Origin of the sequence: Bradyrhizobium sp. CCBAU 51753 (genome assembly GCF_015291565.1) — a bacterium.
In the GTDB taxonomy this organism is placed as follows: domain Bacteria; phylum Pseudomonadota; class Alphaproteobacteria; order Rhizobiales; family Xanthobacteraceae; genus Bradyrhizobium; species Bradyrhizobium ivorense.
Genome location: NZ_CP030037.1, coordinates 1,706,230 through 1,821,572, shown reverse-complemented (window position 1 = coordinate 1,821,572; position 115,343 = coordinate 1,706,230). Strand labels below are relative to the sequence as shown.

At 60.6% G+C, this 115,343-nt stretch carries 99 protein-coding genes, 1 tRNA gene and 6 pseudogenes (2 of these 106 only partly in view); 33 read left to right on the top strand and 73 right to left on the bottom strand.

The window, feature by feature from the left end; genetic code table 11:
• From nifE to XH93_RS08330, 18 genes are all read right to left on the bottom strand, one after another.
• Nucleotides 1-1,026: the 5' portion of a nitrogenase iron-molybdenum cofactor biosynthesis protein NifE gene (gene nifE, locus XH93_RS08415; RefSeq protein ID WP_194473134.1), read on the bottom strand. Its footprint begins 621 nt before the window's first position; 1,026 of the gene's 1,647 nt are visible here — the first part of the coding sequence; its start codon is at nt 1,024-1,026; its stop codon lies beyond the left edge, outside the window.
• Nucleotides 1,027-1,121: 95 nt separating this feature from the next.
• Nucleotides 1,122-2,678, bottom strand: a complete 1,557-nt coding sequence (nifK, locus tag XH93_RS08410) for a nitrogenase molybdenum-iron protein subunit beta (RefSeq protein WP_194473133.1) — start codon at nt 2,676-2,678, stop codon at nt 1,122-1,124.
• Nucleotides 2,679-2,766: 88 nt separating this feature from the next.
• The gene (gene nifD, locus XH93_RS08405; protein ID WP_139481299.1) at nt 2,767-4,269 is read right to left on the bottom strand and encodes a nitrogenase molybdenum-iron protein alpha chain; all 1,503 of its coding nucleotides are present in this window, start codon (nt 4,267-4,269) and stop codon (nt 2,767-2,769) included.
• A gap of 471 nt (nt 4,270-4,740) precedes the next feature.
• Nucleotides 4,741-5,988, bottom strand: coding sequence for a cysteine desulfurase (locus XH93_RS08400; protein WP_194473132.1), 1,248 nt, complete (start codon nt 5,986-5,988; stop codon nt 4,741-4,743).
• Nucleotides 5,985-7,307: a Fe-S cluster assembly protein SufD gene (gene sufD / locus XH93_RS08395; protein ID WP_194473131.1), complete on the bottom strand. Its 1,323-nt coding sequence runs from the start codon at nt 7,305-7,307 to the stop codon at nt 5,985-5,987. Before sufD ends, XH93_RS08400 begins: the two co-directional genes overlap by 4 nt.
• Before the next feature lie 19 nt (nt 7,308-7,326).
• Nucleotides 7,327-8,079, bottom strand: coding sequence for a Fe-S cluster assembly ATPase SufC (gene sufC, locus XH93_RS08390; RefSeq protein WP_194475040.1), 753 nt, complete (start codon nt 8,077-8,079; stop codon nt 7,327-7,329).
• Nucleotides 8,080-8,149: 70 nt separating this feature from the next.
• Nucleotides 8,150-9,646: a Fe-S cluster assembly protein SufB gene (sufB, locus tag XH93_RS08385; protein WP_194473130.1), complete on the bottom strand. Its 1,497-nt coding sequence runs from the start codon at nt 9,644-9,646 to the stop codon at nt 8,150-8,152.
• Nucleotides 9,647-9,832: 186 nt separating this feature from the next.
• Nucleotides 9,833-10,027, bottom strand: a complete 195-nt coding sequence (locus XH93_RS08380) for a 4Fe-4S binding protein (protein ID WP_139481194.1) — start codon at nt 10,025-10,027, stop codon at nt 9,833-9,835.
• Between the two features lie 530 nt (nt 10,028-10,557).
• Nucleotides 10,558-11,670 (bottom strand): alanine dehydrogenase, encoded by a 1,113-nt coding sequence (gene ald / locus XH93_RS08375; RefSeq protein WP_139481195.1) that lies wholly within the window; start codon nt 11,668-11,670, stop codon nt 10,558-10,560.
• A 206-nt stretch (nt 11,671-11,876) separates the two neighbouring features.
• On the bottom strand, nt 11,877-12,923 hold the full coding sequence (gene hypE / locus XH93_RS08370; protein ID WP_194473129.1) for a hydrogenase expression/formation protein HypE: 1,047 nt from the start codon (nt 12,921-12,923) through the stop codon (nt 11,877-11,879).
• A complete protein-coding gene (gene hypD, locus XH93_RS08365) occupies nt 12,920-14,062 on the bottom strand; it encodes a hydrogenase formation protein HypD (protein ID WP_194473128.1) in 1,143 nt (380 codons plus the stop codon). The genes hypE and hypD overlap by 4 nt, the downstream gene beginning before the upstream one ends.
• A 2-nt stretch (nt 14,063-14,064) precedes the next feature.
• Nucleotides 14,065-14,295, bottom strand: coding sequence for a HypC/HybG/HupF family hydrogenase formation chaperone (locus XH93_RS08360; RefSeq protein WP_139481198.1), 231 nt, complete (start codon nt 14,293-14,295; stop codon nt 14,065-14,067).
• 1 nt (nt 14,296) lies between these two features.
• Complete coding sequence (hypF, locus tag XH93_RS08355; RefSeq protein ID WP_194473127.1) at nt 14,297-16,555, bottom strand: carbamoyltransferase HypF; 2,259 nt, start codon at nt 16,553-16,555, stop codon at nt 14,297-14,299.
• A complete protein-coding gene (hypB, locus tag XH93_RS08350) occupies nt 16,552-17,505 on the bottom strand; it encodes a hydrogenase nickel incorporation protein HypB (protein WP_194473126.1) in 954 nt (317 codons plus the stop codon). Before hypB ends, hypF begins: the two co-directional genes overlap by 4 nt.
• Nucleotides 17,505-17,846 carry a hydrogenase maturation nickel metallochaperone HypA gene (gene hypA, locus XH93_RS08345; protein WP_194475039.1) on the bottom strand — a complete coding sequence of 114 codons (342 nt, stop codon included), beginning with the start codon at nt 17,844-17,846 and terminating at the stop codon, nt 17,505-17,507. The genes hypB and hypA overlap by 1 nt, the downstream gene beginning before the upstream one ends.
• Nucleotides 17,839-18,930, bottom strand: a complete 1,092-nt coding sequence (locus XH93_RS08340; protein ID WP_194473125.1) for a nickel-dependent hydrogenase large subunit — start codon at nt 18,928-18,930, stop codon at nt 17,839-17,841. The genes hypA and XH93_RS08340 overlap by 8 nt, the downstream gene beginning before the upstream one ends.
• Entirely contained in the window at nt 18,927-19,391 is a 465-nt protein-coding gene (gene hybE / locus XH93_RS42910; protein WP_371815100.1) for a [NiFe]-hydrogenase assembly chaperone HybE, read from the bottom strand. The genes XH93_RS08340 and hybE overlap by 4 nt, the downstream gene beginning before the upstream one ends.
• Before the next feature lie 260 nt (nt 19,392-19,651).
• Nucleotides 19,652-20,515 carry a hydrogenase expression/formation protein gene (locus XH93_RS08330; protein ID WP_194473123.1) on the bottom strand — a complete coding sequence of 288 codons (864 nt, stop codon included), beginning with the start codon at nt 20,513-20,515 and terminating at the stop codon, nt 19,652-19,654.
• Nucleotides 20,516-20,664: 149 nt separating this feature from the next.
• Between XH93_RS08330 and XH93_RS08325 the strand changes: the two genes are divergently transcribed.
• The gene (locus tag XH93_RS08325; RefSeq protein WP_194473122.1) at nt 20,665-20,973 is read left to right on the top strand and encodes a hypothetical protein; all 309 of its coding nucleotides are present in this window, start codon (nt 20,665-20,667) and stop codon (nt 20,971-20,973) included.
• Between the two features lie 184 nt (nt 20,974-21,157).
• Here XH93_RS08325 and XH93_RS08320 read toward each other — a convergent pair whose 3' ends face one another.
• From XH93_RS08320 to XH93_RS08270, 11 genes are all read right to left on the bottom strand, one after another.
• A complete protein-coding gene (locus tag XH93_RS08320) occupies nt 21,158-21,448 on the bottom strand; it encodes a HypC/HybG/HupF family hydrogenase formation chaperone (protein ID WP_139481302.1) in 291 nt (96 codons plus the stop codon).
• 16 nt (nt 21,449-21,464) lie between these two features.
• Nucleotides 21,465-22,046: a HyaD/HybD family hydrogenase maturation endopeptidase gene (locus tag XH93_RS08315; protein WP_194473121.1), complete on the bottom strand. Its 582-nt coding sequence runs from the start codon at nt 22,044-22,046 to the stop codon at nt 21,465-21,467.
• A gap of 11 nt (nt 22,047-22,057) precedes the next feature.
• Nucleotides 22,058-22,774, bottom strand: coding sequence for a Ni/Fe-hydrogenase, b-type cytochrome subunit (cybH, locus tag XH93_RS08310; protein ID WP_194473120.1), 717 nt, complete (start codon nt 22,772-22,774; stop codon nt 22,058-22,060).
• A gap of 4 nt (nt 22,775-22,778) precedes the next feature.
• Entirely contained in the window at nt 22,779-24,569 is a 1,791-nt protein-coding gene (locus XH93_RS08305) for a nickel-dependent hydrogenase large subunit (RefSeq protein ID WP_194473119.1), read from the bottom strand.
• Between the two features lie 10 nt (nt 24,570-24,579).
• Nucleotides 24,580-25,680, bottom strand: a complete 1,101-nt coding sequence (locus tag XH93_RS08300) for a hydrogenase small subunit (protein WP_194473118.1) — start codon at nt 25,678-25,680, stop codon at nt 24,580-24,582.
• A gap of 830 nt (nt 25,681-26,510) precedes the next feature.
• Nucleotides 26,511-27,773, bottom strand: coding sequence for a serine hydrolase (locus XH93_RS08295; protein WP_194473117.1), 1,263 nt, complete (start codon nt 27,771-27,773; stop codon nt 26,511-26,513).
• Between the two features lie 102 nt (nt 27,774-27,875).
• Nucleotides 27,876-28,562: a molybdenum ABC transporter permease gene (locus XH93_RS08290; protein WP_194473116.1), complete on the bottom strand. Its 687-nt coding sequence runs from the start codon at nt 28,560-28,562 to the stop codon at nt 27,876-27,878.
• 651 nt (nt 28,563-29,213) lie between these two features.
• Nucleotides 29,214-30,194, bottom strand: a complete 981-nt coding sequence (locus XH93_RS08285) for a PDR/VanB family oxidoreductase (RefSeq protein WP_194473115.1) — start codon at nt 30,192-30,194, stop codon at nt 29,214-29,216.
• A gap of 11 nt (nt 30,195-30,205) precedes the next feature.
• Nucleotides 30,206-30,958 carry a GntR family transcriptional regulator gene (locus XH93_RS08280; RefSeq protein WP_139859040.1) on the bottom strand — a complete coding sequence of 251 codons (753 nt, stop codon included), beginning with the start codon at nt 30,956-30,958 and terminating at the stop codon, nt 30,206-30,208.
• Nucleotides 30,959-30,961: 3 nt separating this feature from the next.
• Nucleotides 30,962-32,011: an aromatic ring-hydroxylating dioxygenase subunit alpha gene (locus XH93_RS08275; protein WP_194473114.1), complete on the bottom strand. Its 1,050-nt coding sequence runs from the start codon at nt 32,009-32,011 to the stop codon at nt 30,962-30,964.
• Nucleotides 32,012-32,246: 235 nt separating this feature from the next.
• Nucleotides 32,247-32,531 (bottom strand): AlpA family transcriptional regulator, encoded by a 285-nt coding sequence (locus XH93_RS08270; protein WP_194473113.1) that lies wholly within the window; start codon nt 32,529-32,531, stop codon nt 32,247-32,249.
• 1,020 nt (nt 32,532-33,551) lie between these two features.
• Between XH93_RS08270 and XH93_RS08265 the strand changes: the two genes are divergently transcribed.
• The 4 genes from XH93_RS08265 (at nt 33,552) to XH93_RS08250 (ending at nt 39,438) form a co-directional block, all read left to right on the top strand.
• On the top strand, nt 33,552-34,868 hold the full coding sequence (locus XH93_RS08265; RefSeq protein ID WP_194473112.1) for a dicarboxylate/amino acid:cation symporter: 1,317 nt from the start codon (nt 33,552-33,554) through the stop codon (nt 34,866-34,868).
• Nucleotides 34,869-35,610: 742 nt separating this feature from the next.
• Nucleotides 35,611-38,283 carry a PAS domain S-box protein gene (locus tag XH93_RS08260; RefSeq protein WP_194473111.1) on the top strand — a complete coding sequence of 891 codons (2,673 nt, stop codon included), beginning with the start codon at nt 35,611-35,613 and terminating at the stop codon, nt 38,281-38,283.
• A complete protein-coding gene (locus tag XH93_RS08255; protein ID WP_139481215.1) occupies nt 38,280-38,957 on the top strand; it encodes a response regulator transcription factor in 678 nt (225 codons plus the stop codon). Before XH93_RS08260 ends, XH93_RS08255 begins: the two co-directional genes overlap by 4 nt.
• A gap of 46 nt (nt 38,958-39,003) precedes the next feature.
• Nucleotides 39,004-39,438 (top strand): response regulator transcription factor, encoded by a 435-nt coding sequence (locus XH93_RS08250; RefSeq protein WP_139859045.1) that lies wholly within the window; start codon nt 39,004-39,006, stop codon nt 39,436-39,438.
• Between the two features lie 1,445 nt (nt 39,439-40,883).
• Here XH93_RS08250 and XH93_RS08240 read toward each other — a convergent pair.
• The 5 genes and pseudogenes from XH93_RS08240 to XH93_RS08220 all read right to left on the bottom strand — a co-directional run bounded on the left by XH93_RS08240 (nt 40,884) and on the right by XH93_RS08220 (nt 45,993).
• Entirely contained in the window at nt 40,884-41,552 is a 669-nt protein-coding gene (locus tag XH93_RS08240; RefSeq protein ID WP_305825962.1) for an effector protein NopP, read from the bottom strand.
• Between the two features lie 52 nt (nt 41,553-41,604).
• Nucleotides 41,605-41,946: pseudogene (locus XH93_RS08235) on the bottom strand (transposase); the annotation flags it as partial.
• Nucleotides 41,947-42,378: 432 nt separating this feature from the next.
• Nucleotides 42,379-43,182 (bottom strand): effector protein NopP, encoded by an 804-nt coding sequence (locus XH93_RS42045; protein ID WP_305825961.1) that lies wholly within the window; start codon nt 43,180-43,182, stop codon nt 42,379-42,381.
• A 724-nt stretch (nt 43,183-43,906) separates the two neighbouring features.
• Nucleotides 43,907-45,733, bottom strand: a complete 1,827-nt coding sequence (gene glmS / locus XH93_RS08225; protein ID WP_194475036.1) for a glutamine--fructose-6-phosphate transaminase (isomerizing) — start codon at nt 45,731-45,733, stop codon at nt 43,907-43,909.
• 5 nt (nt 45,734-45,738) lie between these two features.
• Nucleotides 45,739-45,993, bottom strand: coding sequence for a hypothetical protein (locus XH93_RS08220; RefSeq protein ID WP_194473109.1), 255 nt, complete (start codon nt 45,991-45,993; stop codon nt 45,739-45,741).
• A 1,161-nt stretch (nt 45,994-47,154) separates the two neighbouring features.
• On the opposite strand from XH93_RS08220, the gene gmd reads away from it, so the two are divergent.
• Nucleotides 47,155-48,240 (top strand): GDP-mannose 4,6-dehydratase, encoded by a 1,086-nt coding sequence (gene gmd / locus XH93_RS08215; RefSeq protein ID WP_194473108.1) that lies wholly within the window; start codon nt 47,155-47,157, stop codon nt 48,238-48,240.
• A complete protein-coding gene (locus XH93_RS08210; protein WP_194473107.1) occupies nt 48,221-49,261 on the top strand; it encodes a GDP-L-fucose synthase in 1,041 nt (346 codons plus the stop codon). Before gmd ends, XH93_RS08210 begins: the two co-directional genes overlap by 20 nt.
• A 245-nt stretch (nt 49,262-49,506) precedes the next feature.
• Here the strand turns inward: XH93_RS08210 and XH93_RS08205 are convergent, their stop codons facing one another.
• From XH93_RS08205 to XH93_RS08195, 3 genes are all read right to left on the bottom strand, one after another.
• Nucleotides 49,507-50,559 (bottom strand): MFS transporter, encoded by a 1,053-nt coding sequence (locus tag XH93_RS08205; RefSeq protein WP_246799685.1) that lies wholly within the window; start codon nt 50,557-50,559, stop codon nt 49,507-49,509.
• A gap of 1,727 nt (nt 50,560-52,286) precedes the next feature.
• Complete coding sequence (locus XH93_RS08200) at nt 52,287-53,177, bottom strand: sulfite exporter TauE/SafE family protein (RefSeq protein WP_194473105.1); 891 nt, start codon at nt 53,175-53,177, stop codon at nt 52,287-52,289.
• Between the two features lie 779 nt (nt 53,178-53,956).
• Nucleotides 53,957-57,061 carry a multidrug efflux RND transporter permease subunit gene (locus XH93_RS08195; RefSeq protein WP_194473104.1) on the bottom strand — a complete coding sequence of 1,035 codons (3,105 nt, stop codon included), beginning with the start codon at nt 57,059-57,061 and terminating at the stop codon, nt 53,957-53,959.
• 814 nt (nt 57,062-57,875) lie between these two features.
• On the opposite strand from XH93_RS08195, the gene XH93_RS42040 reads away from it, so the two are divergent.
• The 3 genes and pseudogenes from XH93_RS42040 to XH93_RS08180 all read left to right on the top strand — a co-directional run bounded on the left by XH93_RS42040 (nt 57,876) and on the right by XH93_RS08180 (nt 60,904).
• Nucleotides 57,876-58,058, top strand: coding sequence for a hypothetical protein (locus tag XH93_RS42040; protein ID WP_246799512.1), 183 nt, complete (start codon nt 57,876-57,878; stop codon nt 58,056-58,058).
• An 857-nt stretch (nt 58,059-58,915) separates the two neighbouring features.
• Nucleotides 58,916-59,488: a hypothetical protein gene (locus XH93_RS08185; RefSeq protein ID WP_246799511.1), complete on the top strand. Its 573-nt coding sequence runs from the start codon at nt 58,916-58,918 to the stop codon at nt 59,486-59,488.
• A 1,040-nt stretch (nt 59,489-60,528) separates the two neighbouring features.
• Nucleotides 60,529-60,904, top strand: a pseudogene (locus tag XH93_RS08180) (NUDIX hydrolase).
• 406 nt (nt 60,905-61,310) lie between these two features.
• Here the strand turns inward: XH93_RS08180 and XH93_RS08175 are convergent.
• From XH93_RS08175 to bioB, 5 genes are all read right to left on the bottom strand, one after another.
• On the bottom strand, nt 61,311-62,573 hold the full coding sequence (locus XH93_RS08175; RefSeq protein ID WP_194473103.1) for an adenosylmethionine--8-amino-7-oxononanoate transaminase: 1,263 nt from the start codon (nt 62,571-62,573) through the stop codon (nt 61,311-61,313).
• Nucleotides 62,570-63,199 carry a dethiobiotin synthase gene (gene bioD / locus XH93_RS08170; protein WP_194473102.1) on the bottom strand — a complete coding sequence of 210 codons (630 nt, stop codon included), beginning with the start codon at nt 63,197-63,199 and terminating at the stop codon, nt 62,570-62,572. Before bioD ends, XH93_RS08175 begins: the two co-directional genes overlap by 4 nt.
• On the bottom strand, nt 63,196-64,350 hold the full coding sequence (locus XH93_RS08165) for an 8-amino-7-oxononanoate synthase (RefSeq protein WP_194473101.1): 1,155 nt from the start codon (nt 64,348-64,350) through the stop codon (nt 63,196-63,198). Before XH93_RS08165 ends, bioD begins: the two co-directional genes overlap by 4 nt.
• 80 nt (nt 64,351-64,430) lie before the next feature.
• The gene (gene panD, locus XH93_RS08160) at nt 64,431-64,784 is read right to left on the bottom strand and encodes an aspartate 1-decarboxylase (protein WP_194473100.1); all 354 of its coding nucleotides are present in this window, start codon (nt 64,782-64,784) and stop codon (nt 64,431-64,433) included.
• 31 nt (nt 64,785-64,815) lie between these two features.
• Nucleotides 64,816-65,826 (bottom strand): biotin synthase BioB, encoded by a 1,011-nt coding sequence (gene bioB / locus XH93_RS08155; protein ID WP_194473099.1) that lies wholly within the window; start codon nt 65,824-65,826, stop codon nt 64,816-64,818.
• A gap of 128 nt (nt 65,827-65,954) precedes the next feature.
• On the opposite strand from bioB, the gene XH93_RS08150 reads away from it, so the two are divergent.
• Nucleotides 65,955-66,593: a GntR family transcriptional regulator gene (locus XH93_RS08150; RefSeq protein WP_194473098.1), complete on the top strand. Its 639-nt coding sequence runs from the start codon at nt 65,955-65,957 to the stop codon at nt 66,591-66,593.
• Nucleotides 66,594-66,644: 51 nt separating this feature from the next.
• On the opposite strand, the pseudogene XH93_RS42035 reads toward XH93_RS08150, so the two are convergent.
• Nucleotides 66,645-67,044: pseudogene (locus XH93_RS42035) on the bottom strand (Lrp/AsnC family transcriptional regulator); the annotation flags it as partial.
• Nucleotides 67,018-67,858: pseudogene (locus tag XH93_RS08145) on the bottom strand (ArdC family protein); the annotation flags it as partial. The pseudogenes XH93_RS08145 and XH93_RS42035, both read right to left, overlap by 27 nt.
• Before the next feature lie 598 nt (nt 67,859-68,456).
• Between XH93_RS08145 and XH93_RS08140 the strand changes: the two are divergent.
• Nucleotides 68,457-68,735: a hypothetical protein gene (locus tag XH93_RS08140; protein ID WP_194473097.1), complete on the top strand. Its 279-nt coding sequence runs from the start codon at nt 68,457-68,459 to the stop codon at nt 68,733-68,735.
• A gap of 25 nt (nt 68,736-68,760) precedes the next feature.
• Here the strand turns inward: XH93_RS08140 and XH93_RS08135 are convergent, their stop codons facing one another.
• Nucleotides 68,761-68,949 (bottom strand): DUF3606 domain-containing protein, encoded by a 189-nt coding sequence (locus XH93_RS08135; protein ID WP_194473096.1) that lies wholly within the window; start codon nt 68,947-68,949, stop codon nt 68,761-68,763.
• Nucleotides 68,950-69,054: 105 nt separating this feature from the next.
• Here XH93_RS08135 and ligD point away from each other — a divergent pair.
• The 5 genes and pseudogenes from ligD to XH93_RS42905 all read left to right on the top strand — a co-directional run.
• Nucleotides 69,055-69,885: pseudogene (gene ligD / locus XH93_RS08130) on the top strand (non-homologous end-joining DNA ligase); the annotation flags it as partial.
• Between the two features lie 249 nt (nt 69,886-70,134).
• A pseudogene (locus XH93_RS08125) lies at nt 70,135-70,810 on the top strand (SOS response-associated peptidase).
• Between the two features lie 130 nt (nt 70,811-70,940).
• Nucleotides 70,941-71,372: a hypothetical protein gene (locus XH93_RS08120; RefSeq protein WP_194473095.1), complete on the top strand. Its 432-nt coding sequence runs from the start codon at nt 70,941-70,943 to the stop codon at nt 71,370-71,372.
• Nucleotides 71,373-71,405: 33 nt separating this feature from the next.
• Nucleotides 71,406-72,836: a methylamine utilization protein MauJ gene (gene mauJ / locus XH93_RS08115; protein ID WP_194473094.1), complete on the top strand. Its 1,431-nt coding sequence runs from the start codon at nt 71,406-71,408 to the stop codon at nt 72,834-72,836.
• Nucleotides 72,837-72,966: 130 nt separating this feature from the next.
• Nucleotides 72,967-73,665 carry a Panacea domain-containing protein gene (locus tag XH93_RS42905; RefSeq protein ID WP_371814942.1) on the top strand — a complete coding sequence of 233 codons (699 nt, stop codon included), beginning with the start codon at nt 72,967-72,969 and terminating at the stop codon, nt 73,663-73,665.
• Nucleotides 73,666-73,679: 14 nt separating this feature from the next.
• Here XH93_RS42905 and XH93_RS08105 read toward each other — a convergent pair whose 3' ends face one another.
• The 3 genes from XH93_RS08105 to XH93_RS08095 are packed head-to-tail and all read right to left on the bottom strand — an operon-like array spanning nt 73,680 to nt 75,950.
• Nucleotides 73,680-74,414 carry a hypothetical protein gene (locus XH93_RS08105; protein ID WP_194473092.1) on the bottom strand — a complete coding sequence of 245 codons (735 nt, stop codon included), beginning with the start codon at nt 74,412-74,414 and terminating at the stop codon, nt 73,680-73,682.
• 20 nt (nt 74,415-74,434) lie between these two features.
• The gene (locus XH93_RS42900; protein WP_194473091.1) at nt 74,435-75,655 is read right to left on the bottom strand and encodes a transcriptional regulator; all 1,221 of its coding nucleotides are present in this window, start codon (nt 75,653-75,655) and stop codon (nt 74,435-74,437) included.
• 1 nt (nt 75,656) lies between these two features.
• Nucleotides 75,657-75,950, bottom strand: a complete 294-nt coding sequence (locus XH93_RS08095; protein ID WP_194473090.1) for a type II toxin-antitoxin system HigB family toxin — start codon at nt 75,948-75,950, stop codon at nt 75,657-75,659.
• A 48-nt stretch (nt 75,951-75,998) separates the two neighbouring features.
• On the opposite strand from XH93_RS08095, the gene XH93_RS08090 reads away from it, so the two are divergent.
• The 5 genes from XH93_RS08090 (at nt 75,999) to XH93_RS08070 (ending at nt 79,289) form a co-directional block, all read left to right on the top strand.
• Nucleotides 75,999-76,283 (top strand): hypothetical protein, encoded by a 285-nt coding sequence (locus XH93_RS08090; RefSeq protein WP_194473089.1) that lies wholly within the window; start codon nt 75,999-76,001, stop codon nt 76,281-76,283.
• Between the two features lie 422 nt (nt 76,284-76,705).
• A complete protein-coding gene (locus XH93_RS08085; protein ID WP_194473088.1) occupies nt 76,706-76,855 on the top strand; it encodes a hypothetical protein in 150 nt (49 codons plus the stop codon).
• Nucleotides 76,852-77,598, top strand: a complete 747-nt coding sequence (locus tag XH93_RS08080) for a Fic family protein (RefSeq protein ID WP_194473087.1) — start codon at nt 76,852-76,854, stop codon at nt 77,596-77,598. Before XH93_RS08085 ends, XH93_RS08080 begins: the two co-directional genes overlap by 4 nt.
• Nucleotides 77,599-77,694: 96 nt before the next feature.
• Nucleotides 77,695-77,913, top strand: coding sequence for an E2/UBC family protein (locus XH93_RS08075; RefSeq protein WP_246799510.1), 219 nt, complete (start codon nt 77,695-77,697; stop codon nt 77,911-77,913).
• Nucleotides 77,910-79,289 carry a ThiF family adenylyltransferase gene (locus XH93_RS08070; RefSeq protein WP_246799509.1) on the top strand — a complete coding sequence of 460 codons (1,380 nt, stop codon included), beginning with the start codon at nt 77,910-77,912 and terminating at the stop codon, nt 79,287-79,289. Before XH93_RS08075 ends, XH93_RS08070 begins: the two co-directional genes overlap by 4 nt.
• An 89-nt stretch (nt 79,290-79,378) precedes the next feature.
• Here XH93_RS08070 and XH93_RS42895 read toward each other — a convergent pair whose 3' ends face one another.
• On the bottom strand, nt 79,379-79,531 hold the full coding sequence (locus tag XH93_RS42895) for a hypothetical protein (protein WP_194473086.1): 153 nt from the start codon (nt 79,529-79,531) through the stop codon (nt 79,379-79,381).
• Between XH93_RS42895 and XH93_RS42030 the strand changes: the two genes are divergently transcribed.
• Nucleotides 79,475-79,618, top strand: coding sequence for a DUF6527 family protein (locus XH93_RS42030; RefSeq protein WP_371815099.1), 144 nt, complete (start codon nt 79,475-79,477; stop codon nt 79,616-79,618). The genes XH93_RS42895 and XH93_RS42030 overlap by 57 nt on opposite strands.
• Before the next feature lie 243 nt (nt 79,619-79,861).
• On the opposite strand, the gene XH93_RS08060 is transcribed toward XH93_RS42030, so the two are convergent.
• The 5 genes from XH93_RS08060 to XH93_RS08040 form a co-directional block, all read right to left on the bottom strand.
• Nucleotides 79,862-81,022 (bottom strand): reverse transcriptase family protein, encoded by a 1,161-nt coding sequence (locus XH93_RS08060; RefSeq protein WP_194473085.1) that lies wholly within the window; start codon nt 81,020-81,022, stop codon nt 79,862-79,864.
• Nucleotides 81,023-81,213: 191 nt separating this feature from the next.
• A complete protein-coding gene (locus XH93_RS08055) occupies nt 81,214-82,128 on the bottom strand; it encodes a hypothetical protein (protein WP_210340452.1) in 915 nt (304 codons plus the stop codon).
• The gene (locus tag XH93_RS08050; RefSeq protein WP_194473083.1) at nt 82,097-82,423 is read right to left on the bottom strand and encodes a hypothetical protein; all 327 of its coding nucleotides are present in this window, start codon (nt 82,421-82,423) and stop codon (nt 82,097-82,099) included. Before XH93_RS08050 ends, XH93_RS08055 begins: the two co-directional genes overlap by 32 nt.
• A 363-nt stretch (nt 82,424-82,786) precedes the next feature.
• Nucleotides 82,787-82,969, bottom strand: a complete 183-nt coding sequence (locus tag XH93_RS42890) for a helix-turn-helix domain-containing protein (RefSeq protein ID WP_194475032.1) — start codon at nt 82,967-82,969, stop codon at nt 82,787-82,789.
• Nucleotides 82,970-83,359: 390 nt separating this feature from the next.
• Nucleotides 83,360-83,434, bottom strand: a tRNA-Glu gene (locus tag XH93_RS08040).
• Between the two features lie 556 nt (nt 83,435-83,990).
• Here XH93_RS08040 and XH93_RS08035 point away from each other — a divergent pair.
• Both XH93_RS08035 and XH93_RS08030 read left to right on the top strand, forming a co-directional pair.
• On the top strand, nt 83,991-84,443 hold the full coding sequence (locus tag XH93_RS08035; protein WP_139859101.1) for a (2Fe-2S)-binding protein: 453 nt from the start codon (nt 83,991-83,993) through the stop codon (nt 84,441-84,443).
• Between the two features lies 1 nt (nt 84,444).
• On the top strand, nt 84,445-86,760 hold the full coding sequence (locus tag XH93_RS08030) for a molybdopterin cofactor-binding domain-containing protein (protein WP_194473082.1): 2,316 nt from the start codon (nt 84,445-84,447) through the stop codon (nt 86,758-86,760).
• A gap of 275 nt (nt 86,761-87,035) precedes the next feature.
• Here XH93_RS08030 and XH93_RS08025 read toward each other — a convergent pair whose 3' ends face one another.
• From XH93_RS08025 to XH93_RS08015, 3 genes are all read right to left on the bottom strand, one after another.
• A complete protein-coding gene (locus XH93_RS08025; RefSeq protein ID WP_194473081.1) occupies nt 87,036-88,766 on the bottom strand; it encodes a methanol/ethanol family PQQ-dependent dehydrogenase in 1,731 nt (576 codons plus the stop codon).
• Nucleotides 88,767-88,910: 144 nt separating this feature from the next.
• Nucleotides 88,911-89,555, bottom strand: a complete 645-nt coding sequence (locus XH93_RS08020; RefSeq protein ID WP_194473080.1) for a ubiquinol-cytochrome c reductase iron-sulfur subunit — start codon at nt 89,553-89,555, stop codon at nt 88,911-88,913.
• Nucleotides 89,556-89,680: 125 nt separating this feature from the next.
• Nucleotides 89,681-90,016, bottom strand: coding sequence for a hypothetical protein (locus XH93_RS08015; protein ID WP_139481256.1), 336 nt, complete (start codon nt 90,014-90,016; stop codon nt 89,681-89,683).
• 47 nt (nt 90,017-90,063) lie between these two features.
• On the opposite strand from XH93_RS08015, the gene XH93_RS08010 reads away from it, so the two are divergent.
• Together XH93_RS08010 and rpoH are read left to right on the top strand one after the other, a co-directional pair.
• Nucleotides 90,064-91,044, top strand: coding sequence for an RluA family pseudouridine synthase (locus XH93_RS08010; protein WP_194475031.1), 981 nt, complete (start codon nt 90,064-90,066; stop codon nt 91,042-91,044).
• Between the two features lie 216 nt (nt 91,045-91,260).
• Entirely contained in the window at nt 91,261-92,157 is an 897-nt protein-coding gene (rpoH, locus tag XH93_RS08005) for an RNA polymerase sigma factor RpoH (protein WP_139481257.1), read from the top strand.
• Between the two features lie 61 nt (nt 92,158-92,218).
• Here rpoH and XH93_RS08000 read toward each other — a convergent pair whose 3' ends face one another.
• From XH93_RS08000 to XH93_RS07970, 7 genes are all read right to left on the bottom strand, one after another.
• Nucleotides 92,219-93,076: a L,D-transpeptidase gene (locus XH93_RS08000; protein WP_194473079.1), complete on the bottom strand. Its 858-nt coding sequence runs from the start codon at nt 93,074-93,076 to the stop codon at nt 92,219-92,221.
• A gap of 469 nt (nt 93,077-93,545) precedes the next feature.
• On the bottom strand, nt 93,546-94,049 hold the full coding sequence (locus XH93_RS07995; protein ID WP_246799508.1) for a hypothetical protein: 504 nt from the start codon (nt 94,047-94,049) through the stop codon (nt 93,546-93,548).
• A gap of 91 nt (nt 94,050-94,140) precedes the next feature.
• Complete coding sequence (locus XH93_RS07990; protein ID WP_194473078.1) at nt 94,141-94,761, bottom strand: peptidoglycan recognition family protein; 621 nt, start codon at nt 94,759-94,761, stop codon at nt 94,141-94,143.
• A gap of 92 nt (nt 94,762-94,853) precedes the next feature.
• Entirely contained in the window at nt 94,854-96,074 is a 1,221-nt protein-coding gene (locus XH93_RS07985; protein ID WP_194473077.1) for a GGDEF domain-containing protein, read from the bottom strand.
• Between the two features lie 620 nt (nt 96,075-96,694).
• Complete coding sequence (locus XH93_RS07980; RefSeq protein WP_139859110.1) at nt 96,695-97,306, bottom strand: LysE family translocator; 612 nt, start codon at nt 97,304-97,306, stop codon at nt 96,695-96,697.
• Nucleotides 97,303-97,500: a hypothetical protein gene (locus XH93_RS07975; protein ID WP_194473076.1), complete on the bottom strand. Its 198-nt coding sequence runs from the start codon at nt 97,498-97,500 to the stop codon at nt 97,303-97,305. The genes XH93_RS07980 and XH93_RS07975 overlap by 4 nt, the downstream gene beginning before the upstream one ends.
• A 77-nt stretch (nt 97,501-97,577) precedes the next feature.
• Entirely contained in the window at nt 97,578-97,976 is a 399-nt protein-coding gene (locus XH93_RS07970; RefSeq protein WP_194473075.1) for a response regulator, read from the bottom strand.
• A 165-nt stretch (nt 97,977-98,141) separates the two neighbouring features.
• On the opposite strand from XH93_RS07970, the gene XH93_RS07965 reads away from it, so the two are divergent.
• Nucleotides 98,142-99,011, top strand: coding sequence for an SDR family oxidoreductase (locus XH93_RS07965; protein ID WP_194473074.1), 870 nt, complete (start codon nt 98,142-98,144; stop codon nt 99,009-99,011).
• A gap of 160 nt (nt 99,012-99,171) precedes the next feature.
• Here the strand turns inward: XH93_RS07965 and XH93_RS07960 are convergent, their stop codons facing one another.
• The 5 genes from XH93_RS07960 to XH93_RS07940 form a co-directional block, all read right to left on the bottom strand.
• A complete protein-coding gene (locus XH93_RS07960) occupies nt 99,172-100,017 on the bottom strand; it encodes an FRG domain-containing protein (RefSeq protein WP_194473073.1) in 846 nt (281 codons plus the stop codon).
• A 166-nt stretch (nt 100,018-100,183) separates the two neighbouring features.
• Nucleotides 100,184-100,990: a lytic murein transglycosylase gene (locus tag XH93_RS07955; RefSeq protein WP_194473072.1), complete on the bottom strand. Its 807-nt coding sequence runs from the start codon at nt 100,988-100,990 to the stop codon at nt 100,184-100,186.
• Between the two features lie 82 nt (nt 100,991-101,072).
• Nucleotides 101,073-101,708, bottom strand: a complete 636-nt coding sequence (locus XH93_RS07950; RefSeq protein WP_194473071.1) for a hypothetical protein — start codon at nt 101,706-101,708, stop codon at nt 101,073-101,075.
• Nucleotides 101,709-101,789: 81 nt separating this feature from the next.
• On the bottom strand, nt 101,790-102,200 hold the full coding sequence (locus XH93_RS07945; RefSeq protein ID WP_194473070.1) for an ester cyclase: 411 nt from the start codon (nt 102,198-102,200) through the stop codon (nt 101,790-101,792).
• 183 nt (nt 102,201-102,383) lie between these two features.
• Entirely contained in the window at nt 102,384-102,764 is a 381-nt protein-coding gene (locus XH93_RS07940) for a thiol-disulfide oxidoreductase DCC family protein (RefSeq protein WP_194475029.1), read from the bottom strand.
• Between the two features lie 552 nt (nt 102,765-103,316).
• On the opposite strand from XH93_RS07940, the gene XH93_RS07935 reads away from it, so the two are divergent.
• The 3 genes from XH93_RS07935 to XH93_RS07925 all read left to right on the top strand — a co-directional run bounded on the left by XH93_RS07935 (nt 103,317) and on the right by XH93_RS07925 (nt 107,533).
• Nucleotides 103,317-106,112 (top strand): CHAT domain-containing tetratricopeptide repeat protein, encoded by a 2,796-nt coding sequence (locus XH93_RS07935; RefSeq protein ID WP_194473069.1) that lies wholly within the window; start codon nt 103,317-103,319, stop codon nt 106,110-106,112.
• Between the two features lie 102 nt (nt 106,113-106,214).
• Nucleotides 106,215-106,451: a hypothetical protein gene (locus XH93_RS07930; protein ID WP_139481032.1), complete on the top strand. Its 237-nt coding sequence runs from the start codon at nt 106,215-106,217 to the stop codon at nt 106,449-106,451.
• Nucleotides 106,452-106,801: 350 nt separating this feature from the next.
• The gene (locus XH93_RS07925; RefSeq protein ID WP_246799507.1) at nt 106,802-107,533 is read left to right on the top strand and encodes a cupin domain-containing protein; all 732 of its coding nucleotides are present in this window, start codon (nt 106,802-106,804) and stop codon (nt 107,531-107,533) included.
• A 215-nt stretch (nt 107,534-107,748) separates the two neighbouring features.
• On the opposite strand, the gene XH93_RS07920 is transcribed toward XH93_RS07925, so the two are convergent.
• The 3 genes from XH93_RS07920 to dnaG form a co-directional block, all read right to left on the bottom strand.
• Nucleotides 107,749-108,849: an ISAs1 family transposase gene (locus XH93_RS07920; protein ID WP_139480423.1), complete on the bottom strand. Its 1,101-nt coding sequence runs from the start codon at nt 108,847-108,849 to the stop codon at nt 107,749-107,751.
• Between the two features lie 232 nt (nt 108,850-109,081).
• Nucleotides 109,082-111,214, bottom strand: coding sequence for an RNA polymerase sigma factor RpoD (gene rpoD, locus XH93_RS07915; protein ID WP_139481031.1), 2,133 nt, complete (start codon nt 111,212-111,214; stop codon nt 109,082-109,084).
• 363 nt (nt 111,215-111,577) lie between these two features.
• Nucleotides 111,578-113,587 (bottom strand): DNA primase, encoded by a 2,010-nt coding sequence (dnaG, locus tag XH93_RS07910; protein ID WP_194473068.1) that lies wholly within the window; start codon nt 113,585-113,587, stop codon nt 111,578-111,580.
• A 287-nt stretch (nt 113,588-113,874) separates the two neighbouring features.
• On the opposite strand from dnaG, the gene XH93_RS07905 reads away from it, so the two are divergent.
• On the top strand, nt 113,875-114,429 hold the full coding sequence (locus XH93_RS07905; protein ID WP_139859124.1) for a chlorite dismutase family protein: 555 nt from the start codon (nt 113,875-113,877) through the stop codon (nt 114,427-114,429).
• Between the two features lie 3 nt (nt 114,430-114,432).
• Here the strand turns inward: XH93_RS07905 and XH93_RS07900 are convergent, their stop codons facing one another.
• The gene (locus XH93_RS07900; RefSeq protein WP_210340450.1) at nt 114,433-115,206 is read right to left on the bottom strand and encodes an IclR family transcriptional regulator C-terminal domain-containing protein; all 774 of its coding nucleotides are present in this window, start codon (nt 115,204-115,206) and stop codon (nt 114,433-114,435) included.
• Between the two features lie 121 nt (nt 115,207-115,327).
• Here XH93_RS07900 and XH93_RS07895 point away from each other — a divergent pair, with 121 nt between their 5' ends.
• Nucleotides 115,328-115,343, top strand: partial view of an aromatic ring-hydroxylating dioxygenase subunit alpha gene (locus XH93_RS07895; protein ID WP_194473067.1) — the start only. The gene runs 1,241 nt beyond the window's last position; 16 of the gene's 1,257 nt are visible here — the first part of the coding sequence; its start codon is at nt 115,328-115,330; its stop codon lies off the right edge, out of view.

The window sequence follows — 115,343 nt, the reverse complement described above, 5'->3', positions numbered from 1 at the left end:
AACCACCGACCATGACTTGACGCCGCCGGTAATCAACAACGCCTTCTTGCCTTTTAATCGTGGCTTGTACGGCTCGATCGCAGCCCACGCTCTCGCCTCCTCGCGTGCGATCACCGCTTCGGTGCGCTCGAGCAGCTCTTGCGGCGCGCCACGTTCAACCAATAAGCGGGCAATCTGGCGCAGCGAATCGCTCGAATCCTGAATACCGTAGAACGACCCTTCGAAGAACGGGATCCCGTAGCGTTCCTCCATCTTGCGTGCGACGTTGACCATGGCCTTCGAGCACACCAGCATCGCCGCCCGTGCGCGATGGGATGAAGCGACCTCGCGATATTTGGCATCGCCCGAGATGCAAGACAGAATCCGGATGCCAAGCTCTTCGAACAACGGCTTTACCTGCCAGAGCTCTCCCGAGAGATTAAATTCTCCTATCAGGTTGACGTCGTACGGTGTGGCGTAGTCCGGCTCCTGTGTTCCGATTACATAGTCGAGCAAGGCCTCGCCGGCGAGCTTGTTACCGAGGTTCTTGGAACCAACGAACCCCGGGGAATTGATCGGAATTACCGGCTTGCCGAACCTTTGAGACGCCGCCTTGCAGACCGCGTTGATATCGTCGCCGATCATGGCCGGGATGCAGGTCTGATAGACGAAGATTGCGGGCGGATCGTGCTTGTCGATGATCTCCTTGATCGCTTTGCAGAGCCGCTTCTCACCCCCAAATACGATATCTGTTTCGCTCATGTCCGTTGTGAATGCGGTACGCCACAGACTAGAGCCGGAGGACGCCGCGCCGCGATTGTCCCAAGAATTGCCTTCGCATGCGATCGGACCATGCACGAGGTGAGCGACGTCGGTAAAGGGCTGCAGCGCAATCTTGGCACCGTCGAAGGCACACCCGCCCGCAGCGCTGCCCGGCTGCAGTTGCTTGGTGCAACCCTTCTTGCGCTCAGCCTCCGACTTACTGCCATTCTTAGCGCAGCCCGGCTCGCTGAAGATATCCTTGACCGTGGCCGCTAGCGAACTCATAAGCTTTTTCCTCTCAGCGAAAGCAACTCTCTGCCGACCATCTTGCGCGTGCCATCGGCGAGTGTTCCGGCGATGGGCACGCGCACTCTCCGCCATCAACGAATGATGTCGAAGCTATAGTCAGTTTTGCCGAGAACATTTGTCTTCTTGTCGATTTCATCGAAGATCTTGTCGAGGATCTTCACCAGCACATTCAGGCCGCCCTGATAGCCCCACACAGGGGAGCGGTGATGGTGATGCCGATCAAAAATTGGAAACCCGATCCGGATCAGTGGCGTTCCAGTGTCCCGTTCCAGGTACTTGCCGTGGGTATTGCCGATCAGAAAATCAACAGGCTCCGTGAACAAGAGCGAGCGCATGTGCCAGAGGTCGCGCCCCGGATAGACTTGGCAGGCCTGACCAAATGGCGAGCTTGCAAACAGCGCTTGCATTTTTTCCTGCCACGCCTTGTTGCCATTGGTGGACAGAACATGGGTCGGTTCGGCGCCGAGTTCGAGCAGAAAGGCAGCCAACCCATAGCAGAGATCCGGGTCGCCATAGATCGCGAACTTTTTGCCATGGATATGCGCGCTGGAATCCGCGATGGCATCAACCAAGCGGCCGCGCTCTCGCGCGAGCTCCTCCGGAATCTCCTTGCCGCTGATGCGTGATAACGCCACGAGAACCTCATCCGTTGCGGATACACCCACCGGGTAATTGAAAGACACGACGTCCTGGCCATGCTCGGACACGAACGGCAGCGTTTTTTCCGTACACCATTGCTGCATGGAGATTGTCGCCTTGGCATGAATCGCGTTAGCCGCGTCTTCCAGCGTGGTGCCGCCGTCATACATCCGGAACTCGCCATCGGTCGGGGTATCGAAGACTTCAGAGTTATCGGCGAGAATCGTGTGTTTGATGCCCATCAATGCCAAGATTCGCTTGATCTCGCGAAGGTTTCCAACGGTATTGCCATCAAAACCGCCGATGATGTTGATTGCCTCATTTGGCTTGCGCTCCAGCTTCGGCGCCGTTCCAGCCTTGCCGTCCCAAAAATGCTCGAGAATGCCCTTGAGTGCATTGTCGTAGCCCGTGACGTGGCTGCCGACGAACGCTGGTGTGTGCGCGAACGGCACATCGAACTCTGGCGGAACTGAGCCTTTTTCCTTTGACGTCTTGATGAAGGCGTTGAGGTCATCACCGATCACCTCAGCCATGCAGGTCGTCGAGACCGCAATCATCTTGGGTTTGTACATGTTGTAGCTGTTGGCGAGGCCGTCGATCATATTGTTCAGCCCTCCGAATACAGCGGCGTCTTCCGTCATCGACGAAGATACGCAGGAGCTCGGCTCCTTGAAGTGCCGCGACAGATGGCTGCGGTAATAGGCCACGCAGCCTTGCGAGCCATGTACGAAGGGCAGCGTGCCCTCAAAACCGACTGAGACGAATACCGCGCCAAGCGGCTGGCAGGCCTTGGCCGGATTTACCGTAAGCGCCTCCCGCGCGAAATTCTTCTCGCGATATTCGGGCGTTTTTGTCCATTCCTTGATACGTTCGACCTCGGCAGGATCGCGGGGATTTTCGAACAACTTCTTGTCGGCCAGCATTTGTTGGTATTCTGGACCGCGGAACAGTTCGAGATGATCGAGCACATGTTCTGCACTCTGCGCCATTGTTAAGATCCTTCACTATCGAAATTGATGTCGCCCAGCTCTCGGCAGAGAGCGGGATCGGTTGCTCTATTTTGGGACCAAGTGCTTGTTATTCTGCAGCCAGGAGCTTGGCTTTTGAGGCTTCCTTCCAAGGTGCCTTCATCTTCTTCCAGATCGGCGAGTTGACAGCCATGTCCATGTCGCGAGCAAAGATCGCAAAGCCGTCATAGCCGTGATATGGGCCAGAATAGTCCCAGGAATGCATCTGCCGGAACGGCACACCCATCTTTTGGAAAACGTATTTCTCCTTGATGCCCGAGCCGACCAGATCAGGCTGGAGCTTTTCGACGAAGCGCTCGAACTCATAGCCGTTGACGTCGTCGTAGATGAGGGTGCTGTCCTTTACGTAATGCTGGGCGGTGCGCTGATAGTCGTCGTTATGGCCGAACTCGTATCCGGTCCCCACGACTTCCATCCCGAGGTCCTCGTAGGCGCCAATCACATGACGCGGACGAAGCCCGCCGACGTACAGCATCACCGTCTTGCCTTGCAGACGCGGGCGATATTTTGCGATCACGGCGTTCACCAGCGGCTGGTACTTTTCGATCACCCGCTCGGCGCCCTCCTTGATCTTGTCGTCGAAATAGCCCGCAATCTTGCGCAGCGATTCTGCGATCTTTGAAGGTCCGAAGAAGTTATACTCGCACCACGGGATACCGAACTTCTCCTCCATATGACGCGAGATGTAGTTCATCGAACGGTAGCAATGCAGGATGTTGAGCTTGGCCTTCGGCGTTGCTTCGAGCTCGGCGAGTGAACCGTCGCCGGACCACTGCGCAATCACCCGCAGGCCCATTTCTTCCAGCAGAATTCGCGATGACCAGGCATCGCCGCCGATATTGTAGTCTCCAATGATCGCAACATCGTAAGGCGTCGGTTCGAACTTTGGTTTGCCGTCGGGGTCGAGCTTGTCGAAAATCCAATCGCGCACCGCGTCGTTGGCAATGTGGTGGCCAAGCGACTGCGACACGCCGCGAAAGCCCTCGCAGCGGACCGGCACGATGGTCTTGCCGCCATATTCCTTGGATTTCGACCTTGACACGGCCTCGATGTCGTCCCCGATCAATCCGATCGGGCATTCCGATTGGATGGTGATGCCGTGGTTGAGCGGGAACAGCTCCTGGATTTCGTCAAGGACTTTGACCAGCTTCTTGTCGCCACCGAATACGATGTCCTTCTCCTGGAAATCGGAGGTGAATTGCAGGGTCACAAAACTATCGACGCCCGTTGTGCCAACGTAATAGTTACGACGCGAGCCCCACGAATACTGGCCGCAGCCAACCGGGCCGTGGCTGATGTGGACCATGTCCTTGATCGGCCCCCAGACCACCCCCTTGGATCCTGCATAGGCGCAGCCTCTGATTGTCATCACACCAGGTATGGATTTGATGTTGGATTTGACTCCGCAATCGGACTTCCCGGCCTGGTGAACGTTGAGATGCTTGGCACGCCGCTTCGCGGTCTTCTCTGGATAGACCTTCAGCACCTCGTCGATCAGCTGTTTGTTACGAGCCCTGATTTCTGCAATGCTCTGGGTCGTGGCGAGACTCATGCTGATGTCCTTCAAGGGTTAGCGGTTGGAAGAGCTTCTTGCTGACCAAGACTTTTGCAACGAGCATGCCAGTCCATCAGGAGCGCAAAAACCAGAACAAATAAACATAGTTAGCGCGGCTCGCCCGATGAGGCTGGTTGTTGTTGCGAACGCGACATCGCGCCTTGCACGGAGACTTCTTCGTTGACCCTGTTCGAAATGGAACAAGTGCCGGCCGCGAAATTGCGCCGCGCAATTCTCGAAGGCGCGAAGTTGCAGCCGATTGCAGTGTCTTGCGATCGCGCTCGCCGGGACGGCCGCTGACATGGACAAGCGGTTGGCTGGCGGCTCCGGCTTGCCGATACCATCTATGTTGCCGGGACGACAGATGCTTACCTTCAGCGAAGAGGGTGATGGTCTTGTGCGTGACGTCATCGCCCGCCGAGGTCGATGCAGGCTGCCTAGCCACTTAGACGTGGCACACTCGCCGGCTCACGAGAACAGCTGCCGCGCCTTGGTAAGCGCATCGACGAGCGTATCAATCTCTTCATATGTGTTGTAAAGGCCGAAGGACGCACGGCAGGTCGCCAGAACACCGAACCGCTTGAGCAGTGGCATCGCGCAATGGGCCCCGGCCCGCACCGCCACACCTGCGCGGTCGATGACGGTGGCAATATCATGCGCATGCGCACCCTTCATATCAAAGGAAATGATCGGCCCCTTCTCGGCTGGTGTCCCGATCAAGCGCACGGATTTGATGTCCGCCAGCCGCTGCTGAGCGTAAGCAAGCAGTGCGCTCTCGTGCACGCGGATCTGCTTCTTACCTATTGAATTGATGTAGTCCACAGCCGCCCCCAGACCGACCGCCTCAACGATCGGAGGCGTGCCCGCCTCGAAGCGGTGCGGCGGATCACCATAGATGACGCCGGTACATGAGACCTCACGGATCATCTCGCCCCCGCCATTGAAGGGTGGCATGGACGTCAGATGCTCGGATTTGCCGTAAAGCACGCCGATGCCAGTCGGACCATAGAGTTTATGGCCCGTCATCACATAGAAATCGCAACCGATGTCGCAGACGTCGGCGTTCAGATGGACGCATCCTTGCGAACCATCGATCAGCACCGGGATACCACGAGCGTGCGCGATCCTCACCACTTCCTTTACCGGCAAGATGGTCCCGAGAGCATTCGACATTTGTGTGACCGCAACAATCTTGGTGCGCCGGGTCAGGAGCTGCTCAAAGGCATCCAGCAGGAAGTTGCCGTCATCATCCACTGGAGCCCATTTGATCACCGCACCGTGGCGCTCTCTGAGAAAATGCCACGGCACGATGTTGGAATGATGTTCCATCGTCGAGAGAACGATCTCATCCCCCGGTGTGACGCGTTCCCGGCCGAAGGTCTGGGCCACCAGATTGATTGCCTCGGTGGCGCTGCGGGTGAAGATGATCTCTTCGTTTAGATGGGCGTTCACAAATCGCGCCAGCTTGGCACGCGCGCCTTCATACGCCTCGGTCGCAGCGTTAGCGAGGTAGTGCAAACCGCGATGCACGTTGGCATATTCGCTCGAGTAGACGTGCATCATGCGGTCAAGTACCGCCTTCGGCTTCTGAGCCGAGGCGGCATTGTCGAGATAGACCAGCGGCCTGCCATAGACCGTCATGCTCAGCGCAGGAAAGTCCGCACGCAGACGGTTAACCTCGTACCTGCCATTGCTGATCGCGGGATGCACGCTCATCTGCGCGCCTGCATCCAGTGTTCAGTTTGCGCGGTCACAAGATCGCGCAGATTCTCCGGGGCGATTTCCTCGATCGCCTCGCCCAGGAATGCTCCAATCAGCAATGCCTGCGCGTCCTTCTCGGACAGACCACGAGCACGCAGATAAAATACGAGAGAACCGTCCAGCGCTCCTGATGTCGATCCGTGGCCGCAAGTCACGTCGTCGGCCAAGATTTCGAGTTCTGGCTTATTGTCGGCCCGCGCTTCGTCGGACAGAAGCAGCGCTCGCGTCGTCAACGTGGCGTCTGTCTTCTGCGCGCCAGGACGAACGACAATCTGGCCTTGGAACACCGAACGGCCGCATTCGTCGACGACGGCACGGAACTTCTCCCGACTGGTGCAATGTGGCACGGCGTGATCGACTACCATTGTCGTGTCGACATGCTGCTTGTGCCTGATGAGATTGACCCCGTTCGCCGAGAGCTTGGATCCCTCGCCACCCAGCGTGACGAATCCCTGGTAGCGACTGACGGAACCGCTACAGGTCATGCTGAAGAGATCGAGCTTCGCCCTGGCGCCGACCGCGATGATGCTCGATGAGATATTCACCGCGTCAGCAGCGTCGGCCGCCAGTCGGATATACGAAAGGCACGCCTCGTCGCCGACCAGGGCAATTGTCGCATCGTTGGTCTGATAGCCGCTCGCGCCTTCAGCCGAGACGAAACTCTCCACTACGGCCGCTTGCGCGCCTTGACCGAGCTGCAGATAGGAGCGCGTAAAGTTGGACACCAATGATCCGGTCGCGACGTGAACGATCTGAATCAACCGCTTCACCGCTTCGCCCTCAGCTATCGTAATCACCAAGCCATCGGTCGCCATTGCCGCATTGAGCGTGATCACCGCATCAGTTGTGGTCGCCAGCACGAGGCCAGCCATCGCGCCGTCGGTCGTATCTTCCAGGACCTCTCGGAGCGACCGCACATCGACCCCGTCTTCCAAACTGTCCACATCGGAAAGCTCCGGGGCGAATATGCCATCCACCAAGACGAGTTTGACCACCCGATCGGTACCTGCTTGCTTAACCGACGCCGCTGCGCGCACCAGCGCGGCCGCATCGGGTCGAGGAGCGAGTGGCAGGACCGCGCCAATCAGGGTGCGCAGATCGGTATATTTCCAAGCCTGGATGCGCCGATGCGGGAGGCCGGCGCGCTCGTAGGCCTCGAACGCCCTCGCACGGATATGAGCGACGAGCCTGGAGCCAGGCAACCGTCCATGCGCCGCGGCGAAGACATTGTCCGTTGCGCGCCCGGCGGCGGCTTTGGTCACAACCTGCTTCATCGGGAAATCCCTTGCGCGGTCACGCCGCGTCTTCGAATTGGGCATAGCCACAAGCCTCAAGCTCCAGCGCGAGTTCTTTTCCGCCGCTCTTTCTTACCTGCCCTTTCGACATCACGTGGACAACGTCCGGCACGATGTAGTCGAGAAGCCGCCGATAGTGGGTAATTACAATCATCGCGCGTTCCGGCGAACGCAGAGCGTTGATGCCACCCGCGACAATCCGCAGCGCGTCGATATCGAGACCAGAATCTATCTCATCCAGGATGCACAGGCTCGGCTCGAGCAGCGCCATCTGCAAAATCTCGTTGCGCTTCTTCTCGCCGCCGGAAAATCCGACATTGAGGCCGCGCTTGAGCATGCCTTGCGGTATGTTGAGCGACTTCGCAACCTCGCGAACTCGTTTTATAAAATCGGGAGTGGAGAATTCCTTTTGTGCTCGCGCCTTGCGCTGGGCGTTCAACGCCGCGCGCAGGAAGTTCATGGTGGTCACCCCGGAAATTTCCACCGGATATTGGAATGCAAGAAATACGCCATTGGCGGCGCGTTCGTTTGTTTCCATCGCGAGCAGGTCTTCACCCTTGAATAGGATTTGGCCAGCGCTCACTTGATAGCCGGGCTTGCCGGAGACAACGTGACTGAGTGTGGACTTTCCGGAGCCGTTCGGCCCCATGATTGCATGCACCTCACCCGCATTGACCGTAAGATCGAGGCCGCGAAGAATTTCGCAGTCCTCGATACCAACATGCAAATCTCGGACTTCGAGTAGCGCCATTTTAACCCGCCCCTGAAATGCGTCATCCAGAACGCAAGCCGCAATCGCGAGGGCTCGCGGAAACATTTAGTTATCCGACGGATCCATCGAGCGAGATCGAGATCAACTTCTGCGCCTCCACCGCAAATTCCATCGGCAACTTTTGCAGCACGTCTTTCGAGAAACCGTTGACCACGAGGCCGACGGCTTCCTCCTGGCTGAGCCCGCGCTGGACGCAGTAGAACAGCACGTCCTCGGAGATCTTTGACGTCGTCGCCTCATGCTCGAACGTCGCCGAGGAATTCTTAACCTCGACATAGGGCACGGTGTGCGCGCCGCATTTGTCGCCGATCAGAAGCGAATCGCAGGCGGTGTAGTTGCGCGCGCCGGTTGCTTTGCGATGGGCGCTGACCAAGCCGCGATAGGTGTTCTGCGACTTGCCGGCCGCGATGCCCTTGGAGATGATGCGGCTCGACGTGTTCTTGCCGAGATGGATCATCTTGGTGCCGCTGTCGACCTGCTGGAAACCGTTCGAGATCGCGATCGAATAGAATTCCCCACTGGAATTATCGCCGCGCAGGATGCAGCTCGGATACTTCCAGGTGATCGCGGAGCCGGTCTCGACCTGGGTCCACGAGATCTTGGAATTCTTGCCGCGGCAGTCGCCACGCTTGGTGACGAAATTGTAGATGCCGCCCTTACCCTCGGAATTGCCGGGGTACCAGTTCTGCACCGTCGAATATTTGATCTCGGCGTCGTCGAGCGCGACCAGCTCGACCACGGCGGCATGCAGCTGATTCTCATCGCGCTGCGGCGCGGTGCAGCCTTCGAGATAGGAGACGTAGGAGGCCTTGTCGGCGATGATCAGCGTGCGCTCGAATTGGCCGGTGTTGCGCTCGTTGATGCGGAAATAGGTCGACAGCTCCATCGGGCAGCGCACGCCCGGCGGCACGTAGACGAACGAGCCGTCGGAGAACACCGCCGAGTTCAGCGTCGCGAAATAGTTGTCCGAGGTCGGCACCACGCTGCCGAGATACTTCTGCACCAGCTCGGGATGCTCGCGGATCGCCTCCGAGATCGGCATGAAGATCACGCCGGCCTTCTTCAGCTCCGCCTTGAAGGTGGTGGCGACCGAAACCGAATCGAACACCGCGTCGACCGCGATCTTGCGGCTCGGCGTCTGTTCGCCGCCCGGAGCCGGCTCGACGCCCTCGAGGATCGCAACCTCGCGCAGGGGAATGCCGAGCTTCTCGTAGGTCTTGAGAATCTCCGGATCGATCTCGTCGATCGAGGTCAGCGCCTTCTTCGGCTTCGGCGCCGCGTAGTAATAGATGTCCTGGTAGTCGATCTTCGGATAGTTGACGCGCGCCCAGGTCGGCTCGGTCATGGTCAGCCAGCGGCGGAACGCCTCCAGACGCCATTCCAGCATCCAGGCCGGCTCATCCTTCTTGGCGGAGATAAAGCGGACGGTGTCTTCCGACAACCCCTTGGGGGCCTTCTCGGACTCGATCTCCGTCTCAAACCCATATCGATACTGGTCGACGTCGATGCGCCGGACGCGCTCGACCGTCTCTTGTACAGCTACCATTGTCTACTCCGCTCGCTCACGGAAAACTCCAGCCGACGATGATTGCCCCGCGCGCCCCTCCAAGCTGATCGCGCAAGTCCTGGCCAACGCGGGATCAACGGGTGAGAGAACCAGGCCCCCGACCCAGACAGCCGTCGCTAGAGTCGTCATCCTGCTTTGTGCCGCAGTCCCCCTCATCGGCCCCCCTTATGCCGGCACGCAGGTGTCGGGCACTGGGCAAACGACAGCGCATTGCGGCGCCTCAAAATGACCCTCACATTGAGTGCACTGGGCCGGATTGATCACATATATATCGTTCTTCAGGCTGATCGCCGCGTTGGGACATTCGAACTCACACGCGCCACAGACGGTGCACTGGGACGCGATTATCTTGTAGGCCATTACTGCGATTCCATAAGCAAAGTGCGGACCGCTTCTTGCCTTCAAGTCTTATGCCAAAGAGCCTGGGCTTGATCTGTCTCGGCTATTTTCCAAAGGCATGTCGCCGCCTCAATGGTTGTCGCAAATGCTACAATCGGCCTCACGGCAGCTTGATCTCGACACTGTAGTTAGAGCGCAGGGTCGATCCGCCAGCCCAGTTCGCATTTCCCAGCACAGCCAGAAAACGTCGTGCCCGATTGCGCAGATAACGGTCGCTTCGATGATCGTGGTCCCTCTGGGCAAGCTGCGGCAGGCAATGTTCAATCCCTGCGGATGACCGGCAAACCTGCTTTCCCTGTAGAGGACGGAGGTAGTTGGCTCGCAGCACGGGGACGACCGAAAGCCAAGCGCGATCGTCTGGTGATCCCTCGGCTTCGTTCCGCGCTCAAAGAAATGCCAGCGGTACTGAGCAGGTCGAAAGAGCCGAAAAAAAAGCCACCCCGAAGGGTGGCCCAAGTCAGGGAGGAAACGCCCGTGTGGGCCTCTGGGAATCAGGCCGCAGCCTGTTCGATCGGAGAGAAGGGGAGCCCGAGGCTCTCGGCAACCGCCTTGTAAGTCAGCCGACCCCGATGGACATTGAGGCCCGCGCGCAGGTGCGGACTCTCGAGCACGGCGGAAAAGCCCTTGTTGGCCAGGGCCAAACCAAACGGCAGCGTGGCGTTGTTCAGTGCCTGGCTCGAGGTTAGCGGCACCGCGCCGGGCATATTGGCCACGCAATAATGAATGATGCCATCCACTTCGTAAGTTGGATCAGCGTGAGTGGTTGGGTGCGACGTCTCAAAGCAGCCGCCCTGATCGATAGCGACATCCACGATGACCGCCCTCTTACGCATTGAGCTCAGCATGCTCCGGCGGACCAGCTTCGGCGCGCTCGCTCCTGGAACGAGCACCGCACCAATCACCACATCGGCCGCAAATACCTCCTCCTCCACGGATTCGATGGTAGAGAATCTGGTACGAACCCGCCCTTCGAATAGCTCGTCCAGCTCGCGGAGCCGGGGTATCGAGCGGTCGATGATGGTGACCTCCGCGCCCAAACCGACCGCCATGCGTGCGGCGTGCGTGCCGACGACGCCGCCTCCGATCACAACGATCCGAGCCGGCTGAACACCGGGCACTCCACCGATCAACAGCCCTCGTCCGCCTGCACTCCGCTTCAGCGCACTACCCGCAGCTTCGATCGCAAGCCTACCTGCGACCTCGCTCATCGGCGCCAGGAGTGGAAGACCACCATGGGCATCAGTTACGGTCTCATAAGCGATCGCGGTGCACCCAGATTTCAGGAGCCCCTTGGCCTGCTCCGGGTCCGGCGCCAGATGCAGGTAAGTGAACAGGATCTGGCTCTCCCGCAGCTGGCTCCATTCGGACGGCTGAGGCTCCTTAACCTTTACGATCATCTCGCTCGATGCAAATATCTCCCCTGCGGAATCCAGAATCGTTGCGCCGGCGGCGCGATAATCGTCATCGGTTGCACCAATGCCGGCGCCGGCATTGGTCTCGATCATCACGCGGTGGCCCGCTGCCACGTATTCGCGGACGGCTCCAGGGGTAAGGCCCACGCGATATTCGTGCGCCTTGATTTCCTTGGGGACTCCGACCTTCATTTGAAAACTCCCTGCCTAGAGGGGCTTTTTAATCGCAAGAGCGCAGCGATATTGCGATGCAGGCGGCTAAATGGCGTAGGAATTCAGCGATCTTTGATCGGCGACGCAGGATTTCAAACAAACAGATGCGAAGCGGATTGAGACGACCATGCTCGCTGAGCTTGACCATCGTTCCCTCATGCTCCCCACAAACGGGTGTGGCGTGTTCAGCAGATCCGAGGCAATTGTTCGCCTGACAACCAATCGACAATACGTCCGCCGCCGAAACTGGTGGCCAATTGCACAAATTTGTGATCGTCAGCTACGGCCTCGCCAATATCGGCTGCATCGCACCCGAGCGGATGCGCCTTCATGGCTGCAAGCACGGCATCAGCCACATCAGGCGCGACGATCGCAACGAGCTTACCCTCATTAGCGACATGGATCGGATCAAGCCCAAGGAGTTCGCAGGTGGCCGCAACCGCAGGCTTTACCGGAATGGCCGCTTCCTGCAGACGGAACCCGAGGCCAGACTGATGCGCAATCTCGTTGAGGGTGGCGGCAAGACCGCCGCGCGTGGGGTCACGCATCACCCGGATGCCGCGCCCGCCAGCCGCCATCATGACGGCCACGAGGTCATGCAGCGATGCCGAATCCGAGACGATCTCAACTTGAAGAGCGGCGTGCTGGCGCGTTGACATGATCGCCACCCCATGATCGCCAAGGCTGCCCGACACCAGCACACGGTCCCCGATCCTTGCTTTGTCGGCGGACAGATCGAGCCCATCGGCCAGAACCCCGATCCCGGTCGTAGAGATGAACAACCCATCCGCCTTGCCGCGCTCGACGACCTTGGTATCCCCAGTGATGATGTAAACGCCGGCACCGCGCGCCGCCACGCCCATCGACTGCGCAATCGTCGTTAGATCCGAAAACCGGAACCCCTCCTCGATGATGAAGCTAGCCGACAGATAGAGCGGACGCGCGCCGGCCATCACGACATCATTGATCGTGCCGTGCACAGCCAATGACCCGATATTGCCGCCGGGAAAGAACAGCGGCGAGACCACATAGCCGTCGGTCGTCATCACCATCCTGCCTGCCGCAACCTCAAAAGCCGACTGATCATTGCAGCGGGCGAGCCATTCATTACCGAAGGCTTGGTGAAAAAGGCCGGAGATCAGTTGTGCCATGGCGCGCCCCCCGGATCCGTGGGAAAGATCAACGCGTCCGTTCTCGGCGTCGAGCTTGCCATGATAATCCTTACCGCTCATGACAACCGCCTCACCTGATCATCGCGAACTCGGCCGTAGGTCCAATACGCGGCACAAGCGCCTTCCGAGGAAACCATGCAGGACCCGATGGGTGTTTCCGGCGTGCAGACGGTTCCAAACAGCTTGCAGTCAACCGGCCGCTTGGCGCCGCGCAGGATCGCGCAGCACTCGCATGCCGGATTGTCGGCGACACGCAGCTCGTGCATCGCAAAGCGCGCCTCGGCATCAAATCCCGCGTAGGCCCGCTTCAGCTTCAGTCCGCTGTTGGGGACGAGACCAAGCCCCCGCCATTCGAACTGCTCACGCAGTTCGAATACCTGCGAGACCTCGTCCTTGGCGCGTCGATTGCCTTGGCGCGTCACCGCTCGGCTGTATTGGTTCTCCACCTCGTAGCGGCCTTCATTCACCTGCCGCACCAGCATCAGGATCGCCTGCATCACGTCGAGCGGTTCAAATCCCGCGATGACGATCGGCTTGCCGAATTGTTCCACCAGGGGCTCGTAAGGCTGCGTACCGATGATCGTACTGACATGTGCAGGACCGACGAAGCCATCGATTGCGACCCCACCGATGTTGCGCATCTTCGGGTTCTCGAGAATGCTATGCATCGCAGAGGGCGTAAGCACGTGGTTGCAGAACACGCTGAGGCCCCTCAGCCGCTTCTTTTCGGCAATCCGGACCATCACCGCCGTCGGGGGCGTCGTGGTCTCAAATCCGATGGCAAAGAAGACCACCTCCCGGCTTGGCACCTGTTCGGCGAGCCGGATAGCGTCGAGTGTCGAATAGACCATCCGAATGTCTGCGCCGAGCGCTTTGGCGCGCATCAGGGACTGTCCCTGCGACCCGGGCGCGCGCATCAGGTCGCCATACACGCACAGAGTGACCTCCGGCCGCTCGACGAGCCGGATCGCCATGTCAATCCGGCTGGCGGGCAGAACGCAGACGGGACAGCCGGGCCCGTGGATCATGCGAACGTTCGCGGGCAGCAAATCCTCGAGGCCGTAGCGGGAGATCGCATGAGTGTGTCCGCCGCAGAACTCCATGAACCGGTAAGCCCGTCGCGGACCGGCTTCGGCGCCAATCGCCCGCGCGAGCCCCAGCGCGATGGTCTTGTCACGAAATTCATCGGCATATTTCATGATCAAGGTTCCTGCCCTGCACTGCCTAGCTCCTGCAGGAGCTGCAACGTGCGCTTGGCTTCTGTCGGGTCGATCTTCGATAGGGCGTAGCCGACATGGACAAGAACGCTGTCGCCGACATCGAGCTCATCGATGAGAGCGATCGAAATTTCCAAGCTGACCCCATCGATGGACACGATCGCCATATCGTCGGGAAGAATTTTCGAAATCTTTGCCGGGACCGAAAGACACATATCAGGTTGCTCCTTTCAGGGCTGACGGCCGTTCGGCAGTCTGCAGAGCGGCAATCCAGGCCTGACCAAGGCTCAAGCCGCCATCGTTGGGCGGCAGCTGCCGTGGCACCAGCGGGGTGAGGCCTGCGCTGCGGCACCCGCGTTCAATTTCATCCGCCAGCACCGCGTTCAGAAAACAGCCGCCGCTTAGAGTGATGGTATTGACGCCGGTTCTCCGCGCAGCGCGCCCGACCCAGTCGATGCAGGCGGCGGCAAAGGTGCCATGAAACAGCCCGGCTCCGTCTGCGGCGTCGAGGTCGTCTGCAATCAACCGCGAAAATAGCGGACGAAGCGACAGCACGCCGCGGTCGATGGTCCAGCCCGCCTCGAAAATCTCAGTCCGCCGCACCATCGCTTCGAGCTTCATCGCGGCTTCGCCCTCATAGCTCTGCAAACTTGCAACCCCCAGCAGCGCCGCGGCGGCATCGAACAACCGGCCCGCGCTGGTCGTGGTGGCCCCGCCCGCTTGATCGAGCAATGCCGACACACGCCCAGCCTGCCGCTGCGCAGCAAAGCGAGGCCCGATTTCGTGACGTCGGCCGAGCGCCTGCAATATTGCGCTTGCCATGCGCCACGGCTCGCGGGCTGCGCGATCGCCGCCAGGCATTTGCAGGGGCGCGAGATGCCCGATGCGTCGAAACCTCGTTCCTTCGCACAACAATAGCTCGCCCCCCCAGTTACCACCGTCGGAACCGAGGCCATGGCCGTCGAGCACCAAGGCAAGCGCAGGTCCGGCATGGCCATGCTCAGCGATGACGGCGGCAGCGTGGGCGTGGTGATGCTGGACGGCGACAAGCGCCCGGCCGCTTGCTTGCGCAAACCGGGTCGACGCCATATTGGGATGCATATCATGGGCGATGACGACAGGCTCCACATCAAGAGTCGATGTGAGGTGGTGGATCGTCTGCTCGAACACACAGATCCCTTCGGCCGTATCGAGATCGCCAATATGCTGGGAGACGAAGGCTTCGTTGTCGCGCGTGATGGTGACGGTTGATTTCAGCGCGCCGCCGACGGCGAGCACGACCGGCACAGACCTCGCAAGCCGGATCGGCTCGGGAACATAGCCACGTGCCCGGCGAACGAATTGGGTCCGGCTGGCCACCACCGACAGCACGGAGTCATCGGCACGCGTCAGGATATCGCGATCATGGGTCACGACAAAGTCGGCGATCCCCGCGAGCCGCCGCAGCGCCTGCGCGTTGTCGATCACGAGCGGTTCGCCGCAAGAATTGGCGCTGGTTGCGACGATGACCGGGCCTGCCCCCGCAAGCCATGCTCCTGTCGAGTGAAGCGCATGAAAGATGAGGTGATGCAGTGGCGCTACCGGCAGCATGACACCTACGCGGGATAAGCCAGGAGCTATGGCGGGCGCCAAATCATTGCGCGAAGCTAAAAGGACGACGGGACGTGCTACGGATTCGAGCAACGCAAGCTCTGCCGCGTTCGCTTCCGCGATTTCATTGACACGCCCTATGGAAGAGACCATGACCGCGAACGGCTTCTGGGGGCGCTGCTTTCTGCTGCGCAAACGCTGCACGGCGTCCTGGTTGCGCGCATCGCAAAGCAGCTGATACCCGCCGAGCCCCTTTATCGCCACGATTTGGCCGCCGGCAATCGCCGCAACAATGGCGTTGACCCCATGGCTAAGCCGAGGACCGCATATCGGACACGCGATCGCCTCCGCATGAAACCTGCGGCTCGCTGGATCGGCATATTCGGCCGCGCAGGCGGCACACAGCCTGAAAGCTTTCATGACCGTGTTGCGGCGATCGTACGGAAGCTGTTCGGAGATCGTGTAGCGCGGGCCGCAATGGGAGCAGCTGACGAAGGGATAAAGGTAATGGCGATTTTCTGGATCGAATAACTCACCCAGGCATTGCCGGCAGGTCGCGGCATCGGCAACGATCCGAGTTGACAACCTGCCGCCTTCGCTCGCGCGAATTGAAAAGTCTTGTGCCGCGAGCGCCCCGGTGCGCTGAACGCTGATGTGGTCGATACGTGCCAGTGGAGGCGGCTTGAGCGGCAAAGCGGCGACAAACTCGGGCGCCCGGTGACCCTCGACTTCGATTGTGACGCCCTCGGGGCCATTGACGACGAACCCCGCCAATCCGTATCGCGTGGCGAGGCCATAGACGTAGGGACGAAAGCCGACCCCTTGCACGGCCCCGCTCACGCGCACGCGCAGCCGCGTTCGGTCGCAGCTGGTGGCGGCGCTCATCGCCTGGTGTCCTCCAAGGCGCGCCTTTGATGCGCTGCCTGTTTATCGATCCAAGCGTAGAGTGCGCCAAAACCCTCGCCGGTCCGCGCCGAGACCGTGAGCACTTCGATCTTGGGATTGACGCGTCTTGCGTATTCGACGGTCTTGCCCAAATCGAACTCTAGCAGCGACGCCAGATCGATCTTGTTGATCAGCATGAGCGACGAAGCGGCAAACATATCCGGATATTTGAGCGGCTTGTCTTCGCCTTCGGTGGTCGACAACACCACGATCTTGCAAGCCTCGCCTAGATCGAAGGCAGCGGGACAGACCAGATTCCCGACGTTCTCGATGAAGAGAATACCGCGCGTGAGCGGCGGCAAGCGGCGATACGCCTCACCAATCATGGCAGCGTCGAGATGGCAACACTTGCCGGTATTGACTTGAATAGCTGGCACGCCGGCCGAGCGAATGCGTTCGGCATCGTTCGAGGTCTGCTGATCGCCCTCGATGACCCCGACCGGGCAGCTGCCCTTGAGCTCGGACACGGCGCGGACCAGCAGCGCGGTCTTGCCTGCACCAGGACTGGACATAAGATTAAATACGAGCAGATCGTCGGCCATGAAGAGGGCGCGGTTTTCCGCCGCGATCCTGTTATTCTTGCCAAGGATGTCGCGCCCGACCTGAATGACGTGCTCGCAGCTCATGCCCGCGACCTTCAAGGCAGACAGGTCGGCGCCGCGGCTCACAAGCGCCTGCCCACCATGCGCCTGATGATGGCCAGGATGATGAGGGTGATCATGGCGGGCATGGTGTGAATGCTGCAGGTCCCGATCGCCATGCAGATGCGCCTCATGGCGATCGCGATTGTCCTGCACATGGGGACGCTCGCGAGCGCGGCCTTGGGCATCATGCAGTTCGGCGCGTTCGGTTGAAGACGCCTGTCCGCTGCAGCCGCATACGCTACACATCAATCGATCTCCAGCTCTTTCACTCGCATCTCTTCGCCTGCCGTTACCTGCAACTGATAGCTGCCGCAGCATGGACAGCACTCATCGCGCCGTGCAATCTCGACGCTCTTCGAACAGGTCATGCACCAGGCCACGCCGGAACGTTCGATGATCCTAAGAGCCGCGCCCTCGGCAATGGTCCGCGTTGCAACGACAGCAAAGCAGAACCTGATCGCTTCAGGCGCAACATGGCTCAACGCCCCGATCTCCAGACAGACGCTCCGCACCTGGGAAAACGATCGGCGACGCGCCTCCTCCTCGACGATTTCGACGATGCTTTGACAAAGCGCCATTTCATGCATCGTCAACTTTGCGAAACTTCAGCGTGAACCCGACGCAGGGATCAAGCGATTCAATCACCGCACGAACCGCTTTCTGATGTCGTCTGGCCGTCAGCGCCGCGCCCTGCAGATTCCGGACAAGCGGTCCGCGCCAGTGGAAATTCCATTCCGTCGGTGCAAGACATTCGAAGCGGGATATCTGGCCCTGCGGATCAAGCTCGACCGCGTGATGGAGCCGGCCCCTGGCGCATTCGACCGCGGCCGCTCCTCGTCCAGCACCTAGCTTGTAGCTTTCGATGATCCCAGGCTCGGCCGACTCGATATGAGCACCGGACTTGAGCCAATCGCATAGCCGCACGATTTCTGCAATTCTGGCATTCAGCCGCGCGACCGCACCCGACCGACCCAGCCAGAGCCGATCACGCGTCATTTGGCGCGCCCATGGACCCGTCTCGGGCGCACGTCCCCCAAGATCGGGACAATGGCAAAATGTCGGGTCATCGCCGAGCAGCCGTTCAGTAATGTTGCGGTCGTCGGCAGCGGACAAGAACGAGTGCGCGATCGGGATGGACTTCAAGTCGACGTCGTCAAGCGCTGCAATGCAAAGCGCGAACGGGCTACCGGGCCTCGGCGCGCCATCTTCATCCGGCATGCCGAGTGCCGCGAGCGCAGCCACAATCTGCGCTATAGCCTCGCGCCGAGCAGAACCGCGTGCTGGCCGTGCGTTGCCGACAAGCACTGACAACCCTCGTATGAGGGACCGGATCGCCGCCGCACTGACGTTAGGCGTAGGATGCCCGACAAAGAGGCCCCGCAGCAATTCTGAGATGCGCTCGGCAACGACCAGGATCATCCGACGCTGTTTCGTCCCGAGCATGATCTTTTCGTCACGTGCCGCCTCGATCGCGGACAGCAATGCGGTTTGTTGCGCAGCGGCACATACTGTGAAGAGCTGCGGTAGCGCCTCGAGCAACGCCGATGCCGGTTTGCCGGCGAACAGCCGTGCCAGTGGCGGCCGGACTCGCGGCAGGATCTCGACCGCGGCGATGACGTCGGCAGCAAGCGATATGGTGACATCGATTTTGTTGCGGGCGACGAGGCTCATGCGCACCGCTCCGCCATCATCTCGCGCAAGAAATGCCGGCGGTCGGTCAGACTGGGATGTGGCGCATGGATATGATTTGGCGCTCGGCGGTTGGCCGGCCACATCGTGGCAAGGACCGCTGCTTCGGCGCGGGCACCACCCATACCTTTGCGTGCGGAGTTCGCCGAGAGCAGGGAGCAACAGGCAATCGAGCTCAATGATGCGATTTCACTGACACCAAGCTCAATGTCGCGAGATCGAACTCGCGAGCGCAGGTTCGATTTCCGCCCAGCATGCCCTTGGCAGGCGCCGTTACGCAGGAAAACGACCATCTTCATGGCCCAAGGCGCGCCCATCGCGCTGCCGGCCCTGCCCTCCGCCCGTGCGAAACCCAATCGCTTCGACCCTGAACACGGATCGTTCAAGGTCGGTCGCGTACGCACGGTTCGACCGGCGGTATCCCAATAGGCTGCTACGAGCATCTCCTCAGATGCCGACACATCGGCGTGCCCGCTCCTGCGAAGGTCCTGTTTGCGCTCAAGCATCATTTTCAACCGACGCGAAGCCGAACTTCGACGCGCGAAAGCCGAAGACGCTTTCAATTTTTGGGACGCAACGCACTCGCGCAGCAGTCTGCGTCGCCATTGCTCTCTGGTCGGTTGTGCATGATCCAGCCCACGCCACATTGGACGGGCGCGCCGTCTGTGAGAACCGGCCGGATGCCAAATATTCTCCAAGCTCTTCATGTGACGTAAGCTTTCATGATCTCCTGCAGGCGTTCGGCGGAATCCTCGAAATCCTCGTCGGCAGCCAACGCAACAATCGGCACGCCGCCGACCTCAAGCGTATCCAGGATGATGTTGTCGATGGAATTGAAGAACTGCACCGACCATACATTCCGTGTCGCGGTCGCCCGCACTCGGCACGCGCCGTAGCCGCGGAAGATGAGTTGGACCGGACCATTGCCCACGCTTTGCTGGAGAAACGCCAGGTCGATGGCGTTCATCGGCAACAGCGTGAGATTGATGACATGCGCGCGCATGCCAGACCGCCAGGCGCGGGCCCGCTCGCGTGTTTCGGCGAGCACCGGCAGCACGTTCATCGCGCCGCCAGGCGCGGCGCCGATCACCAGATCGGTCGACGTCAGGTCCGTTGCGGCGCGCCGCACAATCTGCGGGATCGCCCCGACCTCAACATATTCGTCTGCCGGACCCGTCCCGATACGCACGCGCCAGATTCCCGCAAGTGCGGACTCCTGGATTTCCGCCTGGGAGCCATCTGGCAGCGCAACGACGCCGGCGACCTCGCCTTTGCCAAGCACTTCGGCAATCAGGTTGCGCTCGAGATCACTGAGATTCGAAAGCCTATACAGTTGTGTGCGTGCGTCGCTCTTCTGGCCACGAGCGGCGGCAGCGGCATTCGATAACAGCGTGATGGCATTCGGACAATTTTTTGCAAGCTCGTCGGCATCACGCCAAGCGCGCTTGGCCGGCGCCGCCACAGCCGTGGGCCCGCTATGGACGATGTCGCGACTATCCGCATCCACGGGAAACCCACCCACCGCCGCAGCGGCGCCTTCGTATCCGATGCGCGCCGCTGTTTTCATGATGCGACGTTCCGTGGGGCTGGCCGAGAGGAAATGCCATCGGCGGTGCAGTCACCACCGGCGTGTGATCCCACGATCGGCGCCGAGATGCGGTCGATCTTGACCAAACGGATCTGGCTCTTGCCGACCCGGCGGAGTGTGCCGCGCTGATGGAGCTCGATCTGCGTCGGCGGGCCACGCAGGCCGAGGCGCCCGCCCAGCCCGCCACCGGCGCTGCGCGCGGTTACGACCCCTTGCGCGGGCCGCCGGTGCGCCTTGATCTGTTCAGAAAGCGCGATTGCGACATGGTTGGCCCGGAGCGAACATACGGGACCGGCTGGCGACGGCAGCTCCACGCCCCACCTCCCAGGATCCTGTGTGGCAAGATGTGCATGGACGCCCACACTCTCTACCTCGGACAGAGCGGGCCGCGCCAGATCATGCTTCGCCGGCTGGAAATTCATCAGACGCCTTTCTGATAGTGTTCTGGCTCTGCTCGGCGAGGTATTAGCAAGGCACATGCCAATCCATCGTCTCAAGGCGATCGCGTTCGCGCCCGGATCAGCGGCTGTAAGCGCTTGACATTTTCGGTGTAGAGGTTGCCTACGAAGCAGATTCGATTTGCGAGCAAGGCGCGCTGGCGCGAGTCCGTGCGCGGCGCCGCTAGCGCAGATGGTCGGGCAATTGCGGCTCACGCGCGATCAAGTCCGCAAAGAAGCGATCGCAGTCCTCGCCATTGAGGCCGGCCTCAAGCCCGTCGAGTGCTTCCGAGATCCGACTTGCTTCATCCTCCTCCAACAGCCGCACCGCTGTGTCGATATGGACGAGGACCTTGGCGCCGACCGACGCGCCGGAGAGCAGCATGACTGAGACACGCCGCTGTTCATCGCCATACTCGCATAGCGCCGTGATGCCGTCGGTCTCAACAATCGTCATTGGTAAGCCAAGGCACATGAATAGCCGCGCGCCGCTAGATCGGCTGCGCCCTTTCATAATTTACATGGTCGATATTGTTCCCCAACAGCCGTTCTGATGCAGGCAGCGGCGAGGCTCGCAGTTTCGCCGGCGAGCCCCACTGGGCCAGCAGTTTGCAAGCCAGTTCGATCGCAGGCGCGATCTGAAAGCGCACCGGAGCAGTCAGCGGACCGCCCCAACGCTCCAGGTCCAGCGGCTGACAGCCGATCAGAGCGAGTTCTCGCGGGCAGCGGTCAAGCAGGTCGGCTGCACTCAAGACCTCTTGAAAGCCGGTCTGATGCAGGCTCAGCTTTTTGGCAGCGCTAAACTTCGGCACCTCGTCATCCCGCACAAGCTTCAACTGCCCGGGCGAAAGTCCATAGTCGATGGCATCGAACACGATCAAGCAATCGGCCTGCTCAAGGAAACTGACAAGGTAGAGCCCCTGCGTGCCACCATCGAGGATGGAGACGTTGTCATCGATGCTGTAGCGACGATGAAACTCCTCGACCACTCGCACGCCGAATCCCTCGTCGGCCCATAGGATATTGCCGATGCCAAGCACCAGGATCCTTTTTTTGCTCTCCGGAGTCAGCATCCGCTTCCCAGTCAATCGCGAAACTGACGCTGACCGGAAATCATCGAGGAGATGCTCCGCTCCGACATGATGTCTTCCCGGATCACCGCGTAGATGTGGACCAGCGCAAAGGTCACGACGACCCACAGCCCGAGATGATGCCAGGTATGGACGTCCTGACTGTTAGGCCAGATTGCAAATACCCAGCCGAACAGTTTGTACTGCCAGCTGTCACGGCCCGCGCCCTGTCCATAAAGTGCAAAGCCTGTGACGATCATGAACGTGATCGTCTGCGTGAACATAAAGAACATCGCAAGCTGAGCCAGCCGATTGTGCCCGACGCGTCTGTCGGGCTCAACTGCGAGGAACGCGTACCAGCGCATCTCATCGTAAACTTCGCGCCAAAAGCAGCTGCGCCAGAGCGGCACGCAAAAGATCTGCATCGCATGCGGGTTTCCCATCAGGGCCCAGTAGATGCGCAGCAGAAAGCCGACGCCGAGCACATATCCTGCAGAGAAATGCGTAAAGCGGATATAGCCGAACAAGAAATTGCCGCTAGCCTCTCCCGGCATCGCCGGTGTCCCGGTTCCAATGAGATAGCCGGTCACGCCCAGCACCAGAATGGCCGCCGCATTGACCCAGTGCCACAGTCGCACCGGCGCTTCATAGACGTAAGCGGCGCCACGGCCGCCGCCAACAGTCGGTGGCGCATCGACGGCGGCAGGGTTTTGCGGAGCCCTGTCGGGCATGTCCCTACCGAACATTGACTGAAGCCATTTCTTGGCCGTCAGGATTGATCACATGGGTTGAGCACGCCAAACACGGATCAAAGGAATGGATCGTGCGCAAGATCTCCAAGGGCCGCTTCGGGTCCGCGATCGGGGTCCCGATCAGGGAAGCCTCAAAGGCGCCAATATTGCCCTTGGAATCGCGAGGAGACCCATTCCACGTGGTCGGCACGACACATTGGTAATTGTCGATCTTGGTGTCCTTGATCTTGATCCAGTGCCCGAGCGCGCCGCGCGGCGCCTCGGTGAAACCGTGGCCCTTGGCCTCGTTAGGCCAGCTTTCCGGCTTCCACTTGCTGACGTTGGCGGTTGCGCTATTGCCTGCCTTGATGTGGACGACCAGCTTGTCCTGGAAATAACGCATCTGATGTGCCGCCCACTGGCATTCGAGTGCCCGCGTCGCAGTACGGCCAAATGTCGAAAACAGCGCGTTCAGGGGAAGATTGAGCCCCTTGAGCAGTCTGTTGGCCGGCTCCTTGAATTCGGCTTTGCCTTGCGCATAACCGATGATGTATCGCGCCAACGGCCCGACCTCGACGGCGTGGCCGCGCCAGCGCGGCGCTTTGATCCAGGAATACCTGCCGCCTTCGTCGAGCTCCTTGATATCTGTTCTGCTGCCTTTGACCTTTGCCCCTAGCTCAAAGTTCGGCTCGGTGATGCCCTCCCAAGGATGCAATCCGCTGAACTCGCTAGGGTATCTATACCATGAATGCGCGACGAATTCCTGGATCTGCTCGGGATCGCCAAGGTCGACCGGCAAAATCTCCTCAAGATTGCCGCCAAGAATGACGCCGCGCGGCAGCTTGAGACTTTTCGCGGAACAGTCGTTGGCGATTTCGGGGATATCGCCATAGGACATCACGCTTTTGCTGGAAAGTCCGCCGCCGTGCAGCCAGTCTTTATAAAACGAGCCGATCGCCGCAATGTCGGGCAGATAGACCTGCTCGACAAACTCGATCGAACGGTCGATGACCGAGGACACCAGGTTAAGCCGCTCCATATTGACCGCACCGGCCGCACCGGTTCCATCGATATTGATCGCGCAGGCCACGCCCCCGACCAGCCAGTTCGGATGCGGGTTCTTGCCCCCATAGACTGCTTGGATCTTGACGATCTCCTTCTGGAAGTCGAGCGCTTCCAGATAATGCGCCACGGCCATCAGGTTCACTTCAGGTGGCAGCTTGTACGCCGGATGCCCCCAATAGCCGTTCTTGAACGGACCGGGCTGCCCTGATTCGAAGAATTTGGTGAGCCTGATCTGCAGATCCTTGAAGTAGCCAGGGGATGACAGCGGCCAGGGCGAGATAGACTGCGCCAGCGCCGAGGTGGACTTGGGATCGGCCTTGAGCGCAGAGATGACGTCGACCCAATCCAGCGCGTGCAGGTGATAGAAATGCACGAGATGATCATGCACAAGCAGGCACAGCTGCATGACGTTGCGGATCGAGTTGGCATTTTCCGGAACGGTGATCCCTAGCGCATTTTCAACGGCACGCACCGAGGTGAGCGCATGGGTGCCGGTGCAGACACCGCAAATCCGTTCGGTGAACGCCCAGGCGTCGCGCGGATCCCGCCCGCGCAAGATGACTTCGATTCCGCGCCACATCGTCCCGCTCGAGACCGCATTGCGGACCACGTTGTCCGCATCGAGGTTGGCTTCGACGCGCAGGTGGCCCTCGATCCGGGTCAGCGGATCGATCACAATGCGCTTGCCGGAACGATCGAGGTTAAACCCATTCGGTGTCTGGACCGCCACCGTCGCCCTCTCAAGTCGGCTTGTCTTTGGGAACTGCGCGATCCGGCTTGTGGGTCAATCGCTTCACGGCCGTGACCGCCGCATGTGCGGCAACGGCCAGCCCAACCACGCCGGCAGCGGCCATGCCGATCTGATCGGCGTTCTTCTCGATGCCGAACTGCTGGATGGTCGTGAGCCGATCGTAAAACGAACCTTTGTCCCAAAAGCCGTCTTCGGAGCAGCCCAAGCAGCCGTGGCCTGATTGAATGGGGAATGAAACGCCCCCGTTCCAGCGAAGGGCCGAACAGGCATTGTAAGTGGTCGGCCCCTTGCAGCCCATCTTGTACAGGCAGTAGCCCTTGCGGGCGCACTCATCGTCCCACTCCTCGACAAATTGGCCGGCGTCGAAGTGCGAACGCCGATAGCACTTGTCGTGGATGCGCTCGGAATAAAACATCTTTGGGCGTCCTTGGCGATCGAGCTCAGGAAGCCTTCCGAACGTGGTGATGAAGGTCACTAGGCCGGTCATGACCTCTGCGATGGGGGGACACCCGGGAACCTTGACGATCGGCTTGTCGGTGATCACCTTATCGATCGGTACAGCGCCTGTCGGATTGGGCTTGGCGGCTTGCACGCAGCCCCAGGATGCGCAGGTCCCCCAGGCAATGACCGCCATGGATGATTCCGCCATCCACCTGAGCCGCTCAACGAACGGCTTGCCGCCGTCAATGCAGAACATGCCCCCCTCATTCAGCGGCGCGTTGCCTTCGACGGCAAGCACATATCTACCTTTGTACCTGGCACGGGTTTCCTCCAGAATGGCTTCAGCCTGGTGACCTGCCGCGGCCATGATCGTATCGTCATAGTCGAGCGAAATCATCGACAACAGCACGTCTTTGATTAACGGGTGGGCCGAGCGGATAAAGCTTTCCGAGCAGCAGGTACACTCGAGCCCGTGCAGCCAGATGACGGGCATACGCGGTTTGGTCTCCAGGGCATTGGCAATCCTGCTTGCGGCGAGCGGGCCGAGTCCGAAGCTCGAGGCCGTCAAACTGCAAAATTTGTGGAAACTACGGCGCGTGATACCCTGGCGTCTGATTACGCTGTAGAAAGTTTCCGTTGCCCCGCCCATGAACCCCTTCCAAGTTTCTCGTCGGCCCTGACGAATTGCTCACATTCGGCAGCAAAAAACGGGCCACCGCACGGCAAACATCTGACGGTACCAAGCCGCCACTCCGCGATTTGCGGTGGATCGGCGAGCTCGGCGCAGGCTGCGCAACCCGAGCGCTCGTCGTGCTAATGTGTCCGGTTTTGACCGTCGACGTGAGAACTAGAACAATGCCGCACAATGGCTCGTCCCTCGCGGCCAATGCGTCATACTCACTCTCTAGGTACGGCCGCGACACCGGCCGGCACGACGATTGCCGCAGTTCACGCCACACCGCACTGAGCACCGATTTCAATGGGACTTGTTCGCCATTCTCAGATGCAATGGAGGCCGCGCGATCGTCGCAACTGCGCACAGACACCAAAGTGGCAGTCACCACCAACAGCCCGAACCAGCGACCAAGAAAGGTCGCAATAGCGAGCCCTCCGCGCCGCAGTACACCGCCTTCACCTCTCAGGGCGGATCGATCCGATCTACCTTGGGTCAATGACGCTCGGTACCAAGCCCGCCAGGATTGCGGGCGCAAGGCTGGGTGCATTTGAGCGCTTTCCCCCAGGACCGTTCATCGCGCGAGCCAAGCGCTAGCACGGCGATGGCTTGGCGCATCACCTCTCTCCGGTGAGCTTCGCAGCGATGGCAGAGGCGATCTTGCTGTTTCCATGCACTGGGTCCGATTCGCCCGACGCGGATAGCAGGCGACGGTGTGGTATTTTTAGTTTGATGCCCGTCCGCGGCACAGGCATCACTTGCTAATTATCCAATCTGTTTATCGAGCTTTTCCGACGGCAAGCGAACTAGCGAACTATGCCGGCATAGACGATATCCTGGACTTGCTCGCGGTAGTACTTGCGGATCTCTCCGGGCGCAGCCGTTCCAACCACCACGACCAGGCGCTCCTTTGGATCACAAAAAAATTGTGTTCCGTAAGCGCCGGTCCAGGTGAACTCACCTGGATTGCCTGGAACGGCCGAGAGACCCTCGCTTATGCGTACAGCCACTCCGAGCCCAAACCCAAAGCCGGCACGGTGCGGCTCCACATTAGCGACCTTGTTTTTGATCTCTGGCCCAAGGTGGTTGGAGATCATGTGATGCACCGTCTTGGGACCGAGAATGCGCTGCCCATCGAGCTCCCCTCCGTTTAGCAGCATTTGCCCAAAGCGCACGTAGTCACCAACTGTCGCAAATGCACAGGCTCCCCCGCAGTCAAACTTCGTCGGACTTTCGAGGAGCTCGATGTCTTGTGGCTTTCCCGTCAGTGGATCGTCTTTAAATGGACGCGCGAGCCGCTCGCGTTGCGATCCCGACAAATGGAAAGTGGCATCCAGCATTCCGATCGGCTTCCACAGGTTGCTGGAAAGATACTCGCCTAATGGCTGCTCGCTAACCTGTTCCACGACAGCGCCAAGCACGTCGGTCGAGAAGCCGTATTCGAATTCCGTTCCCGGTTGGTGCGCCAACGGCAGCTTGGTAATGCCTTCGATGAAAGCCTGCTTATCGCCCTTGACCGCTGGCGCTGCGAAATCCGGATAGAGACGCGCCACTTGATCTGAGCTGTCCGGCGGCGTGCCATAGGTGAGACCTGATGTGTGGCGATAAAGGTCGTGGACGTAGATCGGGGAACTCTGCGCTTCGAATTTTAACGAACCGTCAGGCTGTGGTACCCCCACCTTCATGTTTGCAAATTCGGGATAGTAATCCGTAAGTTTGGCCCGCAGAGGCAGACGACCTTGTTCCATGAGGGTAAGCCCAGCAACCGCCACCATCGGTTTGGTCATAGATGCGAGTGCGAATATCGCATCGAGCCTCATCGAGGTTCCTTTTTCAGGATCGAGTTGCCCATACGCCTTGTAGTGAATGAGCTTGCCGTCTCTGGCGATTGCAACCACTGCGCCCGGCACGCGCTTGGTTGCGATCTCGCCAGCGAAGAACTCGTCCAGTTTGGCAAGGCGCTGCTTGGAAACCCCGACGTCATCGGCCCTCGCCTCGGGCAAAGGCGCGGAGTGTGCTGAATTAAAGCTGATACCAGCGGCCGCCGCGGCTGCAATGAGCTTGTTCATTGTGTCCTCGTCAAGAATGGACGGATCTGACTTGCAATACTGCTGCTCGGTTGACCGGCCAGCTTGGCCGGCACGCCGAAGATGCTTCGATGCGCCTGCCCCTCACGTGCCTCTCCTGGCACATCTTTTGTCGATGAGGGTTAAAGTGAACATGACCGCAAAGGCGAACATTACCATACCGCCGGCAACCCAACCTGCCTCGCGCCAGCGCGATGCTTGGACGTAGTCAATGACATAGGCAGACAACACCTTGGTGCGCCCAGGAATGTTGCCTCCGATCATCATCACGACGCCGAATGTGCCGATCGTATGAGCAAAGCCAACCAGGCCAGCCTTGAGGAACTCCAGCCGTGCCAGCGGCAGGCCGACAGTAATGAAGGCGAACAACGCAGAAACGCGCTGACTTGCCACAACGTCCTGCGGGTGGTTGCCCATCGCAACAAAGGCGCCACGGATCGGCTGCACCACCAAAGGGAGCGCCGAGAGGACCGATCCGACCACGATTCCTGCAAAGGTAAAGGCGAGCGTGTGCTCGCCCCAGAAAGAGGCGAGGAGCCCCCCTGGTCCGTTCGGACCGAGCAGGACGAGTACGCAGAAACCGAGCGCTGTGGGTGGCAGCACAAGCGGCAGCGCGACCATTGTCGCCACCGCCTCGCTCAAAACCGTTTTTGACCGTGCCAACCACCACGCGAGCGGCGCGCCAATCACCAGCAGGATCATTGTCGTCACGCTGGCGAGCTCGACCGTGAGCGCAACGGATTGCCAGATTTCTGACGAAAGGGCATCCATGTGCGTCAGCCCACCGGCGAGAGAACATCGCCATACCGGCGCAGCGATCGCGTCGTTTCTGCAAGCAAAAGCAGAATCGCAAGGCTCATGGGAAACTCCTGTGACAGGCAGCTTCGACCGGCCTGACGGCGGCCGCTCCTCAGTTCGCCAACCAGCAATCCGCGTGCCGCTTGCGAAATGTGGTGGGCTCTGCGTCTAACGTGAGAAAAACGCGCATGGTGGCCAGCCCTACTGCGGGGTGAACCTAACGCGCTGTCAGGTTTCCGGCATCTTTGTTCTCAAGCAGACAGCGACCGCAGAATGAGACGGCAGAGTGGCAGCCCAAGATGCGCGCATCCGCAGTGCCTCGATGCAAATCCTCACGTGGATGCTGCTTCGAAGCGTTGGTTGCTTCTCAGTGTCCCTCAAAGGCCAGCGTGTATAATCGCAGAGCCTTCGTCACAGCCCCACTGCGAGAATGGACGCGACCCGACGCTCGGAGTTCATTCCGTACTCGACTTTCGCCTTGTCGAGGAGCAAGACAGGCTGCGGACCGCCATCCGGCAATCATGCGCGCACTGTTCTATGATAACGTAGCAAACCATAGCCATGCGTTGGTTGCCGAGTTCTGAAGCAACGATCTGCTACCTAAAACAAGAAGTTGCAGCGAACCTATAGCGCGTCCGGGCGGTGCAGTATATCGACGGTGATCGTGCCGCGGGCGCGAGAAACACATGCACAGATCTTTTCGTTCGCGTGCTTTTGCTGCTCGCTGAAGAAAACGTCGCGGTGGTCAAGCTCACCGTCGATTTTGACGAGATCGATGGCGCAGACGCCGCACTCACCGCGCCGGCAATCCGAAATCACCTCGTAACCGGCCCCATTGAGCACGTCCAGCAACGAGCGATCGCGCGGAATCTCGATCTCAATGGCCTGATCTGCAAGGCGCACCCGAAACCCCTCGGTCGGCAGCGAGCCGCTCGAGCCGAAGGTCTCGTAGCGTAGGTCGGATAGTGCGCGTCCTGCACCAGTCCAGGCCCGGCGCGCGGCATCGAGCATCCGGATCGGACCGCACAAGACGGCCAAGGCGTCGGGCGGCAGCGAAGCGAACAAGTCATCCATATTGAGCCTGCGCCCTTCGTTGCCTGCATGGACAATAAGCCGCTCGTTCAGCAAGGGAGCGAGAACATCCAAATAGACGGCCTGCTCACGAGAAGTCACAGCATAATGCAGAGTGAAGTCGGCATCGCGGCGCGCCAACGCCTGAGCTGCCCCGATCAGTGGCGTAATGCCGATGCCGGCCGCGATCAAGCAGTAGTGCCGGCGCGCCCAGTCAATCGGCAGCAAAGAGGCCGGCAATGTAATGGTCAATCGGGCGCCCGGCGCGAGCGACCACATGTACTGCGAGCCGCCGCGGGAGTCCTCCGCGCGCCGCACGGCGATACGATAACCGGTTCGGTCGGCTTCGCCGACCAAGGAATAGGACCGCGTCTCCGGGCGGCCATCGATAGTGACGGCAATATTGATATGGCTGCCGACCGGATAAGCCGCGCCATCAAAGTTTTCCGGTTTGATGAGGAACTCGCGGATCGAAGGTGTCAGATCGCGCGTCGCGACGAGCGTTGCGGGTGTCCAGCTTTCAATGAACCGCATGGAGATTTCCTTTAATCGCCTGCCATCCTGATGAGGGCCAGTCCTGGCAGCAGGTCAGAATGCGTCTTGTTCCTGAGCACCAGGCGCAGATTGCGCGCCGCTACTCGGGCGTGCTCGCGCATGATTGCTTCGGCCCGTGCGCCTTCGCGATTTTCGATTGCATCGACCACGACGCGATGTTGATCTTGCGCGATCAACAGTGTGTGGCGCGCATCCGGCAGTGTCGATTGGGTCATCACAAAGCCGCTGGGCGAGGCGAATGGGAGGGCCGACGCGCGATCGACCTGCCGGATCAAGGGAGGACTGCGCGACAATTCGGTCAGTAGCGCGTGAAAACGCGCATTGAGCGCGACGTAGGAGGAGAACGCCTCGACGGAGATTGGATCCTGCCGCACCAAGCCGTCGATCTCGTCAAGACATCCTTTTAGAGGCTCAAGATCGCGCGATGAAACACCGCGCTCGGCGGCAAAGCGCGCGGCCAGACCCTCCACCGTGCCGCGCAGTTCGATCGAATCCAGGACATCTCGCTCGGAGAATGCCTTCACCATGAAACCGCCAGAAGGGATCGCTTCCAGAAGTCCTTCCTCCTCCAGCCGAACCAATGCCATTCGCACCGGGGTGCGCGATGCGCCGGTCGTCTCCACAGCCTGCAACTCGGAGATCCGCTCGCCTGGCCGCAAGTCACCCGAAAGGATCAGGTCGCGCAAGCTGAGCTGGGCGCGTACTGTCTGCGAGACGGAACGATCACTGTCGCGCTCGACCATGCCCTACTCCGCGGCCTGTCGACCTTGCGACGGATTCTCGGCCTCGATCATGCGATCTATCAAGCGGCGAGCCCACATCGCGCCGGCATCGATGTTGAGATTATAGAAGACCCGGTCTGGATTTTCGTCGATCGCGCGCTGCTGCGCCTCGAGAATGACCTCGTCCTCGCGGAAGATGCCAGAAACGCCTTGGCGGAGTTCGGTGGTCAGGCGCTGTTCGTTCAGGCGATAATTGCGCACGAAGGCCCAGAAATAATGGCAGCTCGTTTCCGTTTCGGGCGTAATGGTGTTGAGGACAATACCATTGACGCCGGCCGATCGGTTGCCTTCCGGCGCGCCTGTTCCAGCGGGCGCCACTCCGACGTCGATATTGATGGTGCACGGCGCCTCGAAACGAATGATTTGCCAGCGGTCTACCGGACCAGGTTTTTGCAATTGCTTGGCCCAGAACGGCGGGGCGGTAATCCCCTTCATCCAACGCGTTACGGTAGCGGTCTTCTCACCATGGGTGACGTCAAACGGCGCTTCCGCGATGGCGTCATTGCCGATGCTGGCGCCGTGCACAAAAGTTTCGTGCGTCAGGTCCATGAGGTTGTCGACAACCAGACGATAATCGCATTTCAGGTGAATGGTGTCACCATCACCGGCCCAAGTGGAATCATCGTTCCAGTGCATATCCGGCACCAAGCGTGGGTCGGCCAGCGCGGGATCACCCATCCACAGCCAGACGAAGCGATCGCGCTCGACCACAGGATAGGCACGCACACAGGCGGAGGGGTTGATCGTCTCTTGCGAGGGCATGAAGGTGCAGCGGCCCTGCGCGTTGAATTTCAGCCCATGATAGCCGCAGACGACGCTGTCGCCCTCAAGACGCCCTTTTGAGAGCGGCACCAACCGATGCCAACAGGCATCCTCCAGTGCCGCCACCTCTCCGTTGGCGCGTCGATACATCACAACGTGCTTGCCGCAGATCGTGCGCGGCAACAGCGCCTGCTTCACCTCTGCATCCCAAGCGGCCGCGTACCAGACATTCGTCGGAAAGCAATGGCTCATGTGCCGATTCCTCGCTTATGGACACTGACTGTATACATTGAATCGAAACGGGCCGAAAAAATGACGAATATGCGGGCTTACAATGGAATTTCTGTATACATAGATGATCCAAGATGCCGATCGAGCTGCTTGGTAGGATCTTGCGGCGCACCAAAACAGCTACCGGCTGAATCCAACCTCGCCATCGTGGATATCCCGCTGCATCTCGTCCCTGCACTGTCGCGGCCCCGTACGGCTATCGGCGAGGTTCCTGTCCAGCATAGGGACGCAGCATCGGGCGCTTCTTGGCCGGCAGCACAGTCCCCTTGCGGGGATCGGACGTCGACGTCTTGGTGCCGAGATCGGCCCACGCTCTCAAATCATCCAGTGCGTAGATCACGCGACCGCCGATCTTTCGATACGCTGGCCCCGTGCCATATGTGCGGTGCTTTTCGAGCGTGCGGCCGGATAAGCTAAGATAACGCGCAGCCTCCGGTGTACGCAGGAACCGCGTCGCTAGATCTGACATCGAATCGGGCATTTGAGAGCTCCAGGTGAGAGGCCGGCCGCGAACGGCGGCACTTTCGTGCCATCATCATGGAGAAGCGCGCGCTCTGGAGGGATACCGAACATCGAGGAAGCGACTTTCGACACCCCAAGTTGAAGCGCTATTCATCCCCAGCGCTTGGCGGCAAAGCTCGCTTCTATCTAGCGCCCATCCAGCCTACGACCTTGGTCGATCACCACTAGCGGCTGCAAAGACGCACCTTGCACGGATGGACATGGCAAGTTGATCGGGCGCCTTCACAATGCGGAGGCAGAATCACTTTGCGCAGACATTCTGCCGAACCATCGATTTTACCGGACGACACTGGAGCACGTCCACCGCCATCCGATTGTCGCAACTCGATTCGAAGTCGCCAGGACATCCGCAGCAAGAATAAGTCACATTGGTCTCGTCCTGCCTGGCAAAGAGTTCAGAAGAAGAACGTTCAAAACTGCCAGAGCGGAATGAACGAGTTGAGAACTCCATCGCAACGCCGAGACGCCTAACTGCTCGGCGAGCGCCGATGCGGATACGACCTCACATCGACCAGCCCGCTAGATGTCGCACGCTTCCATCGTCTGGATGCCTACGATCCAAACAATCAATTTTACCAATGTAACGTACTGTTGCATCAAGCTCAGCACTTGAAGCCTACTGATCACTCTAGGATTTCTATGCCGAGACGTGCCTCGGGAAACTTGCCAGCAAAATGCGGCATGACGCTGAGCAACGCCTTCGCGACCGACCTCACAAATGCCATTCGAAGATTCAATCAGACCTCGTCAGAAGACAGGCGCTTATCCGACGGCGACTCGATCGTCTGCAGGTTGGGCTCTGGTGCGGATCTTGCTTGACGAAAAAAGATAACGTAACTGAACGCCTGCCTTTGGAATGACGCGCCGGCTCCCGGAATCGTCTTCAATCGGACACGGCTAAAATGACAGCCTCGTATGATGCCGTCGCCTCTCAACGACGCAGCGGCTCGCATTCGAGTGTATTCGGGAAGGAAGCGTCATGACCACCATGGCAACTGCGGCGCCCGCGCGCGCGTCGCAGACTTGGTATAGAATTCTCTACGTTCAGGTGTTGATCGCGATCGTGATCGGCGCCATCGTCGGCTGGCTATGGCCGTCGGTCGCGACCAACGACTGGGTCAAAGCGCTCGGTGATGGCTTCATCAAGCTGATCAAGATGGTGATCGCACCGATCATCTTCTGCACCGTCGCATCCGGGATCGCGCATATTCAGGACGCAAAGAAAGTCGGGCGCGTCGGCGTCAAAGCGTTGGCCTATTTCGAGATCGTATCGAGCTTTGCCTTGGTGTTGGGCCTTGTCATGGGCAATCTGGTCCAGATCGGCCATGGCCTTGCGGTCAAACCAGACGCTGCGGCGGTCGCCAACTACGTCAAGCAGGCGGAAGCCTCGAAGACCGTCGATTTTTTTCTCAATATCATTCCCGATACTGTGGTCGGCGCCCTCGCCCGCGGCGACGTTCTGCAAGTGCTCCTGTTCGCGATCCTGTTTGGCTTTTCGCTGATGGCGCTGGGGGAGCGTGGACAACGACTGCGCGGCATGATTGACGACGTCGCGCACGCAGTGTTCGGCGTGATCGCCATCATCATGAAAGCGGCCCCGATCGGTGCGTTCGGCGCGATGGCCTTCACGATCGGCAAGTTCGGGCCGGCGGCGCTCGGTAATCTGATCGGGCTGATCGTACTATTCTATGCGACGGCCGCGATATTTGTGGTCGTCGTGCTCGGCCTGATCGCGCGGATCGTCGGCTTCTCGATCTTCAAGTTCATTATCTATATCAAAGACGAGCTTCTGATCGTGCTTGGCACCTCGTCCTCGGAAAGCGCGCTGCCACAATTGATGGAGAAGCTCGAGCGGCTGGGCTGCTCAAAGCCCGTGGTCGGCCTCGTGGTGCCAACCGGCTACTCCTTCAACCTCGACGGCACCAACATTTATATGACGCTTGCGACTTTGTTCATCGCCCAGGCACTCGGGGTCGATCTCACCTTTGGCCAACAGCTCACGATCTTGCTCGTGGCAATGCTGACCTCGAAGGGAGCAAGCGGCGTCACCGGCGCAGGCTTCATCACACTCGCCGCGACATTGTCGGTGGTCAACCCGGCATTGGTGCCGGGCATGGCGATCGTATTCTCGATCGACAAGTTCATGAGCGAGGTGCGAGCCCTTACCAACATCACCGGCAATGGCATCGCCGCTGTGTTCGTGTCCTGGTGGGAAGGCGAGCTCGACGACGCGACGCTGCATGCCCGGCTCAAACAGCCCACCGCCGGTATCGATACACGAAGCTCCAGGAGGTAGGCTCCAGGTCCTATCCGTGATTTCAAGGCGCGCTCGAACTGAGCGTAGCCAACTCCGTGATTTTTTCGCAGTTCAAACGGCGCGGCCGACTGAACTGCGAGCCGGAGCTCTTCTCGCGAATCTGCGGATCGCACCACGACTCGGTGTCGCGCCCCAACGCGATCCAAATGCCGGCAAGGTTGGCCGGGGGCAGACGATTCCGACCGAACTGGCCGGCCTGACGGGCCAAGGGGCGCGGCCACCGGACTGGCCTCGTCCACCGATGCTGCGCCAGTGATGACTCGTGAACCAGATTGGCGCCTTCACCAAGTCGTGATGGATCGCATGGAGCAAACGTCAAGGCGCTCCACTGCTTGTCGGCGCTCTTTTAGAGATTTAACGACGCGCGTCTCATTGCTCAGCGTCAGGGTCTTGGTGGGTTCGCGGCAGCGGCTGTCCCCGTCGTTGGACGTGCCAATTGGGCTCGGCCGCGCCTCCACAGCCGCGCGCGCCTGCCAACGGGCTATCGCAGTGAAGGAAAGCAGACATATGAGCCCCGATTGTACGCACGTCAGCGCGCCATATGGAAAGGTTTAGAACAACTATACCTACGTTTGTAATGCGCCTTTCTTCGGCACGTGCTGAGTTCAGCTGCAAAGCAATTCACCCGGAACCGCTCGCGAGCGTGGAGCCGAAGGGATTGCCCCATTTTTGCCTAAAATGTTATAACTCTCCCGCCGGAGAAAGGCCGGACGGTCCAAGAATGTATAACCAGATCAATAACTTCAAACGTTCTGCCACGCAGTTTACTTTCGGCAGCATAACGCTGGCGGTGGTGACGCTAGCTTCCTTGTACCTTCAAACACATTTCGCTGCGACGGCGTTCGGCTATTTGCTGGTTATATTGCTGTTTTCATTGATCGGCAGCTTTATCGCGTCATCCGCGCTTTCGGTCTTAGCTATCGCTGCTTTGGCGTACTACTTTGCACCGCCGGCGTTCAGTCTGCGGATCGATGACCCTCAAGTGCTTCTCGTGGTTGTCGCATTCTTTACCGTCTCGATTGTCGGAACGCACCTGATTGGAAAGATCCGCCAGGAAAGAGAGGCTGCGCGTGAGACTGCGGCCGAGCTCCGGCGCAGCACGGCCGATTTGAAGGACCGTGAAAAGCAGTGGCGCGCAATCTTTGAACACAATCCGGCCATGTACGTCATGGTCGACGAAGCCGGTACCGTCCTCAACGTCAATACGTTCGGCGCGACACACCTCGGCTATGCGCGCTCCGAGCTGATCGGTCAATCCGTTCTGAGACTCTTTCTGGAGGAGGATCGCGAGTTCGCTCGCACATGCATTCGCACATGCCTTGAAGATATCGGTCAATCGCAAACCTGGGACGCCCAAAAAGTCAGGAAAGACGGCGCGGTCCTGTGGGTGCGAGAAAATGCCAAAGCCATGCTTTGGGCCGATGACAAGCCGGTTGTCCTGATATCCTGCGAAGATATCACCGAAAAACGGCAGACGGAGCTTGCCTTACAGCGCAGCGAAGCCCATTTGGCTCAAGCGCAGGAGTTGAGCCACACAGGCAGCTTCGGCTGGAACGTCGCCACTGGCGAGGTTTTTTGGTCAAAAGAGCTTTTTCGAATTTTCCAGTTGGATCCGAAGACGATACCGAGCCCGCAACTCGTCGTCGAGCGCACGCACCCGGAAGATCGAGCTTCCGTCCAACAGACGATCGATCGAGTGATGCAAGACCCACAGGAGTTCGAGCATGAATACCGATTGCTGCTACCGGACGGCTCGGTGAAGCACATCCGCGCGCAGGCGCGAGCCACGACAACTGCCTCTGGCGAAATCGAGTTTGTCGGGGCAGCGACGGATATCACAGTTACAAAGCAAGTCGAGCAGCAGCTACGCCGCAGCGAGGCCTATCTGGCCGAAGCCCAGCATCTCAGTCATACTGGCAGTTGGTCATGGGACGTCCACGGAGCCGATTTTGTGTATCGCTCCGCCGAAGTGAATCGTCTCTTCGGCTTCGACCCGCAAGAGAGCCTGTCCATAGAGACTATTCGTTCGCGGATCCATCCGGACGACCTGCCGCGGCTTCAGGAAGTGCAGCGACTTGCGAGAGACGGCAAGCAAAACCGCTTCGAGTATGATTTTCGAATCTTGCTCCCGGATGGCTCGATGAGGCACATACATTCTGTGGCCCATGTCGTGGTTGGCAGCGACGGCAATATCGGCGAGCTCATCGGGACACATATGGATGTCACTGAGCAATACGCAGCCAGAGAACGCCTGGAAAGCACACTTGCTGCGCTGCGCGAAAGCGAGCAGCGCTTTCGCGACTACGCCGAAACGGCTTCCGACTGGCTCTGGGAGACCGGGCCAGACCATAAAGTCACTCACTTATCGGAACATACCAGCGCTGCGGGAATCCTGGCCACAGGCCTCCTGGGTCTGCCGCGTTGGGACATTGCTTGCGACTTGGAAGACGAACCTGAGAAATGGCAGCAACATCGTGCAAGGCTAGAGGCACATCTGCCGTTTCGTGATCTGGTCTATCGCGCCGTCAACCGGATGGGATCTCCGATCTACGTCCGGACGAGCGGCAAGCCATTTTTTGACGTAAGCGGCACTTTTCTTGGCTACCGTGGCGTCAGCACCGACATCACCGCTATTATCCGCGCAGATCAGGCCGAACAAGAGCTGCGGAAGGCACAAGCGGAGCTCGCGCATGTGACACGCGTGACGACGTTAGGAGAGCTGACAACCTCCATCGCCCACGAAATCAACCAGCCACTCGCCGCTATTATCAGCAACGCCGACGCGTGCCTCAGTTGGATGGGCCGCAAAACTCCTGATCTTTCCGCCGCGCGCTCATCCGTTGAATGGATAATCGAAGACGCGATCAGGGCAAGCGAGGTGATCCGTCGCGTTCGCGCGCTTGCGAAGAAGGGCGAGATCGAAATGCTTCCGCTCGACATCAATGACGTCGTTAAGGATGTCATTGCGCTGGTGAATCGTGAGCTGGTTAGCCACCAAGTGACACTGAAAACCGAGCTGACGGCAGCGCTGCCGGCGGTTCTGGGGGACCGGATTCAGCTGCAGCAGGTAATTATCAATCTGGTGATGAACGGGATCGAAGCTATGGACGCAGTTACGGACCGGACGCGCGAACTGGTGATCCAGTCATCTAGGGACGACATGGAACACGTGCAGCTTGCGGTGACTGATAGTGGCGTCGGCATCGCGGAGAATGACGCCGATCGGGTGTTAGACCCCTTCTTCACGACAAAATCGAGCGGTCTTGGCATGGGCCTCTCGATCTGCCGCTCGATTGTGGAAGCTCACGGAGGGCGTCTTTCGATCGTCCACAAGCAGGGGCCCGGAGCGAGCTTTCGGTTTGACCTGCCGTTGCACAAGGAGGTGGTGTCGTGAACGAACGCTCAAACCCCCAGCGCGAAGGCAGCAGCGCCGAGGCATCGGCAAATGCAATTGTCTTCATTGTCGAAGATGACGTCTCGATGCGTCGGTCGCTTACAAACCTTTTTCAATCCGTCGGCCTGGACGTCGTTGCATTCGGATCGGCACGAGAAATGCTGCAGAGCAAGCTTCCGGACGTCGTTAGTTGCCTGGTTCTTGATGTCCGGCTGCCAGGCTTGAGTGGCCTTGAGTTCCAGACTGAGCTAGCCAAGTCGAACATTCATATTCCCATCATCTTCATTACAGGGCATGGCGACATTCCCATGAGCGTCAGGGCCATGAAGGGTGGAGCGGTCGATTTTCTCACCAAACCGTTTCGCGATCAGGAACTGCTGGACGCCGTGATCGCGGCGACCGAACGCGATCGCAAAAGACGGGAAGCCGACCAGACCGTCGCGAACCTCAAGTCCCTATTTGAGACCCTAAGCCCGCGCGAGCAGGCGGTCATGAAACTGGTCGCTACCGGCTTGATGAACAAGCAGATAGCTGCCGAGCTGGGGCTCGCCGAGATTACGGTCAAGATCTACCGAGGACACGTGATGAAAAAGATGCGCGCCCGATCGCTGGCGGATTTGATCAGAATGACTGAGACGCTCGGCATCCGTTCTAACCGTCCCGAACAAACCTAAGTATGATTTTACAATTTAACCACGCAAGCCCACTTTTCGTCCAGGGATGGCTAATGCCTCGGCAGTCGCTAGTCCCGCGCAAGGAGGGCCTGTCTTGTCCACGCCTTTGATTTCTGTCGTTGATGACGACGCATCGGTCCGTGCGGCGACAGAGAACCTTTTGAAATCGCGTGGCTACGTCGTTCAAACGTTTGCGTCGGCCGAGGAGTTCTTGAGGTCGCCGCGGTTGAACGAAACCTCCTGTGTAATTACGGATGTGCAGATGCCGGTTATGAGCGGCTTGGACCTGCTGGCGGAAATGCGGACCCGTGGCTACGGTGTGCCATTCATTTTCATTACTGCCTTCCCCAACGACCGCGTGCGCGCCTCAGCCCTGAGCGCGGGAGCGGCTGGCTTCTTGGCCAAGCCCTTCGCCGGACATACGCTGATAGAGTACCTAGATGCCGCACTGGAGGAGAACGGCGGCGGCGGAGATACCTGAAACGATCAGCCGACCGCCAACTTTATGTCTGATCTAGGCGCTTCGCGCGAGAGACGATCTCGATCAACTTCTTGGCAGCCCAGTCAGCCGTCAGACCGTCTGACTATCAAGTCCCGCTAGGCCTTAGTAGCCTGACACTCATACCAGGTTTCTTAGATCGGAGCGCGAACATCCATGTACAATCGACTAGATGGTTCACCCAGCTTTCCATGGATGGTTGGTTCCGACTTTGATGCAATGACGCAAACTGAAACCGGTGGTGCGCACAGATCAAGGCAGCCAAAGCTTCGAGGATGTTTTCTCCGGTATGCAGGTTGCGCCGCAAAGGCGCTACACTGGTTCATCTTCGGCAACAGCACGGCCGTACTCACTAACTGCTAAACCACCCATCGTGGATATCTCAAGCATCACATTTCAGGAGCTATTGGAAGATTTCTATGGGGATGGAGTCGCCTGCAGCAAGGGTGCTCTTAATCGACGACCAGTGGACGACATAAGACGACCGTTGTCGCCGCGTATCGAAGTGCATGCTGGCTCAGGTCGCAAGCAGTGGCCGGACGATTTGAAGGTACAGATCGTCGGGGAAGGCCTTGAGCCAAGGGCGCCTCTCACGGATATCGCACGCCGTCATGGCTGCCGGCCGCAGCAGGTACATTACTAGCGGCGCCGGGCGCGTTTGGGTCAGTTGGTGCTGCCGGCTTTGGCCGATACATTGTCATTCGTGCCGGTGGTGTCGGAGGCGGCGCTACCGGCCGCCGGGGAGCCTTCCAGATCACCGGATGCAGCCGTCGTGACAGTTGAGTTCCAGGGCGCCCGCCGGAGGTGCGCGGGACGCCTGGGCTTGCTGCGTTGAGTGATGTGTTCATTGCGATCCGACGGACACGTTCATGCTGACGCCACCCGGGAACCTCATTCGCATGCGAGGGGCGCACAGGCGCATGTCCGTCGTCACAACGATACCAAGGAAAAGGCGAAGGGGTTTGTTCGCGGGCTCACTGAAGCCCTTTCCGGCAATCAAGGCGTCAGCACGGTCGACATGATCGCCGGCCTGCGCACGTATTCCGGCGCATCGACCATATCGTATTCTAGAAGATGGCGCATTGGTTGGCGCACAAATACCGATCTCGCATCAAACCTTTGATGCGGAAATGGTACCGAACCCCGGAACCGGGCAAGGCGAAATCTGGCTCGTGTTTGGTCGGAATGAACGCGGCGGGCCGCACTTTACCGGCTTGTCTCAAGTCCGAAGGCGGGATTCCGGTGGCGCAATCCGGAGGCGCCGAATACCTCTTCTCTTCCGTAAAACGATTGCGCTTCATTGAGCCCACGGGATGCGGCAAATGGGGCAGGCGCACCCCAGGCGCGCACTGCAGTTTACGACTATCGTTCGCAAGAACCAGGGAAGATAAACGAAGTGTGTCAACGTGTTCTCACCGGTTCTAACATCACATATAGTCATCCTCGTACTCGTACCCCGAGCTTGCTACATGAACATTACGGCGCTCGCCGTCGTCTGCTTTAGCGAGATATCGTTCAGGTTTGTTGGCGCGCTGCCATTCACCTGCGCTATTCGTTGTCCATTTGTCAGGATGCTGAGTAGGGTCAAGTACCATATTGCAATCGTCGACCTCTACGAAACCTAACTTCGCCGCGCGAGCTTTCGATTCTTCATTAAGTGGATACCATTTGAGCAACGGTTGTTCGCCCTCTCGCGCATCTCGCCGAAGCTGATACTCGAGCAGAATATCGCCTGCGTTCTCCACCAAGGGATGGGCAAGCTGAAGATCGACGACGGAGGTGATGTGTTCTCGCCCGGGAAACAGTTCTCGCCACCTGTCGTCGTGGAATTCGTTCATGCTGTATCCGCCTTCCGTCCGCAGCAGTGCGACAGTTTTGTTTCCTAGTTCATAGCTGTAGTATCGCGCGTTCTCCGAATCTCTGGTCGTGCCGTAGTCCTCTGCAGTCTCTCTGACGTTCTTAGCTCGCGTCGACACGAAACGCGAGTACTCCCGCGGATTCTCGGCGATGCGCAATATTTCATCATCATTTTGGAAGACCTTTGCTTCCCTGCGAAACGTCTCCTTGTCGATCGGCACTATCGGAGGTTTGGTCACGAGGGAATACGTTGGCGCTGCAGAAGAGGAGTAAGCGGCAAGCTGAGGCCGTTCAGGGTTTGAAGTTCCAGGGCATGAGCGCATCGATCTGAGTGATCGGCCAGCGCTTCGCGATCCGATCGAGAGTTTGTGTGAGCCAGGCGTGCGGGTCGACGTCGTTCATCTTCGCGGTCTGGAGAAGCGTGGCGATGGTCGCCCAGGTTCGGCCGCCGCCATGCGACCCGGCGAAGAGCGCGTTTTTTCTCGTGATGGTTTGTGGCCGGATCGCGCGCTCAACGGTGTTGGAGTCGAGCTCGATGCGGCCGTCGTTCAGGAAGCGCTCGAGAGCGGTACGCCTCGATGTGGCATAGCGGATCGCCTCGGCGAGTTTGGATTTGCCGGACAGGCGAGGCAGCTGCTCCATTTTTTGATCTTCGCATCCAATGCCGGCGAGCCCGGGTGGATGGTCTCGTTGCTCGATGAGTTGGCCCGACACTTCTCGAGATTACCGCCTACGAAGAAAACGGCCAACGAAGCCCTCCTCACCCAGGCAACCCGGAAAGATCCCGAGCCATTCTGATGGCGAGGACACAATGACGCTGGCGCCTGCCATAGGCAATCCGCTCCTCCCGCCCGGGCGGGAGTCGAAAACTCCGGCTGGAAGCCGGGGTTTTCTTTTGTGCTATTATAGGCACTAGCTCTCGTAAACCGCCGCCAGTACAGTGCACCTCACGGCTTGAGCCGAATTGGCTTGGGCTTCGTTCCGTCCAAGGCTCGATCGTAAGCCGCAGGTGTCGGTTGGTCTGCGCTCCTGCTCCACCTCAAATGGATTGGTAGAGATCTCACGTCACATGAAGTCTCCATCCGAGTCGGACTCTGATGAAGGTTCATCATCGCTCGACGCTTTGGAGAGATACATCGAAGAATTGGTTGCGCGCTGCCATTCACCATCCCTATATCTCCACTGTTTGGACTGGGTGGGATCAAGTACCATATCATCGGGATCCACATGAACGAAGCCCAGTTGTTCTGCACGGGCTCTCGCTTCGTCATTGGCAGGACGCCAGTTCACTAGCGGCCGTTCGCCGTCTTGCCGTAGTTGGTGCTCGAGCAGAATATCGCCGGCGTTACCGACGAGCGGATGTGCAACCTGAAAATCCACGATTGATGTGACATCAGTCCGTCCGGGAAACAGTTCTCGCCACCGCTGGCTGGTGAACTCAGTCGCCATAGGAAATCCGGCTTCCGTTCTTTGGAGGCCGACGCTCGTATTTCCTAGTTGGTAGCTGTAATATCGCGCGGCATCGGAATCCCTTCGGATCGCGAAACTTCTGGCGGTATCCGCGGTGCGACTAGCTCTTTCGGATACAAATTCTGAGTATTCCTGCGGATTGTTGGCGATACGATCGATTTCTTCACCATGAAAGCTCCTCACCCGTTCCCGGAATTCGGCCCGGTTGATCTCAATAACGGGGGGTCTTGAGTTGAGGTAATAACTCGGCTGCGAGGATGAGCTGGCACCCGAGTCCTGCAATCCCATTCTACGGAACGTGTCCGCAAAATCGTCGGCATTCCTGTGCTCCGGGGAGCTAGCGTAATGATACTCATCGTAGGATGGAACATGCGACATATTGTTAACTCGATCGTCCATGACGACCACACTCCTATGGCGGTTGCATTGTGTTTCAGGTCGTTAGACCTGACTCCGCAGATAAGCAGCTTAGCTGTCCGTAAGCTGACGCCGAGAAATTAACGGAAAACTAGGTGTTTGGCCCCGGCATTTCTGCAGCGGATTGAGTTTGAATCGTTCCGGCTGGGAAGTTCAATCCTGAATCCAAACAGACCCTAGACACAGGCAAGCAACAGAACTTCGAAAAGGCCTCCGCTGGATCCTTGGGCCGATGATGTGAAGCCGATGGAATAGGAGACGTGATCGAAGAGGAGGTCGGCTCCGCTGCGGACAGGTGCATGTTGGCGAACCTGCCCTCGAAATCTCCTGCATCCACGTGTCCGTCGTGGGATGCCCACGTATTTGCTTCATAATATCCACCGATTCGACCGTACATGAGGATCAGTACTCCTAAGGCAAGAGAGTTTCTTATTGATTTGAGGCTCATTGGGCCACGCCAAAGTAGCCAGGCGACCTGACGGTAAGCTGACTAGCGTCAATCACGAATGAGATCGGCCGAAAGTTCGCCTTTTCGGGCCATCGGATCGCTCTCCTTCCGAGGGCTGTTGGCGCCGGACCAGAGCCATACGCAGATCGTAGTCTCGACAATCTCCGGCAGAACGCGGCGGCGAGCCAGACTATTGTCTGTCATGTTCTTGTATCCGCAGAACTGTCACGGGAGAGCACGTCAACGTTGGCGCGACGTCTATTCAACAGTGACCGACTTTGCAAGATTGCGCGGCTGATCCACGTCCGTCCCCATAACCACGGCGGTATGATAGGCTAGCAGTTGCACCGCGATGGCATAAACCATGGGCGTAAAGCTTGCAGCCATGTTTGGCAACACAATGGTCATGAGCGTATCCACCGTCGCTTCCGAAGCGCCCTTCGCATCGGTGATCAAGATAATGCTGCCGCCTCGAGCGGCGACTTCCTGCATGTTCGAGACGGTTTTCTCGAAGACGTCGTCGTAAGGTGCTATCACCACCACGGGCATGGTCTCATCGATCAATGCGATTGGTCCGTGCTTGAGCTCGCCGGCGGCATAACCTTCTGAGTGGATATAGGAGATTTCCTTCAGCTTGAGCGCGCCTTCCAACGCCAGGGGCGCCGATGTGCCTCGGCCGAGATATAGCACGTCGCTCGACTTTGCGATATCACGCGCGAGCTTCTCGATCTGTGGTTCGACCAACAGCGCCGCAGCAATCAGCCGCGGCACTTCGATAAGCTCACGTACGAGCTCCGATTCATCGAACTCGGACAGCTTGCCGCGCTCCTTGCCTGCTGCGACGGCAAGCGCCGCCATCACCGCCAGCTGGCAGACGAATGCCTTGGTGGAGGCGACGCCGATTTCTGGACCCGCCAGTGTCGGCAGCACGGATTCGCTCTCGCGCGCGATCGTCGACGTCGGGACGTTGACCACGGATATCGTGTGCAGGCCCTGGCTCTTGGCATAGCGCAACGCAGCCAGCGTGTCGGCGGTTTCCCCCGACTGCGAGATGACGATCGCGAGATCGCCGTGGCGCAGAGGCGCCTCCCTGTAGCGGAACTCGGACGCAACATCGATTTCGACAGGCAGGCGCGCCAGCCGCTCGAACCAGTATTTGGCGATATAACCGGCATAACTTGCCGTGCCGCACGCCGTAATTGAGATGCGCTGAATAAAATTAAAGTCGAACGGTAGTGTGAGCGGCAGGGCTACGCGTTCGGCTGACATATCGAGATAATGCGCCAATGTCTGACCGACCGCTGTCGGCTGCTCGTGGATTTCCTTGGCCATGAAGTGGCGATAGTTCGCCTTGTCCACCAGGAGTGACGACGCGCCAGACTTTGATGTTTCCCGATGGACGACCGTCCCGTCTGCGCCATAGATCATGCAGATCGTGCGGGTAAGAACGGCCCAGTCGCCGTCTTCAAGATAGGTGATGGCATCAGTCAAGGGCGCGAGTGCGATCGCGTCCGATCCTAGATAAACTTCGCCGGTACCATGCCCGATCGCAAGGGGCGACCCTTTGCGCGCGCCGATCAAAAGATCCTCATGGCCTTTGAACAGGAATGCCAGAGCGAAAGCTCCGCGCAGTCGTGGCAGGGAGGCTTGTACCGCATCCTGCGGCGAGTAGCCATTCTTGAGGTACGATTCGACGAGATGCGCCACCACCTCGGTGTCCGTCTCTGAGCTGAAATGAGCTCCATTGCGCTCCAGTTCGGCCCGTAGTTCGCGGAAATTCTCAATGATCCCGTTATGAACGACCGCGACATTTTCCGTTGCATGCGGGTGAGCATTGCTTTCGGTGGGTTTTCCATGCGTCGCCCAGCGAGTGTGACCAATACCGCTATGACCTGACGGCGGATAATCGCGCAGCCGCTCCTCAAGGTTTCTCAGCTTACCTTCAGCGCGCCGGCGCTCAATATGGAGACCTTCGAGCGTCGCGACGCCCGCGGAGTCATAGCCACGATATTCCAATCGCTTGAGCGAAGCGATCAATTGCCCAGCGACCGGGCCACGCCCCAAGATGCCTACTATTCCACACATATCGATCAATGCAGCCCAAGTTCAAGAAGCCAAACATCCCCTAAAAGAGCATTTTCACGAAATTCGCGTACCCGATTGGTAAGGGGATCAAGCTCGAAATTTGATGCGGCTGCCTGTATCGCCGCCGCATTCACAGCGTGAGTTCGGTCTCTTTCAACCATCATCGCCTCGCCCAGCCACGCTACGCCTTTGCTTGCCGCCATCGGGTATAAACTGTGATGCGGCAGCGAATGGCGTAGCTGCTTCGAGGTGAGCTCCATATGCGGGCACGCTTGCGCGGCTTGGTGCGGCATCTAATCCCAAAACAAACAGACCCGTTGCTCGATGGCGACGATAACCATCGGCGTCGCAATAAGCCCGCTGCGAGGACGTATCGCGCAAGCCCTCAGGCTTCATAGATTGGGGACATTCGAACCAGATCGGCAAACTAGTTGTCTCGCAGTAAAACGTCATATCCTATTTGGCTCATCGCCGCTGATGAGCCATTCACGGCTCTTCAGCTCAAACTCCCGAGAAAGCGAGCTGCGACGCGGCCGGTCCGGTTAGCAGCTGGTGTAGGGGCAACTGAGCCCCGCCCCTCACCGAAAGTCTCCACGAGAGGCTGCACCGGCCGCGCTCCATTGGATAAAGGAAGCCGCTTCACGGCACTTTCCACATGGCCAGCCGTCGGCGTATTTACGCAGCCGCTCTAGTGTGTATGTCCTGCGTTGTTGGAGCGATTTGTCGTGCTGGCTTAAGACACTCATCATACTCGGATGTAAGCTATACGATTGGCATCCAACACTCTATTGTACGAACGTAAGCTTTCGATATCGAAACGTTCGAAGACCTATACCAACGTTTGCTACTCTTTCTCATTTCGTCTTGCGTCTGCCGTCCACTATGCGAACTGGTCGATAACCCTATTGAACAGATTGCGTGCTCTGTTCGGACTCTGAAGGTGCGTCCGTTTTTGTAGAATACGATATTGGTGTGCAGCTTCACTGTGCCGGCTTGTATGCCGTCATTCCCAAATGCGTCGACAACTGCACCTCAGCACATCACTCTATCCGGCCGTGGCGAGACCACGCAAAATGGATATAGCATGTACCACCGTCGGCATCTATCTCATTGGAAACATCGCTGGAGCATCGCGTCTGGCTGCGCGTACGGCGTTTTCGTCCCGCTCGTTTGCTTAGGACCATCGCGGGTGTCAGGCGGACCGCCTGTGTTAACGGACGTTCTTTTCTTGAACCTGAATGGTACAGTCGAGAATAAATCAATGTATATAGTGCACATTTCTATATGAGGTGTATGACCTAGAGTAACGATCGCTTTCCTCTTATTGCGGGTGGTGCGCGCTTGCGCATCTAGATCGAGAAAGCGCTCCGCAAATTGCGTTTCGAAAGGGCGCTTTCGTTCCGGCGGAACTAAGAGAAACCATGGCGGCTCAGGACTCGAAGCGGCGCGTGGCGCTGATCACCGGTGTCACCGGGCAGGACGGTGCCTACCTCGCCGAGTACCTGCTCGGCCTCGGCTACACCGTGCATGGCATCAAGCGGCGGTCGTCCTCGTTCAACACCGCGCGCGTCGATCACCTCTATCAGGACCCGCATGTCGGCAATGTGCCGTTCCTGATGCACTACGGTGACATGACCGATTCGACCAATCTGATCCGGCTGATGCAGCAGATCCGGCCGACCGAGGTCTACAATCTGGCGGCCCAGAGCCACGTCGCGGTCTCCTTCGAGAGCCCGGAATACACCGCCAATGCCGACGCGATCGGCGTGCTGCGCCTCCTGGAGGCGATCCGCATCCTCGGCATGGAAAAGGAGACCCGGTTCTACCAGGCCTCGACCTCGGAACTGTACGGCCTGGTGCAGGAAGTGCCGCAGAAGGAGACCACCCCGTTCTACCCGCGCTCGCCCTATGGCGTCGCCAAGCTCTATGGCTACTGGATCACGGTGAACTACCGTGAGGCCTACAACATGTTCGCCTGCAACGGCATCCTGTTCAACCACGAGAGCCCGATTCGCGGCGAAACCTTCGTGACCCGCAAGATCACCCGCGGCGTCGCCCGCATCGAGGTCGGCCTGGAGAAGACGATCTATCTCGGCAATCTCGAGGCCAAGCGCGACTGGGGCCATGCCCGCGACTATGTCGAGGGCATGCACATGATCCTGCAGGCCGATAGCCCCGACGATTTCGTGCTGTCGACCGGTGAGACCCGCTCGGTGCGCGAATTCATCGAGCTGGCGTTTGCCGAGGTCGGCCGCAGCGTCGAGTGGCGCGGCAAGGGTGTCGACGAGGTCGGTATCGACAAGGCAACCGGCAAGACCGTGGTGCGGATCGACCCGACCTATTTCCGTCCGACCGAGGTCGACCTTCTGATCGGCGACGCCAGCAAGGCGCGCGCCAAGCTCGGATGGAAGCCGAAGACGTCGTTCGCGCAACTGGTGAAGGAAATGGTCGCCGGCGATCTCGCCGAAGCCAGACAGGACGCCGCCAATGGCAAACGCTCCGTTTGAACTGAAGGGCAAGACCGTCTTCGTCGCCGGCCATCGCGGCATGGTCGGCTCGGCGCTGCTGCGCCGGCTGGCGCGCGAGGGGGCGGACCTCTTGACGATCTCGCGCAGCGAGGTCGACCTGCGCAACCAGGCCGCGGTGGATGCCTGGTTCGCCGCCAAGCGGCCGCAGGCGGTATTCCTCGCCGCGGCCAAGGTCGGCGGCATCGTCGCCAACAACACGCTGCGCGCCGAGTTCCTCTACGACAATCTGGCGATCTCGACCAACGTGATCCAGGCCTCGCATGCCAATGGTTGCGAGAAGCTGATGTTCTTCGGCTCGTCCTGCATCTATCCGCGGCTGGCGCCGCAGCCGCTGCGCGAGGACTCGATGCTGACCGGCCCGCTGGAGCCGACCAACGAGCCCTACGCGATCGCCAAGATCGCCGGCATCAAGATGGCGGAGGCCTATCGCAGCCAGTACGGCTCCGACTTCATCAGCGTGATGCCGACCAATCTGTACGGCCCCGGCGACAATTATCACCCCGAATACAGCCACGTCGTCGCCGGGCTAATCCGCCGCTTCCACGAGGCCAAGGTCTCGGGCGCGGGCAGCGTCGCGATGTGGGGCACCGGCGCGCCGCACCGCGAATTCCTCTATGTCGACGATCTCGCCGACGCCTGCATCCATCTGATGAAGACCTATTCCTCGCCGGAACTGGTCAACATCGGCACCGGCGAGGACATCACCATCGCCGAACTCGCACTCATGGTCGCGGCCACCGTCGGCTATCGCGGCGAGATCAGCTTCGACACATCGCGCCCGGACGGCACGCCGCGCAAGCTGCTCGATGTCAGTCGTCTGGCCAGGCTCGGCTGGCGTGCCCAGACCTCACTGGAGGATGGCATTCAGCTAACGTATCGGGCATATCTTGCCGATAACAAATGGACGGCTGCTTGCCCCGACAAGTGGCGTAAGCAGGCCGATCCGAGGATCCGTGGGCGGGTATCCCCTCGCTGCCCCGTCCCTCGACGTAACGATTGACTTTGCCGCGCGTTGCCCACGCTCTTCGTCAGCAGCGCTTGGACGTCCGATCATCCAAGTGACACGCACATTCTAGCTACGGTTCAGCGAACCGACTCGCAGGAACAGAGGAATGGTTGTGATCGAGACGTGCCGTCTTACTGCTATCAGGTTGAGACCTGATCGCCCCTCAGTCTCGACCGACGGCGCCGCAACCGATCATCGGTTCGAAACGCGCCGGCAACCTTTTCCTCTCGATCAGCGGCCTAGCGAGGGTCGGCTATGACCATCCGCGCCGACAGCGTGACGATGCACATGAGCGCGCCTAACATGCCGAACGCAAAAGGCAAGCCGGTCATGTGTGCGACGAGCCCGATGCTGGCGGGACCCATCAGTATACCCGCGTAGCCGGCTGTCGTGATGACCGCGATCGCAACGCCTACCGGCATCACCTTCTGTTTGCCGGCGCGGCGACACAGTACAGGTACAACATTTGAAATACCCAATCCAATAAGCAGGAACCCCGCCATGGCAATCACCGCAACCGGCGCGGCGACCACAGCCAGGAAGCCTATCATGATTGGTAGAGTTCCGAGCATCAAGGTGGCACGGTCGCCAATTCGTTCCACCACGGCATCTCCACCGAGACGTCCTGCAGTCATCGCGATGGCGAAGAGCATACAGCCAAAACCTCCATGCGCCTCAGCGAGAAGATCTTGCCCAACGAGAAGCAAAGCGCCCCAATCAAGCATTGCACCTTCGACAAGAAACGTAATAGCCGCGAGCGCAGCTATTAGCACCACACTGCGATGGGGCAAGACAAACACTGGCCCCCGCTGCCTTACGCTCGTCGCTGTCAACCGCGGCCAGGCCGACACAATCGCGATCATCATAAACGCCGAACAGACTAACGTCGAAAAAAGCGGACCAAGCTGAAGCGAGAGGAACAAAGTCACGACGGCAGATCCGGTAAATTCTCCGATGCTGTAATGGGCATGGAAGCCGGACATCAATGGACGGCCCGTGACGCGCTCCAATTCGAGCGCATAAATGTTCATGGCGACATCGATCGAACCGAGTGAAACGCCGAAGGCAAACAGCGTGGCGCCCAGCGTAAGAGATGTTCCGGCGATAGAAAGCCACGGCAGGATAAGCGCGAGGCCGAGTCCACCCACGAGGATAATGGGCTTGCTGCCGTACCGCGCGTTCGACACGCTGGTCAAAAGCATAGCGAGAACGGATCCCATTCCGAGACAGAGCAGCAGAAGACCAAGCATGCGCTCGTCTACCGCGAGCCGCTCCTTGGCGAGCGGCACCAAAGGCGCCCACGCCGCAAGACCAAATCCGGCGACAAAGAACGCAAGTCGCGTCCCAAGCAGGCCGGTAGCCCAATTGGCAGATGGTATCACAGGCACTCCTGAGAGAACGGGCTCGTAAGCGCGGCGCCCCTCATCCTGTGTGCGTCGCCTGCAAGCGGCCCGCAGCTCGACGATGATGGCCTCACGTTGACATTTTCATTGTTGCAAATGCGATGCCATCGTAAAAGCTCGGGCCACCGCTAGAGCGGCGAGCGTCAACGCGGATGATCGTCAAGCCCCAGACACGTGTTTCGGCCTATCGTTCTCGGATGGGCTAGCCTTGCGAGGGACGCTAGTCTTTGCTTGTTTCCGACAGTCAGAAATGCAACAGCTCGAGATGGCTTTGTCGCAAAGCGCACAAAGCCGACGGCACCCGGACCTTGCGTGTACTTCGAGAAGAACACCACAGCTAGCGCGAATACGGCCGTAGGTTCCCCGGCAGAATTTGTTGTCAATCTGGAAGCTCTCATCAGAAGCAAGGGCGCCGCGCTACGCCTGAGCTCAATACAACGAATATTCGTGGATCTGTCTTCCGGATAACGCCGTATCAGCGAGCACAACCCGCGGCTGTGCGGCGCACGATTTTCGAACCCGCTATTGCTGCGGCAGCGACCGACGGCTCTGCATTTACGGCTGGCATTTCCGAAGCGTCTCCGCCCGTCCAATGGCCGGCGAATTGCCGCCTCGTTGTTGGGAAGAAATTGCACCGCATGTGGCTCGGATCGCGATAAGGAAACTCTCCGCGGAATATCGCACAGATGATCTTCAAACGTGGACGGCGCTTGGAGTGATTTCCGTCCCGTTCGGATGATCTGCCGCGATCCGATGCCCCGGTGTAGTGTAGAAGCTCGCCGCGGTCAGCTCCGGTCCACTGGCATATGGAACAAGTTGGGCGGTGAGCAGAGAGCATGGTCTTGGATCGCGCCTGGGCTACGGTACGGAGTAACGATTGCGAAGGACCGTCCAGGCACAGCCGAATGCTCTAGGAGGTCGGAAAGACCCGTTGAAACTCACTCCACGGATCTTCGGCGCAGACGCTGGTGTTTCGAGACAGTCCCGACCGTGAATTTGCCAGGATCACAAGGCTGACGGTCGGATCGTCAGCCAGCAGCTTCGTACCGTTTTGCATCGTCGCAAAGGCAAGCCGTAATCCCGGTCGGAAATGGAGCGTGCCACGTGCCTTCCCGAAGCTGCCGGCCAACCGGTGTAGAGCAGTGCGCCCGGCGGCCCCCTGGCCGCAGCTTTGATGATCGCCGCAAAATGAGCGCCGTGGCCATCGATGACCGACGGAACGGCGATCGCCCGCAAGCCGTCAATGTCGGGCTCGATACCTGAGAATTTCCCTTATTCCGGCTTCAGACTGCAAGATGGTTTCCGCGCCCCACTCGATGTGTTTGTGTCTCGAGTGATCCGTTTTTTGACCGATTAGCGCTCGCAGGCGACGATCACAACGACTTCGAGTGGTAAGGCTGCAACAACTGCCTCCGAAGGTTCAGAGCTGCGATTCCAAATTCCCAGCGTCAGAGCGCTGGGTTATCATCGAGCAATCAACCAAATCCTCCCTGCCATTTATGTTGCCGCCAAAAAGGCAACAGCGGCGTCGCGTGCAGTCATCAATTACCTTTGCTATCGGGCTGGTCAGGTCAGGACGCGCGCATGCTCGATACTGAGGCGCCCGCCGACATCCCTCAAGCGCTTATATCCGCAGAACGCCGTGACTGTCGCTCTGACCAGGTCGGACTGTGCGTGGTAAAGAAAGGGTATAGCAAGCAAAAATCGATCAGTATCGTCGCCGTCATCACGCTGTAAGCCCAGGCGTTCTGCACGAGATCAAGCTCGATCAGCACCCGTGACAGACCGAATCCCACGATCCAAGCATCAAAGCTCATGCAGATACGTCGGAACATCTCCGGATCAAGCCGCCGAATGACGTAGGATCCCAGCGGGATGCCGAGCACAACACTGGGTATGAAGGCGTAGAGCAGGCTACCGCTTTGGGAAATGAAAAGGCCGAGCTTGTAATAGACAAAGGCGGTCGCGCTCGATTCCACTACGCGAACCAGGGCTAGGCCGGCGCGAAATTCGTTTTTGACCAGGCCCTGGTTGTTAAACAGCATGGCCAAAGGCGGGCCGGAGATAGTCGTCACCGAATAGAGGATGCCCAGCATCGCCCCGAAAGGCAGACCGATCAGCCAGCTTGCTTCGATGGGGCGGCGCCAACCCGCGGCTTGCAGCAAGATCAGAGGCAAAATGATCGTGTACGTGGCGAATTTGATCCACCCCGGCTGCAGTGAGGCCAACGCATAGCCGCCGAGCGCAATGCCCGGCAAGAGCCCAAGCAAGATGGGAAACACTCGTCCCCAAACCGCCGGCACGCCCTTCAGATTGATGAAGAGGACGTAAACGTTGACGAACACCTCGATGACGACGATGGCGGGATTGAGAATGCGATTGGTGTAGAAAACCAGCGCAAGGGGTACAGTGAGCGACGAAAAACCGTAGCCAATGGCTCCATTTACAAAGGCCGCAAAGCAAGTTGTTGCGGCCAAAAATAACATAGCACCATCAAACTCAGGCATCCTTAACTTTCCTAGTCCGGAGCACGTCCGACCACACGTGAGCGGATCAGACATGGGCATTGATCATCAGGATTGCGGCAGATTCTGACCACCAGCTTCACAGCTTCGACCGCCTTCACATTGGCTTTGGCTGTGGCCAAGCGCAAAGTTCAACAGTTTCTCCCATTATCCACTTCGGCTGTACACTTCCCCTACGCGACCACGATCGCTCAGCCAATACGGGTCAGTCCATTTTTCGGCTGTTGATCGATGGTTTTCGTGTCGAAGCCAGGATTGCGACGGTCGTAGATATCATGGCTCCTGACGACCAGTTTCCGAACCGTTCACCGGTTGACTTGAACTGTCGGTAAGTAACCCTAAGGCCGTTGCAACCCAGAGGTCGTCCGTTTCAACTATCAATGTGACGCGCTCAGATGGAAACAAGTGATTCTCCTCCAAAGCCGTTGGGATAACAGCAACACCACCTTTTCAGCATCGCCGACAAGTTCTTCGCCGGACGCCTGACGCTCGCCAAGCAAGGCAGCACGGAGTGAAGATCTCAATGCGCGATTCAGTGTGAAGCCGTCCTAGGCTCTATCGCTGACCGCATCGGCATCATGAGCCGGCCGTATTTTTGGCGGTGCAGTCCTTCACCTCGGGCGAATGATGGGTCGACAGAAGGACGGCAGGCGGAGATCATCCTTCGGTACCCTCGCGAATTCGAGCCGATGAAATCACCCCGGTCGGCGAACAACGCCCTATAGGGAGCAACCATCGAGCGAACCAGGATTGAGTTATCGCTATTGCTTGGCCAGCTGGGCGTCAGCGGCGCCGGTGAGTTCAACCTCGGTGCCGTTCTTCGCGTGGCCGGCACTCGCCTCGGCCCGGTGATCGGACGCGATCGCGACATAGACGGCCGGCAGCACGAAGAGAGTGAAGAGCGTGCCGATAGACATGCCAGCGACGAGCACGAGCCCGATCGAAAAGCGACTCGCGGCGCCAGCTCCCGTTGCGGTCAACAAGGGTATGAGGCCCGTGACCATCGCCGCCGTCGTCATCAAGATCGGACGCAATCGGACGCGCGCCGCCATCTCTATAGCCGAGCGACGGTCAAGTCGTTCCTTGAGCTGCAGTTCATTGGCGAACTCAACCATCAGGATGCCATGCTTGGAAATCAACCCGATCAGCGTCAGCAGTCCGACCTGGGTGTAGATGTTCATTGTCCCCCAGCCCAAAAACAGCGGTATCAAGGCGCCGACGATTGCCATCGGCACGCTGATCATAATAACAAGGGGATCGCGCAGACTTTCGAACTGCGCCGCAAGCACCAAGAATATGACGATCAGGGCAAACGCGAAGGTGATGGAAAGTTGGTTACCCTCGTGCACATATTGCCGGGCGTCGGCAAGGAAGTCGTGGCTGAAGCCTGCGGGCAGTTTCTTTGCTTGCGCTTCCAGGAAGTCCACGGCCTGACCGATCGTGACGCCGGGCATCGGCACGGCTTGAAAGGTCGCGCAGTTGAGCTGGTTGTAGTGCGTAAGTGCGTTCGGATCAGTCGCAGTCTCCATTGAGACTACGGTAGATAGCGGAAGCATCGAGCCCGTCGCGGTCTTCACATAATAGTTCCCGATCGCTTCCGGGGCCAGGCGTTCCTCGCGCGGCACCTGCGGAATCACCTGGTAGGAGCGGCCCTGCAGATTGAAGCGATTGACGTAGTTTCCGCCAAGTAGGGTGGCGAGCGCGTTACCGATATTCTGCATCGTGATGCCAAGATCGTTGGCCTTCGATCGATCGACCTTGATTCGTACCACCGGCTGGTTGAACTCGAGGTCAGAGTCGCTGACCATGAACAGACCGCTCTTGCGCGCGGCATCCTTCAGGTTCGACATCTGCTCATAGACGGATTGGAAACCTAGTGTCGAATTGATCACCATCTGCACTGGTAGCCCGTCCGTGCCTCCCGGAAGCGGCGGCAGGCTAAAAGCAAATGCGTTAATACCTTCGATTTTGGACAGTTCGACCTGGACAAAGGACTTTAGCGCGATCGATGACCGCTTGCGCTCATCCCAAGGCTTGAGCAACATGCCGGCCATCCCCGCCCGCGAGCCGCTAGTGCCGTTGAGCACGAAGCTCAAATCGGTCTCGGGAAACTTCTCAAACGCCTTCTCGAGCTTGGCGCCGTAATAGTCGAGGTAGTCGATATTGGCGTATTTCGGCGCCTTAGTTAGCGCGAATACAATACCTTGATCCTCCTCCGGCGCGAGTTCCTTGGAAGTGTGCATATAGAGAAAACCCACGAGACCCAGCATGGTCAGGGCAAACAGCCCGGTAATCGGACGATAGTCGAGCGAGCGGTCGAGCTGGCGTCCGTACCAGCGTGTCGTGGCGCCGAACACGCGGTTCACAACTCTTGCAAACCGCCCCTCCTCAGCACTCTTCAGGAAGACCGAGCACATCATCGGCGACAGCGTCAAAGCGATCACGCCCGACACGATCACCGCGCCCGCCAGCGTAAACGCGAACTCGCGGAACAGCGCACCGGTGAGCCCCCCGAGAAAGCCGATGGGCGCGTATACGGCGGCCAACGTAATCGTCATGGAGACGACGGGGCCCACGATCTCGCGCGCCCCTTTCGTCGCAGCCTGCAGGGGCGGCGCACCTTCTTCCAGATGGCGATGAACGTTCTCCACCACCACAATCGCGTCGTCGACCACGAGACCGATCGCGAGCACCATCGCAAGAAGGGTAAGGAGATTGAATGAAAACCCCAGCGCCAGCATCATGCTGCAGACACCGACGAGCGACAACGGAATGGTAACGACAGGAATGATGACCGAGCGAAGCGAGGCCAGGAATAGGAAGATGACCAGCACCACTATCACGACGGCCTCAATGAGCGTCTTCTCCACTTCATCGATCGACGATTGAATGAATTTGGTGGAATCGTAGGCCACGTTCATCTTCAGTGCTGGCGGCAAGTTACGCTCCATTTCTGGAAACAGCGCCCGAACACCTCGCACTATGTTTAGCGGATTGCCTTGCGGGCTCGCTTGCACGCCGATGAAGACCGCGTGCTCGCCGTTCATGGAGACGCTGACGTCTGCCGTCTGCGCGCCAAGCTCGACTGTCGCAATGTCCTCCATGCGTACAAAGCCGCCGTCATTGGCTTTGACGACCATGCGCTTGAAGTCATCGACACTCCGCAGGTCGGTATTTGTCGTGACATCGGAGATAGTGAAGTAGCCCTTGGTCTGGCCGGCCGCGGCCTGAAAGTTATTGGCGGCGATTGCAGCCGAAACATCTGCCGGCGACACGCCGTGCCCCGCCATTTTCGCAGAATCGAGCCATAGCCGCATCGCAAAACTCTGGCCGCCCAGGATGTCTGCCGCCGCGACGCCGTCGACGGTCGACATAACCGGTTGCACGACGCGCGAGAGATAGTCCGAGATCGCGCTGGCTGTCAGTTCCGCACTGGAGAAGGCGATGTACATGACAGCGGTGGCCTGACCGGATGACTTAGTGACCACCGGATCGTTTGATTCCTTCGGGATTAAATATTTGACTGAATTGACCTTAGACAGCACCTCGGTGAGTGCCTCATTGGGATCGAAATTGAGCTTGATATAGACTTGGATCGTCGACGTACCGAGCACAGATGAGGAAGTGACATAGTCGACGCCATCTGCGGAAGCGAGCGCCTGCTCCAGAGGAGTGGTGATGAACCCCTGGATCATGTCGGCGGAGGCGCCAGGATAGGAGGTCGTGATATTGACGACCGTGTTAGACAGCTTGGGATACTGCCGGATTGGCAGAACAGTGGCCGCGCGAAGGCCGATCAGCAAGATCAGGAGACTGACTACGATAGACAACACCGGACGTTTGATGAAAAGCTCTGTAAATGTCATCTCGACTCACATTCAAAGAGGGTGACGCAAACTCGCTAGCAAGTCGCGCTACGGCCATCGTCATTAAAGCGGCGACTGCGGCCAAGCCCCTATTGTGAGGGAAACGAAAACGGCCGCTCTAAAGCCTCACATGTCCCCAAGCAGAGGCTCAATCCTCCGCTTACTCCATCCTCGTTGCTTGGATGAACACCGGCCCCGCTGGCTGAGCGCGATCTCGAACAGAGAGCGCCTTCGCAAGATAAAGACCCGCGTCTTTTTTTGCGCGCAATCAGCCTGAGGCCTGCCTCAAGATGCGGAGGTGGGTTCACGTGTTTCCATTTACTCTCGTGCTCAAGTCTGAATGGAGCGCAACGCCTTCTAGGTGAATCGCGTCAGTTCAAGGCTTCGACCGTTCGATCGAATGATTCAGCTTCGAAATCGAAAGTAGGGACAACCTGAAGGATGCTCAACTCTACAAAGGTAAGCGGGTGATATCGCATGGGCTGCAAAGCCTATACCAAGGTTTGATCTCGGTCCGACCCCAGGCGGGTCGGGCGACGGGCCAGTCTCGTAGGCGGCCTCGTGCCACTCAAAAGCTTCTTCTTGGGCGTTGTCACCATCTCTAGGTCGGCTCGCAAGCGATCGACTGCGCCATTCGTTTTGCTCGAGGCAGGATTTCGTGCAAATCTCATCTCGAAGTATCTAGTCCGTCCACACGATGGGGTTGGAAAAGCCGACATGCACAGGATTGACTCAGAGAGTCCGCGCGCATGAGAGATATGCACTCGCGTCATTGAGGGCTTTGCGCTGAGCGGCAATGAATGGGACGGTATCTATGTCGGCCAGGGATGACGAGTTGATCTACGCCGGCAAGGTCGACTACGGCTTCGACAAAGCCTCGGTCGTCGATCTCCACAAACGCCTGACGCCGCAGATCGGTAAGACGCAGCCCTACACCAACCGCATCGAGCACAAGACGATCTGGGTTGCGCCGAAGCTGATCGTCGAAATCGAGTAATCGTGCCAACTGCCGAAGGTAAGGTGCGGCATTCGCTCTTTCATGGTGTCGGGGAGGGATCTACTACCTCACCGCGCCGCAGCTGCTGCAGTGATACCTGCTGGGTCTGGGAGGCGAATCCGGATCAGCCACACAAGGACCACACGTCTGCATGTGCGGCCGCACTGTCGGATGCCGTGCCCGGTCTGTTGCACGCCCGACGATCACGGCTTTGTTCCGCCCTCGCCGCAAGGATGATCCAGGCCGGATCTATACCGGCGCTAGAGCGCCTACTCGTAATCCGCCGCGTCGGCTTTACGCCTAAAACCGGACATCGCCGGGTGACCACGGCATGTCGGTTATGGGCCATTAGGCAACATCGCGAGCTCAATTTGGTGCTGACTCGACGAACTCCTACGAAATTTCTTTAAACATACGTGTCCAGGTTGGTACGCTGCTTGCTTTGTTCAGGATCTCATCACCCACGATGATCTTTTGAGCGGACCTGCGTCGCCGCAATGCAAACTCCGCCCGGACGATCGCAGTGCGGCGAAACTATGGGAGCCGGTGTAGACCGGGGGTAGCGGCCTGAATAGCTGACTGCAGCGCAAAGGTGGTCGAGGGGGAGCAGTTGCAAAGGCCATCGTGACTTTTGGTGAGCCTATCGTTGTACACGATAGCGCCATTGATCCAATCACTTTACGCGTTCGATCTCATTAAGCTTCGCGTCTGATCTCGTTCTAGAACGCCGAGGTAGGACATGCATAGGCGTGGCGCGCGGTGATCGACCAGCCGCTGAAATGTCATATTTTTCAATGCCTCAGAAGGGACCTCATTCGTTCTCTCGATGAACCGTAATTCGCTTCCGGACCGTAGCTGTGGAGATTGAGGGCGCGATGACGTGTGTTGTTGGACTGGTTGATAACGGCACTGTTTACATCGGTGGCGATAGCGCTGGTGTGGCCTCGAATTACTCTCTCGTCGTCCGCAACGACAGGAAGGTATTCCGGAGCGGTGATTTCGTCATGGGCTTTACCAGCTCATTCCGGATGGGACAGCTTTTGGCGTTTGGCTTCCATCCTAACAGGCCGCGCGTGGGTGTCGATGTGATGACTTACATGGTCACCGACTTCATCGACGCCGTGAGAGCTCGAATGAAGTATGGGGGCTTTGCTAGGACGAGGGATTCTGCTGAATACGGCGGGACGTTCCTTGTCGGCTACGCCGCCCGGCTGTTCCATATCTCGGACGATTACCAGGTTGGAGAATCGGTCCATGGGTTCGATGCGTGCGGATGCGGTAATGCGATAGCGCTCGGCTCGCTGAGATCAACACGCGACTGGAAGGACCCCAAGGCACGCCTCATTGAAGCTTTGGGTGCCGCCGAGACGTTCAGCGCGGGTGTCCGCGGGCCGTTCTATTTAGAGCAGACGGACTGCACGAATAAGTGAACGATCGCTATCGTCCTAAGTCTGTGCAACGACGTCATGTGTGCCAGCCTGAACCTGCGTGAATCGGAATTTGCCTGAGTGAGGTGCTCCTGGACAGTCATCCGATTGAATTCCGAGCGATCGCCACATTGTTGACCGACCTCCATCTCAGCCAGAAGGTCCTTTGCGCATCGAAGTCCGGATGCTTGGGGCCGACTCAAGTCGTGCCCCCGTCTCATCGTCTATAAGCGGACAGCCACCGTCATCAGCCCTTGCTCGGAGCAGGGCCCATTACGGCATCTGCTGGGGCTCCGAATGAGACGTTTCCATAAACCCGATGTGTGCCGTGATGATCACCATGAACAGCATCGCAGCGCAGCCGCGCGGCAAGCAGATTCACGGAACAGCGGCGACCTTCGCTGAAGATCTATACCGGAGCCAAACTGAAAAAGATAAGTGATAAGGAGAGTAGCCCAAACCGAGGCGACCTTACTTAGGTTCGCGTATGGTTCCGTGTCCATCATTTATCGTTAGTTCGCCGTAGCAAGCAATGTGATACTTGCGTCCTACAACGGGCATCTCGTCTGCTTGAGAGAATGATGGCACGTTAATGGAGAGCTTCTTTACGAGAACTTCCTCGTATCCATCATCTCTCTCCAAGATTACCCGCCATTTCCATTCCCCGCCCGGGCTTTCGTCTGCCATTGTGTTGTAGCGGAGTCGAATCAAATTGCTCATCGAGAGTGCCTGAGGACCACGTCTGATGCGAGAGATCGAGAACAACTTTCGCCATTGCCGAATGAAAGGCGAGCAGCTTGCCCAACCTAGAAAGTCTCGCCGATGCTAGCTCGCTCTTTCTTGAAGCAGTTCAAACTTAAGCGCTCAAAGATCCTTCTCCAATACATACGAACGTTTGCGCGATAGATGGCTCAGGATCATGCGCGCTCGGCCCCACATCGTGATAGTCCTTTTGTGAAGAGAAGGAGCGCGCTCCGGTCGGTGCTCTTAGCGGACTAGGCGGCCTAAACAGATGTCGGATCGTGAAACCGATTTGAGGGGTTATGGCAAAATCCTCAAAACTTGTCGTTGCGAAGAACGGGCGTGCGCTTCTGGTCAGACGCCGTCGCGACGGGCTCTGGATGTTTCCGGGCGGCCGCAAGCGTGCCCGTGAGAATGACAGGGCGAGCCTTCGTCGAGAGATTGCGGAAGAACTTCCGAAAATCAAACTCGGACCGTTGAAGCTCCGGAAAGAAGCGAAGGGCACGAACCGCCGATCTGGGCACAAGATGGGCGATGCTATTTTCGTGGCTAAGAACGCGTCCGGCCAAAGAAGATTGGTGACACAAAGGAAATCACAAGGCGGTCTGGCGCAAGCCGCGACGGATCGGGCTAACGCCGACATCCCGCTACATTCGGGACAAGCTGTTTCCCAAGTGAACGATAGCCGGTTACGGTTGATCTCCGCTCAAGGCAACAAACTTGACTTCGCCGCATCGCATGGATCTCACCGTCGGACGGGCTTACCACTGGACTAGCGACCGTCGGGTATGCCGAAACAGACAGGAAGCAGTCGCCATCAGGGCCTCATAGCCAGCCACGTTGCACGCGTCGAAATAGCGACTGATCGTCGCCTGGCAGAAGGCGACATCTTACTCATCTCGTCGCCCGCCCGGATTGTGGTTGCCCGCGCCGGATGCGCGCCGTGCCACTTATCTTTGAAACCTGAATCGCGCTATGGAGTCGGCAGCATCATCCTTTTGCAGATGAGCCGAATTTGCGCGTCTACGACCGTGCGCTGTTTCGGCTGCATCTGGCCGGATGGCTGCCCGCCCGAACCAGATCTTCAAGCCAGCGCGTCGGCAGCATCCCTGATGCCTTCGTAGATCTCCTTAAGATCTGCTTCCGTGACGCAATAAGGCGGCATCAGGTAGATCGTATTTCCGAGCGGCCGGAGCAGCAGATTTCGTCCCTCAAAGAAAGTCTGAAGCTTCGGACCAATGCTCGCGAGATAACCTGCATCGCTGGCCTTAAGATCAAGCGCCGTGATGGTCCCGGTCCGGCGAACGTTTAGAAAACGGGCGTCATCGCGGAATGGCGCAATAAGCCGCTCTTGCATCGCGGCGACCAACGCGATGTGCTTGCGGGCGTCCTGCTGCCAGAGCTCGAGGTTTGCCCTTGCCGCAGCACACGCTACGGGATTCGCAGTATATGAACTTGAGTGGAAGAACGTGCGTGCACGATCCTTCGAATAGTGGGCATCGAAGATGTCGCCGCGGCAAAGCGTCACCGCGAGCGGAAGCGATCCGCCTGTGAGACCTTTGGAATAGCAGACAATATCCGGCGAGATTTCCGCCTGTTCGCAAGCGAACAATGTTCCGGTGCGACCCCAGCCAGTCATGATCTCGTCGGCAATGAAGAGGACATCCGAGAGCTCGCAGATCCGCCTCATCTCTTTCAACACCCAGTTCGGATACATCAGCATCCCACCCGCACCTAATATCAGGGGCTCCACAATAAAGGCGGCCGGCGCTTCATTCCGACATGCAGATTCGAGCGCATCGATGGCCACCTGTTCATGACCGCTCGCCGGGAATGGGATTGTGGTGACATCGAACAGAAGTGGCTCGTACGCCGCATTGAAAACGCCCCGCGCGCCAACTGACATCGTCCCCACTGTATCGCCGTGATAGGAGTACTGCATCGCCACCACACGTGTCCGCGGCTCACCGATGTTGTTCCAGTAACCGAGCGCCATTTTCAGCGCCACTTCCACACTGGTCGAACCGCTATCGGAGAAGAAGACATACTCGAGGCCACGCGGCGCAAGCTTCAAGAGCAGCGCAGCCACCTCCTCGGCCGGTTCATGAGTATGGCCAGCGAAGATGATCTGGTTGAGCTTTTCTGCCTGTTCCTGGATGGCGCTTACGATATGAGGATGGCAATGGCCGTGGGTCACGACCCACCAGGAGGAAATTGCATCAATGATGCGACGGTCATCTGCGGTATAAAGATGAGCTCCCTTCCCCGCCACGATCTTTGTCATACTCTCTTGCAGCGCATGCTGCGTGAAAGGGTGCCAAATCGGCGACGTCTGTTTGCGCGTCATGGGTTGAAATCGTCGCGCCGGAATGCGGCTAAGAATGCGTTGCGGAGTGTACTTGTCGAGAGTGGAGAAAGTCGAGGAAGTCGGCCAAGCCTCCGAATCCGTCCGATGCTGCAAATCGTGCTCTCCGTGTCGAGATTTTCGTTGCCAATGAATGCAATCCCGAGAACATTGACGTTTCGACTTCGCAGCGCTTCAATCGATAACAGCGAATGATTGATAGTGCCGAGTGAAGTACGCGCACACAGCACGACCGGAAGGTGCCATCGCGCAAAGACATCAATATAAAGTGTGCTGCCATTCAGAGGCACCATGAGCCCCCCAGCGCCTTCAATCACCAACGGGCGTACGGAATCTGGCGCATCGAGCAAATCGGTATCGATACAAATTCCGTCTGCTTCGGCGGCATAATGCGGCGAAGCGGGTGTTTTGAGCTTGTAGCGCTCCGGAACAATGCGATCGTCGGAAAGCTCACCCAACCGTGCGACCAGCTGTGAATCGGTCTCCCCGTCGAGACCGGCCTGAATGGGCTTCCAGTAATCCGCACTGAGAAAATTGGCGAGCCCGGCGGAAAAGACCGTCTTTCCTATGCCGGTATCGGTGCCGGTCACCACGAACCGGCGGCTCATGAGATTTCGCCTCTGACCTCTTCCATTAGGGCATCAAGCATTGCGCGTACGTCATGCTCGCCGACGTTCAAGGTCAGAGAAATCCTCAACCGGGCCGTCCCCGCCGGCACGGTTGGCGGCCGGATCCCACGGATATCAAAGCCGCGAGCTTGCAGCGCGGATGCAAGCCGCATCGCGCGCGCATTGTCACCAACGACGTATGGAACGATTTGCGAATCTGAACGAGTCAGGCCACCACGCGCGATGATCTCTCGATGCGTGAACGTAACCAGGCTGGCCAGACGCTGTTGCCGCTCGGGTTCATCCTGCAGAATCAATAATGCCTCTCGCACTGCGACGGCCATTAGAGGTGACGGTGCGGTGGCGAAAATGAACGGTCGGCAGCGATTGACCATGAAGTCGCGCAGCACTCGTGTGGTAGTAACGAGTGCGCCTGCGGCACCCAGCGCCTTGCCACAGGTATGAACGATCACGAGGTTTTCGCGGCCCTCATAGGAGGCGGCCAGTCCTCGTCCCTGCTCACCGAAAACGCCTGTAGCATGTGCCTCATCCACCATCAGGAACGCATCATGCCGATCGGCGATTACGATGAGTTCAGCAAGCGGCGCAAAATCACCGTCCATACTGTACAGACTTTCGACCACGATCCAGACGCGGCCGGCTCCGCCCTTTGCCCGCCAGTCACGAATTGTATTTTCCACCGACTGGGGGTCGTTATGGGCGCTTATCCGAATCTCGGCCCGGCCAGCTCGCGCGCCTTCATGAATGCTCGCGTGCACAAGAGAATCGAGAACGAGCAGATCGCCCCTTTGCGGAAGAGTTGTCAGGACGGCAAAATTTGCGACATAACCGGCGCCAAAGAAAAGAGCCGTCTCTGCTCGGAAGAACTGAGCCGCTTCCGCTTCGAGACCTTCATGTTCCTCGCAGTTGCCGCGCAAAAGCCGCGACCCACCAGCTCCGATCGGGGTCCCTGTCTCGAGCGCAGCCGAGATGGCATTCTTCAAGCGCGGGGCGCTAGCCAGCGCCAAATAGTCATTCGAAGCGAAATCGATCCCCGCACGCGGCCTAAGACCGCGCAGACGGTTGTCGTCCTTCAGGGCGTCCAGTGCCTTGAGATAGTCGCCAATTTTGGCCGCTTGGATTGGGCTCATTCGCCACTCCCAGGGAGTATCGGGCACGCAACTATTCTTGTAGCCGCTAAAGCCAAAGCTCCAGCGCCGGCTTCGCATCTTCAAGTGGGCAAGATGCGGTTCTCCCGGTCCACCACCACAACGCGCGATCGATACGTTCTTGCTTCCGCTTCATCAAAGGAGGTATATGCAACGATGATAATTTTGTCTCCTGGCAGCGCGAGTCGCGCTGCCGCTCCATTCAGGCCTATGATGCCAGACCTCTGAGGCGCTTCGATCACATATGTAGCGAAGCGCGCTCCCGTCTCGATGTTGTAGATTTCGACACGTTCATTGATCAGGAAGCCCGCAGCATCCAGCAGCGCGCGATCAATCGATATCGAGCCTTCATAGTGCAGGTCGGCTTCAGTTACCGAGGCGCGATGGATCTTGCCCTTCATCAAGGTGATTTGCATGTGTGACCTGTGCGGACGTTTGCCGGTCTGACTACGCGATCTGGCCTTGAGTAAGCCTCGACGACATGCCGAGCCGCTCCAGCAAATTCGCGTCGCGATCGCGCTGCGGGTTCTTGGTGGTCAGGAGGACGTCACCGATGAAGATGGAGTTCGCGCCGGCCAGGAAGCAGATTGCCTGCAATTCATCGGTCATGTACTGCCGTCCGGCGGAGAGCCGCACGACGCTCTTCGGCATCAGAATGCGGGCGACCGCGATCAGCCGCACCAGCGCGATCGGATCGGGCCGCTCCGCGGTATTGTTGACTGGGACGCCCTCAACCTCATTCCAGAGGTTGATCGGCACGCTCTCGGGATGGCTTGGCAGGTTAGCGAGCAGAACCAACATGCCCAGCCGGTCGTCAACGCGTTCACCCATGCCGATGATGCCGCCGCAACAGACCTTGATGCCGGCGTCGCGCACATGCGCCAGCGTATCAACGCGATCCTGCAGGGTGCGGGTGGTGATGATCTTGCCGTAGAATTCGGGCGAGGTGTCGACGTTGTGATTGTAGAAGTCGAGGCCGGCGTCGGAGAGCCGTCCAGCCTGCTCAGGTGTCAGCATGCCGAGTGTGGCGCAGGTCTCCATGCCCAGACTCTTGACCGCGCCGACCATATCGCAGACTTTCTCGAGGTCACGGTCCTTCGGATTGCGCCAAGCGGCGGCCATGCAGAATCGGGTGGCGCCAGCGTCCTTGGCGCGCCTCGCCGCCGCAATCACATCCGGCGTGTCCATCAGGCGCGTGGCCTTCAGGCCCGTGTCATAGTGCGCGCTCTGTGAGCAGTAGCCGCAGTCTTCGGGACACCCGCCGGTCTTGATGCTTAGAAGGCTCGCCGTCTCGACGTGGTTCGGGTCGAAGTTGCTGCGATGAATGCTCTGCGCCTTAAACATCAGGTCGGCAAACGGCAGGGCATAGAGTTGTTCGGCGTCGATGCCGGTCCAGTCATGACGGACGGCCCCGATGTTGGCGCCGTCATTCCGATCCACTCCTACAGCATCGACCATTCGACTTGCCCTTCGGTCTGGGATAGATCATAGATAATTCGACGAACTATCTATGATTAGGTTCTACTGCAGCGACGCTACTCGAACTGGAAGGCAAGAACACCCGTTTTCTTGATAGATAATCTATGATGTTGCCTGTGGATGAGAACGCGACGACGGCAGCGCGCATTGCCAATTCAATCGCGGAGCGCATTATCAACGGAACGCTGCTACCAGACGCTCCACTGCGACAAGACCATGTTGCGCGTGAATTCAACTCGAGCCACGTCCCTGTGCGCGAGGCGTTTCGGCAACTCGAAGCTAAACACCTCGTCGTCAGTCTGCCCCGCCGTGGCGTCCGGGTTGCACCGCTCGATACAAACTCGGTGAAGGAGATCGCCGAGATGCGCGCGGCGCTCGAATTGGTCGCGTTGCGAAACGCCGCGCCAAAGCTGACGTCGGCCCATTTGGCACAGATCGAGATAGCACTGAATGAAGCAGATAACGCCAAGACCATTCAGGATTTCGAGACTGCCAATCGTGCCTTTCACCACGCGCTGGTGGCACCCTGTGCCATGCCGCGACTGCTCGCCAGTCTCGACGGACTGCAGCTTGCAAATTCTCGATTGGTGCTCGCCACGGCACGCAGTGCCGGCTGGCGCCCGCGCTCCAACCAGGATCACCGCATGATTCTGGAAGCGCTGCGAGCGCGCAACCTTGATCAAGCCTGCAACCTGCTTGCGCGCCACATCCAAACCGTCGAGCGCCTGGCCCATCCCCCGTCCTAACAGAAGATTGGCCATTTGAACCCTCCGTTCAAACGCCTTGCCTTCCCAAAACTAGGCTCGCCCACGTACGTCAGGACTCGGCTCATCCTCGGATATCTCGACAAATGAACATTTTGGTGTCGTGCTGACGTTTGATGTTACCAGCTGCATGAGATCAATCGCGCGATTGTTGACGATAGCTTCCATCGAGAACAATCCGGTTACGCGGTCGAAATCGAAGCTCGTTATCAGCCGCTGATAGAAGTTATCGTAGCCACTGGTTCCTTTGGCTGCGACCTTAGTCCCAGCCTCCACCGATGCGATGGAAGTCGATAACTTCCGGCTGGCGCTCGACGTACTTCCGAAATCGGTCCGCCCACTCTCTCGTGTGGTGCCGGATTCGGACCATCACGAAGATAGTGAGATCAATTCCGAGCGCCGAAAGATTGTCCCCTCGCAGCACCTCAAGCGAGGAGCCAATATAGTCCGCGTGCCGCACCGTCGGTACAATGCCGAGCGAAGGCGCAACCGAATGCGAACGATATCTCCGCGATCAGTTCTTCAAAGGCATACTTCTTGGTACCGTAACCGCCGGACAAGTCGCGGTTGAGACCTGACGGATGGCCGCTAGCATTGCGCTAATTCATGCAGGGCCGTTCGATGCCAGTTGATCGGCTCGAAACAGGCTTGTAGTGGCGGCACCTGCACATAGTCTTCAGCCGGCACATAGAAGGCGCGGTTCCCGCCAATGCGGAAGTCAATCCCGGTCGCCTTGATCAGGTATTCAACCTTTGGCGCGATCAGGCCTGGCGGCGGAGGCGGCGCCGTCGTTGCGATCTCCGGAGTCAAGCCATCGCACTGATCGGTGTTGAAGACCGTGAAACGCTTGAGGAACGGGATGGCCTGCGCTTCGTCGCTATTTCGCTGGCACACCGCTTTTCGTCGGCCGGCACAAAGCGATCGGCATAGACGACAGTCGTGCCGCGCTCGCCCTTGCGGACGTGACCACCGAACGACAGCGCCTGGTGGAAGGTAAGCCACCTTTGACCTGTGAATGCGCGTTCGGTGGCCGCCCCCCAGAGAATTAGAACGTTGATGCCACTGTATTGCCGGTTAGTCGACGCGTTTTTCGGCATCGCCAGCGGCGCTTTCGCCGCGGCCGTACCCCAGGGCTGAACCCAGGGGACGTGTCCAGCCTCAAGCTCGGCAACGATCTTGTCGGTGATTTCGTTATAGAGGTTCGCTCGGTCCTGGCCGGCGCGCGCGCGAGCAGTAGGATTTGGCATCGCGGTTCTCCGCGACGGGCGCCGCGAGCCTCTCTCGCAGCTTGTAACCCGTCACGGAAAAACCCAGCCCGCACTCTTACTCTCAGCCTTTTGCGCAATCTGACTTAGGGCCGTAGGCCCGACCAGGCGTGCGCCAGGGCGCATCGCCTAACGGAAAATAGCACCCGCAGGAGCGTGAGCATAGCGACGCCGAAGGTGGCACGCGGGACCGAGTGCAGCGACGAGACCGGTTAAATGGGCACCCGGGAATGGGGCAGTGATAGCGACGCCGGCATCCTTCATGACGGCGGGCCCCTTTCCCGAGTGCCCCCGGCGAGGAGCACCAAAGCTCTAGCGCGAGGGATCGAAGCCGCGCGGCCGAGACGCTACGCGGCTCGGTTCACGAGAGCCCGGTGCGGGCTCGCCCGCACGCGCAGACATAGTGAAAGACCTGAACGAACGTGATGCAGGTAATCCTGCGAGAACCGCCTGGCATTTCCACAGTGGTCTCAGAATTGGGGGAAACCTTGTCGTTCTGCTGACTGGGAATCCCAGCCTTGTGTTAGCAACCGGAACAAACGACGGGCCACAGGATTCGTCGTATTCGGAGTCTATTTCAATGCTGATGACCATTGAGCGAAAGCCGACAACACGGACGCTGCGGGGATGGGCGATCCACGTTCTCCAGGAAGCGGGCGCCATCCGCGAGTGCGAGGAGCACGGTTGGATGCAGGACCGCGCCGATCCGCATGCGCGAGAGCGCGCCCTCGATATCGCCCGTCAGGACCCGCCAGCTGACGTCTCCCCTCACGCAGCGGAAGCCGCGATTCGCGACGTGCTGGACTCGATTGGTGACACCTGCCCAGAATGCCCTCCTGACGAGGTCGACCAGCGCTAAGCAGTGACGCCGATCGGCTTTCTACTCAGCGGCCTAGCCGTTTCTCCACGCGCTTGCGCACGTTGCCGACCTTTTTGACGGCCTTTTTCACCGCCGGCGCCGACTTTCCCGTCTTCTTCGCCTCATACTGCACTTCGTAGTCCTGCCCGCCGGCCACTCGCGCCCTGTCCTGCTTTCGTCCGCGCGCCGTCTTGCTCTTCTTCGCTACCGCCATCGGTGCCTCCTGTTGTGACCTCGAAGCAACGCAACAAGGATTTCGCAGGTTCCGGAACGATTCGAACTGTGCCAATTTGAATCGGCTGTAGCGTGGAGTTCTTCAGTGGCGTTTCAGCGTCAAAAACCGGCGGCTATCGGCGTCAAGGCGCCCTTCCCCGGCTTCGTCGAACCGGCCTTGGCCACCTCAATCGAAAAGGTGCCGTCCGGAGAGCGCTGGATTCACGAAATCAAGTTCGACGGCTACCGTGTTCAGCTCCATCTGGCTAACGAGACGGCGAAGATCTTCACCCGGCGCGGCCACGATTGGACGCATCGCTTCAAGAAGGTCGCTCATGACGCCTGGCGGATCAAGACGAACTCGGCGGTGGTGGACGGCGAGATCGTGGTACCGGCCGCCGACGGCACGACCGACTTCTCGGTCCTGCAGAACGAGCTCAAGGGCAAATCGAAGAGTATCGTGCTCGTAGTGTTCGATCTGCTCTACCTGAACGGCCGCGATATCCGGAAGCTACCGCTCTTTCAGCGCAAGGCCGAACTCAAGAAGATCCTCAGCGGCACCGACATCCAGTTCAGCGAACGCTTCGAGATAGACGGCCGCGAGATGTTCGCGCACGCCTGCAAGCTCGGCCTCGAAGGCGTCGTCTCGAAGGTGCGGGGCAGCGCCTATCCGACGGGACGCACGAATGATTGGGTCAAAAAGACCTGCGTACAGCGCGAGACGCTGACCATTGCCGGTTTTGCACTCGATGGGACGAAGTGGGACGGCATCTACGTCGGCCGGCGCAAGGGCGACGATCTGGTCTATGCCGGCAAAGTCGACCACGGCTTCGACAAGGTCTCGGCCGCCGATCTGCAGAAACGGCTTAAACCCCTCATCCGAAAGACCCAACCATATACCAAGCGCATCGGTCACAAGGGCATCTGGGTCGAACCGATCGATCCGTCGCCGACCATCGATCAAGCGGTGAACGGAGGCTTCCCCTGGCTGGAGATCAGGTGCGCGCGCTGTAAGACGCCGAGCGACGTGGATCTCGCGGCAATGAAGCGCCCGCCGACCACCTTCGTGCACGATCTCGCCAGCCGGCTGCGCTGCCGCAAATGCGCCAAGGCGGGCCGGCGTCCATCCGCGACTCTGCTACAGTTGACGTGGCAGCCGCGCCACCCTCGAAACGAATCCTGACCGATGTGCAATCTATATTCGATCACGACGAACCAAGCGGCGATCGCCGGTCTGTTCAGGCGAATGAATCGCTATGTCGGCAATCTCGCCCCGATGCCAGGGGTTTTTCCGGACTATCCAGCACCGGTGATTCGCAACGCGGGCGGCGCCGAAGAGATGATACTGATGCGATGGGGCATGCCATCCCCGCCCAAGACGGGCGGTCCACCCGTCACCAACATCCGCAACACGTCATCACCGCATTGGCGCGGCTGGCTGAAGCCGGAGAACCGCTGCCTCGTGCCGGCGAACAGCTTCGCCGAGTATGCCCCGGAGCTGAATCCGGAGACAAAGAAGAAGGACGTCGTGTGGTTTGCGCTTGACGACAACCCGACCGCTGTTCTGTTTCGCTGGCATTTGGACTGAATTCAGGGGCGATCGCGGCACGAAGTCCAAGCCGATCCCGGGTCCCCATTTGGTGTATGGTTTCCTGACGACATCCCCGAACGCAATCGTCGAGCCAATCCATCCGAAGGCGATGCCCGTGATATTGACGATTGAGGAGGAACGCGAAGTTTGGATGCGCGCGTCGTGGGACGAAGCGAAGGCGCTGCAGCGCCCACTTCCTGACGAGGCGCTCAAGATTGTCATGCGTGGCGTCGACAAGGCGGACAAAGTCGTCGGAGTGATCACAGCATGAGCAGCTCTATCTACCCTCTGACGCACGATCGATCCTACTCGTTCGGCGAGTTGCGCGCAGCTGAAACGATGCTGCTTGCAGACGGCTGCTCAATGCTTGCCGCTGGCTTGAGGACATCCCCATCGCGAAAGTGCAACCCCTGCTCTCCGGTTCCGATATCGAAGCAATCGTGGCGGTGGCGGCGACGAAAGCGCAAGAGCTCGGCCATGACGTTGCCATTGGCGAGCGGATTGCGGGCGCTATCCGCTGGATCAGGGCGGAAACCGCCGAGCAGCAGTTCAAGCGGCTCGTTGGCATGGTCGAAGCACGGTTCGGCAAAGGCGTTCTGCAGGACGAGGCGGTCGACCACCTCAAGCGCGCGATCAGCTTTCGCGGCAAGAGCGCCCATGGTCACTTCAATCCGGAGAGCGACGCCCAATTCCGCGCCTTCTCGAAATCGACGCGGGCGATGGAGGCGCTTTGCTACCTTCTGACCACTCTCGAGCTACCTATCGCTGAGGAAGAAATAGCGCGAGTTGGGTCCAACCCCGTGCTCCGGGATTATCGGCTTGCCTACGGCTAGAAGCAGGCGGAGACCCGCGGAGAGAGAAGCGCGATGTATGCAAAGAACCTTGCTCGTATCCTCGGCTTACTGAACCAGAATAGCGACGTATCATATAGCTCGCAGCAGGAAATGGATCAGCGATTTGAGTCCATCCGCCGCTACGGCCGACTTCCTCGCGGAAGGGAGCGGCGCGAGGAGAAGCTATCCAGCCATCAGATAGCAGCTGCCATCTTCGGGCTCGTCCCGACGCATCCCGGCTGGGCCGGGCATGTGGCGACGGTGCTTGAAGGGTTGCGCCCGGTTGGGGGCGCCGACGCGTCTTTCTTCATGGCGGAGACGATCAGCGATGTCGTCAGCATCCTTCTGGCAAACAAGGAAGCCCTCACGAGTTTCATTCGCATGACGCTGACCATCGCCGAAACGGGCGTGAACAGCCGCGGCGGCGCCGAGGTCGCTTATCTGTGCGACGGGGAAAAGCGGCGAGCCTACTTTGTACCGAGCGGAGCCGCGTCGCTGCTCACGAAGGGAAGCGAAATTGGTTTCGATCCTGACCGCGGCCGGATAAATGCGCCCGCGATGCGCGAGATGTCGTTCACGCAGGAATTCTTTCGGAGGCTGGCGCGGGAATCTGAGCTTGCCGAGCGCTTTCCGGCTCCGCCTGAAGGCGATGGCTCGGAGTACGATGCCGAAGAGGCCGAGCAGGAACGTTACCGGAAACTTGGTGTGCGCAATGGCTCGCGCTTTCTCAATGTCGGCGTGGATAACCAGGTCACATGGCCAAAAGAGGAAAAGCTCATCACCTTCGATCAATACCAGCTCGTGCTCATGCCCAAGACCAAGGACCACGTCCAATCGGTTCACGTCGACCTGATGGCCAACCGCGTTGACGAGTCGACCGCGATGACGATCGTCAATCGCTTTCTTAGCGTGATGGCATGGTGCGACGACAATTTTGCCATCGCGGAATATGGATGGTCCGGAAATTCCGTGCCGGTTCCAGTGTCAAAGCGCGACCTCGCCTTCACAACGGCGCATGACTACATTTTTGATCGGAAGATACCGGGTGCCGAGGAGGCACGGCGTGCGCTTGCGCTGTACCGGGAAGCGCGCAATGCACAGCAAAATGGTTTCATCAGCTATGCCGTGTTGAACTATTACAAGATCATCGAGATCCGACATCCCGGCAAGGAGGCCGCGCGGACATGGTTTCGCACTCATTTTGAAGCGTTGCAGATTGAGTCCAAGGATGACGACGACATCAACCGCTTCCTGGCCTTATGCGGCAACGACCCGCCGCACAAATACATCCACGATTCATGCCGCATCGCGGTCGCTCACGCAGGTAAGCACTCGAAATCCGATCCCGATGATGCCCACGAGATCGTTCGTCTGCACACGGCGGCCCGTGTCATGCACAAATTGGCGCGTCGCTTCATCGAGCAGGAGTTTACCGTTTCGGACGTGATGTACTCCGGCGACTGAGCCGGGAGACGGGCTTGCTCCGCGGCTCACATCGGCCGGCTCCTATCGCTTGCGCTGCCGGCAGGCGCAACGGGGCCAAAAACCAAGGAGCCGAGTTGACACAGAACCACAATGTTCCTATTTTGTTCTTATGCCAATTTGCCGGGGACGTCAGCGGTCCGGCGGGATTTCGGGATTGCTCGGCGCGCGCACCGATCTATGGTCTATCAGGAGTGGAACGCCCTTGGTTAGCAATTTGTTAACGCGGTTCTGCAGTAGTTGCGACGCTCAGAGGGCTGGTCTGGTGCCGACATCTCCAAGTGCAAACCTCGGAAGGCAGACACGCCCTCCCTACGACGCGCGGGCTGTTGCCAATTTCTTCCTGGATTTGGCGGACGAAGAGCGCGTTCAACTCACGCAGATGTCGCTTTTAAAGCTCATCTACTTTGCTCATGGATGGCACTTGGCAAGGTGCGCGTCGCCGCTAGTGCGTCAAGACTTCGAGGCCTGGCCGTACGGTCCGGTAATAAAGGTCGTGAGAGACGAGTTCTCTGAATTTGGAGATACCGCAATCAGCGGGCGCGCGACGCGTTTTGACCTGATTGCGGGTTGCCGGCACGTAGTTCGCCCGGAGCTTATGGAGCAGGATCAGGCGTTCGTCCGAACCATCTTCAAGGCGTATCATGGCTACAGCGCCTGGCAGTTGTCGGAGCTAACGCATGAGGCCGGTTCTCCATGGGACCGCCTCTGGAACTCAGAGTCTCCTGTTGGAAGGTTGGCGCTTCGGCTTCGAAACGAGGATATTCGAGCTCACTTTGTGAGCATTTCTCAGCGCTTGAGACTGTCTTGAGCGCAACGCAGTCCTTAGAACATTGATGATTGGCGCGGACCTATAACGCTATAGCCCCGCAGGTTGGCTGGCCGAGATTCCACGCCGGCGTCCAATGCAAGGGCCACGCCCTTCACGTACACGTCCAATAGGGCGTCTACTTCATCTTTGCTGAAAACGCGCCGCTCTCTACCCTTGATGCTTCGAAACTCTCTTTGTCCCGACACACCGGGGCCGGCGTAAAGGTACTCAAAGTCGGCTTCATCATAACCTTCACGAGCAAACGTCGCGAGTGCGATTGAGCAAGCGACATCAATTTCCGCTTCCACGGGGCGATAGGACATCCGAAAGCCCGGCATGACAACGTAAGCTTCATCATGAAGCACACGTACCATCGGCGCCTTGATGCCAATGTAGACCTGCTCGCCCTTGATGCGCCCCACCTCGACTGCACGGAAGCCAATCCTGTAGCAGGCAGAGATATTGGCGAGCGCGTAGGACGAGATTTGCGTGATTGCTTCGACGTTCTGCCGCCTCCCCTTGGGATTACCATTGGTCAAACAGTGCAACCTGGCTTGCTCCGCAGTTATGTTTCCGCGAAAGAGCTCGAAGGTCATGTCGATAGCGGGGTTGTAGTTGAAACCTCCTCGCCGCTTCTTCATGTATTCCGTGATGAGCCATTGGGCCACCATCTCGGGAGTCACCCTTGTGGGATCAATGCCAAGCGATCTCGCCACATCGAGAACATTTACTAGATAAACGCCCGCCATAGCTTTCTCGCTTTCGTCTTTCAGTGAGACATGTCGTGACTCTTGAAATGCTTTCGCACCTCACCCGTCCCGACAAAGTGGGATAGCAACCGATAATTCCGAAACTGATGTCTGACCCTCCCAGCGACGATCGCTGGATGAATTTGAAGCGCACTCGCGAGATTGATCACCCCAATTGGAGTCGGATGAAACCGCACATCACTGTTTTCCCAAATGGACCGAGGAATGCATGCCTCTTCGGCCCACTGATCAGCTTCATCCTCTCTCGAATCGCGACTCGCTCCCTCGCTGTCACGCAACGTGAGGTCATCGACGAATCCAACGTCTGGGGCATTTTCAAAGTGCCTACCGACGTGGGCCAGTTCGTGAAGTAAACAAAACCAGAAATTATCAATCCGGTCATAACGCAGGGTTAGCCCAATAACGGGCGTACCATCCGCCAACTTCAGGGCCGCTCCATCCAAGTGTGTCTTCGGAAGATGCTCTAAGATGATGAGATGAATGCCGTTCTTCTCGAGAAATTCCTTGGCCAAGAGAGGGCCGTTCTCAGACCAACTCAATTTCGCGACCTGGCTAAGGAAATCTGGAGTAACTGTCTCCGGCTTATATTCCTTGGGCAATTTTCTCTCTGAGGCTAGAGCCAGTAGCTGCAAACACCATGCGTTCAGAGCGAACGAATCGGCCTTCGCATTTGCACGCGCATGGTCATTCTTTCTGTACATGGCTTCGACAACTAGACTTGTTCTTCCGGCCCGATGCATGAGCCCCCGCATTATCTCCTCAGCATGCTGAGCCACCCTCGGGCGCTTCGGGAGCCATTTAAGCTTCATCATTTTGGCGACAGGAAACTTGGCCCAATCGATCTCAGACTCTTCAGTGCCGACAGAGCTTCCTTTGAGCAGTACATCGCTTGGAATACCTAGATGCTCGTGAAGGGCACGCGCCATCGTCATGGTGATTTGGCGCTTCCCGGAAAGCACTTCAGAGACTTTCGCTCGACTACCGATGAACGGCACCAAGTCGCGCGCCGAAAGGCCCGCCTGCTCCATGCGAAATTCAATGGCAGCAACGGGACTCGGAAAGCCCATAGGAACATTCTTGGATTCATACAGCTCGACAAGGTCAGCGAGCACATCCAGTTCAGTGCCCTCGGGTGTACCCGCGCGCGCATCCATCAACTCGGAAATGCGATCTAAAGCCGCCTCATAGTCAGCTTTGGTTCTAATCGGCTTCACATTCATCTCACACCTCCTCCGCATCAATCTCGTCGTACTCCGCATGCGTCCCCACAAGGCGGATGTAGATGACCCGATAGGGATAATTGATGCTCACGACTAACCGAAATTCGTTCCCTTTGATGTTGAAGACGACCCTGCTGTTTTTCAGAATACTGCTATTCCGGTACTGAGCCTTCACTGCCGCGGGCTGATCCCAATCAGCTGCTTCGGCTTCACGATACCAAGCAAGCAAAGGCTCCTCAGCCTCGGGATACCGGCACCAGAAGTCGCGCAACGTTCCTTTCGCGATGACACGCATGACAATATAAGTCGTTCCCAAAACGCCCGCAAGCTATTTGATCCCAAAATGTACGAAAGTAGTCCCACCCTGTCAATTCGTCAATTTCATGTTTTAAATCAGATGGTTGAGCGGCTTATGCGCCTCGACAACCCAGAATCGGCGCGAACCGCGCTCGGCACTCAACCAATGCAGGGCGGCCCTGCTCGGCCAAAGACGAGCTTTTCAGGCGAAGCTGTCGCAACCGAGTTGGTGGAATCGATGCTGGCGATGCTCTGGGGTGCGCAGCTGGTCGAAGCCGCCTTTCTTTGGCACTACGAGGGTTACGCGGGTGATGCCCTTTTCCTTGACTAGCTTCACGATGCCGGCGAAGGCCGTGCGGACCTGAGTAGCGTTTCGTTCAACTACGTATCGCTCGATGGATGCCAATTGGTCACTCGCTTACTGCGCTCAAGGCCTAGCGGAAAGTTGTGTCTCCCAACCTTAGATTGGCCTCGTTGGTCCGCCTAGTCAGTTAGCTTATCAGACGAAGCAGAACTCCACGGGGACACTGAAGGCCGTCTCGTCCTTGGTTCCCCGCTTGCAAAGGGCCGAAAACCTACCCAAAAAGGGCCCTTCAACTCACTGATTTCAAGGGCCTATTCGTTAATGGAATCTCAGCCAAAAAGTGCTATATTATTGATATGGATAAGGTAACTGCCTCCTCGACCGCCGAGCACATCCGGACACTGGCCCGGACCTTTCACGTATCTTATTCTGAAGGTCCGAACGACCGCTTGGCCCATCATATCTCGCGCCTGGCCGGGGATACGGTCGAGCTGGACGAGATTGAGCGGCTACTCATTGGTCTAGTACGCGCGGAACGGATTACACGCCCGGAAATGATCATCCTTCAGGCCCGCTATCTTCGCGAAGCCAACCCGTGACATTTGATCCGTTCGGCGACTTCGAAACGCGCGGATACCTACGCAATCTTGCCGAAGAGAAAGACCCCGCGATTGTGCGGAGGCTGGAGCATGCCTCCTTCACGACTGGGATAGACGATGCATTCGCGGCCCTTCAGAAAAAGAAGGTCCTCACCTACGCGGACGTTCTAGGCACCCACAAAACACTGTTCGAAGCTATGTATCCGTGGGCCGGACAAGATCGTAACCAAACAGCACCTGATGTTGCCGTCAAACGCGGCGACGTCCTCTTCGCGCATCCGAAGTCTATTCAGAATGCCGTCGAGCATGCCCTGAAGCTCGGCAATGATCCAAAGACCATGCGGGCCAAGCCGGGGGAAGTCATGGGCTATCTTGCGCACGGCCATCCCTTCTTAGACGGCAATGGCCGGACGATTATGGTCGTCCATTCCATACTGGCGCAACGCGCCGGCTTCAGCATCGATTGGGCTGCCACGGACAAGACGGAATACCTGCAAGCGCTCACCAAAGAACTCGACAATCCCGGCAAAGGTACCCTCGACAAATACCTTGAGCCATATATCCGCCCAGCCGTTACCGATCTCAAAGAGCACATCAACGCTGCCAAAGGGCTTGATGGCGGCAGGGGTGAGACGGACACCGTTCGCGGAAGCAACGACGATCCGGCGATACAAGCCGAGTACAAGCAGCAACAGCTCAAACGGGACGAGCAGACAGGCGGCTCGAAGGATGCCGCTCGCTGAGCAACGGCAAAACGCACCCGCTGAACGGCGGGACCCGAAAGCGAGTGCGGCCGCGAGACCATTAAGGAGGCACTCGCGCGACGGGCAGCAATAGCGGTGAGTTACCCCGGTGCGCAGCTCGACATGTTCTATTGCGGTCCGCATCTCGCCCTGGTCTCAGGCGGCGTGATTCCGCAGACGCAGGTCGCCGAGAACATCCAAGGCGTCAGCTTCCAGCGTTGGTCGCGGCATCGCCAATGGGACAGCGCGCGCGACACGCTCGCGACGCATCTGGCCCTGGTAGATGAATCGCTGCGGCGTGAGGTAGAGCGGTGATCGCCCGCCGCTCGACGTTGGTGCTATCGCAGTCGTTGGTGGAACGGCTGCGTGCACACTTGTTTCCGGGCGACGGCCTGGAAGCCGCTGGACTGCTGCTGTTCGGATATACATCCGGCCGGCGCCAAAAGCTCCTCGCGCGGGAATGGCTGCCGGTTCCGCACGAAGCGTGCCAACGCCATTCCGACTACATCACGTGGCCGGGCGAGTATGTGGAAAAGGCCATCGCCAGGGCGGAAGAGAACGGCCTCGCTATCATCGCCGTGCATTCGCATCCGGGCGGGCTCTTTGCGTTTTCAGACGCCGACGAGAAGAGCGATCGCTTCTTGATGCCAGCGCTCTACCACGGCACGGACCAAGTTTGTGGCTCGGCGATCATGATCCCTGACGGCGCGGTGCGGGCGCGGCTCTACAGCAGCGGCGCGCACATGCAGCCGATCGATCTCGTTTCCTGCGCTGGCGACGACATCTCCTACTGGTGGGATGGCGATGTGCCAAGGCCAAGGCCCATGGCGTTTACGAGTAGGATGACCGCATGGCTGAAGCAGCTCAGCGTCTGCGTGATCGGTGTCTCGGGCACTGGTTCGATTGTCGCCGAGCAGCTTGCGCGCCTCGGCTTCGGCGAAGTTATCCTCATCGATTTCGATAAGGTTGAATGGCGCAATCTGAACCGTATCCTGAATTCGAGCGAAGCCGATGCCGTCAGCGAGACGCTGAAGGTGGATATGTTCGCAGCAGCAATCCGGTCTTATCGCAGCGACTGCGAGGTCATCGGCATCCCCAAGAACATTTCGACACGCGATGCCGTGCTCGCGGCGTGCGAAGCCGACCTGCTGTTGAGTTGTGTCGATACGGCCGAAGGCCGGCATATCGCGGATCGCCTGGCGGCGCACTTTCTGATGCCCTTGCTTGATGTCGGCGTGTCCATTCCGACGCGAATGGCAGGACGCGAGCGCGTGATAGTCGAGGTCTGTGGGCGGATCGACTACGTGCCGCCGGGCGGATCAAGTCTGCTCGACAGGGGCGTGTACGATGCGTCCAACCTCGAAGCTGAATACCTGGCGCAGGCCGCGCCAGATGCGCATCGCCGCAAGCTCGAAGACGGTTATCTGCGCGGCGCAACGGAAGAAGCGCCCTCGGTGATCGCGCTCAACATGCGCGCGGCATCCGGCTGCGTGATGGAATTCATCGCGCGGGCGTTTCCGTTCCGCCATGAACCTAACAACGGGTTTGCGAGAGCAATCTTCACGCTGACGGACGGCTGCGAGGATCGCTTCGCCGAAAGCAGCTTTCCGCGCAGCGAAACTTTTCCGCTCGGGTGCGGAGCACAGGAGCCCCTCCTCGGGCTTCCAGCATTAGCAATGAGACAGAGATGAGGTGGCGGTCATGGTTGAAGAGGCTTTGGGCATCGTGGGCGCCCCGACGGCGCGTGACAATCATTGAGGGCGACACGCTGCCGGATACGCTACCGTTCCGAAATCTCGTGCTGGCACGCGAGGACGGCGAGGATTGGTGTATCGGCATGCGCTGCCCATGCGGTTGCGGCGAACGTCTCGAACTCATGCTGCTGAAGGAAATCCGACCGCGTTGGGATGCGCGCGTAGATCAGCGCGGCCATGTGACACTTCATCCGTCAGTGTGGTTGAAGCAGGGGTGCCGCTCGCACTTCTGGCTGCGGGATGGCCGAGTCATCTGGTGTGAATGAACAGTACCTCACGCGCATCGACCCGCAATGGCCGCCCCCCGAGACTTTCCCCGATCGTAATTTCGTTGAAAATGTAATGGCTTGGCCGCTTTCACCTCGAAAAGTCACCGTAAATTAGTTCCGGTAAGCGACGACTGCTGAATTTCGATTGCACCGCGAAATCCCGAGCCAAGCTTGCGGCCTGGTTCCGCGCCTGCTCGTCGTATCTGGGCGGGCATTCTCCGTCGGCCGCGCAAACGTCGTTCATCGGTCCGGACGTTCCGACCATCGAGGTTGTACCGGCGGCCACGCGACCCGCTCGAACTCAGCAAGGATCCGTGCACCGTAGTCCGGCTCGACGCTCATCGCCCAACCGATCAGTCCCCGGACGTGGTGGTACAATCCGGATATGGATTTTCGACGTTTCTGCGCGTGCGCGGATGGACCATGCCCCTCTGACTTGAGGAAGTGAAGGTGCAACCGAAGCATATCCTTGAACTCTCGCGGAAGCCTAGGAGACGGACCGTCGACGAGCATGCCGAGCACGATCCGACGCGTGCCGGGCCCTCTGATCACTGTTTTCCGTAGATTCGGATTGAATCCCTCGCGCGAAAGCTCCGCCAGCACCAGGCGCTTGAATCGCTCGACATGGGACCTATCGCGACCTTTACCGCAAGAGAAGGCAAGGTCATCGGCATATCGGGTGTAGCGCATCCCATGCTGCTTCGAGAGTTCGATCAGCCGCTCGTCCAGATCCTTCATCACGAGGTTCGACAGCATGGGGCTGGTCGGCGCGCCTTGAGGAAGGACACCTTCGTACTCCGATTGGTAATACGGAATTGCCGACCACCGCTCCGCATCTCTTTGCAGAGCGCCCCGGATGAGCTGCATCGTCGTCAACCTCGCCAGTTCGAAGGCGACAAGTCGGGGATAGCCGAGCCTGTAGAACACGGCGGAGACACGGCCCTCCGTTATGGAGTGGAAGAAATCCACGATGTCTACCTTGAGCAACCATTCGCATCCGCAATGCTCCTCCGCCGCGAGGACCGGACTACTGCTCGGGTGGTAGGCGAAGCTCGCACGCGACGGTTCGGCGAAGCGAAGCACGTTTTGCGCGATCCATTGTTGTACTTCGAGCAGACGCCTTGGCGGAATGCTGATGACCCGGCGTCGGCTCCGGCCGGGAATGCGCTTTTTGAAGTGTACATGGCGGTACCCGCCCAGAATCCGGCCGACCACCCGCCGCAGGTATCCATATTGCGCGCCCGTCAGCTCGCTTAGATGCCGAAGCGTCAGGATCGGAGTCAGGCGCGGATCTGAGCGCTGAATGCGTTCGATCGTCGCGACCGCCCGCTCAAGGGTCGTGGGATCAATTCCCAGACGGCGTCCTCTCGACCGATAGCGCTGAGAGCTCAGTAGGGACACCTACTTCGACCCACCATGGTGGGTGATACTACGAGGCTCGACCAAGACGCCGCCAGGCGTGTCTCGTAGTAACGCGCAGCGCGAAGATAACGCTCCGCTTTGCGGACATGGGAAATCCCCTGCCCCAGGCCCCCGAGGAGCCCGTCGCCGCTCTCGCGGCGCATTCCTAGACGCCCTCACCGGGCCCTCAGCTATGTTGGATAGTAGAACGGCGAATTCACTTTGGGAAGCTCCGGTGCGCGGCGCCGGCGTCGATGCAGATGCGCAAGCTCCTGCCGTCCGAGCGGGGTAAGTCCGTTGTTACGCGATGTCCATCTCGCGATTCGCGTATACCCTAAAATCTCGTCGACCTGCGAGAGGGGCAAGCCCGATTGGACGGAGATGTCGGGCGGAGATCTGGCTCCCGCCTTAATCGTGGCCAGCACCATCAAAGTTGTAATCCATCGCTTGCCCGTTGGATCGGCCAGATATTCATTCGCGTTCTTGATTTGCAGAAGTCTCGTCGCGCGATCGGCGATGGTCTCCATAGCGGTCGTCGGAAAGCGCATCGCGGCTCCAACCGTGCTGCGTTTTCGGAACAGCGGCGTCCATCCCCTGGTCCTGCTATGGAGGATCGGAGGCGCATTGTTGGGCATGCCATGGGCGAACGCCACCAGAGCTCCGCCCCACATGAATCCCAAGGGATGCCGGTGACCTGCAGGGTAACGGCGGCAAAGCTGGATGACGCTCTGCAATCGCGCGCCCGAAAAGATGTTCCAGAGATTCGGAGAACCGGCGATGGTCGACACCTGCGGCTTCAGGCGGCTCGATCGCACCTGGCGGAGTCCGTCCTCCGTGGCACAGTACGCCACGACGTTGAACGTCACGAGATGGTAGGACTGCCAGCTGCGAAGGGTAGCGACCGCTCGGAACGCCTCGAGCATTTCCCATACCCGCTTTCCCGATCCTATGAAGTCCGTGACGATGACGATATTGCGGACCCTATCGCGCCGCATGCGATCCGGCCCCGGATGCGAGACGACCTCGCCGTCGTAGTGGCGCGCCAAATCCGTGATGAAGTTTCCGACGAGACCTTCACTTCCAACCCTGGTCTGCGGGATCCACAACTATCGGAGCAACGCCCGGTCCGATTGCCCTTCCCCTCTCGGTGTTCGGGAAGAGCGGCAGTACTTTTCCGTTGGCTTTGGCGACCGCTCTTTCGGAAAACAATGCGATCGGCCTATCGGTGTCTTCGCGATCGCGCAGAATGGTCTCGACCAACGATCTAAGCCCACGGACGAATGCATTCCGGCTCACGAGCAATACTTCATCGATGAGAGCAGCTGCGGCGAGGCGTTCCGACTCCTCGCTAAAGTTTGCCAGCCACTCCTCGCCGAATGGCGTCTCCGATAACCTGCTCACCGGTCATACTCCCCGACGCCGAGGCGGCTCATAAGCCGGCTCGACGAGACCAACAATGGTCCAATCTTGCGGGTCGGACAATGGCGGCCGGCTTTCGTCGGCCTGGCCCAGTCGGCCAACCGCTCGACCGAACGGCAACTGGGTTCTTGTCCCTTCTGATCGCCCCAAAACGGACTTCGAGTGCCGAGTCCGGGGGTATGTTCAGGGATAGGATTTGAACCTATGACCTTCAGGTTATGAGCTTGAGGATTTGCCGACGCTGTTTGTCACGATATCTGGCGTTTTGCATCACGGTCCGATTTCTAAGCCACGACCATCCACATCCCGCAGACAAAAGTGGGTTGCCCCCAAGTCGCACGTCCATTAGCTCGACATGTTGGAGTCAAGGAGCGCGAGAAGTGAGCGCACCACTACTAGTCGCCGACGTCCGATCGTTGTCGTGACGACTCGCCCAGCTCCTATCAACTCGTAAAGCTTCGTGCGGCCCAAGCCGGTCACTTCGCATGCATCGTCAATCGTGCAGGTAAGCCGCTGGGCGAATGGCATCGTGCTCGGTTCTGCGGCCTTCGTAGCGGCTAGACTGGCTTGTGATTGTTGTCCGCTGGTTTTCTCACGTCGATTGTATCTCACTTAGCCCTCCCATTCGCACAAAGCTTGATACAAGAGTTGGGTGTGTGACGAGCAGCGTCAATGCGCACGTCCGAGGGCGCTGGCGTACGACAGCGCACGTCAGCGACGGTTTGAATATTTCTGGATACGGCAGGTGCGACGGGAATTTTTTCGCGAATGCTTCAGCCCCAGGGAGTGCATCGCGATGAGGCTAGGCTGCTAATGTCGGCAGCAAAATTCCCCAAGGTTTCGCCGCTGTTCACCGGCGTCTTATTCAACCATTATTCAACGAATTCGGCTGAAGGCTACCTAAGTGCCTGAGATTGCTGGCGCTCCCTAGGGGAATCGAACCCCTGTTTCAGCCTTGAGAGGGCCGCGTCCTAACCGCTAGACGAAGGGAGCGTTGAGAGGCAAGGCAATAGCCTTGAAATCGGCCTGCCGCAAGATGGCTTGTGCATTGCGGCGGGGATTTTGTCACGCAGCCTTTTACGGGCCCCAGGGGGCGGAATCTTGCGCCGGAGCTCCGGATTTGCGGTTTCAGCGCGGCGCGATGCCCGCAGATGCGGCATTGGCATCGGGGTATGACGGGTGTCCGACGAGACGCGGCCCCGCCTCGCCTGCAGCAGCATGTCCCACCTTAAGATGTCACGCCGCTGTCGTGCACGGCCCCGCTTTTGCCAAACCGCAAATGCAAAACACCTGCCTGTGAAGTCACTCGGCGCCAGCCTCTGATAGCATTGCAGCCATTCACCATGCTGCGCCCGGCGGGGCGCCCGAGAAGCGAGAGGAGTGCTTGGAACACAGCGCACGCCCCAGGCGCACGCACGGCAATTTGGCTTAACCAACAGCTTATCCAACATCTTGGCAAAACAAACATCAAGGCGGCCGCCGGCAAGGGAAGACGTTCCATCGCCTGCACCGCTCCCGGTCAAAGGCTTAAGCAGAGCGAGGACAGACCATGATCAAACTAAAAATCAACGGCCAGGAACAGAATTGGGACGGCGACCCGGATCTTTCGCTGCTCTGGTATCTCCGCGACGAGGCCGGCCTGACCGGCACCAAATACGGCTGCGGCCAGGCGCTGTGCGGCGCCTGCACCGTGATCGTCGACAAGGAGGCGGTGCGCGCCTGCATCACCTCGGTGTCCGACGTGGTCGGCCGCGAGGTCGTAACCATCGAGGGGCTGCATCCGACCGGCGATCATCCGGTGCAGAAGGCCTGGCGCCAGGTCAATGTTCCGCAATGCGGCTATTGCCAGGCCGGCCAGATCATGCAGGCCGCGGCGCTGCTTAACGAAAACCCCAAGCCCAGCCACGACCAGATCCGCGAAGCCATGTCCGGCAACATCTGCCGCTGCGGCTGCTACCAGCGGATCGAGAATGCCGTGCATCTCGCATCGACGGGGGTGTGACATGAACATCATCACCAATCCCGGAAAGCTTCGCGGCTTCGAGAAGCATGTGAGGGTCGAGAACGTGTCGCGCCGCAGCATGCTGAAGGGCCTCGGCATCGCCGGCTCCTTCGTGCTCGCTGCCCCCGTGATGTCGCGCACCGCGTTTGCCTATGAGACCGGCGCCGGCAAGATGCCGCATGGCGTCGTGGTCGACCCGCGCGTGTTCGTCGCGATCGCGCCCGACGGCATCGTCACCATTCTGGCGCACCGCGCCGAGATGGGAACCGGCGTCCGCACCAGCCTGCCCTTGATCGTCGCCGAGGAGATGGAGGCCGACTGGAAACGCGTCCATGTTCAGCAAGCGCATGGCGACGAGGCCAAGTTCGGCAACCAGGACACCGACGGCTCGCGCAGCACGCGGCACTATCTGATCCCGATGCGCCAGATCGGCGCCTCGGCGCGCGCGATGCTGGAGGCGGCCGCGGCCAAGAAATGGGGCGTGCCGGCCAGCGAGGTGAAGGCGCAGAACCACGAGGTCGTGCACTCCGCGAGCGGACGCCGCGCCGGCTTCGGCGATCTCGCCGCCGATGCCGCCAAGGAGCCGGTGCCCGCGATCGACAGCCTCAAGCTGAAGGACCCGAAGGACTTTCGCTATCTCGGCAAGGGCGAGGTCTCGATCGTCGACCTGCACGACATCACCACCGGCAAGGCGCATTACGGCGCCGATATCCGCCTGCCCGGCATGAAATATGCCGTGATCGCGCGGCCGCCGGTGACCGGCGGCAAGCTGAAGTCGTTCGACGACAGCGCCGCGAAGAAGGTGCCCGGCGTCGAGAAGGTGATGGAGGTCAAGGGCTGGCCGTGGCCGTCGAAATTCCAGCCGCTCGGCGGCGTGGCCGTGATCGCGCACAACACCGGTGCGGCGATCAAGGGCCGCGATGCGCTGAAAATCGTCTGGGACGACGGCGCCAACGCCAAGTACGACTCGGTCGCGTATCGCGCCTCGCTCGAGGAAGCGGCGCGAAAACCCGGCCTCGTGGTCCGCAAGGAGGGCGATGTCGAGGCCGCGCTGAAGGGCGCCGACAAGGTCATCACCGGCGAGTACTATCTGCCGCATCTCGCCCATGTCAGCATGGAGCCGCCGGTCGCAGTGGCCGACGTCAAGGGCGACAAGGCGGAAATCTGGGCGCCGGTGCAGAGCCCCGGCGGCACCCGCGAGGACGTCGCGAAGACGCTCGGCATTCCCGAGGGCAATGTCACCGTCAACGTGACGCTGCTCGGCGGCGGTTTCGGCCGCAAGTCGAAGTGCGACTTCGCGATCGAGGCGGCGCTGCTGTCGAAGGAGCTCGGCGTGCCGGTCAAGGTGCAGTGGACCCGTGATGACGACGTGCATCACGACTTCCTGCACACGGTCTCGGTGGAACGCATCGAGGCCGGCCTCGACAAGAGCGGCAAGGTGATCGCGTGGCGGCACCGCAGCGTGGCGCCGACCATCGCCTCGACCTTTGCGGCCGGCGCCAATCACGAGGCGCCGTTCGAGCTCGGCATGGGCCTGATCGACAACCCGTTCGAGATCGCCAACCTGCAGTGCGAGAATCCGGAAGCGGCGGCGTTCACACGGATCGGCTGGTTCCGCTCGGTGTCGAACATCCCGCGCGCCTTCGCGGTGCAGTCGATGGTCGCGGAGATCGCGCAGGCGACGGGCCGCGACCCCAAGGACATGCTGCTCGAATTGATCGGCAGTCCGCGGATCGTCAACCTGTCCTCGGTGAAGGATCCCTGGAACTACGGCGAGCCCTATGACAGCTACCCGATCGACACCGCCCGGCTGCGCAAGGTGGTCGAGCTGGTCGCCGACAAGGGCGAGTGGGGCCGCAAGGTGCCGAAGGGCCACGGCCTCGGCATCGCCGTGCACCGCTCCTTCGTCAGCTACATCGCGACCATCGTCGAGGTGCAGGTGGACGACAAGGGCAAGCTGACGGTGCCGCGGGTCGACACCGCGATCGATTGCGGCACCTATGTCAACCCGGAGCGCATCCACTCGCAGATCGAGGGCGCCGCGATCATGGGGCTGAGTCTCGCCAAATACGGCGAGATCACCTTCAAGGACGGCAAGGTGCAGCAGAGCAACTTTGACGACTTCCCGGTGATCCGGATGGACGAGTCGCCTGCGATCACCAACGTCTACATCGTGCCGCCCGCCCCCGGCACACCGCCGAGCGGCGTCGGCGAGCCCGGCGTGCCGCCGTTCGCACCGGCGCTGATCAACGCGATCTTCGCCGCCACCGGCAAGCGCATCCGCGCGCTGCCGATCGGCAAGCAGCTGGAGGCGTGACCACGGCGAAGCGCCAGACGCAACAGACCGGACGCCCGCGACTTGCTCGCGGGCGTCTTTTTTTCGAAGGGCGGGATTGTTGAACCATGCACGCCGTCATTGCGAGCGCAGCGAAGCAATCCATGCCGCAGCGTATGCGGAGCGATGGATTGCTTCGCTTCGCTCGCAATGACGGGGGACAACAAAACGCGGACCAGGAAGCGGCGGAGCTCCCCCCTCCGCCGCTTCCCGATCGCATCGCCCCCTGACCGCGGTTCGCAGCTTCTAGTTTCTTGCTACTTCTTATTAAGCGCGAACACCCAGATCACGCCGCCTTGCGGCACGTTGTTCTCGAAGCCCGCAACCTTGCCGGCGAGCGCGTCCTGGATGCGCTGCGCGTCGACACCCCAACCCGACTGGATTGCGATGTATTGCGTGCCGTCGACCTCATAGGACATCGGCATCGCCATGATGCCGGAGTTGGTCTTCTGCTCCCACAAGAGCTCGCCGGTCTTGGCGTTGAAGATGCGGAAGGCGCGGTCGTTGGTGCCGCCGGCCAGTACCAGGTCGCCGGCGGTCGCGGTGACCGAGCCGAACAGCTGCGAGGTCTTGAAGTCGTGCTGCCAGACCTTCTTGCCGGTGGCCGGATCCCACGCCTGCAGCTCGCCGAAATGATCGGCGTTCGGCCCCGGCGTCAGCCCGATGTCCTCCGGCTTGGTGCCGAGCCAGAGCTGGCCGGGAACCAGCGGCGTCTTCTCGCCGGTGAAGCCGCCGCAGAAGTTTTCATTGGCGGGAACGTAGACCAGCTTGGTGTTCGGGCTGTAGGCCGCCGACGGCCAGTCCTTGCCGCCCCATAGCGACGGGCAGAACTCGACCCGCTTGCCGAGCACCGGCTTATGCTCGGGATCGACGATCGGCCGGCCGGTCTCGGCCTCGATGCCCTTCCAGACGTTGGTCTTCACGAACGGCCAGCCGGCGACATAGTTGATCTTGTCGGCCTTGCGCTCCAGCACCCAGAAGATCGCGTCGCGTCCCGGATGCACCAGACTCTTGAACGAGCGGCCGTCGCGCTGCAGGTCGATCAGCATCGGCGCATCGACCTCGTCCCAGTCCCAGCTGTCGTTCTGGTGATACTGGAAGTGGTTCTTGATCTTGCCGGTGTCGGGATCGAGCGCCAGCACCGCGCTGGTGTAGAGGTTGTCACCGGGATGTCCCGACCCCGGCCACGGCGCCGCGTTGCCGACGCCCCAATAGATCGTCTTGGTGTCCTTGTCGTAATTGCCGGTCATCCAGGCCGATCCACCGCCGGTCTTCCAGTCGTCGCCCTGCCAGGTCTCGCTGCCCGGCTCGCCCGGGGCCGGGATGGTGAAGGTGCGCCACAGTTCCTTGCCGTTCTTGGCGTCATAGGCGACGACATAGCCGCGCACGCCGAACTCGCCGCCGGAGCCGCCGACGATCACCTTGCCGTCGACCAACAGCGGCATCAGGGTCATGTACTGACCCTTCTTGTAATCCTGCACCTTGGTGTCCCAGGCCACCTTGCCGGTCTTGGCGTCCAGCGCCACGACGTGATCGTCGGTGGTGGCGAGATAGACCTTGTCGTCCCACAGGCCGACGCCGCGGCTGGTCGGATGCAGCTGGAACAGATCGTCGGGAAGCTGCCGCTTGTAGCGCCAGTATTCCTCGCCGGTCTTGGCGTTGAGCGCGATCACCTGCCCCATCGGGGTCGCGACGAACATCACGCCGTTGTTGACGATCGGCGGCGCCTCGTGGCCCTCGATCACGCCGGTGGAGAAGGTCCAGGCCGGCTTGAGGTCCTTGACGTTGGAGGTGTTGATCTGGTCGAGCGGACTGAAACCGTGTCCGTCATAGGTCCGCCGATAGAGCATCCAGTTGGCGGGTTCCGGATTTTCGAGACGCGCCGACGTCACCGGACTGTAGTTTTCGATCGGGCCGGCGACGGCGTAGGACGAGACCAGGCATGTGAACGCGACACAGCCCGACAACAACAAGTGCTTCCTTGTCATGAGATGCTACCTCCCTGCTCTGTTATATTTTTTCAGATTTATTTTGAGCATGATCTCTTTCGGAAAACCGCTTCACACTTTGCGCTAACGCGGTCCTCCGGATCCGGATCATGCTCTAGGTCATGCAGAAATCCCGATGCGGCCTCATCCTCCCTGTTGAGCACCTACCTTTCCGACGAATGGCGCTGCGACCGAGATCGCGCCGTCGGCGACCGAGAGCGGCAGCGCCGCGATGCGACGCGGCGCCGGCCCGAACACCACCTGCGCATTCTGCCGCGGATCGAATTCGGAGTTGTGACACATGCATTTGAGGACGTTCTTGTCGCCCTGCTCTTCCTTCACCCAAGCGGTGATCGGGCATCCGGCGTGTGAGCAGATCACGGAGTAGCAGACGATGCCGTCAGGAGCGCGGGCGCGCGTGGTCTCGTCCAGTTCGTTGGGGTCGAGCTTGACCAGCACGACCTCGTTCAGCCGCGAGCCCTTGCGGACAACCGAGGTTTTCGGATCCTTCGGCCAGGCACGCAGCGGCGGCCCGCCGAGCGTCAGATCGTCCGCCGTGATGACTTCACCGGCCTTGTCGCCTTCGGCGCGCACCAGCACGTCGGCTTTTTGCGGTCGCTCACTGGCGCCGGGCTGTTCGTCATCGGCGGCGGCGGGCTCGATCGCGGCGAGACAGGCGCATCCGGCCAATGCCGTCAGCAGCGCGCGGCGCGTCGGATCAGCGCACGACGACGTCGGTTCGGATTGACCGATCTGATTGACGGAAGCGCTGGGATTGGACTCCGACATGGCGCAAGCTGAACGTGCAACTCGGCCGAAAAGATGGCGGCGCGCATCTCAATGCGCGAACGCAAGTGCAAAAAATACTTTGCAGCTTTTGGTTGATCTCCGCTGCGAATTCGCGATTGCTTCGATCAGGGCTCGGTGACGAAGGTCAGCCTGCCGGCAGGTTTCAGCGTCTTTGCATCAAATGTGCGGATTTCGGTGGCACCGCCGATATCGAGGGTCACGACCAGCCGTTCGCCGGCTGTGCCGGTCGAGACGATGCGGGCGCCTTTCGGCAGCGCTGCGCTGACGTCGGTGACCGAAACGGGGCTTCCCTCGCCGCGATAAAGGCGGTAGCCCACGGCGATCAGCACCACGGCGACGGCCAGTGCCGAGGTCAGGCCCGCGATCAGCATCATGCGCCGCACCCGCGCGATCAGCGCGGCCTGCTCGGGGGTCGGTTCGGTCACGGCGGTGTCGGTCATCACAAGGCTCTTCTTTGCAACAGGTCTCTACCAATGGCGGTCGGAAGCTGGAGGTCATCGTCGCGGGCGACGAGGGCTCGGTGCGGCTCGACCGCGTGCTGGCGCAGCGCACTCCCGAGCTGTCGCGGTCCCGGCTGAAAGCGCTGATCCTCGCCGGTTCCGTGACCGTCAAGGACGCCGCCGTCCGCGACCCCGCTTATCATGTCGCCAAGGGCGATACGATCATAATCGACGTGCCGGAGGCGGCGCCGGCCGAACCCCAAGGGGAAGACATCGCGCTCGACATCGTGTTCGAGGACGACGACATCATCGTCATCGACAAGCCGAAGGGCCTCGTCGTGCACCCGGCGGCCGGCCACGCCACCGGAACGCTGGTCAACGCGCTGATCGCCCATTGCGGCTCCAGCCTGTCCGGCATCGGCGGGGTGAAGCGACCGGGCATCGTGCACCGGCTCGACAAGGACACCACGGGGCTGATGGTGGTCGCCAAGAACGACCATGCTCACCAGTCGCTGACCGCCCAGTTCGCCGACCACGGCCGCACCGGCGCGATGCAGCGCGGCTACATGGCGTTCGCCTGGGGCGTGCCGAACCGGCCCCATGGCACGATCGACGCGCCGATCGACCGCCACCCGCATGCACGCGAGAAGATGGCGGTGCGCCAGGGCGGCCGCGAGGCCATCACCCATTACGAGGTGCAGCAGACCTTTGCCGGCCGCGACGGCAAGCCGATCGCCTCGCTGCTCGCCTGCCAGCTCGAGACCGGGCGGACGCATCAGATCCGCGTCCACCTCGCGCATATCGGTCACCCCCTGCTCGGCGACAGCGTCTATGGCGCGCACTTCAAGACCAAGGCCGGACAGCTCAGCGCGGTAGGTAAAGAATCACTCACCGCGCTCGGCCGGCAGGCCCTGCACGCCTATCTGCTGGCTCTGGAGCACCCCCGGACCGGGGAACTTTTGCACTGGGAGGCGGCTTTGCCGGAGGATTTGCTTCTCCTGCAAAAGGCCCTGGCGGCGGCGGTATGACGCACCCCCTCCGGAAAAGCTGAGGTATGACAGCAGGTTATAGCTGGCACACGGGGACGTGACGTCAGCAATCCTTCCCTATCACGGACAGTTTGGTGTATGTTGCACCTGCGTTGAATATCCAACGCGGAACATCGCAGCACGGCCGGCTTTAACACAGCGGCCGCCTGCCGGGCCCGCCGCTATCGGGGGCCTGAACCACTGGAGGGCGCACGAATGGCCCGTACAGCTACGTTACCGGTCCTCAACGGAGAATCCGGTCTTTCCCGTTACCTCGCCGAGATCCGCAAGTTCCCCATGCTGGAGCCCCAGCAGGAGTACATGCTCGCCAAGCGTTGGCGCGAGCATGACGATCGCGACGCGGCGCATAAACTCGTCACCAGCCACCTCAGGCTCGTGGCCAAGATCGCCATGGGCTATCGCGGCTACGGTCTGCCGATCTCCGAGGTCGTCTCGGAGGGCAACGTCGGCCTGATGCAGGCGGTCAAGCGATTCGAGCCCGAGAAGGGCTTCCGTCTCGCCACCTACGCCATGTGGTGGATCAAGGCGTCGATACAAGAGTACATTCTGCGTTCCTGGTCGCTCGTGAAGATGGGCACCACCGCGAACCAGAAGAAGCTGTTCTTCAACCTGCGCAAGGCGAAGAGCAAGATTTCGGCCCTGGAAGAGGGTGATCTGCACCCCGACCAGGTCAAGCTGATCGCCAAGCGTCTCGGCGTGACCGATCAGGACGTGGTCGACATGAACCGCCGCCTCGGCGGTGACGCGTCGCTCAACGCCCCGATCCGCGACGACGGCGAAGCCGGCGAATGGCAGGACTGGCTGGTCGACAACTCGCCCAACGCCGAAGCCATGATGGCCGAGAGCGAGGAGTTCGATCATCGCCGGCAGGCCCTCAACGGCGCGATCGGCGTGCTCAACCCGCGCGAACGCCGCATCTTCGAGGCGCGGCGCCTGGCCGATGAGCCGATGACCCTGGAAGACCTCGCCGCCGAGTTCGGCGTGTCGCGCGAGCGCGTGCGGCAGATCGAGGTCCGCGCCTTCGAGAAGGTGCAGTCGGCGGTCAAGGGCACCATCGCCCGGCAGGAAGCCGCTCTGGAAGCCGCGCACTAAGCGCGGCAACCAAGCCAACAACAGACACGAAAGCCGGCGGCAACGCCGGCTTTTTTGTTGTCTACGATGCTTGCATTTGCGCGTTGGTTGCCGAGGGCCGGTTTGACGGCGGTGCCGGATCCGGTGACCGGAAGGCGGCGTCGGGCGGCGCGTCCCGGGACGGCCGATTGGCCGCGGGCGGCGGCAGCACGATCACTTTCGCGCCGACCTTCACCCGCTCATAGAGGTCGACGACGTCCTCATTGGTCAGCCGGATGCAGCCGGACGACACCCGCTTGCCGATCGTATCGGGCTTGTTGGTGCCGTGAATTCTGTACTCGGTCTCGCCCAGATACATCGCCCGCGCGCCGAGCGGATTGCCGGGACCGCCGGCCATGAACCGCGGCAGATAAGGCTGGCGTGAAATCATCTCCGCAGGCGGACGCCAATCCGGCCATTCCGTCTTGCGCGCCACGGTCTGTTCACCGGACCATGTGAAGCCTTCGCGGCCGACACCGATGCCGTAACGCATCGCTTGGTGGTCGTTCAGCACGAGATAGAGGAATGTGCTTCCGGTATCGATGACGACGGTGCCCGGCGTCTGGTGGCTGACGTAGTCGACCACCTGGCGAACAAGTCTACCAGGAGCATCAGCGGCTTTTGCGTCGACGGCTTTTGGTGTTTCGACCGGAGGCGTCGGGACCGGGATTGGCGCCGGCGCTGCCGCACGAACTGGAGATGGTACTGGAGTCGGTACGCGCGTTGGCGCCGATGGTGCCGCAACCTGATGCGTGGACGGCCTTGGTATCGGTTGAACGTTCGCCGGGCGTGACAGCAAGCCGTAGCCCAACGCGGCAGCGGCGACGGTGCCAATTGCTATTCTTCCGGCCACCGGTATCGCGAGCGGCTCGGTCTTTGCACGTTTGGCCCGCTTGGCCATATCTTGTCTTCCCCTGATCCCTTGCGTGGAACAGGTACCCAGCAAATTTTAACAAGCCTAGAAGCGATTTCGCTCAGGCCGGAAATCGTCGAGCGTCGTTAACGCGAGCGAGCTCTTGTTCGGTTGCGGGATGAGTGGGGCCGACAGACAGAAAAGCCGGCGGCGACGCCGGCGTTTTGTTGTCGCGCGCGATGAGACGAGGGCGAGCCGGAGCGGCGTCGGAGGTTCACCTCTTCCCGACTATGCGCGCTAAATCCTATCACCGTCACCCTGAAGAGCGCGAAGGCGCGTCTCGAAGGGTCGACGGCCCGGCTCTGGCCGCGCGGCTGAATCCGGGCCGTGCATCCTTCGAGACGCGCGCAAGAGCGCGCTCCTCAGGATGACGGGTTGAAGCGCGGTGCAACACATCGAGTGTCGAGGAGAGATGACCCGAAACCCGCCCGACCAAAAATGCTCTCGGTCCGCGCGATCAATAATAGGTCCGCAGATACTCGGCCATGCTGTCGGGCTGGTGGAGGCTGTCCCAGTCGTAGGGATCGCCGTAGAGCAGCGCGCTGGCCTGGGTCTTGTAGTCGGGCGCGACGTCGTCGGGCTGCGTGATCGAGCGGCCCACGATGTCGCGGTAATCCTGGTAGTTGGCCGCTGTGCCGATGAAGATGCAGACGCAGTGCTGCGGTTCGGCGTAGAGATAGCGCACGTCGCCGCCGTTGCGGTGGATCACGAAGCGATGCGGCGGCAGTGCGTCGAGCGCCTTCTTGCCGGCGGCATCGTTGGCGACCTGGACGCGGAAGCCGGCCGAGGACAGCAGAAAACTGTTCCTGTCGAGGAACGGCTTGCTCGGCGGCTCCAGCGCAATCAGCAGCGAGGCGCACAGCGCCGGGGCCACCAGCCCCACCGCCAGCGCTTTCGCGTGGCGCTTCAGGACGGCTCCGATGCCGAAGGCCGGCGGCCCACCACGCAGACCAATTTCCATGATCACCCCTCACCTACACCATGTGCTGGACGAGGAAACCGCAGGCGGCGCCACGATACAAGCCTAAGGTATCGGCTTCGAGCAACAGAGCCTACTCGCCCCACTCCCGCGCCATCGTCGCCAGCGCGCAGCCTTCGCAATAGCGGGCGTCCTTGAAGTCGATCCAGTTGTGCGCGTAGACGCGGTCGAGCGGGATTTTGTAACGCGTGCGCAGCAGTTTTATCAGCACCCGCCAGGCGGCGATCTGCGCGTCGGTCGGTCCCTTCGTGACATCGGGATAATTGCCGGCGAACTCGACGCCGATCGAATTGCTGCCGACCACCTGGCGATAGGTCGCGCGGTTGTCGATGTACTTGTTGTCGTTGCGGTTGGCGCCGTCACCATGGGTCGGGACGAGGTCCTCGGTGACCGCCCAATAGACCGTGCCGTCGGTCTCGACCCAGACCATGACGCCGCGCCGGGTCGGGTTGTTGTGCTGCTCATGGGCGCCGAGGCGGGCCGAGCCGGCCGGGCCCTCGGTCTGGTGCACGATGATGTTGCGCCACGGATGGGATTTGGCGACGTCGCCCCACGGCGACAGCCAGACCATCTTCAGCCCGGGAATCTCGGGCGTACCCTGCGCGCGCGCGAGCGCCGCGAGGCCGAGCGTTTCGGCGCGCGCGGTGCAGGACAGTGCGAGCGTAAGACAGGCGGCAAGCAGGCGGAGCATCATACAAGGGGGTCCGTGTCGCCTTTTGCTCTCCGTTTGAGCATGATCTTTTCGGAAAACCGCTTCGCACTTTTCCGGATCATGCTCTAGCACGCTCAAGCGCGCTTGCGCAGGGCCGCCTCCAAGAGCTCGAGCACCTCGGGCGACGGCGCCGGGCCCGGCTCGTAGGCCGCAAAGCCGTTCTTGCCGCCTTTCTTGGCGTCGTAGAGCGCGTGGTCGGCGGCCGCGATCAGCCGCTCCGGATGCATGCCGATCTCGCGGGTCCATTGCGCCACCCCGATCGAGACCGCGATCGGGATGTCCTTGCCAGTGCACTGCGCGGCGTCGGCACGGCACACCTCGACCACGCGGCGAGCGATCATCGCGCCCTCGCGCAAGGTCGAGGACGGCAGCACGATGCAGAACTCGTCGCCGCCAGAGCGGGCCAGCATGTCGCCCGGCCGCAGCCGGGTCTGCGCCATCAGGGTGAAATGCTGCAGGCAGGCGTCGCCGGCGGCATGGCCATGGGTGTCGTTGATGCCCTTGAAGCCGTCGAGGTCGATCACCAGCAGCGCGAACGGATCACCGCTGCGGTCGGAGCGCGCGCACTCCTCGGTCAGCCGCTGCAGCAGGTGGCGGCGGTTGCCGACGCCGGTGAGGTCGTCGAGCAGCGCGAGGTCGGCGACCTCGTTGCGCAGCCGGTCGATCGCCATCAGCAGGAAGCCGAAGTTCAGCGCCATCGCCAGGAACACCATCAGCAGGATGGCGAACGACTGGCCGGCGTTGAAGCGGACGAAGGAGAACTCGCCGGGCTGCAGCAGCGCGCCGACGAGGCGCAGCGCATAGATCGCGATCAGCGCGCAGGCGACGATGCCGGCAAGCCGGGCACCGGGGCTGACGCGGCCGTTCTCGGGCGACAGCAGCAGTCTCAGCGTCAAGGCGAACGGCGTGACCTGCCCGACGGTGTAGACCAGAATGCGCAGCCGCATGCTGTCATAGGCGAAGATGAAGACGGCAAGACCGGCGAAAGTCAGCGCCGTGGTCAGCGCGGTGCGGCGCCAGGTCACAGGCTTGCCGTAAAACCGCTCGATGCCCATCGCGGCGAGGCAGGCAGCGAATACCATCAGCGTCCCGGCCGCCAGCAGCGGCAACAGCGAATCCGTCATCACCACGCGGAACATGGCGCAGGCTGCGCCGGCGGCCGCGACGAACGCCGACGCAGTCCAGAACCGCGCCGCGCCCAAAGCCGGATAGCTCTGCATCACATAGGCCCAGATCAGGCCGAGCGCGAGAAAGTTGATGACGAACACCGTCCAAAGCGTCGGAACGCTCAACATCGCCGTTTGTCCGAGACCGCTTTGGATCCCGCCTTCCCTGTGGATCGAACCGCCCGCCCCCGGGCTTCCTCCGACGACAATCCCCGTTGTCTTGCGTGCAGGATGCGGCCGCGCCGCTTAATGGTCCGTCACCCGCCGCCGGCCAATCCGCGCCGTGGTTTTGATTTGATGAAGAAGCGCCGCCTGCCGTTTGCGCAACGTTAAGCATGACGCTGGCGGCGACCGGCTGGCCGGCGGCAGCAACAACAAGGCGAAAACCTGCCGAAAACGCATAACAGTTGTGGATAACGTGATGACGGCGTCGTGACAGCCCACGGCAGCCGCCGCCGAATCTGCTGAGTTTGATATCGAGGATGTTGCGAGGCTGGCCCTCCGCCAAGCATGCCTCGGAGTCGCGTTCAATCCATGAAACCTTGAGAGGATACTATGGCTAAGAAAGCGAAGAAGGCGAAGAAGGCGAAGAAGGCCACCAAGAAAAAGGCCAAGGCCAAGAAGTAGACCGTTTCTCGCCCGGGTAGCGGCTTCGCCCTGCCCGGGCACCCGATCGGGATCATCGGTCGCGATGACGTCAAGGCAGCAGGCGCAAGGCCTGCTTTTTTATTGCCCGTTTCGAACCCCGGTCAGCGCTCGGCGAAGGCGAGCTTGGCGCCGAGCAGGGCAAAGCCCGCGGCAAAGCTCCGCCTGAGCCAGGCCATCACCTGCGGCCGGGTGATGACGCGGTCGCGCACCGAGGCGGCGAACACGCCATAGACCGCGAACACCACAAAAGTCATCGCCATGAAGACGCCGCTGAGCTCGACCATCCGCGTCAGCGGATGGGCCTCGTCGGCCGCGATAAACTGCGGCAGGAAGGCCAGGAAGAAGATCGACAGCTTCGGATTGAGCAGGTTGATCAGGATCGCGGTGACGATCACCCGGCCGTTCGAGCGCGGCCTGAGCTCGGTGTCGACCGAAAGCGCGCCGCGCTCGCGCAGCGCCTGCCAGGACATGTAGAGCAGATAGACCACGCCGCCCCATTTCAGCACCGCAAACGCCAGCGCGCTGGTGTGCAGGATGGCGGCCAGCCCGAGCATCGCCGCGATCATCTGCGGCACGATCCCGAGCGTGCAGCCGAACGCCGCCGCCACGCTGGCCCGCGAGCCCCGCGTCAGCGCCACCGCCAGGGTGTAGAGCACGCCGGTGCCCGGGGACGCGACCACGATCAGCGTGGTGAGGAGGAAGGACCAGGTCATGCGGGTGCTCTTTCAAGCGGGATGAAGTCAGGTGGAATCGGTTTGGGACGGGTGAGATGGCCGACTAGGTCGGTCGCGCCGTCCAGCGAGGGGAAATGGACGTTCGCCTCTGCCGCCGCGGCAGGCGCCGCGATCGCCAGAAAGAGCGACAGGACAAGCCAGACCAGTCCGATGGTCGACCAGGGGCGGGACATCGGCCCGCCAATATCACGCCCTCCGCCGCGGCGGAAGCGCGGGGCGGCATTCTGCCATCCGCCCCGCTACGTCTTCGTTATGACGGCCGGCGCGCGTCCTCGAGCGCCGAGGCCTTCATCTCGGCGACCCGGATCACGTCCAGCGGCGCCCAGGGCTTGGCCCAGAACATCGCGCCGGCCGGAAGCGATTGCCGCAGCGGCTTGCCCGAGGTGACGATGACGTCGACATCGGGATTGTACTTCTTCGCGACATGAGCGAGCTCGACCCCGGTCATGTGTCCGGCCAGCTCGACATCCGTCATCATCAGCGCGACATCGTCGCCGCTGCCCTGCAGCACCAGCTCGGCGGCTTCCGCGCTCTCACAGGCGATGACCTCGAACTCGCTTTCTTCCAGCAGCAGCTCAAGCATTTCGCGCTGCATCGGGTCGTCCTCGACTACCAGGGCCTTCGCACGATAGGGCGTTGATTGTCCCATATGGCGGTGCCTCCCTTGGCTTGAGTGCTTTTGGTTCGAGTACGTATCCTGACGTCAATGCATAAAATCGCTGGATGGTTCGGTTCCAATTTGAGAAAAACGACAGGCTTGTGTTCCCGATCAGCATTTTCAGAAACAAAATTGTTCGAGGGAGTTTGACCCAGCATGACCACCATCCGTGGATCCGCCGCCGCCGTGACCGGAGCCGCCAGCGGCATCGGCCGGGCGCTCGCGCTTGAGCTCGCCGCGCGCGGCTGCGACGTCGCGCTCGCCGACCGCGACGAGGCCGGCCTGCAGGCGGTGGCCGCCGACATTGCGAAAGCCGGCCAGCGCAAGGTCTCCGTGCATCGCGTCGATGTCAGCGAGCCGCATCAGATCGCCGCGTTCGCGGAGGCCGCCGGCGCCGCCCATCCCGCGCTCAACATCGTCATCAACAATGCCGGCGTCGCTTTGCTCGGCCAGTTCGACGAGATCGACCAGGCGCAGATGGAGTGGCTGTTCAACATCAATTTCTGGGGCGTGGTGCATGGCACGCGCGCCTTCCTGCCGCAGCTTTTGCGGCAGCGCGAGGCCCACATCGTCAACATCTCCTCGATCTTCGGCATCCTCGCCCCGCCCGGCCAGAGCGCCTATTGCGCAGCGAAATTCGCGGTGCGCGGTTTTTCCGAAAGCCTGCGCCACGAGCTTGCGGTGGCGAATAGCCCGGTCCGCCTGTCGGTGGTGCATCCCGGCGGCATCGCCACCAACATCGCGCGCAATTCCCGCACCGGGGTCGGCGTCACCGACAACGCCCGCCGCGCCGAATCGATCGAACGGTTCGACGCGCTGGCGCGGACCGCGCCAGCCGCCGCGGCGCAGCGCATCATCGCCGGCATCGAGAGCAACGAGCCGCGCATCCTGATCGGCAAGGACGCCCGCATCATGGACCTCTTGCAACGCTTCCTCCCCGCCACCTACTGGAAGGTGATGCAGCGCCAGATGGAGAAGACCGCGGCACGCCGGCTGGCGCGCGACGCGGCGGCGAAGTCCTCGTGATCCGTCATCCTGAGGAGCGCGCTCTTGCGCGCGTCTCGAAGGATCGACGGCCACCAGCCGGGCCGTGCATCCTTCGAGGCTCGCCGAAGAGGCGAGCGCCTCAGGATGACGGGACGCAATCACCTCACATCGAGGCATCTCCCCGGAATGGCGGCCGCCCTCACCCCAGCCGCTTCTTCACGCCGAGCGCGAGGCGATAGACCGGATCGCTCTTCTCCGACGGATAGAGCGCGCTGCGCGCCACCCGCGGAAAGTCGTCGTTCTTCCAGAACGAGGCCGGCTTGAACGAGAACTTTGCCACCAAGCGGCGGCCGAAATCCATTTCGTAGGGATAGTAATTTTCCTTACGCTCGTAGCCGGTCATATCGGGGTATTCGCCGAGCAGATAGCCCTCCTGCAGGTGCGGCCGCACCGCCGATGGCGGGCAGACGGAGGACAGGCGAACAATCTGCAAACCTGCCTCGGCGCTCGCGGTGTTCGCGCCGCTCAAGTTCGGGACACCGAGCACGTAGAGGAAGGCGGTATCGGTCTCGGCCAGTGAGGCAAACGAAGCTGCGATCCGGACCGAATGGGTGACATCGAGCAGCGGAGTAGAACAGACCTCGTAGTGCTGCAGGATCGACCAACGCAGCAGGTGATGCCGTTTCAGCCGATCGACGCCGAGCAGCTTTTCTTTCGCATACTCCGCGATCAATATCTGCTCGGCGCGCTTGAGCCGCTCGAACCGCTCGACCAAGGTCACGCGATCCGGATTGCCGCGCCCGCCGCGGAACAGCGACGGCTTCAGCGACGAGTTGCCCTTGACGTTGCGGTGGTCGGTGCCCTGGCCGCGAAACAGCAGCACATGGTCGCGGTTGCGAAACTGCAGCTCGGCGATCTTGGTCGCGAGCTCGACATAGGACCCGACACGATGGCCCGCCCCCTGCCGCACCGCCGAGTTCTTCGCGACCTGGCAGCCGCGGTGATCGAAGAACGACCAGGTCTTTTGGCTGCCGATGGTTTCCATGCCGGGACACTCTGCACTCTCAACTCGTCATTGCGAGGAGCGAAGCGACGAAGCAATCCATCGCTCCGCATATGCCGAGAGATGGATTGCTTCGCGGAGCCTGTCATCGGGCGCGCGTTCGCGCGACCCGTTGGCTCGCCATGACGACGGAGGTGAAATCCCGCCGTCACCGCCCCACCAGCTGATCGGCAAAGTAGCCGATGGTCTTGCGATAGATCACCGCCCTGTTCCACTCGCGCATCGCCTCGAAATTCGCGGTGCCCTCGCCGTAGGGCGCGCCCATCTTGAAGCCGTTGGTGTGGAGCAGGTTCGCGGTCGAGGCCAGCACGTCGGCCACCGAGTGGCGCAGATCGACATGGCCGTTGCCGTCGAAATCGACGCCATACTTGATGTAGGACGACGGCAAAAATTGCGTCTGGCCGATCTCGCCGGCATAGGCGCCGATCATGTCGTTGAGCGCGAGGTCGCCGCGCTGCACGATCTTGAGCGCCGCGAGCAGCTCGCCCTGGAACAGCTCGGTGCGGCGGCAATCATGCGCCAGCGTCGCGAGCACGCGGAACACCGGCAGCTTGCCCATGTCGCCCTTGCCGAAATCGGTCTCCAGCCCCCAGATCGCAACCAGGATCTGGCGCGGCACAGCGTATTGCTGCTCGATCCTCGACAGCAGCGCCGCATGCCGCTGCAGCATCGCCCGCCCGCCATTGATGCGCCCCGGCCCGACCCGGGTCGCGACATACTGCTCAAACGTCTTGTTGAAGGTGTAGCGCTGCCGCCGGTCAAACGCGAGCACCCCGCCATCCTGCTGCACCCCGCCGAGCGCCGACGAGATCACATTCTGCGAGATGCCGGCCGCAGCGGCTTCCTGCGAGAACGACTGAATGAAGGTATTGAAATTGCCGCCACAGCGGGCGGCGTAGGAGGGGGAAACGAACAACAAGGCGCCGATGAAGACCGCCAAACGACTCCTGAGCATGCAAAAAAATCCCCGCTTCGTGACAAGCAATCATGCCCGGTAAAATCACGCGCGTCAAAATCGTCCGGGCGATCGGCTCTCCTCACCAACCTGTGGTCACGAGGTAGAAATGGCCGTCGAGCTTCCGGACAGCGATCAAGAATCCCGCTGGGTCCGACGGCGAACACGGGGCGATGCCTGGACAGCGCCGGTTCATCCGATCCTGCCATGCCCTGGATCGCTGTTCTGGCGCGCGGGCGATTTCATCGGATTCGTCAAAAACCAGGGTGTAGATGAAGTTTGCAACGCCTGCCCCGCCGGTTTGCCCCCAATCGAACGTCGCCAGTCGCGGCTCGCCCGTCCGTGGAAGCTTTTCGACCTGCTCGATGTAATGGCTCTTCCAGATTGCAAAGCGCAAGAATTCCGGGCTGATGCCCGCCATTCGCGCGCTTGCGAAGATGAGACAAACCGCAATCGGCGCCACGACGATTGAGGTCACGCGCTTCCATCGCTTCAGCCAAAGATTGCGGATCAGGGCGGCGAGCCAGAACGCGGCCACGACGAGCGCGGGCAAGAAAGTTATCGGCACCAGCATCAGCCAAAGATTGAAGATGCGATCGAGATCGGAGCCGAACGCAAAAAGCAGTCCGATCAGCAGGACCCATATGAAATAGGAAATGCTGAACCTGTCATTTCGATCGGCTAAGGCCGCCCCCTTGTCCTCAGACGCGGGATCCATTCCGCTTCCCCGAGCTGATACACTCCGCGGACGATGGCGGCGGATCGCGGTGACAGCGAGACCGTGTTGTGCAGATTTCGCTCAATCCCTCAGCAGCCGCTCCAGTCCGGCAAAATCGATCTCGGCCCAGCGCTCGGTGATGCGCCCCTCCCTGATCCGCCAGAACGTCATGCCGCGGAATTCGACGTGGCGGCCGGTCGGCGGGATACCGCGCCAGGGGCTGCGGTGCCGGCCGCGCCAGACGAGGCGGCCGGCGACGATGTCGCGTTCCGCCACCAGACATTCGGCCACCGCCGACAGGTCGGCGAAGGCCTCGTGCAGCGCCGCCGAATGCGCGATCACCTCGTCGGCGCCCATCCTCTTGCCCGCGGCGTGGTCGAAGAAGCCCGGTGCCAAGTGCGCGCGGATCGCATCGGGATCGTGGCGGTTGATGACGGCATCATAATGCGCGAGCACGAGCGCCTTGTTGGCGTCGAGGGTGACACTGGACATCGGGGTGGCGTCCCAAGAGGAAAGTTGCAGAGATGGCAGGATTCGCCTCATACGCGAATCGGCGGTAGCCGCGCAAGTGACGATGGTCAGAAAATCGCTCGGCTTTCGTCCGGCTTTTCGTTTCGGCTGCGTTGCGAAAGCCGGCTGCCGGGAAATCGCTGGAGCTTCCGCGCGCCGGCCTGCTCACCAGCGGCCGTTGCGCTTATTCCAGGCAAACAGCAGATCGGCGAACCGGTCATAGCCGAACCGGGTCAGCGGCAGCATCACCCGGTTGCCGAACACCGCCGCCAGCCAGCCCTCGCCCGCGGTCAGGCGCCAGATCGCGATCGCGACATCGGCGCCGACGATCAGGCGGCCGTCCTGGTCGGTGGCATGCAAGCGGCGGCGGACGTCGTCGAGCGAGGCGCCGAACTGCGCCAGCGCATCGGGCGTCTCATTGATGTCCTTGAAGGCGATCCGCCCGGCGCGCACCGCGGCGACCAGCTTGCTGCGCTGCCAGTCGATGCCGGCGTCGCAGACCGGGCAGCGCGTGTTGTACCATACGGTCAAATGCGGATCGGCCATGGTGTGCGGCAGCGTAGCCGCCTGCGCGTGCTGCGTCGAGACGGCGGCAATTAATGTGCCCTCTCCCCTTGTGGGAGAGGGCAGCACCGGCATCAGCCAGGAATGCGCTCGGGTGAGGGGTATATCTCCACGCACACCGCACTCGCGGAGGCATACCCCTCATCCGGCAGCCTTCGGCTGCCACCTTCTCCCACAGGGGGAGAAGGAAGAATGCGCTGGCGATATCGGCCTCGAAAAGGCACGGCGGCTATTACTGCGCCCTCTCCCCTTGTGGGAGAGGGCTGCACCGGCGTCAGCCAGGAATGCGCTCGGGTGAGGGGTATATCTCCACGTACACCGCACTCGCGGAAGCATACCCCTCATCCGGCGCTTCGCGCCACCTTCTCCCACAAGGGGAGAAGGAAGGGTCCGTGAACGTTGGATGAACCGGCCGCGACCAAGGAGAACGGAGCTCGCAGAAGCCGTCCGCCGCCTCATTCGTCCCGTCTTGTTCATGCAACGCCGCACCGTTAAAGCGAGGCCGATGACCGATCACCACGAAGGTGCCTGCCGATGAGATTTGCCGGACTGGCTGCGCGCATCATCGCCGCATCGATCGGGTTGGCTGCGCTTGGCGCGACGCTCGCGGTCACCACCGGCATCGCCGCCGCGCAGGATGCCCGCGCAAAACGTCCGGCACAGGGCTCGGCCACCACGCAGGCTGTCACCGCGCAACTGAAGGCCGCCATTGCACTGACCCGCGGCAGCAAGGCCGAGGCAGGTTACGCGCAACTCGTCGCCGCGCTCGACGCGGCGGACCGGCTCGACGTGACGGGCAAGCCGGAGGACGCCCAGTTCGTGATGGGCTGCTACTACCAGGCGACCTCGGCGCTGCGCGCGGTCAAGCGCGACGAGCTCGCCGAAAAGCTGTTCGTGCGGGCGATGCAGAGCAAGGCGGCGGCGCAATCGCCGCCCGCCAATGCCGACGTGCTGCTGGAATACGCCATCCTGACCTCCGACCACGCCCGGATCCAGGAGGCGGTGCCGCTCTATCTGAAGGCGATCGCCCTGTTCAACGGCTATTGGGGCGAAGGCTCGGAGGAATCGCTGATCGCCAACGACAAGCTCGCGGTGGCGCTCTCGGCCAACGGCTCGCCGGCCTCCGCGACCAATCTCGGCCGGCGCAATTTCGAGCTGGCGCAGAAGGCGCTCGGCAATGATCACCGCACCACCTGGAAGCTCGCCAACAACTATGCCGACATGCTGCGCGAGATCGGCGCGCCGGCCAAGGCGCTCGAGCTCGACCTGTTCGCGATCGAGAAACGCGCCAAACACTACGGCGAGAACCACCTCAACACGCTGGTCACGGTCAACAATGCCGGCCAGGATTTTCTCAATCTCGGCCGCTTCGACGAGGCGCGGCGCTATTTTCGCCGGCATCGCGCGATCGCGGCCGTGCTGGCGCCAAACGATCCGAGCTTTGCCGGGCAGGCCGACGCCTGGCTGTTCTATACCGACATGCTGGCCGCGGGCGACACGGCGATGCCGGCGGCCAACCTCGAGCGGCTGGAGGCGATCGTCGCCAATGAGGAGAATTTCGCCGACTTTCTGCGGATCAAGGCCGCGGTGCTCGCCGCAGGCCAGCGCGAGCAGCGCGGCGAGCGCGACAAGGGCCTGCGGCTGCGCGAGACCGCGCTCAAGATCTCGACGCGCGCCTTCACCGCGCAGCATCCGGTCAGTTTCGAGATCGAGCTCGGGATCGCCGAGGCGCTGATCGCGACCGATGCAAGGCTCGCCGTGCAAAAGTTTGCCGCGCTCGATCGCGCGATGTTCGACTGGATGAAGCGCGAGATCGGCACCGCCGGCGACCGCGCCGTCGCGGAGGCGATCCGCGCCCATGCCGATCATCTGCTGTTCGCGTTCGGCCGCTTCGCCACCGGCGCCGGCACATCGGTGGCGCAGCCGGCGTTTGCCGCCGCGGTGCTGCGCTGGAAGTCGCTCGGCGGCGCCGACGCCACCGCGCTGCGCCAGCTCGAGACGGAGCTCGCCGGCAAGGACGAGGAGACCGCGCGGCTGCTGCGCACCGCGCTGCGGCTGAATGGCGAGAAGCAGGAGCTGTTCTCGTCCGGCAATATCGACGACTGGGCGCGCGCGGTGTGGCGGCGCCAGGACGAGGCCGAGAAGGCGCTCGACCAGCGGCTGGCCGCGATCGGCGTCACGCTGCCGCGCCAGCCGGTCCGCCCGGCGCAACTGCTGGCGCCGCGGGAAGCCGTCGTCAACTACTTCATCACGCGGCAATGGAAGGCGGACCGGCAGTCCGAGGCGCCGCTGGCGGCGACCGTGCTCTACGCCATCATCGGCACCGCGCAGGCCGAGCCGCGGGTGGTCAATCTCGGCGATCCCGGCCGCATGGTCGATGTCGGCGTGCGCACCGAGATCGCGCGGCTGCGCTCGACCCGGGCGACGGTGCCCGATCTTGCGACAAGCGGCCGCTTCCAAAACCTCGAGGCGCGGCTGATCGCGCCGCTGGAGCCGCTGCTCGCGGACAAGACCACACTCTACATCGTGCCGGATGGATTTTTGTTCGCGGTGCCGTTCGCGCTGCTGTCGGGCCGCGACGGCGGCCTGCTGGAGGATCGCTTCACGATCCGGATGCTGACCAGCCCCGATGCGCTGATCGTGATCCATGCGCGCGAGACGCTGGAGCAGCGCGGCGCGATCCTGCTCGCCGGCGGCATCGACTATGGCGTGCCGGGGCCGATGCCGCTGCCCGCGACCAAAACCGAGATCGAGGCGATCGCGCGGCTTGCCCGCGCCCGTGGAGCTGCGGTCGAGATGCTGACCGGGGGCGGCGTCGGCGAAACCGTGCTGCGCAAGGCGATCGGCAAGGTCCGCATCGCGCATCTGGCGACCCACGGCTTCTATCACGACTCGACGCCGTCGGGCCTCGACACGCTCTGGCAGAGCGGCATCGTGCTGTCAGGCGCGGGCGATCTGCGCCTGCCGGTGCCCGACGAGGGCGACGGCTATCTCTACGCCTTCGAATTGATGGACTGGGATCTGTCCGGGCTCGACCTGCTGGTGCTGTCGGCCTGCGAGACCGGCCGCGGCGACGAGAGCTTTGTCTCCGGCCTGCGCGGCCTGCCGACCGCGCTCGGCATCGCCGGCGCGCGGCGGTCGCTGCTAACGCTGTGGCCGGTCGCCGACGAAGGCACCGCGAATTTTGCCGTGCGGTTCTACGAGCACCTCGCCAGCGGCCTGACCTATTCGGACGCGCTGCGCCAGACCAGGCGCGACGCCCGCGACGGCAAGGTCACGGGCGCAGCCGATCCAGCCGTCTGGGCGGCATTCGTGCTGTTCGAGGGGTGAGGCTCGCAAGGGGCATTTGCGGGCGAATCCCGCAGGGCAGACCGGCGCGAAAACGCGGCGATTTGCTTTGACAGTGCGGCTCCGATCGATCACAAGCCGCGCATGCCGAAGAAACCCGGGACCAATCCCAAAGGCGAATTCGCCTTCTTCAACGTCGTCTATGAAGACGGCTCGCAGCGCTCCAACCGCCGCGTGCCCGCCGAGCTGCTCGGCGGCCTCGACGGCGACGAACCGGCGCGCGCCTACATCCACGAGCAGGACCGCGAGATCGCGGAAAAGAGCGGCCGCCCGCCGCTCGAGATCAAGAGCATCGCCCGCGTCGGCGCCAAGAAGAAGTAACGCGCTCCTCCCTCCCCTCGCCGGTTCGCGGCGCGCAAGATGCCCGCCGGCCCGATGTGTCGCGCCGCGCGATACGAGGCGATCTGCCGCGGCCGCATCATTTGCCGGCCGGATCGCCGCCCCCTAAAGCGCGATGAGATTTGGTCGAATCGTCATCGCGCTTTAGCTCTTTGTTTGAGCATGATCTCTTCGGAAAATCGCTTCACACTTTTCCGGATCATGCTCTAGGCTGAGCACGGCTCGCCTTGACGTTGCGCTCCCCCTTTTTCCGCTTTCCCTTGAGTCCGCGATCCCTTAGGCGCCGGCATGCGCGAGGCCCACGACAACAATCAAGACAGCGGAGGATATCGATGAGCAGGCTCGCTTGGCGCTGGTGGCCGCGGCGCAGGACCCACTCTCCGGAGGCGCCCGCGTCCCGGCCAATCCACGGCGACGACCGGCGTCATCTGTTGCAGGCGCTGTCCGCGCTGGCCGGCGGCGGCGCCCTCGCCGCGATATCACGCACCACCGAGGCCAAGGACGCCAGCGAACTGCCCGCGCCAAAGCGGGTGGTGACCGGGCGCAATGAGGCCGGCAAGTCGGTGTTCAAGTCGGTCGACGTCACCAGCAAGGTGGTCGAGATCGACGCCAATCCGGGACTGACCTTCTACGAGCTCTACATGACCGAAGGCGTGCCGCGGCTCACCGGCCTCGAGCCGGACCCGATGCTGAGCGGAACAAAGGCGTTCCCCGGCCCCGGCGGGACGATGTTTCGGCTGATCTCCTATCCGCCGAAGCGGCCCGAGGGCTGGAAGCCGCCGGCGGGCGTCACCTTCGAGAGCGGGCTGAAGGAGATGACGGAAAAGGTCCCCGGCATGGGCGACCATTTCGAGCGCAACGCGCCCGGCTTTCACACCACCGAGACCATCGACTACGGCATCGTGGTTCGCGGCGAGATGACGCTTGAGCTCGACGACGGCGAAAAGGTGCATCTGCGCCAGGGCGACTGCGTGGTGCAGAACGGGACAAGACACCGCTGGCGCAACCCGTTGCCGGAGCCGTGCCTGATGGCGTTCATCTCGCTGGGCGGCAGCCGCGGATGAGAGTTTGATCGTTGCTGAGGGTGCTGTTCTCGCGCGCGATCGGCAGCGGAGCAAGCGGCACCCCTCTCCCCACCCTCCCCCGCAAGGGGGGAGGGAGCCCATCCACCGGTGTTTCACTTACGCGCGATCGACGTTGAAGCTTCGCGCAAGCTACGAGACGCGTTGCGGTGTGAGGTGAGCACGCTTCTCAGGCTCCCTCCCCCCTTGCGGCAGGGCTATCGCATATGAGTAAAGAGTTCGAAGAAGAAGTCTTTGCTCCACATGGCGCGGCGCATTTTGCTGCTGATGGATGCTTTGGAGGGATGCATTCGCAAGATGTTCTGAGCAAGGCGGCGGATCACAGCAAGGTTTTCCGGTCCATGATCCTTGCGAGTGCGCGCGGCATCCTCGTCGAATACGACGTCGAGAATCCAATGCAACTGGTTCTCGATGCTCCAATGTGCACGCACGACTTGGGCCAGTGTTTCCGGCGGGAGCTTGCGCGAGAGCGCAATATAGCGCGTGGCGGTTTCGCGCTTGCCGCTGGCCAGCGTGCGTTCCGCTTCGATGCGACCAAACGCCTTGAGGCCAGGCAGCAAGGCGCGGGCTGCGGCCGGAGCTGGCACCACGCTCGCACGGCGCCGCTCGATCCGGCCGTGAGCCTTCTCCTCGGTGGCCAGCGCAGGAACGGCCTCGCCCGCCTTCGCGAAGGCGCGCCCGGCCTCCGCGTAAAGCGGACCGTTGTTGGCCTTGAGACCGAGAGCATAATCGGCCTTGGCGTCCAATACCGCCTGTGCCATCGCCGGGTGGCAATGCAGTGCATCCGCCGTCACGGTGCAGCCCTTGAGGACAAGGCTGCCCAGCAATTGCAGGGTTGCGGCCACCTCGTTTCCGCCGGGCGCACGCGCTTGGGCCATGGCCACTCGTGTCTGGGTGTCCCAGATGCTCACCATCAATGGCGGCAGGTAGGCCCGCCCCTTCTCGTAGCCGCGCCGTAGGCTTTTGCCGTCGATTGCCACAACCCCCGGTGCCGGCCCTAACCCGAGCTCCGCCCGCAGCGCCGTCATAAAGGCCGTAAACGCCTTCGCCAGTTCGTCCGGATCGAGCAGGCGGAGCAGGCGACTGAAAGTATCGTGGCTCGGTGCCCCATGCGGCAGATCGACGATCGCGGAAAGCTCTTCCACACGAGCTTCCACGAAGTCGGCCACTTCGGCGCTGCTCTTGGCTCCGCACAGCGTCGCCGCCAAAGTCAGAAAAAGTATAGTTCCGATCGGGTGACGGGCATTGATGTCGCGAGGATCGTGCACTTCTCGCAATATCGAGATGTAAGACTGCATCGGGCCTTCTCCACAAAGAGAAAGCCACAACAGAATCTCTCAAACGGCGATCCGCAAGCCGCGTTTTACTCATATGCGATTCCCCTGCCCGCAAGGGGGGGGTTGGGGAGAGGGGTGGCCGCGGGCGCTGGCGTGAGAGATGTGGCGCGGTCCAGCAACAAAAGTGGCGCGGTCCAGCAACAAAAAACGGCGGGCTCTTGCCCGCCGTTCTTGTTGCGATGGATCGCAAAAATCAGTTGTCCAGGAAGCTCCGCAGCTTCCGCGACCTTGACGGATGCTTCAGCTTGCGCAGCGCCTTGGCTTCGATCTGGCGGATGCGTTCGCGGGTGACCGAGAACTGCTGGCCGACCTCTTCCAGCGTGTGGTCGGTGTTCATGCCGATGCCGAAGCGCATGCGCAGCACGCGCTCTTCGCGCGGGGTGAGCGAGGCCAGGACGCGCGTGGTGGTCTCGCGCAGATTGGACTGGATCGCCGCATCGATCGGCAGGATCGCGTTCTTGTCCTCGATGAAATCGCCGAGGTGTGAATCCTCTTCGTCACCGACAGGCGTCTCCAGCGACAGCGGCTCCTTGGCGATCTTGAGGACCTTGCGCACCTTCTCCAAGGGCATGCCGAGCTTCTCGGCGAGCTCCTCCGGGGTCGGCTCGCGGCCGATCTCGTTCAGCATCTGGCGCGAGGTGCGGACGATCTTGTTGATCGTCTCGATCATGTGCACGGGGATGCGGATGGTGCGGGCCTGGTCTGCGATCGAGCGGGTGATCGCCTGCCGGATCCACCAGGTGGCGTAGGTCGAGAACTTGTAGCCGCGGCGGTATTCGAACTTATCGACCGCCTTCATCAGGCCGATATTGCCTTCCTGGATCAGGTCGAGGAACTGCAGGCCGCGGTTGGTGTACTTCTTGGCGATCGAGATCACGAGGCGGAGGTTGGCTTCCACCATCTCCTTCTTGGCCTGACGGGCCTCGCGCTCGCCCTTCTGCACGCCGTGCACGATCTTGCGGAATTCGCCGATCTCAAGCCCGGTGAGCGCCGCCAGCGACTGGATCTCGTGGCGCAAATCCTTGATGCGGTCCTTCTCGTGATGGACGAAGTTCTTCCAGCCCTTGGCGGAGAGCTTCGAGACGCGGTTGAGCCAGCGCGGATCGAGCTCCGAACCCTGGTAGTTGCGCAGGAAGTCGTCGCGCGCCACGCCATGGCTGTCGGCGAGCCGCATCATGCGGCCCTCGAACGAGACCAGCTTCTTGTTGATGTCGTAGAGCTGCTCGACCAGTGAATCGATGCGGGCCTGGTTGAGCCGCAGCGACTTCACCTCGACGATGATCTCGTCCTTCAGCTTCTTGTACTTGCGCTCCTGCGAGGGCGACAGCGACTCGCTCTGCAGCTGGTTGGCGATGTCCTGCTCCTGCAGGCGGCGCAGCTTCTTGTACTCGGAGGCGATCTTGTCGAAGGTCTCGACCACCTTCGGCTTCAGCTCGGCCTCGATGGCGGCGAGCGACATCTGGTTCTCGAACTCGTCGTCGTCCATGTCGGCTTCGGCGGCGGCCTCGCCGGGATCCTTCTCCTCGGCCTCGGCCTCGCCGCCAGCGGGCGCGGCGCGGAACGGGGTTGCCGCCGGCGGCGCCGCGGGCGGCGCGACATGGGCGGGCGCGGCCGCGTCGGCACCGTTGCCAGTGGCTTCAGTCGCAGCGCCCTCACCATTGGGGCCAGCGATCAGGTTCGGATTGATGCCGCCCTTCGACTCCGGGCCGGCATAGGTCGCTTCGAGATCGATGATGTCGCGAAGGAAGATCTTTCCTTCGTTCAATTCATCGCGCCAGATGATGATGGCCTGGAAGGTCAGCGGGCTTTCGCAGAGGCCTGCGATCATCGCCTCGCGGCCGGCCTCGATGCGCTTGGCGATCGCGATTTCGCCCTCGCGCGACAACAGCTCGACGGTGCCCATCTCGCGCAGATACATCCGCACCGGATCGTCGGTGCGCTCGCCGGGCTCGCTCTTCTTGACCTCGGTGACGGCCTTCTGCGTGACCTCGACAAGCTCGTTGTCGGTGTCGTCGTCGCCGTCGTCCTTTTCGTCCTCGCCTTCGCTGTCGTCGGCCTCGGTGACGTTGATGCCCATGTCCGAGAGCATCGACATGATGTCCTCGATCTGCTCGGGCGAGGTGGTGTCGGAGGGCAGCACTTCGTTGAGCTGATCGAAGGTCACGAAGCCGCGCTTCTTGGCCTGCTTGATCATCTTCTTCACCGCGGCATCCGACAGGTCGAGCAACGGCGACGGCGCGTCAGCGGAATCCTTCTCAGGGGCATCCGCTGCCTTGTCGTCTTTTTCCTTGTCCTTAACCTGCAGCGTCTTTGCCTTGGTGGCCATTCACTAAGCTCCCGAAACGCGGTCGTGCGGAATGGCGCAACGCGCGCATCTCGCACAATTCATCTGATAACTCTCGACGCGCAAAGGGCGGCGCAAGTTTCGCCACCCCTTTGATCCGTCTCGACGGTTTCCATTCTGAAATAGCCCGTCGCGTCTTCCGTAAAAGTGGATACCGGTTTTACGGTCGGAAGACGCGACAGATTTTAAATCTGACGCATTTTCGGACGGCGAACCGGGAACCACTTCGCCTGAAAATGCTACGTTAGCTATTAAGTTTCGCTTAACCCTGTTTTTGCAGCCAAACCATGGATTTGGCGAGTCTTTTCGCGGGTGCGGCCAGCGCCGTCCGCAGCATTTTTGTTATCAGACATTACGCTGGAACCGGCCCGATAATTCGCCGAACCCCTCGATCAGGGCCTCGGTCCCGTCGGCTTCTGCCATCCGGGCCTGGATATCCTGCAACCATGCCAGATTGGCCTCGCTGGAGTCCTCCGCCAAGGCCGCTTCCGCATCCTTTTTTTCCCTAAGTAAGGCGTGGGTTTTCTGATGCAAGGCAACAAGTTGGCGCCACGTCGATAAAACATCCTCGCGCGCCGCACCGATCTGCGTACCCCACACCGCCTGGGTTGTGATCGCCCGCTCAACCCTTTGAAGTACCTGCGAAAATCCACCAGCCTCGAGATCGGCCCGCATCTTCTCGGCCTGCTCCTCCTCGTCCAGGGAATGGTGGTGATCGTTGGCGAAGGCCGCAATGATGGCCGCGCGGAGCTTGTGGGCCTCGGGATGGGCGAGCTCGAGGGCCGCGACCTCCTCCAGATGGTCGTGTAGCAGCCAAGGATGGTTGATCAGGGATTGCAGGATCAGGGCCTCACGACGGGAGATCGCGCTGCGCTGTCCCCGCATGATCGGGCTATTCGCCAGCTGCGGGCTCGCCGCCTGGTACGGCCCCCGCAAAATCCCGGGGGTGGGCGCGCCCTTGGGGGCAAACCGGCCGGCCTGCGCCGGGCCGCGGGGTGCAAATTGGCGGGGTGATTCGCCGCCGCGGCCGCCGCGAAAATTGCCGCCGCCGTAACCGCCCTTGCCGTAGCCGCCGCGGCCGCCCTCGGGCGCAAAAGTGCGCTGCAGCCGATCCTGCAGATCCTGGCGGTAATAGCGGCGCACTACCTCGTCGCGGATGCCATTGGTCAGTTCGCCGATCCGCGCCTCCAGCGCGGCACGGCGCTCGGGCGTCCCAAAACTGCCGCCCTCGATCTCGCGCGACCAGATCATGTCGGCGAGCGGACGCGCCGCCGAGATCACCTCCTCGATCGCGCCGCGGCCGCCGGAGCGGGCCAGATCGTCGGGGTCCTGGCCTTCCGGCAGCAGCGCAAAGCGCAGGCTCTTGCCGGGCTTGAGATGCGGCAGCGCGAGGTCGGCCGCACGGTAAGCTGCCTTCTGACCGGCGCGGTCGCCGTCGAAACAGAGCAGCGGCTCGTCGGCCATCTTCCAGAGCAGCGCGAGCTGGTTCTCGGTCAGCGCGGTGCCGAGCGGCGCGACCGCGCCGGGAAAGCCCGACGTCACCATCGCGATGACGTCGACATAGCCCTCGACCACGATCAGCTGCGCGCCGTCATGCGCGGCCTGGCGCGCGGTGAACAGGTTGTAGAGGTTGTCGCCCTTGTGAAACAGCGTGGTTTCCGGCGAGTTCAGGTACTTTGCCGGAACGTCCTTCTCCAGCGCGCGGCCGCCGAACGCGATGACGCGGCCGCGGGCGTCGGTGATCGGAAACATCACGCGGTCGCGGAAGCGGTCGAACGGCACCGGCTTGTCCTCGCCGGACACCAGAAGCCCGGCCTCCACCATGTCCTCGGTGGAAATGCCCTGCGCGCCGAGATGCTCCTTCAGCGCAAAGCGATCCGGCGGCGCGTAGCCCATGCGGAACTGGAGCTGGGTGGCCGGCGAGATGGCGCGGTCGGCGAGATAGCCGCGCGCCTTGGCGCCGTGGCGCGAGGCCAGCGTGTCGGCGAAGAATTTTGCCGCCAGCTCCATCACGTCGTGCAGGGTGCGGCGGTGCTGCTCATGCCGCGCCGCATCGGCCGTCACCGCCGGCAGCGGAACACCCGCCATCGCGGCGAGCCGTTCCACCGCCTCGGGGAAGGTCACGCCCTCGGTCTTCATCAGGAAATCGAAGATGTTGCCGTTCAGCCCGGACGAAAAGTCGAACCAGGCCTGCTTCTGGTCATTGACGAAGAACGACGGCGTCTTCTCCTGCTGGAACGGCGACAGCCCCTTCCACTCGCGCCCGGCCTTCTTGAGCTTGACGCGCCTGCCCACGACTTCCGAGACCGGAAGCCGGGCGCGCAGCTCATCGAGGAATTCCGGCGTGAAACGCATCTGGCTCGGGTTCGGTACGAAACGATCATCGATATAGTGGGGAATTCCTCAGACCACCAAGTTTATCCGCCTCCACCCGCTATCCATAGTATCCACACCCCCGTCATTCCGGGGCGATGCCAACAGGCGCGGCCCGATGACAGGCTCCGCACGAGCCCGGACTCCATGCATCCGCATCGTCGGCCTATGGATTCCGGGCTCAGCCCTTTCGGGCCGCCCCGGAATGACAAGTGGAGTGACCATGTGGCTGACTTGCCCTCTCCCCGGTTCCGCGCTTGGATGGCGCCATGTTTACGACATTCAGAGGCGGACAGAGCGGCGGCTGGAAGGTGACGTCGATCGCCCGGATCAAGGGCGAGACGTTGCCGAAGGTCGCGGCGCTTTCGGTGATTGCGAGCGAGGCGATCGCGCTGCCGCTGTTGCCGTCGCAAACCGCATGGCGGCTCGCCGGCGTCGCCAGCCATTTGCGCTACACCGAGAAGGCGGAGAAGGAGCAGCTTGCCGCGGTGCAGGCCGGGCTCGGCCGCAGCGAGGCAACCCAAGCGGCGTTGATCCCGATCCGGAAATCCGCCGCCTGGTGGGAGCTGACCCAGGACGAGCGGCGCCAGATTTTCGAGGACAAGTCGCACCACATCTCGGGGACCCTGAAATACCTGCCGGCGATCGCGCGGCAGCTCTACCATTCGCGCGACCTCGGCGTGCCCTTCGACTTTCTGACCTGGTTCGAATTCGCGCCCGAACATGCGGCGCTGTTCGACGAGCTGGTCGCCATGCTGCGCGCGACCGAGGAATGGAATTATGTCGAGCGCGAGGTCGACGTCCGCGTCGAGCGGGAAATCTAGGATCTAGGCGATCCGCCCGAGGCCGTCGGCGCTCGCCCGTAGGGCCGGCACGAACGTATTCACCATCTGCGAAATGGTAACGCGCGCCGACGACGCGCTGGCGCTCATCGCCGCCACCACGTTGCCGCGGCCGTCGAACACCGGCACCGCGATCGAGCGCAGCCCGATCTCGAGCTCCTGGTCGGTGGTGGCGTATCCGTTCGCTCGTGCCTGCTTGACGGCATCGCGCAGCGCCGCCTTCTTCACCAGCGAATGCCGGGTGCGGGCCGTGATCTCCGTCTCGTCCAGATAGTCGGCGACGCGATCGTCCGGCCAGCCGCCGAGCAGCACCCGCCCGGTCGCCGAGCAATACAGGTCGATGCGCGTTCCGAGCTGGATGCCGGTCGTCACCAGCCGCTCGGCCTCGGCCCGCGCCACGAACAGCGCGGATTGGCCATCGAGCACCGCGAGCGAAATCGACTCGTTCAGCCTGTTGCGCGCCGACACCAGGAATGGCTGCGCGATCTCCGGCAGCGAGCGCGAGCCGGAATAGCCCGAGCTCAATGCGAGCAGCCGCGCCTGCGGCCGGAAGTATTTTCCGTCGAAGTCGAGATAGCCAAGCTCGGCGAGCGTCAGCAGGCATCGCCGCGCCGAGGCGCGCGACGTTCCTGACACCTCCGCCGCCTCCGTGATCGTCAGGCGCCTTCGCCGCGGCGAGAAGGCCTCGAGGATCGCCAATCCCTTGGCGAGGCCGGCCATGCCCTCCGGCAACCGTGCTTCAGTTTTGCAATCCTGCATGCTCTGGACGCCGTGTTGACAACAGGAAAATTCGGAATGATTCTAGGTTGATCACTTGTTCGTTATACGAACAAATCACGGCGCTGGCAACGACCGCGCGCCACGGAGTCGGGAGGTATTCATGCTGGATCAGGTCA

Coding starts and splice junctions, on each gene's coding strand:
- sufD (WP_194473131.1), bottom strand. CDS start 7,307: ATGAAGCAGGTTGTGACCAAAGCCGCCGCCGGGCGCGCAACGGACAAT.
- XH93_RS42900 (WP_194473091.1), bottom strand. CDS start 75,655: ATGAATGTGAAGCCGATTAGAACCAAAGCTGACTATGAGGCGGCTTTA.
- XH93_RS08035 (WP_139859101.1), top strand. CDS start 83,991: ATGATCAAACTAAAAATCAACGGCCAGGAACAGAATTGGGACGGCGAC.
- XH93_RS07970 (WP_194473075.1), bottom strand. CDS start 97,976: ATGGGACAATCAACGCCCTATCGTGCGAAGGCCCTGGTAGTCGAGGAC.
- XH93_RS08150 (WP_194473098.1), top strand. CDS start 65,955: ATGTTGCCTGTGGATGAGAACGCGACGACGGCAGCGCGCATTGCCAAT.
- dnaG (WP_194473068.1), bottom strand. CDS start 113,587: ATGCGTTTCACGCCGGAATTCCTCGATGAGCTGCGCGCCCGGCTTCCG.
- XH93_RS07985 (WP_194473077.1), bottom strand. CDS start 96,074: ATGTTGAGCGTTCCGACGCTTTGGACGGTGTTCGTCATCAACTTTCTC.
- XH93_RS07920 (WP_139480423.1), bottom strand. CDS start 108,849: ATGCAGTCTTACATCTCGATATTGCGAGAAGTGCACGATCCTCGCGAC.
- XH93_RS08135 (WP_194473096.1), bottom strand. CDS start 68,949: ATGGCGGTAGCGAAGAAGAGCAAGACGGCGCGCGGACGAAAGCAGGAC.
- cybH (WP_194473120.1), bottom strand. CDS start 22,774: ATGCCCGACAGGGCTCCGCAAAACCCTGCCGCCGTCGATGCGCCACCG.
- XH93_RS42890 (WP_194475032.1), bottom strand. CDS start 82,969: ATGCCATTCGCCCAGCGGCTTACCTGCACGATTGACGATGCATGCGAA.
- XH93_RS08200 (WP_194473105.1), bottom strand. CDS start 53,177: ATGCCTGAGTTTGATGGTGCTATGTTATTTTTGGCCGCAACAACTTGC.
- glmS (WP_194475036.1), bottom strand. CDS start 45,733: ATGTGTGGAATAGTAGGCATCTTGGGGCGTGGCCCGGTCGCTGGGCAA.
- XH93_RS08270 (WP_194473113.1), bottom strand. CDS start 32,531: ATGCCCGATTCGATGTCAGATCTAGCGACGCGGTTCCTGCGTACACCG.
- XH93_RS07925 (WP_246799507.1), top strand. CDS start 106,802: ATGAGCAGGCTCGCTTGGCGCTGGTGGCCGCGGCGCAGGACCCACTCT.
- XH93_RS42040 (WP_246799512.1), top strand. CDS start 57,876: ATGTCGGCCAGGGATGACGAGTTGATCTACGCCGGCAAGGTCGACTAC.
- XH93_RS08315 (WP_194473121.1), bottom strand. CDS start 22,046: ATGCTGACTCCGGAGAGCAAAAAAAGGATCCTGGTGCTTGGCATCGGC.
- XH93_RS08325 (WP_194473122.1), top strand. CDS start 20,665: ATGGAGCTCGATCTGCGTCGGCGGGCCACGCAGGCCGAGGCGCCCGCC.
- XH93_RS07930 (WP_139481032.1), top strand. CDS start 106,215: ATGCCGAAGAAACCCGGGACCAATCCCAAAGGCGAATTCGCCTTCTTC.
- XH93_RS07950 (WP_194473071.1), bottom strand. CDS start 101,708: ATGGATCCCGCGTCTGAGGACAAGGGGGCGGCCTTAGCCGATCGAAAT.
- XH93_RS08300 (WP_194473118.1), bottom strand. CDS start 25,680: ATGGGCGGGGCAACGGAAACTTTCTACAGCGTAATCAGACGCCAGGGT.
- XH93_RS08175 (WP_194473103.1), bottom strand. CDS start 62,573: ATGACGCGCAAACAGACGTCGCCGATTTGGCACCCTTTCACGCAGCAT.
- rpoH (WP_139481257.1), top strand. CDS start 91,261: ATGGCCCGTACAGCTACGTTACCGGTCCTCAACGGAGAATCCGGTCTT.
- XH93_RS08020 (WP_194473080.1), bottom strand. CDS start 89,555: ATGTCGGAGTCCAATCCCAGCGCTTCCGTCAATCAGATCGGTCAATCC.
- XH93_RS08105 (WP_194473092.1), bottom strand. CDS start 74,414: ATGGCGGGCGTTTATCTAGTAAATGTTCTCGATGTGGCGAGATCGCTT.
- XH93_RS42045 (WP_305825961.1), bottom strand. CDS start 43,182: ATGGACGATCGAGTTAACAATATGTCGCATGTTCCATCCTACGATGAG.
- XH93_RS42895 (WP_194473086.1), bottom strand. CDS start 79,531: ATGGCCGCGCTGATCTACGCGCGCATCCCAACGCGGTCGGATTTCCTT.
- hypF (WP_194473127.1), bottom strand. CDS start 16,555: ATGAGCGCCGCCACCAGCTGCGACCGAACGCGGCTGCGCGTGCGCGTG.
- XH93_RS07945 (WP_194473070.1), bottom strand. CDS start 102,200: ATGTCCAGTGTCACCCTCGACGCCAACAAGGCGCTCGTGCTCGCGCAT.
- XH93_RS07995 (WP_246799508.1), bottom strand. CDS start 94,049: ATGGAAATTGGTCTGCGTGGTGGGCCGCCGGCCTTCGGCATCGGAGCC.
- XH93_RS08290 (WP_194473116.1), bottom strand. CDS start 28,562: ATGGATGCCCTTTCGTCAGAAATCTGGCAATCCGTTGCGCTCACGGTC.
- XH93_RS07940 (WP_194475029.1), bottom strand. CDS start 102,764: ATGGCCGATCCGCATTTGACCGTATGGTACAACACGCGCTGCCCGGTC.
- XH93_RS07955 (WP_194473072.1), bottom strand. CDS start 100,990: ATGCTCAGGAGTCGTTTGGCGGTCTTCATCGGCGCCTTGTTGTTCGTT.
- XH93_RS07980 (WP_139859110.1), bottom strand. CDS start 97,306: ATGACCTGGTCCTTCCTCCTCACCACGCTGATCGTGGTCGCGTCCCCG.
- XH93_RS07975 (WP_194473076.1), bottom strand. CDS start 97,500: ATGTCCCGCCCCTGGTCGACCATCGGACTGGTCTGGCTTGTCCTGTCG.
- mauJ (WP_194473094.1), top strand. CDS start 71,406: ATGTATGCAAAGAACCTTGCTCGTATCCTCGGCTTACTGAACCAGAAT.
- XH93_RS07990 (WP_194473078.1), bottom strand. CDS start 94,761: ATGATGCTCCGCCTGCTTGCCGCCTGTCTTACGCTCGCACTGTCCTGC.
- panD (WP_194473100.1), bottom strand. CDS start 64,784: ATGCAAATCACCTTGATGAAGGGCAAGATCCATCGCGCCTCGGTAACT.
- XH93_RS08400 (WP_194473132.1), bottom strand. CDS start 5,988: ATGAGCGTGCATCCCGCGATCAGCAATGGCAGGTACGAGGTTAACCGT.
- XH93_RS08220 (WP_194473109.1), bottom strand. CDS start 45,993: ATGGAGCTCACCTCGAAGCAGCTACGCCATTCGCTGCCGCATCACAGT.
- XH93_RS42905 (WP_371814942.1), top strand. CDS start 72,967: ATGCCAATTTGCCGGGGACGTCAGCGGTCCGGCGGGATTTCGGGATTG.
- XH93_RS07935 (WP_194473069.1), top strand. CDS start 103,317: ATGAGATTTGCCGGACTGGCTGCGCGCATCATCGCCGCATCGATCGGG.
- rpoD (WP_139481031.1), bottom strand. CDS start 111,214: ATGGCCACCAAGGCAAAGACGCTGCAGGTTAAGGACAAGGAAAAAGAC.
- XH93_RS08280 (WP_139859040.1), bottom strand. CDS start 30,958: ATGGTCGAGCGCGACAGTGATCGTTCCGTCTCGCAGACAGTACGCGCC.
- sufC (WP_194475040.1), bottom strand. CDS start 8,079: ATGGCGCTACTCGAAGTCCGAGATTTGCATGTTGGTATCGAGGACTGC.
- XH93_RS08165 (WP_194473101.1), bottom strand. CDS start 64,350: ATGAGCCCAATCCAAGCGGCCAAAATTGGCGACTATCTCAAGGCACTG.
- hybE (WP_371815100.1), bottom strand. CDS start 19,391: ATGCTCGTAGCAGCCTATTGGGATACCGCCGGTCGAACCGTGCGTACG.
- XH93_RS08360 (WP_139481198.1), bottom strand. CDS start 14,295: ATGTGTCTTTCGGTCCCGGCAAAGATTTCGAAAATTCTTCCCGACGAT.
- XH93_RS08265 (WP_194473112.1), top strand. CDS start 33,552: ATGACCACCATGGCAACTGCGGCGCCCGCGCGCGCGTCGCAGACTTGG.
- XH93_RS08380 (WP_139481194.1), bottom strand. CDS start 10,027: ATGGCCTACAAGATAATCGCGTCCCAGTGCACCGTCTGTGGCGCGTGT.
- XH93_RS08275 (WP_194473114.1), bottom strand. CDS start 32,011: ATGAGCCATTGCTTTCCGACGAATGTCTGGTACGCGGCCGCTTGGGAT.
- XH93_RS07905 (WP_139859124.1), top strand. CDS start 113,875: ATGTTTACGACATTCAGAGGCGGACAGAGCGGCGGCTGGAAGGTGACG.
- XH93_RS42030 (WP_371815099.1), top strand. CDS start 79,475: ATGCTGCTGAAGGAAATCCGACCGCGTTGGGATGCGCGCGTAGATCAG.
- XH93_RS08195 (WP_194473104.1), bottom strand. CDS start 57,061: ATGACATTTACAGAGCTTTTCATCAAACGTCCGGTGTTGTCTATCGTA.
- XH93_RS08295 (WP_194473117.1), bottom strand. CDS start 27,773: ATGAACAAGCTCATTGCAGCCGCGGCGGCCGCTGGTATCAGCTTTAAT.
- hypD (WP_194473128.1), bottom strand. CDS start 14,062: ATGAAATATGCCGATGAATTTCGTGACAAGACCATCGCGCTGGGGCTC.
- bioD (WP_194473102.1), bottom strand. CDS start 63,199: ATGAGCCGCCGGTTCGTGGTGACCGGCACCGATACCGGCATAGGAAAG.
- sufB (WP_194473130.1), bottom strand. CDS start 9,646: ATGGTAGCTGTACAAGAGACGGTCGAGCGCGTCCGGCGCATCGACGTC.
- XH93_RS08140 (WP_194473097.1), top strand. CDS start 68,457: ATGCTGATGACCATTGAGCGAAAGCCGACAACACGGACGCTGCGGGGA.
- XH93_RS07900 (WP_210340450.1), bottom strand. CDS start 115,206: ATGCAGGATTGCAAAACTGAAGCACGGTTGCCGGAGGGCATGGCCGGC.
- XH93_RS08260 (WP_194473111.1), top strand. CDS start 35,611: ATGTATAACCAGATCAATAACTTCAAACGTTCTGCCACGCAGTTTACT.
- hypA (WP_194475039.1), bottom strand. CDS start 17,846: ATGCATGAAATGGCGCTTTGTCAAAGCATCGTCGAAATCGTCGAGGAG.
- bioB (WP_194473099.1), bottom strand. CDS start 65,826: ATGGTCGATGCTGTAGGAGTGGATCGGAATGACGGCGCCAACATCGGG.
- XH93_RS08095 (WP_194473090.1), bottom strand. CDS start 75,950: ATGCGTGTCATCGCGAAAGGAACGTTGCGCGACTTCTGGTGCCGGTAT.
- XH93_RS08285 (WP_194473115.1), bottom strand. CDS start 30,194: ATGCGGTTCATTGAAAGCTGGACACCCGCAACGCTCGTCGCGACGCGC.
- XH93_RS08210 (WP_194473107.1), top strand. CDS start 48,221: ATGGCAAACGCTCCGTTTGAACTGAAGGGCAAGACCGTCTTCGTCGCC.
- XH93_RS07965 (WP_194473074.1), top strand. CDS start 98,142: ATGACCACCATCCGTGGATCCGCCGCCGCCGTGACCGGAGCCGCCAGC.
- nifD (WP_139481299.1), bottom strand. CDS start 4,269: ATGAGTCTCGCCACGACCCAGAGCATTGCAGAAATCAGGGCTCGTAAC.
- XH93_RS08090 (WP_194473089.1), top strand. CDS start 75,999: ATGTACGAAAGTAGTCCCACCCTGTCAATTCGTCAATTTCATGTTTTA.
- XH93_RS08340 (WP_194473125.1), bottom strand. CDS start 18,930: ATGAGCCTCGTCGCCCGCAACAAAATCGATGTCACCATATCGCTTGCT.
- XH93_RS08025 (WP_194473081.1), bottom strand. CDS start 88,766: ATGACAAGGAAGCACTTGTTGTTGTCGGGCTGTGTCGCGTTCACATGC.
- XH93_RS08030 (WP_194473082.1), top strand. CDS start 84,445: ATGAACATCATCACCAATCCCGGAAAGCTTCGCGGCTTCGAGAAGCAT.
- XH93_RS07960 (WP_194473073.1), bottom strand. CDS start 100,017: ATGGAAACCATCGGCAGCCAAAAGACCTGGTCGTTCTTCGATCACCGC.
- ald (WP_139481195.1), bottom strand. CDS start 11,670: ATGAAGGTCGGAGTCCCCAAGGAAATCAAGGCGCACGAATATCGCGTG.
- hypE (WP_194473129.1), bottom strand. CDS start 12,923: ATGAGCGGTAAGGATTATCATGGCAAGCTCGACGCCGAGAACGGACGC.
- gmd (WP_194473108.1), top strand. CDS start 47,155: ATGGCGGCTCAGGACTCGAAGCGGCGCGTGGCGCTGATCACCGGTGTC.
- XH93_RS08015 (WP_139481256.1), bottom strand. CDS start 90,016: ATGACCGACACCGCCGTGACCGAACCGACCCCCGAGCAGGCCGCGCTG.
- hypB (WP_194473126.1), bottom strand. CDS start 17,505: ATGTGTAGCGTATGCGGCTGCAGCGGACAGGCGTCTTCAACCGAACGC.
- XH93_RS08320 (WP_139481302.1), bottom strand. CDS start 21,448: ATGTGCCTTGGCTTACCAATGACGATTGTTGAGACCGACGGCATCACG.
- XH93_RS08000 (WP_194473079.1), bottom strand. CDS start 93,076: ATGGCCAAGCGGGCCAAACGTGCAAAGACCGAGCCGCTCGCGATACCG.
- XH93_RS08250 (WP_139859045.1), top strand. CDS start 39,004: ATGGCTAATGCCTCGGCAGTCGCTAGTCCCGCGCAAGGAGGGCCTGTC.
- nifK (WP_194473133.1), bottom strand. CDS start 2,678: ATGGCGCAGAGTGCAGAACATGTGCTCGATCATCTCGAACTGTTCCGC.
- XH93_RS08330 (WP_194473123.1), bottom strand. CDS start 20,515: ATGAAAACAGCGGCGCGCATCGGATACGAAGGCGCCGCTGCGGCGGTG.